The 115343-nt window shown below is 33.7% G+C and carries 106 protein-coding genes (1 of these 106 running past the window's edge); 58 read left to right on the top strand and 48 right to left on the bottom strand.

The features are described 5' to 3' along the window. Nucleotides 1–600 precede the first annotated feature (600 nt). On the top strand, nucleotides 601–1992 hold the full coding sequence (hisS, locus tag VRU49_RS02475; RefSeq protein ID WP_330145193.1) for a histidine--tRNA ligase: 1392 nt from the start codon (nucleotides 601–603) through the stop codon (nucleotides 1990–1992). A 349-nt stretch (nucleotides 1993–2341) separates the two neighbouring features. Here hisS and hutU read toward each other — a convergent pair whose 3' ends face one another. Next, complete coding sequence (gene hutU / locus VRU49_RS02470) at nucleotides 2342–3997, bottom strand: urocanate hydratase (protein WP_330145192.1); 1656 nt, start codon at nucleotides 3995–3997, stop codon at nucleotides 2342–2344. 68 nt (nucleotides 3998–4065) lie between these two features. On the opposite strand from hutU, the gene VRU49_RS02465 reads away from it, so the two are divergent. From VRU49_RS02465 to VRU49_RS02440, 6 genes are all read left to right on the top strand, one after another. After that, nucleotides 4066–4404, top strand: a complete 339-nt coding sequence (locus VRU49_RS02465) for a hypothetical protein (RefSeq protein ID WP_330145191.1) — start codon at nucleotides 4066–4068, stop codon at nucleotides 4402–4404. Nucleotides 4405–4461: 57 nt separating this feature from the next. Further along, complete coding sequence (locus tag VRU49_RS02460; RefSeq protein ID WP_330145190.1) at nucleotides 4462–6774, top strand: TonB-dependent receptor; 2313 nt, start codon at nucleotides 4462–4464, stop codon at nucleotides 6772–6774. A gap of 179 nt (nucleotides 6775–6953) precedes the next feature. Then, nucleotides 6954–7784, top strand: coding sequence for an ABC transporter ATP-binding protein (locus VRU49_RS02455; protein WP_330145189.1), 831 nt, complete (start codon nucleotides 6954–6956; stop codon nucleotides 7782–7784). 2 nt (nucleotides 7785–7786) lie between these two features. Then, entirely contained in the window at nucleotides 7787–8563 is a 777-nt protein-coding gene (locus VRU49_RS02450; protein WP_330145188.1) for a hypothetical protein, read from the top strand. Nucleotides 8564–8573: 10 nt separating this feature from the next. Then, nucleotides 8574–8957: a GntR family transcriptional regulator gene (locus VRU49_RS02445; RefSeq protein ID WP_330145187.1), complete on the top strand. Its 384-nt coding sequence runs from the start codon at nucleotides 8574–8576 to the stop codon at nucleotides 8955–8957. A gap of 4 nt (nucleotides 8958–8961) precedes the next feature. Continuing rightward, nucleotides 8962–9786 (top strand): hypothetical protein, encoded by an 825-nt coding sequence (locus tag VRU49_RS02440; protein WP_330145186.1) that lies wholly within the window; start codon nucleotides 8962–8964, stop codon nucleotides 9784–9786. Here the strand turns inward: VRU49_RS02440 and hutH are convergent. Together hutH and VRU49_RS02430 are read right to left on the bottom strand one after the other, a co-directional pair. Next, nucleotides 9775–11268, bottom strand: a complete 1494-nt coding sequence (gene hutH, locus VRU49_RS02435) for a histidine ammonia-lyase (RefSeq protein ID WP_330145185.1) — start codon at nucleotides 11266–11268, stop codon at nucleotides 9775–9777. The genes VRU49_RS02440 and hutH overlap by 12 nt on opposite strands. A 112-nt stretch (nucleotides 11269–11380) precedes the next feature. Next, nucleotides 11381–12418 carry a Gfo/Idh/MocA family oxidoreductase gene (locus VRU49_RS02430; protein ID WP_330145184.1) on the bottom strand — a complete coding sequence of 346 codons (1038 nt, stop codon included), beginning with the start codon at nucleotides 12416–12418 and terminating at the stop codon, nucleotides 11381–11383. 88 nt (nucleotides 12419–12506) lie between these two features. On the opposite strand from VRU49_RS02430, the gene VRU49_RS02425 reads away from it, so the two are divergent. Beyond that, nucleotides 12507–12869 (top strand): hypothetical protein, encoded by a 363-nt coding sequence (locus VRU49_RS02425; RefSeq protein ID WP_330145183.1) that lies wholly within the window; start codon nucleotides 12507–12509, stop codon nucleotides 12867–12869. 60 nt (nucleotides 12870–12929) lie between these two features. On the opposite strand, the gene VRU49_RS02420 is transcribed toward VRU49_RS02425, so the two are convergent. The 6 genes from VRU49_RS02420 to VRU49_RS02395 form a co-directional block, all read right to left on the bottom strand. Then, nucleotides 12930–13610, bottom strand: coding sequence for a YiaD family glycine zipper/OmpA-like lipoprotein (locus tag VRU49_RS02420; protein ID WP_330145182.1), 681 nt, complete (start codon nucleotides 13608–13610; stop codon nucleotides 12930–12932). Between the two features lie 121 nt (nucleotides 13611–13731). Further along, nucleotides 13732–14418 (bottom strand): ABC transporter ATP-binding protein, encoded by a 687-nt coding sequence (locus VRU49_RS02415; protein ID WP_330145181.1) that lies wholly within the window; start codon nucleotides 14416–14418, stop codon nucleotides 13732–13734. A 2-nt stretch (nucleotides 14419–14420) separates the two neighbouring features. Continuing rightward, nucleotides 14421–15890 (bottom strand): DUF5687 family protein, encoded by a 1470-nt coding sequence (locus VRU49_RS02410; protein WP_330145180.1) that lies wholly within the window; start codon nucleotides 15888–15890, stop codon nucleotides 14421–14423. 1 nt (nucleotide 15891) lies between these two features. Next, a complete protein-coding gene (locus VRU49_RS02405; protein ID WP_330145179.1) occupies nucleotides 15892–17172 on the bottom strand; it encodes a replication-associated recombination protein A in 1281 nt (426 codons plus the stop codon). Nucleotides 17173–17223: 51 nt separating this feature from the next. Beyond that, the gene (locus VRU49_RS02400) at nucleotides 17224–18438 is read right to left on the bottom strand and encodes a DEAD/DEAH box helicase (protein WP_330145178.1); all 1215 of its coding nucleotides are present in this window, start codon (nucleotides 18436–18438) and stop codon (nucleotides 17224–17226) included. A gap of 46 nt (nucleotides 18439–18484) precedes the next feature. Further along, nucleotides 18485–19231 (bottom strand): DUF4197 domain-containing protein, encoded by a 747-nt coding sequence (locus VRU49_RS02395; RefSeq protein WP_330145177.1) that lies wholly within the window; start codon nucleotides 19229–19231, stop codon nucleotides 18485–18487. Between the two features lie 80 nt (nucleotides 19232–19311). Between VRU49_RS02395 and VRU49_RS02390 the strand changes: the two genes are divergently transcribed. Both VRU49_RS02390 and VRU49_RS02385 read left to right on the top strand, forming a co-directional pair. Further along, nucleotides 19312–19890, top strand: coding sequence for an RNA polymerase sigma factor (locus tag VRU49_RS02390; protein ID WP_330145176.1), 579 nt, complete (start codon nucleotides 19312–19314; stop codon nucleotides 19888–19890). Continuing rightward, nucleotides 19883–20671: a hypothetical protein gene (locus VRU49_RS02385; protein ID WP_330145175.1), complete on the top strand. Its 789-nt coding sequence runs from the start codon at nucleotides 19883–19885 to the stop codon at nucleotides 20669–20671. Before VRU49_RS02390 ends, VRU49_RS02385 begins: the two co-directional genes overlap by 8 nt. 16 nt (nucleotides 20672–20687) lie before the next feature. On the opposite strand, the gene VRU49_RS02380 is transcribed toward VRU49_RS02385, so the two are convergent. From VRU49_RS02380 to VRU49_RS02360, 5 genes are all read right to left on the bottom strand, one after another. Beyond that, complete coding sequence (locus tag VRU49_RS02380; RefSeq protein WP_330145174.1) at nucleotides 20688–21989, bottom strand: inorganic phosphate transporter; 1302 nt, start codon at nucleotides 21987–21989, stop codon at nucleotides 20688–20690. Nucleotides 21990–22004: 15 nt separating this feature from the next. Beyond that, on the bottom strand, nucleotides 22005–22646 hold the full coding sequence (locus tag VRU49_RS02375) for a DUF47 domain-containing protein (protein WP_330145173.1): 642 nt from the start codon (nucleotides 22644–22646) through the stop codon (nucleotides 22005–22007). Between the two features lie 62 nt (nucleotides 22647–22708). Then, nucleotides 22709–23734, bottom strand: coding sequence for a sensor histidine kinase (locus VRU49_RS02370; RefSeq protein ID WP_330145172.1), 1026 nt, complete (start codon nucleotides 23732–23734; stop codon nucleotides 22709–22711). Between the two features lie 137 nt (nucleotides 23735–23871). Further along, complete coding sequence (locus VRU49_RS02365) at nucleotides 23872–24528, bottom strand: HD domain-containing protein (protein WP_330145171.1); 657 nt, start codon at nucleotides 24526–24528, stop codon at nucleotides 23872–23874. Nucleotides 24529–24530: 2 nt separating this feature from the next. Further along, a complete protein-coding gene (locus VRU49_RS02360) occupies nucleotides 24531–25724 on the bottom strand; it encodes a THUMP domain-containing class I SAM-dependent RNA methyltransferase (RefSeq protein ID WP_330145170.1) in 1194 nt (397 codons plus the stop codon). A 72-nt stretch (nucleotides 25725–25796) separates the two neighbouring features. On the opposite strand from VRU49_RS02360, the gene VRU49_RS02355 reads away from it, so the two are divergent. From VRU49_RS02355 to VRU49_RS02340, 4 genes are all read left to right on the top strand, one after another. Continuing rightward, nucleotides 25797–26165: a DUF3127 domain-containing protein gene (locus tag VRU49_RS02355; RefSeq protein WP_330145169.1), complete on the top strand. Its 369-nt coding sequence runs from the start codon at nucleotides 25797–25799 to the stop codon at nucleotides 26163–26165. Nucleotides 26166–26334: 169 nt separating this feature from the next. Then, nucleotides 26335–28164, top strand: a complete 1830-nt coding sequence (locus tag VRU49_RS02350) for a sensor histidine kinase (protein WP_330145168.1) — start codon at nucleotides 26335–26337, stop codon at nucleotides 28162–28164. Nucleotides 28165–28214: 50 nt separating this feature from the next. Beyond that, nucleotides 28215–28910: a response regulator transcription factor gene (locus VRU49_RS02345; protein WP_330145167.1), complete on the top strand. Its 696-nt coding sequence runs from the start codon at nucleotides 28215–28217 to the stop codon at nucleotides 28908–28910. 114 nt (nucleotides 28911–29024) lie between these two features. Further along, entirely contained in the window at nucleotides 29025–31268 is a 2244-nt protein-coding gene (locus VRU49_RS02340) for a helix-turn-helix domain-containing protein (protein WP_330145166.1), read from the top strand. Here VRU49_RS02340 and dapF read toward each other — a convergent pair. Next, nucleotides 31265–32053 (bottom strand): diaminopimelate epimerase, encoded by a 789-nt coding sequence (gene dapF / locus VRU49_RS02335; protein ID WP_330145165.1) that lies wholly within the window; start codon nucleotides 32051–32053, stop codon nucleotides 31265–31267. The genes VRU49_RS02340 and dapF overlap by 4 nt on opposite strands. Before the next feature lie 190 nt (nucleotides 32054–32243). Between dapF and VRU49_RS02330 the strand changes: the two genes are divergently transcribed. The 4 genes from VRU49_RS02330 (at nucleotide 32244) to VRU49_RS02315 (ending at nucleotide 37478) form a co-directional block, all read left to right on the top strand. Further along, nucleotides 32244–33773 carry a trypsin-like peptidase domain-containing protein gene (locus VRU49_RS02330; RefSeq protein ID WP_330145164.1) on the top strand — a complete coding sequence of 510 codons (1530 nt, stop codon included), beginning with the start codon at nucleotides 32244–32246 and terminating at the stop codon, nucleotides 33771–33773. A 247-nt stretch (nucleotides 33774–34020) separates the two neighbouring features. Then, nucleotides 34021–34701, top strand: coding sequence for a succinate dehydrogenase cytochrome b subunit (locus tag VRU49_RS02325; protein ID WP_330145163.1), 681 nt, complete (start codon nucleotides 34021–34023; stop codon nucleotides 34699–34701). A 6-nt stretch (nucleotides 34702–34707) separates the two neighbouring features. Beyond that, a complete protein-coding gene (locus VRU49_RS02320; protein WP_330145162.1) occupies nucleotides 34708–36687 on the top strand; it encodes a fumarate reductase/succinate dehydrogenase flavoprotein subunit in 1980 nt (659 codons plus the stop codon). Nucleotides 36688–36707: 20 nt separating this feature from the next. Next, nucleotides 36708–37478: a succinate dehydrogenase/fumarate reductase iron-sulfur subunit gene (locus VRU49_RS02315; RefSeq protein ID WP_330145161.1), complete on the top strand. Its 771-nt coding sequence runs from the start codon at nucleotides 36708–36710 to the stop codon at nucleotides 37476–37478. A gap of 104 nt (nucleotides 37479–37582) precedes the next feature. Here the strand turns inward: VRU49_RS02315 and VRU49_RS02310 are convergent, their stop codons facing one another. From VRU49_RS02310 to VRU49_RS02285, 6 genes are all read right to left on the bottom strand, one after another. Continuing rightward, nucleotides 37583–38959, bottom strand: a complete 1377-nt coding sequence (locus VRU49_RS02310) for a M56 family metallopeptidase (protein WP_330145160.1) — start codon at nucleotides 38957–38959, stop codon at nucleotides 37583–37585. A 125-nt stretch (nucleotides 38960–39084) separates the two neighbouring features. Next, nucleotides 39085–39462 carry a BlaI/MecI/CopY family transcriptional regulator gene (locus VRU49_RS02305; protein WP_330145159.1) on the bottom strand — a complete coding sequence of 126 codons (378 nt, stop codon included), beginning with the start codon at nucleotides 39460–39462 and terminating at the stop codon, nucleotides 39085–39087. A gap of 119 nt (nucleotides 39463–39581) precedes the next feature. Next, a complete protein-coding gene (locus VRU49_RS02300) occupies nucleotides 39582–41159 on the bottom strand; it encodes a M28 family metallopeptidase (protein ID WP_330145158.1) in 1578 nt (525 codons plus the stop codon). Nucleotides 41160–41299: 140 nt separating this feature from the next. Next, complete coding sequence (locus tag VRU49_RS02295; protein ID WP_330145157.1) at nucleotides 41300–42097, bottom strand: ABC transporter permease; 798 nt, start codon at nucleotides 42095–42097, stop codon at nucleotides 41300–41302. A 2-nt stretch (nucleotides 42098–42099) separates the two neighbouring features. After that, nucleotides 42100–43005, bottom strand: coding sequence for an ABC transporter ATP-binding protein (locus tag VRU49_RS02290; RefSeq protein ID WP_330145156.1), 906 nt, complete (start codon nucleotides 43003–43005; stop codon nucleotides 42100–42102). 2 nt (nucleotides 43006–43007) lie between these two features. Then, nucleotides 43008–43253 carry a hypothetical protein gene (locus VRU49_RS02285; protein ID WP_330145155.1) on the bottom strand — a complete coding sequence of 82 codons (246 nt, stop codon included), beginning with the start codon at nucleotides 43251–43253 and terminating at the stop codon, nucleotides 43008–43010. A gap of 201 nt (nucleotides 43254–43454) precedes the next feature. Between VRU49_RS02285 and VRU49_RS02280 the strand changes: the two genes are divergently transcribed. Beyond that, complete coding sequence (locus VRU49_RS02280) at nucleotides 43455–44480, top strand: sensor histidine kinase (protein WP_330145154.1); 1026 nt, start codon at nucleotides 43455–43457, stop codon at nucleotides 44478–44480. Further along, nucleotides 44477–45214 (top strand): LytR/AlgR family response regulator transcription factor, encoded by a 738-nt coding sequence (locus tag VRU49_RS02275; protein WP_330145153.1) that lies wholly within the window; start codon nucleotides 44477–44479, stop codon nucleotides 45212–45214. The genes VRU49_RS02280 and VRU49_RS02275 overlap by 4 nt, the downstream gene beginning before the upstream one ends. 3 nt (nucleotides 45215–45217) lie before the next feature. Here the strand turns inward: VRU49_RS02275 and VRU49_RS02270 are convergent, their stop codons facing one another. Both VRU49_RS02270 and VRU49_RS02265 read right to left on the bottom strand, forming a co-directional pair. Further along, nucleotides 45218–45949, bottom strand: a complete 732-nt coding sequence (locus tag VRU49_RS02270; RefSeq protein WP_330145152.1) for a lysophospholipid acyltransferase family protein — start codon at nucleotides 45947–45949, stop codon at nucleotides 45218–45220. Nucleotides 45950–46067: 118 nt separating this feature from the next. Then, nucleotides 46068–48554 (bottom strand): TonB-dependent receptor, encoded by a 2487-nt coding sequence (locus VRU49_RS02265; RefSeq protein WP_330145151.1) that lies wholly within the window; start codon nucleotides 48552–48554, stop codon nucleotides 46068–46070. Nucleotides 48555–48667: 113 nt separating this feature from the next. Here VRU49_RS02265 and VRU49_RS02260 point away from each other — a divergent pair, with 113 nt between their 5' ends. Next, complete coding sequence (locus VRU49_RS02260; protein WP_330145150.1) at nucleotides 48668–49267, top strand: thioredoxin family protein; 600 nt, start codon at nucleotides 48668–48670, stop codon at nucleotides 49265–49267. 2 nt (nucleotides 49268–49269) lie between these two features. Here VRU49_RS02260 and VRU49_RS02255 read toward each other — a convergent pair whose 3' ends face one another. Together VRU49_RS02255 and VRU49_RS02250 are read right to left on the bottom strand one after the other, a co-directional pair. Further along, on the bottom strand, nucleotides 49270–49554 hold the full coding sequence (locus VRU49_RS02255; RefSeq protein WP_330145149.1) for an ATP-dependent Clp protease adaptor ClpS: 285 nt from the start codon (nucleotides 49552–49554) through the stop codon (nucleotides 49270–49272). A 62-nt stretch (nucleotides 49555–49616) separates the two neighbouring features. Then, nucleotides 49617–51041 (bottom strand): L-serine ammonia-lyase, encoded by a 1425-nt coding sequence (locus tag VRU49_RS02250; protein WP_330145148.1) that lies wholly within the window; start codon nucleotides 51039–51041, stop codon nucleotides 49617–49619. Nucleotides 51042–51118: 77 nt separating this feature from the next. Between VRU49_RS02250 and VRU49_RS02245 the strand changes: the two genes are divergently transcribed. Next, nucleotides 51119–53644, top strand: coding sequence for a glycoside hydrolase family 2 protein (locus tag VRU49_RS02245; RefSeq protein WP_330145147.1), 2526 nt, complete (start codon nucleotides 51119–51121; stop codon nucleotides 53642–53644). On the opposite strand, the gene VRU49_RS02240 is transcribed toward VRU49_RS02245, so the two are convergent. The 8 genes from VRU49_RS02240 to miaB all read right to left on the bottom strand — a co-directional run bounded on the left by VRU49_RS02240 (nucleotide 53625) and on the right by miaB (nucleotide 61143). Next, on the bottom strand, nucleotides 53625–54281 hold the full coding sequence (locus VRU49_RS02240) for an MgtC/SapB family protein (RefSeq protein WP_330145146.1): 657 nt from the start codon (nucleotides 54279–54281) through the stop codon (nucleotides 53625–53627). The genes VRU49_RS02245 and VRU49_RS02240 overlap by 20 nt on opposite strands. Before the next feature lie 146 nt (nucleotides 54282–54427). After that, nucleotides 54428–56068, bottom strand: coding sequence for a chaperonin GroEL (gene groL, locus VRU49_RS02235; protein ID WP_330145145.1), 1641 nt, complete (start codon nucleotides 56066–56068; stop codon nucleotides 54428–54430). Nucleotides 56069–56143: 75 nt separating this feature from the next. After that, complete coding sequence (locus tag VRU49_RS02230) at nucleotides 56144–56437, bottom strand: co-chaperone GroES (protein ID WP_330145144.1); 294 nt, start codon at nucleotides 56435–56437, stop codon at nucleotides 56144–56146. A gap of 205 nt (nucleotides 56438–56642) precedes the next feature. Beyond that, entirely contained in the window at nucleotides 56643–56978 is a 336-nt protein-coding gene (gene secG / locus VRU49_RS02225; RefSeq protein WP_330145143.1) for a preprotein translocase subunit SecG, read from the bottom strand. Nucleotides 56979–56990: 12 nt separating this feature from the next. Beyond that, nucleotides 56991–57956, bottom strand: a complete 966-nt coding sequence (locus VRU49_RS02220; RefSeq protein WP_330145142.1) for a hypothetical protein — start codon at nucleotides 57954–57956, stop codon at nucleotides 56991–56993. 33 nt (nucleotides 57957–57989) lie between these two features. Beyond that, nucleotides 57990–58490, bottom strand: a complete 501-nt coding sequence (locus VRU49_RS02215) for an LptE family protein (protein ID WP_330145141.1) — start codon at nucleotides 58488–58490, stop codon at nucleotides 57990–57992. Nucleotides 58491–58499: 9 nt separating this feature from the next. After that, nucleotides 58500–59723, bottom strand: coding sequence for a sigma 54-interacting transcriptional regulator (locus tag VRU49_RS02210; protein ID WP_330145140.1), 1224 nt, complete (start codon nucleotides 59721–59723; stop codon nucleotides 58500–58502). Between the two features lie 4 nt (nucleotides 59724–59727). Next, nucleotides 59728–61143 carry a tRNA (N6-isopentenyl adenosine(37)-C2)-methylthiotransferase MiaB gene (gene miaB / locus VRU49_RS02205; RefSeq protein WP_330145139.1) on the bottom strand — a complete coding sequence of 472 codons (1416 nt, stop codon included), beginning with the start codon at nucleotides 61141–61143 and terminating at the stop codon, nucleotides 59728–59730. Nucleotides 61144–61266: 123 nt separating this feature from the next. Here miaB and VRU49_RS02200 point away from each other — a divergent pair, with 123 nt between their 5' ends. The 22 genes from VRU49_RS02200 to VRU49_RS02095 all read left to right on the top strand — a co-directional run bounded on the left by VRU49_RS02200 (nucleotide 61267) and on the right by VRU49_RS02095 (nucleotide 83037). Then, a complete protein-coding gene (locus tag VRU49_RS02200) occupies nucleotides 61267–62979 on the top strand; it encodes a hypothetical protein (RefSeq protein WP_330145138.1) in 1713 nt (570 codons plus the stop codon). Between the two features lie 47 nt (nucleotides 62980–63026). Then, nucleotides 63027–64826 carry a hypothetical protein gene (locus VRU49_RS02195; RefSeq protein ID WP_330145137.1) on the top strand — a complete coding sequence of 600 codons (1800 nt, stop codon included), beginning with the start codon at nucleotides 63027–63029 and terminating at the stop codon, nucleotides 64824–64826. 518 nt (nucleotides 64827–65344) lie between these two features. Beyond that, entirely contained in the window at nucleotides 65345–67063 is a 1719-nt protein-coding gene (locus tag VRU49_RS02190; RefSeq protein ID WP_330145136.1) for a tetratricopeptide repeat-containing sensor histidine kinase, read from the top strand. Next, entirely contained in the window at nucleotides 67060–67707 is a 648-nt protein-coding gene (locus VRU49_RS02185; RefSeq protein ID WP_330145135.1) for a response regulator transcription factor, read from the top strand. The genes VRU49_RS02190 and VRU49_RS02185 overlap by 4 nt, the downstream gene beginning before the upstream one ends. 160 nt (nucleotides 67708–67867) lie before the next feature. Beyond that, nucleotides 67868–69058, top strand: coding sequence for a hypothetical protein (locus VRU49_RS02180; RefSeq protein ID WP_330145134.1), 1191 nt, complete (start codon nucleotides 67868–67870; stop codon nucleotides 69056–69058). Beyond that, the gene (locus VRU49_RS02175) at nucleotides 69046–69261 is read left to right on the top strand and encodes a hypothetical protein (protein ID WP_330145133.1); all 216 of its coding nucleotides are present in this window, start codon (nucleotides 69046–69048) and stop codon (nucleotides 69259–69261) included. The genes VRU49_RS02180 and VRU49_RS02175 overlap by 13 nt, the downstream gene beginning before the upstream one ends. After that, nucleotides 69225–69500: an SBBP repeat-containing protein gene (locus tag VRU49_RS02170; protein WP_330145870.1), complete on the top strand. Its 276-nt coding sequence runs from the start codon at nucleotides 69225–69227 to the stop codon at nucleotides 69498–69500. Before VRU49_RS02175 ends, VRU49_RS02170 begins: the two co-directional genes overlap by 37 nt. Before the next feature lie 33 nt (nucleotides 69501–69533). Then, complete coding sequence (locus VRU49_RS02165; RefSeq protein ID WP_330145132.1) at nucleotides 69534–69917, top strand: hypothetical protein; 384 nt, start codon at nucleotides 69534–69536, stop codon at nucleotides 69915–69917. A gap of 45 nt (nucleotides 69918–69962) precedes the next feature. Next, nucleotides 69963–71918, top strand: a complete 1956-nt coding sequence (locus VRU49_RS02160) for a hypothetical protein (protein WP_330145131.1) — start codon at nucleotides 69963–69965, stop codon at nucleotides 71916–71918. A gap of 5 nt (nucleotides 71919–71923) precedes the next feature. Continuing rightward, the gene (locus VRU49_RS02155; protein ID WP_330145130.1) at nucleotides 71924–72490 is read left to right on the top strand and encodes a hypothetical protein; all 567 of its coding nucleotides are present in this window, start codon (nucleotides 71924–71926) and stop codon (nucleotides 72488–72490) included. 88 nt (nucleotides 72491–72578) lie between these two features. After that, nucleotides 72579–73067 carry a hypothetical protein gene (locus VRU49_RS02150; RefSeq protein WP_330145129.1) on the top strand — a complete coding sequence of 163 codons (489 nt, stop codon included), beginning with the start codon at nucleotides 72579–72581 and terminating at the stop codon, nucleotides 73065–73067. Between the two features lie 16 nt (nucleotides 73068–73083). Next, complete coding sequence (locus VRU49_RS02145; RefSeq protein ID WP_330145128.1) at nucleotides 73084–73938, top strand: hypothetical protein; 855 nt, start codon at nucleotides 73084–73086, stop codon at nucleotides 73936–73938. Nucleotides 73939–74079: 141 nt separating this feature from the next. Then, nucleotides 74080–75342 carry a hypothetical protein gene (locus VRU49_RS02140; protein ID WP_330145127.1) on the top strand — a complete coding sequence of 421 codons (1263 nt, stop codon included), beginning with the start codon at nucleotides 74080–74082 and terminating at the stop codon, nucleotides 75340–75342. A 15-nt stretch (nucleotides 75343–75357) separates the two neighbouring features. Continuing rightward, a complete protein-coding gene (locus VRU49_RS02135) occupies nucleotides 75358–76611 on the top strand; it encodes a hypothetical protein (protein ID WP_330145126.1) in 1254 nt (417 codons plus the stop codon). A 70-nt stretch (nucleotides 76612–76681) separates the two neighbouring features. After that, nucleotides 76682–76867: a hypothetical protein gene (locus tag VRU49_RS02130; protein ID WP_330145125.1), complete on the top strand. Its 186-nt coding sequence runs from the start codon at nucleotides 76682–76684 to the stop codon at nucleotides 76865–76867. A 36-nt stretch (nucleotides 76868–76903) separates the two neighbouring features. After that, nucleotides 76904–78022 (top strand): hypothetical protein, encoded by a 1119-nt coding sequence (locus VRU49_RS02125; RefSeq protein ID WP_330145124.1) that lies wholly within the window; start codon nucleotides 76904–76906, stop codon nucleotides 78020–78022. Nucleotides 78023–78025: 3 nt separating this feature from the next. Beyond that, entirely contained in the window at nucleotides 78026–78970 is a 945-nt protein-coding gene (locus VRU49_RS02120) for a hypothetical protein (protein ID WP_330145123.1), read from the top strand. Nucleotides 78971–79156: 186 nt separating this feature from the next. Next, a complete protein-coding gene (locus VRU49_RS02115; protein ID WP_330145122.1) occupies nucleotides 79157–79414 on the top strand; it encodes a hypothetical protein in 258 nt (85 codons plus the stop codon). Then, complete coding sequence (locus VRU49_RS02110) at nucleotides 79411–80667, top strand: hypothetical protein (protein ID WP_330145121.1); 1257 nt, start codon at nucleotides 79411–79413, stop codon at nucleotides 80665–80667. The genes VRU49_RS02115 and VRU49_RS02110 overlap by 4 nt, the downstream gene beginning before the upstream one ends. 225 nt (nucleotides 80668–80892) lie before the next feature. Further along, entirely contained in the window at nucleotides 80893–82035 is a 1143-nt protein-coding gene (locus VRU49_RS02105) for an MORN repeat-containing protein (protein WP_330145120.1), read from the top strand. Further along, entirely contained in the window at nucleotides 82032–82568 is a 537-nt protein-coding gene (locus VRU49_RS02100; protein ID WP_330145119.1) for a hypothetical protein, read from the top strand. The genes VRU49_RS02105 and VRU49_RS02100 overlap by 4 nt, the downstream gene beginning before the upstream one ends. 169 nt (nucleotides 82569–82737) lie before the next feature. After that, complete coding sequence (locus VRU49_RS02095) at nucleotides 82738–83037, top strand: hypothetical protein (RefSeq protein ID WP_330145118.1); 300 nt, start codon at nucleotides 82738–82740, stop codon at nucleotides 83035–83037. Nucleotides 83038–83255: 218 nt separating this feature from the next. Here the strand turns inward: VRU49_RS02095 and VRU49_RS02090 are convergent, their stop codons facing one another. The 6 genes from VRU49_RS02090 to VRU49_RS02065 form a co-directional block, all read right to left on the bottom strand. Then, a complete protein-coding gene (locus VRU49_RS02090; protein ID WP_330145117.1) occupies nucleotides 83256–85379 on the bottom strand; it encodes a S9 family peptidase in 2124 nt (707 codons plus the stop codon). 299 nt (nucleotides 85380–85678) lie between these two features. Beyond that, nucleotides 85679–86749 (bottom strand): branched-chain amino acid aminotransferase, encoded by a 1071-nt coding sequence (locus VRU49_RS02085; protein ID WP_330145116.1) that lies wholly within the window; start codon nucleotides 86747–86749, stop codon nucleotides 85679–85681. Between the two features lie 69 nt (nucleotides 86750–86818). Further along, nucleotides 86819–87772, bottom strand: a complete 954-nt coding sequence (locus tag VRU49_RS02080) for a tryptophan 2,3-dioxygenase family protein (RefSeq protein WP_330145115.1) — start codon at nucleotides 87770–87772, stop codon at nucleotides 86819–86821. Between the two features lie 9 nt (nucleotides 87773–87781). Continuing rightward, nucleotides 87782–88150 (bottom strand): fluoride efflux transporter CrcB, encoded by a 369-nt coding sequence (gene crcB, locus VRU49_RS02075; protein WP_330145114.1) that lies wholly within the window; start codon nucleotides 88148–88150, stop codon nucleotides 87782–87784. Between the two features lies 1 nt (nucleotide 88151). After that, nucleotides 88152–89456 (bottom strand): HAD-IB family phosphatase, encoded by a 1305-nt coding sequence (locus VRU49_RS02070; RefSeq protein ID WP_330145113.1) that lies wholly within the window; start codon nucleotides 89454–89456, stop codon nucleotides 88152–88154. After that, a complete protein-coding gene (locus tag VRU49_RS02065; protein ID WP_330145112.1) occupies nucleotides 89449–90417 on the bottom strand; it encodes an NAD-dependent epimerase/dehydratase family protein in 969 nt (322 codons plus the stop codon). The genes VRU49_RS02070 and VRU49_RS02065 overlap by 8 nt, the downstream gene beginning before the upstream one ends. A gap of 74 nt (nucleotides 90418–90491) precedes the next feature. Between VRU49_RS02065 and VRU49_RS02060 the strand changes: the two genes are divergently transcribed. Then, nucleotides 90492–91670, top strand: a complete 1179-nt coding sequence (locus tag VRU49_RS02060) for a formimidoylglutamase (RefSeq protein WP_330145111.1) — start codon at nucleotides 90492–90494, stop codon at nucleotides 91668–91670. A gap of 11 nt (nucleotides 91671–91681) precedes the next feature. Beyond that, a complete protein-coding gene (locus VRU49_RS02055) occupies nucleotides 91682–92815 on the top strand; it encodes a TlpA disulfide reductase family protein (protein WP_330145110.1) in 1134 nt (377 codons plus the stop codon). Here VRU49_RS02055 and purD read toward each other — a convergent pair. From purD to VRU49_RS02035, 4 genes are read right to left on the bottom strand one after another with little or no spacing between them, the layout of a single operon-like run. Beyond that, on the bottom strand, nucleotides 92812–94086 hold the full coding sequence (purD, locus tag VRU49_RS02050) for a phosphoribosylamine--glycine ligase (RefSeq protein WP_330145109.1): 1275 nt from the start codon (nucleotides 94084–94086) through the stop codon (nucleotides 92812–92814). The genes VRU49_RS02055 and purD overlap by 4 nt on opposite strands. A 57-nt stretch (nucleotides 94087–94143) precedes the next feature. Beyond that, on the bottom strand, nucleotides 94144–94755 hold the full coding sequence (locus VRU49_RS02045; protein ID WP_330145108.1) for an SGNH/GDSL hydrolase family protein: 612 nt from the start codon (nucleotides 94753–94755) through the stop codon (nucleotides 94144–94146). Further along, complete coding sequence (gene lipB / locus VRU49_RS02040) at nucleotides 94748–95461, bottom strand: lipoyl(octanoyl) transferase LipB (protein WP_330145107.1); 714 nt, start codon at nucleotides 95459–95461, stop codon at nucleotides 94748–94750. Before lipB ends, VRU49_RS02045 begins: the two co-directional genes overlap by 8 nt. Before the next feature lies 1 nt (nucleotide 95462). Then, the gene (locus VRU49_RS02035; RefSeq protein ID WP_330145106.1) at nucleotides 95463–96107 is read right to left on the bottom strand and encodes a 4'-phosphopantetheinyl transferase family protein; all 645 of its coding nucleotides are present in this window, start codon (nucleotides 96105–96107) and stop codon (nucleotides 95463–95465) included. Nucleotides 96108–96294: 187 nt separating this feature from the next. Here VRU49_RS02035 and VRU49_RS02030 point away from each other — a divergent pair, with 187 nt between their 5' ends. Together VRU49_RS02030 and VRU49_RS02025 are read left to right on the top strand one after the other, a co-directional pair. Then, entirely contained in the window at nucleotides 96295–97062 is a 768-nt protein-coding gene (locus tag VRU49_RS02030) for an enoyl-CoA hydratase/isomerase family protein (protein ID WP_330145105.1), read from the top strand. 1 nt (nucleotide 97063) lies between these two features. After that, nucleotides 97064–97936, top strand: coding sequence for an SDR family oxidoreductase (locus VRU49_RS02025; RefSeq protein WP_330145104.1), 873 nt, complete (start codon nucleotides 97064–97066; stop codon nucleotides 97934–97936). On the opposite strand, the gene VRU49_RS02020 is transcribed toward VRU49_RS02025, so the two are convergent. Beyond that, complete coding sequence (locus VRU49_RS02020) at nucleotides 97937–98983, bottom strand: 3-oxoacyl-ACP synthase III family protein (protein ID WP_330145103.1); 1047 nt, start codon at nucleotides 98981–98983, stop codon at nucleotides 97937–97939. A gap of 195 nt (nucleotides 98984–99178) precedes the next feature. Between VRU49_RS02020 and secA the strand changes: the two genes are divergently transcribed. The 8 genes from secA to VRU49_RS01980 all read left to right on the top strand — a co-directional run bounded on the left by secA (nucleotide 99179) and on the right by VRU49_RS01980 (nucleotide 109275). Then, nucleotides 99179–102478 (top strand): preprotein translocase subunit SecA, encoded by a 3300-nt coding sequence (secA, locus tag VRU49_RS02015; RefSeq protein ID WP_330145102.1) that lies wholly within the window; start codon nucleotides 99179–99181, stop codon nucleotides 102476–102478. 12 nt (nucleotides 102479–102490) lie between these two features. Next, the gene (locus tag VRU49_RS02010; RefSeq protein ID WP_330145101.1) at nucleotides 102491–102931 is read left to right on the top strand and encodes an SPOR domain-containing protein; all 441 of its coding nucleotides are present in this window, start codon (nucleotides 102491–102493) and stop codon (nucleotides 102929–102931) included. Between the two features lie 17 nt (nucleotides 102932–102948). Continuing rightward, nucleotides 102949–104130 (top strand): M20 metallopeptidase family protein, encoded by a 1182-nt coding sequence (locus VRU49_RS02005; protein ID WP_330145100.1) that lies wholly within the window; start codon nucleotides 102949–102951, stop codon nucleotides 104128–104130. A gap of 25 nt (nucleotides 104131–104155) precedes the next feature. Next, the gene (locus tag VRU49_RS02000) at nucleotides 104156–105100 is read left to right on the top strand and encodes a hypothetical protein (RefSeq protein ID WP_330145099.1); all 945 of its coding nucleotides are present in this window, start codon (nucleotides 104156–104158) and stop codon (nucleotides 105098–105100) included. Between the two features lie 141 nt (nucleotides 105101–105241). Next, a complete protein-coding gene (locus VRU49_RS01995; RefSeq protein ID WP_330145098.1) occupies nucleotides 105242–105904 on the top strand; it encodes an SGNH/GDSL hydrolase family protein in 663 nt (220 codons plus the stop codon). Nucleotides 105905–105927: 23 nt separating this feature from the next. Then, nucleotides 105928–107856 carry a DNA primase gene (dnaG, locus tag VRU49_RS01990; RefSeq protein WP_330145097.1) on the top strand — a complete coding sequence of 643 codons (1929 nt, stop codon included), beginning with the start codon at nucleotides 105928–105930 and terminating at the stop codon, nucleotides 107854–107856. After that, entirely contained in the window at nucleotides 107856–108218 is a 363-nt protein-coding gene (locus VRU49_RS01985; RefSeq protein ID WP_330145096.1) for a YraN family protein, read from the top strand. Before dnaG ends, VRU49_RS01985 begins: the two co-directional genes overlap by 1 nt. Continuing rightward, nucleotides 108199–109275: a glutaminyl-peptide cyclotransferase gene (locus VRU49_RS01980; RefSeq protein ID WP_330145095.1), complete on the top strand. Its 1077-nt coding sequence runs from the start codon at nucleotides 108199–108201 to the stop codon at nucleotides 109273–109275. The genes VRU49_RS01985 and VRU49_RS01980 overlap by 20 nt, the downstream gene beginning before the upstream one ends. On the opposite strand, the gene VRU49_RS01975 is transcribed toward VRU49_RS01980, so the two are convergent. Together VRU49_RS01975 and pgi are read right to left on the bottom strand one after the other, a co-directional pair. Next, nucleotides 109265–109777: a DUF4251 domain-containing protein gene (locus tag VRU49_RS01975; RefSeq protein ID WP_330145094.1), complete on the bottom strand. Its 513-nt coding sequence runs from the start codon at nucleotides 109775–109777 to the stop codon at nucleotides 109265–109267. The two genes, VRU49_RS01980 and VRU49_RS01975, sit on opposite strands and share 11 nt — an antisense overlap. 3 nt (nucleotides 109778–109780) lie before the next feature. Continuing rightward, on the bottom strand, nucleotides 109781–111430 hold the full coding sequence (gene pgi / locus VRU49_RS01970; RefSeq protein ID WP_330145093.1) for a glucose-6-phosphate isomerase: 1650 nt from the start codon (nucleotides 111428–111430) through the stop codon (nucleotides 109781–109783). A 107-nt stretch (nucleotides 111431–111537) separates the two neighbouring features. Here pgi and prfB point away from each other — a divergent pair. Further along, a protein-coding gene (gene prfB / locus VRU49_RS01965) for a peptide chain release factor 2 (RefSeq protein WP_330145092.1) occupies nucleotides 111538–112615 on the top strand; the annotation gives its coding sequence in 2 pieces (ribosomal slippage) (nucleotides 111538–111597 and nucleotides 111599–112615; 1077 coding nt in all). On the opposite strand, the gene VRU49_RS01960 is transcribed toward prfB, so the two are convergent. Next, complete coding sequence (locus VRU49_RS01960) at nucleotides 112612–113472, bottom strand: transglutaminase-like domain-containing protein (RefSeq protein WP_330145091.1); 861 nt, start codon at nucleotides 113470–113472, stop codon at nucleotides 112612–112614. The two genes, prfB and VRU49_RS01960, sit on opposite strands and share 4 nt — an antisense overlap. Before the next feature lie 42 nt (nucleotides 113473–113514). On the opposite strand from VRU49_RS01960, the gene VRU49_RS01955 reads away from it, so the two are divergent. After that, nucleotides 113515–114297 carry an O-methyltransferase gene (locus VRU49_RS01955; protein ID WP_330145090.1) on the top strand — a complete coding sequence of 261 codons (783 nt, stop codon included), beginning with the start codon at nucleotides 113515–113517 and terminating at the stop codon, nucleotides 114295–114297. On the opposite strand, the gene VRU49_RS01950 is transcribed toward VRU49_RS01955, so the two are convergent. Beyond that, on the bottom strand, nucleotides 114294–115343 hold the final stretch of the coding sequence (locus tag VRU49_RS01950; protein ID WP_330145089.1) for a penicillin acylase family protein. 1137 nt of this gene lie beyond the right edge of the window; the window shows 1050 of its 2187 coding nt (coding positions 1138–2187); its start codon lies off the right edge, out of view; its stop codon occupies nucleotides 114294–114296. The genes VRU49_RS01955 and VRU49_RS01950 overlap by 4 nt on opposite strands.

Below are 115343 nucleotides of genomic sequence, written 5' to 3'. Positions count from 1 at the left end.
GGAAAGTTATTGGATAGACGCTAAGCCAAATTCTAATTTCGGTAAACTATTTACCGATTACCTTAAATTAAATACTAACTACTTTTTATTTTGTACTTATTACTGACTCTCTGTCTTTCCGTCTTTCGGACTAACCCATCTTTCTTAAATGGAGTCGGGAAGTCGGGAAGTCCGAAAGTCTGGGAGTCCGTGATATTGAGATTCGGGGAAACGGAAAGTTAATGGATAGAAGCTAAGCCCAATTCCATTTTCGATAAACTATTTACCGATTACCTTAAATTAATTACTATCTACTTATTACTTAGTACTTATTACTAACTTTCTGTCTTTCGGACTAACCCATCTTTCTTTAATGGAGTCGGGAAGTCGGGAAGTCCGAAAGTCTGGGAGTCCGTGATATTGGGATTCGGGGAAACGGAAAGTTAATGTATAGACGCTAAGCCAAATTCTAATTTCGATAAACTATTTACTAATTACCTTAAACTAATTAATATCTACTTTTTACTTAGTACTTATTACTAACTTTCCGTCTTTCCATCTTTCGGACTTATCGTCTTTCGGACTCTCCAACTTCTAACTCTTTTTTCCTACTTTTGCTCTATGTCATCTAACAAGCCAAGTTTACCAAAAGGAACCAGAGATTTTACACCATCAGAAATGGTGAAACGCAACTTTATTTATGATACCATTAAAACGGTATTTAAAAAATATGGCTATGCGGAAATACAGACCCCGAGCATGGAAAATCTTCAAACTTTAACAGGTAAGTATGGTGATGAGGGTGATAAATTGATCTTCAAAATTCTGAATAGTGGAGAGTTTTTGAATGAGCCTAAGAAGAAGGGCTACGATTTTGCAGCTGAAAATAACAGCAATAAATTGGTGTCACTGATATCAGAAAAAGCATTACGTTACGATTTAACCGTGCCTTTTGCACGTTTCGTGGTTATGCACCAGAATGAATTATCGTTTCCTTTTAAACGCTTTCAGATACAACCTGTATGGCGTGCCGACCGACCGCAAAAAGGCCGTTATAGAGAATTTTACCAATGTGATGCTGATGTAGTGGGATCGGAAAGTTTGTTAAATGAAGCGGAGTTTGTATTGATTTATACTGAAGCCTTAAAAGCTTTGGGCTTAAAAGATTTCACCATTAAACTAAATAATCGAAAAATTTTATCTGGGATAGCTGAAATAATTGGTAAACCAGCGCTGATTGTTGACATGACAGTTGCCATAGATAAATTAGATAAGATTGGTATGGATGGGGTAAGTAAGGAACTACTTGAGAAGGGGTTCACTGAAGCCGACATAGAGCGATTGAAGCCTGTAATCTTGTTACAAGGTTCTAATTTAGATAAGTTACGTCAACTTAAAGAAGTTTTAAAAGCCACTGAAGTTGGTTTAAAAGGAATTGAGGAAATAGAAGAAGTAATTTCTTACGTTTCTAAGCTCACAGGAAGTGCTCCAGAAGATATTCAGCACTTAGGAATAGATATTACGCTAGCTAGAGGATTAAACTACTATACAGGCTGTATTTTTGAAGTGGCAACGAATGAAGTAGCCATGGGCAGTATTGGCGGTGGAGGCCGTTATGACGACTTAACCGGTATGTTTGGATTAAAAGATTTAACCGGTGTGGGTGTGTCTTTCGGAGCCGACAGAATTTACGATGTTTTGGAAGAGTTAAATTTATTCCCTGCTTCAACTGTTCAGGGAACCAAAGTTTTAATATCAAATTTTGATAAAGAGGCAGAAAATTATGCTTTGCCAATTTTAGCACAATTGCGAAATGCTGGTATCGCTGCGGAGTTGTATCCTACATCTGCGAAATTGAAAAAGCAAATGGCTTACGCTGATGCTAAAAATATCCCTTATGTTATACTAATTGGCAGTGAAGAAATATCGGCCAATATGGTTACGGTTAAAAATATGTTGACCGGAGAACAAGAGAAAGTCGCGCTTTCTGCAATCGTAGATAAGTTAGGCTAGGGCATCTATGATGACTAAATTGTTGAGGGCGCTATTATGACCAAGCGGTTGTTTGTTCGGAGGTAAAGGCAGCATATAAAAGGATTTTCACAATAAATTTTTTATGAGCCTAATTTTTTTTGTTAAACACTTAGAAATAACAATTTAAAATTTATCCCTATAAAATTAAGAACTTACTATCTTATTGTTGTAAATGCTAGGCAATAATAAGTGTTTTTAAATTATACGCTTTTAACTCCGGCGGGAAAGTCGGGAAGATAGAAAAGGTTGTAGCATAGTAATATATTACTTTACTATAGGCACAATGTCTCTCCAACTTCCAGACTTACCAACTTTCGGACTTCCCATTTTATTTCAAGCCCAGTCTAAACTTCCTAGCTGTATCTTTTGCAATATCATAACCTGCATCGGCATGTCTAATAACGCCCATTGCAGGGTCATTATGTAAAACACGTGCTAATCTAGCTTTTGCATCAGCAGTTCCATCGGCTACTATAACCATACCCGCGTGAATAGAGTATCCAATACCTACACCTCCACCGTGATGTAATGACACCCAACTTGCTCCACCAGCGGTGTTAATTAAAGCGTTTAAAACTGGCCAATCTGCAACAGCATCAGATCCATCCAGCATTGCTTCTGTTTCTCTATTTGGTGAAGCAACAGAACCTGTATCTAAATGATCTCTACCTATAACAATTGGTGCACTTACTTCGCCATTAGCGACCATTTCATTAAATGCTAAACCAGCTTTTTCTCTTTCTCCTTGTCCAAGCCAGCAAATGCGAGATGGTAAACCTTGGAAAGCAATGCGTTCTTGCGCCATATTAATCCAACGTTTTAAACTTTCGTTCTCAGGGAATAATTCTAAAATCTTTTTATCAGTAGCTAAAATATCTTCTGGATTACCGCTTAAAGCTGCCCATCTAAACGGACCTTTACCTTCACAAAATAATGGTCTAATATAAGCTGGTACAAATCCTGGGAAATCAAATGCATTTTTTACCCCTGCTTCTAAAGCACGACCACGTAAATTATTGCCATAATCGAATGTAATGGCACCTTTAGATTGCAATTTCAACATTTGTTGAATATGCTTTGCCATGGTAGAATACGATTGTTTTATATATTGTTCGGGATTTTTTTTCCTTAATTCAGCCGCCGCCTCTACATCTAGTCCTTCTGGGAAATAACCAATTAAAGGATCGTGAGCAGAAGTTTGATCTGTAAGTGTATCTGGAATAATATTTCTATCGATTAACCTCTGTAATAATTCTACCGCATTACAAACAACACCAATAGATAATGCTTTTCCATCCTTTGCATAATTTACAGCTTTATCAATTGCTTCATCAATATTATAACTGATTTCGTCGATATATCTTGTGTCTAAACGTTTTTTAATTCTCCATTCTTCAACATCAGCCGCTAAACAAACACCTTCGTTCATGGTAATTGCCAAAGGTTGAGCACCGCCCATTCCGCCTAAACCCGCCGTAACGTTTAATTTTCCTTTTAGACTTCCGTTAAAATGTTTTTTAGCCAATGCAGCATAAGTTTCATAGGTACCTTGAACAATACCTTGCGAACCAATGTATATCCAACTTCCAGCTGTCATTTGTCCATACATCATAAGCCCTTTATCTTCTAATTCGTCAAAATGCGCTTGAGTTGCCCATTTGGGTACCAGCTGACTATTAGAAATTAATACTCGAGGAGCATCTTTATGAGTGGGTAAAACCGCGACTGGTTTTCCTGATTGAACTAAAAGCGTTTCGTTTTCCTCTAAATTTTGTAATGCTTTTATAATTAATTCTAAAGATTCTTTATTACGAGCAGCTTTTCCGCGACCGCCATACACAATTAAATCTTCTGGTCTTTCTGCAACTTCAGGATCTAAATTGTTTAATAACATGCGTAATGCCGCTTCTTGTACCCAACCTTTACAAGATAGTTTGGTTCCATTTGGAGTTAATTTGGTAGATAAATTTAAGTCTTCTAACATGATAATTATAAACGTATTGTTACGCCCCAAATGTAAAACATTTATTTTATTTCGCTATTTTTGAAAGAGTGATCATAAACAAAAAAAATATAGCCAAATATTTAACCCTCTTTTTATTGGGGGTTTTTGCTTTGGGGATAACTCCATGGGAGGCATTTCATGATCATTCATCTACCATAATTGCAGATAGCAATGAACGAGATTGTTTACATAGTGGACACGTAAAAGCTAAACCTGAAAAATGTATCGTTTGTGTTTCACATTTCGATTCGATATTTATATTAAATTCTTCTTTATTTAAATATGTTGAAAAAGCAGTTCAACTTAAATATGTTGAAGGGCTATTTAATACTTCATTTACCAATTTAATCTCAACCCCTTTAAGAGGGCCACCATCAAGGGTTTAACTTTTGTTAATTTAATTTATGCCTTTCAGGCAATGTTTACCTTGTTATATTAAAATTATGAGATTATTACGTCATATATTGACATTATGTATAGCGATAGGCTATATTTCTACTACTTTCGCAATTGGCGAAGTAGAAATTAAAGGAATTGTGAAAAATTCTGAAACCGGACAACCTATTCCGGGGGCATCTGTTTATATTTCAGATTTAAAATTAAAAACAGTTAGTGATGCCGATGGTGTATTTCAATTTAAGAATGCACCAAGCAAAGGCAGTTTTTTAGTAGAAGTAAAATATATAGGTTATAAAACTTTATCTAAAATGGTGGATTTTTCTATCAATCAAACCATAGAATTTGTATTATATCCAACCATTATAGAAAGCGAAGAGGTTGTAATTACTGGTACACCTTTTAGTTCAAGTAATAAAACGAACAGTTTGGCCGTAGTTTCTGTAAACAGGGAAAAACTAACTGAACAAGGGGGTACGAATTTAGTAGATGCCATGTCGCGTATTCCTGGGGTTTCTCAAATATCTACGGGGGGTGGTATTTCTAAGCCTACCATTAGAGGTTTGGGGTATAATAGAGTGCTTACCATTGCCGAAGGAGCGAGAGAAGAAGGGCAACAATGGGGAGATGAGCATGGTATACAATTTGATCAGTTTGCTGCTGCAAGAGTAGAAGTGCTTAAAGGACCAGCCAGTTTGTTATATGGTTCTGACGCATTAGGTGGAGTTATAAATATTATTGATGATTTGGTGCCGGAAGAAGGTGTAACGAAGGCTGGTTTTACCACATCTATTCAAAGTAATAATGGACTCTCTGCAAGCTCTTTAATGTTACAAGGTAATAATAAAGGATTTGTTTATCGTGGAAGAGCATCTTATAAAAATGCACATTCTTTTGGCTATAAAGGAGCTCATGTTCCAAACTCAGGATTTAATGAATTAAACGGAAGTGCTATGCTTGGGTTTAATAAATCGTGGGGATATACCCATTTAAATATTTCTAGTTTTAATTCGGATTTAGGCTTGGTTGAGGAAGGACCTGATGCATTAGGAGATTATTACAGCCATGATGGAGATTTAGTTTCGCGATCTGAAGCTAGAAAAAGAAAAATTGAAACACCTTTCCAAAGAATAAATCATTTAAGAACTACTTTAAACAGTAATATTATTTTAGGAGGAGGCCAATTAAAGTCTGTTTTTGCATATCAGAATAATATTAGAAAAGAATTTGAAGAAGATGTTAATGAGGTTGGATTACAATTGAATTTGGAATCATTTACTTACGACGTTAAGTATTCTTTACCTTCTAATAACGGGTGGGAATCTACATTTGGTTTACAAGGAATGTATCAGCAAAATGTGAACCGAGGACATGAATTTTTAATTCCAGATTATAACAGCAATAATGTTGGGGTATTTGGTTATTTAAAAAAGAATTTTACTGGCGGTGCGGTAAACCTTGGCTTGCGTTATGACTATAAAAATATGGATGGGAAGGAAATGCTTGAAGATCATGGAAACCATTCGCACGTAATTTTTGATTCGTTTTCAAATAATTTTTCTAATCTTTCTGGATCAATCGGTCTGGCTTATGAATTAGCACCTAATTTAATTTTTAAAGCAAATGCTGGTTCAGGATTTAGAGCACCAAATATTGCTGAATTGGGGTCTAATGGAAAACACCACGGAACATTTAGATATGAGATAGGGAATGCTAATTTAAAACAAGAAACTAGTTTACAATTTGATGCTGGCTTAGCTTATTCAGGAGACAAAATTAGCGTTGGTTTAAATGCATTTAGCAATACAATCTACAATTATATTTTCCCTGCTCAATTAAATGGAGAAACCATAACTTATGCAGATCACCATGGTCATTTAGAAACTTTACCTGTATTTAGGTATATTCAAGATGATGCTTTATTAATTGGAGGAGAGGCAAATGTTGATTTTCATTTTATTGAATCTTTGCATTTCGAGAATAGTTTATCCTATGTAAAAGGAAAAAATAAAATTACAGGCAATGCATTGCCATTTATTCCTGCTGCAAATATTTTAAATGAAATTAGGTACGAGCCAAATATAAAAGGATTAAGCTCAGCTTATGTTAAAGTGGGTGTTAATAATGTGTTTTCTCAAAGCAGGATAGATGTTTTTGAAGAAAAGACGGATTCTTACTCGTTGCTTGATGCTGGGCTTGGATTTGGAGTTAAAAGTAAAGCTGGAAAAATAAACTTCTGGGTTACTGGACAAAACCTAACCAATAAGAAATATTTTAATCACTTAAGTAAGTATAAAATTGAAGGTATTTATAACCAAGGTAGAAGTGTAGCTGTTGGTGTTAATTTACCTATATTATAGCAAGTAATTCTAAAATTTTAAACCCCTAACTTAAAAAAGTTAGGGGTTTTTTGTTATAAATCAATTAAGATTTTAAAAATTATTTAATTGATTTTCAATTAGTTGAATTATTTTTTGTTTTTATTTTTTGGTTTATTGTAAGTCATTACTACATTAGTGTATTATTTAACTAATACACTATGATAACAATTAAAGATTTGCACTTTGGCTATTCCCCAAAAAGGGTATTATTTAAGGATATCTCCTTGAGTTTAAAGGCCGGTCATATTTATGGGTTATTGGGCAAGAATGGAGCTGGAAAATCTACCTTATTAAAGAACATTGCCGGATTGGTTTATGCTCAAGGAGGAGAAATTTCGGTATTAGGTTTTGACCCATCAAAACGCCACCCGGGATTATTGGAGGAAATATTTTTTGTTCCTGAAGAACTATTTCTACCAGCATTAAATTTAGATGCATTTGTAAGAATCAACGCGTCTTTTTATCCAAAATTTGACCACAACTATTTTGCCACACTATTAAGAGAGTTTGATGTTCCAATGGCTCAAAAGTTATCGGAAATGTCGTACGGACAAAAGAAAAAAATGATTATTTGTTTTGGTCTGGCATCCCAAACGAAATTAATAATCATGGATGAGCCAACCAATGGTTTAGATATTCCATCTAAAGCTCAGTTCAGGAAAATAATGGCTTCTGCATTAACAGAAGATAGATGCATAATCATTTCAACGCATCAAGTTAGAGACCTGGATAACTTAATTGACACAGTAATTATGCTAGATAGCAATAAACTTGCTTTGATGGCGTCTGTTGAAGAAATCACAGAGAAATTAACTTTTAAAAATGTAGATCAGCTTCAAGCGGATGTAATTTATGCAGAACCTTCTTTAAATGGATATCATGCAATTTTACCAAATAGGGGAGACGATTACAGTAAGTTAGACATTGAGTTATTATTTAACGCAATCGTTTTGGAAAAGGAAAAAATCAATCAACATTTTAACGCATAACTATGAACAATACATTTGAAATGAGTCGATTCGGCAATTTATTGCGCAGGCAAGTTCAAGAGTTTGGTAAGATATATTTAATCAGTTTAGGAATTCTAGTTGGAGTTTTGGTCTTAATTTATTTTCTCAATGCTCCAAATTATAAAAATCCTTCAATAGAAGACTTAAACATGTACTTCAGGTATCCAACTTTTATCACCTTATGTTTTCTATTTATAAGTGTTACGTCGAGCGCTTACTTCGCATCATTAGGTAATAAGCCTAGAGCGATAATAGAAATAATGTTGCCTTGTTCTCGCATAGAGAAGTTTTTAGCAGGGATATTATTTTCAGCTATTCTTACCACTATATCGTTCTTGGCCATCTTTTTTATAATGGACCAGGTTATGATACTGTATATTTCATCTAATATGGTAGAAAAGCAAGAGATATTAGGATTTTGGCAGATTTTAAAATCATCAGATGCTTATCCATATTTTATATACCCATCATTAGTTATTTTTTTACTGATTTCCAGTTTATATATGACCGGGTCTATATACTTCGAGAAATACCATTTCCTGAAAACATCAATAAGCTTAATGATTATAATTAGCGCATTAAGCTGGGCAATTTTTAAAACCTCTCGTTTTTTGTTCGATGGAAAATTTAGAAAACAGACCACCAATGTAAATCTTGATGGAAACGAATTGGCACTTATTATATCCGGAGTTTTATTATTGGTAACCTTATTTATTTGGTATGTAGGGTTTGTTAGATTAAAAGAAAAGGAAGTTTAAATCGTACATTATGGAATTTAAAGATAACAAAGCCATATATCTCCAAATTGCAGACTATGTTTGCGAACAGATATTATTGGGAAAATGGAAAGATGAGGGTAAAATACCTTCCGTTAGAGAGCTTGCCATAAATTTAGAAGTGAATCCTAATACGGTTATGAGAACCTACGAATTGCTTCAGAATAAACAAATTATAAACAATAAGCGTGGAATTGGATTTTTTATAGATGAACATGCTGAAAAAAATGTTATTTCATTTAGAAAGGAAAATTTTGTTAATGACGATTTACCTGCTTTCTTCAGAAACATTTATTTGTTAAACATCAGCTTTGCTGAACTTGAGGCAAAATATCAGCAATATTTAAAAGAAAATTTTAACGTTACTAATTCTTAACCTTATGAAAAAAAGTAATAAACTAATAATAGCATTTCTTGCATTACTCTATGTTGTTCCAATTAGTGCAATGGTTTTTGATTTAAAAAATTATGAAAAGGGGAGCTATGATCAACAGGAAAGTGCTATCTTAAAATTTAACGACAAATTAGAGGGGTTTGAGGAAGAAAAATTTAATCAGCCAATAAAAGCAATTCTAATAGAAGGGAATAAAAATTTATATGTGACGGTAAATTTTCATAAAGATGAACAATCTGGGATAAAATTTAATACCTCTATTAAAGATCAGATTAAAACCTCTATTGATGCAGATGGAAATTTAAAAATTTCAAAAACTTCAACATCTGATAGGAATAATTATTTAACACTTCATGTTTATGGAAATGCTCTTGACCTCATAAATTTTAAAAATGGGGATGGATTGAATTTAGTTGGTAATTACGATTCAATTGTTGTAAATATTGATCAAATTAGAAAGTTTGAGGCAAATTCTACATCAACGTTTAGTTCATTAAGCATTAATGCTCAAAATGTATCTACTGTATCTATTTATAGCAAAACAAAAGATGTTAATATTGGATTAAATAGCGGTAAAATATATTGGTATAGCGATGCGCCAGAGAATTTAAAATTAAACTTGGAAAAAACAGAAGTTGAATTCTTGCATGAAAATACAGATAAAAAAGAATCAAATTCATTGCATTTAGTAACAAAGGGGCAGAACTTGATTGATTTCAATAAAAATAAATTTAAGTCGGTTTCAGGTGACGTATCTGATTCTACAACTTTACTTATGCCTGTAGTTTATCTTAAAAATTTAATTAAATAGTTTATAAGTATTTATAAATTTTATCCCTTCAGCAATATCAGTAGATAATATTCTATCGGTAGAATTGAAGGAAACAGTTTGGCGAAATGCTGAAACTAAATCATTTAATTTTGAAGAAGTTTGCGCAGGTTTCCTTAAATCAAGGGCCTGCGCTGCTGTTAATAATTCAATTGAAAGTATACGCTCTAAATTATTTAGTACTCTATAACATTTTGTTGCTGCATTAGCCCCCATGCTTACATGGTCTTCTTGTCCATTACTGCTTACTATGCTATCTGCAGAGGCAGGGGTACAAAGTTGCTTGTTTTCACTCGCAATAGATGCTGCGGTATATTGAGTAATCATCAATCCAGAATTTAAGCCAGCATTTTTAACTAAAAACGGAGGTAATCCTCTCTGACCTGAAATTAATTGGAAGATTCTGCGCTCAGAAATAGAGCCCAATTCTGATAAAGCAATAGCTAGAAAATCTAAAGTAATCGCTAATGGTTGTCCATGGAAATTTCCAGCAGATAAGATTAAATCGTCATCAGGAAAAACATTTGGATTGTCTGTTACTGAATTAATTTCTCTCTCAAAAACAGAAGTAACATAGTCGATGGTATCTTTACTAGCACCATGAACTTGAGGAATACATCTAAAAGAATATGGATCTTGAGTTTGCTTTCCTGGTCTATTAATTAATTCGCTTCCTTCTAAAAGAGAAGAAATCTGTTGAGCAACCCAAATTTGCCCTGGGTGAGGCCTAATTGCGTGGCTGTGGGGCATGAAAGGGTCAATTCTTGCATCAAACCCATCGATTGCAATGGCGCCTATTGCATTGGCCCAATTCATTAAATCGTGTGACTTTAATAAAATATATGTGCCATAAGCGCTCATAAATTGAGTGCCATTAATTAGTGCTAAACCCTCCTTGCTTTGTAATTTAAGTGGAGATAAGTTTAAAATATTTAAAGCCTCGCTGGCTTTTATGTCTTCACCTTTGTAATTTATAATCCCTTCGCCAATAAGTGGTAAGGTTAAATGAGCCAATGGCGCCAAATCACCAGAAGCACCTAACGAACCTTGGGTGTATATAACCGGATACATTTGGTGGTTGTAAAATTCGATTAACCTTTGTACAGTATCTAATGCAACCCCCGAGTGGCCATATGCTAAAGATTGTATCTTTAGGATGAGCATTAATCTTACAATTTCATTAGGGACTCTTTCTCCTGTTCCGCAAGCGTGCGATAAGAGTAAATTATGTTGTAATTGAGATAAGTCTTCGTTTGCAATTTCTACATTTTGTAAATAACCAAAACCTGTATTGATTCCATAAATTGGTGCTTCAGACCTATTTATTTTATCATTTAAAAAAGTACGACATTTCTGTATGTTGTGAATACTGTTTTCAGAAAGAGCAATAGTATAATTATTTTCTATAATCTCTTTTAATGCAGAAATAGTTAATGGTTTAGAACCTATTAGAAATGTTGTCATAGTTTGGATTTACTTAAAGGCCAAATTTATAAAATAACCTCAAGTTTAACAGTAAGAAAGTAATTACTAAAATATATTAATTGAAATTTTAAATAAAATAGGGTGGTTTTGACTAATTATCGTCACTTTCTAAAATTTCCAGTTGTATTAATATTTCTTCCTTCGTAATAGGGAAGCTAACATTATTTCTAATGTGTTGATAAACGTCTTCAAATAAACCTAGCATATTTCCTTTTTTACCTGGAATATCTTTAGAAATAAAACTACCATCTTCCATAGCTAAAGTTAGTTTGCCGCAATGTTTGGGCTTTTCTATTCCAAATTCTGGTTGATTTGGTTTTATTTGATTTATAGATTGAATCTCTTGAGTATCTGAAAAGGGCTTTATGAACGTGCCTTTTGTTCCGTTAATTACAATTCCGGGAATCGGATTTGCGGTCAACATACTTACGGTTATAAAAACATGAATTTGATTTGGGTAAACTAAATGAAGGTGACCGAAATCTGGAACTTGTCCATTTTCACGATATACGCCTGATGATTTAAAGTATTTTAAAGGTTTTCCAAATAGACTAATTACCTGATCTAATATATGTGCACCTAGATCATATAAAATACCACTAGCTGGATACTTTTCTTCCTTAAATTTTTTTGGGCCAATTTGAGCTTTATATCTATCGAATCTAAAATTAAGTTCTATTAAATTCCCTAATACTCCAGAATTTAAAATTTCTTTCACAGAAAGGAAGTCGCTGGAGTATCTTCTATTTTGATACACCATTAATTTCAAATCATTTTTTTCTGCAATTTCAAATAACTCTTTTGCTTGTTGATGGGTAGCGGTAAAGGGTTTTTCTACAAGAACATGTTTTTTAGCTTTAAGAGCAGCTAAAGTATGCTCGTAATGCAAGTAATTGGGTGTGTTTACTATAATTAGTTCTAATTCAGTATCGTTTATTAAATCGTCTATTGAAGTGTATAGCTTGATGTTGGGATAATCATTTAACGATTCATTCTTTGTTCTTTCTACCACAGCACAGAGTTGGAACCCGGGATGGGCTTCGATAAATGGGGCATGAAATACCTTTCCCGACATGCCGTATGCCATTAATCCAACTTTAATTTTCTTCAAATTTGAAACACTTTCCATACTCAAATTTAAACATTCGTTTGAGGTTATTAAATTAAAAAGGAAATGAATAGAAAGTGTAATGGGTTATATTGTGTAAATTTGAACTATGAAACCTGCCGAAATACATGCGAAATGGAATTTATTGCAAAATAGAATTGCTGAAGACTTTGACGCTGAAAAACCAGATTTAAAAGTTATGCTATTTTTAATAGGTGTTCAAGAATTAGGACAAGGACCTAGAAAATTTAGTAAACGACAAAAGGAAGAATTAATGCATATTGCCACTTGTAGATTATTGAGCGAGATGGGTTTTTACGAATTGGAAGGATTAGATCAAGATGGCTGGCCACATTGGAAACTGGTTAAACCAATTCCGGCATATGCTTCATTAGAACAAGAGCTACTTTTAAAGTCATTAATTGTTGAATATTTTGAAGCACTAGACAGAGAAATAGAACAAATAGATTAAAAAAAGCCCATTAAAACTTAATGTTTTAATGGGCTTAATAATTCAAGTTATATTAAAAGATTAATTACCTTGATTTTTTGCTTCTTGTTTTAATTGATCATTAGCAACAATTACAATTTCTACGCGACGATTTTGTGATCTTCCTAAATCAGTTTCATTATCAGCTATTGGTTCTGTATAACCTTTTCCTATGGTTACTAATCTAGAAGCTGGTACACCTTGAGAAACTGCGTATGCTTTTACTGCCGCTGCTCTTCTTTCAGATAATCCTAAATTGTACTCAGCTGTTCCTCTACTATCAGTATGCCCGATTATTTTAATATCAGTTCCTGGATATTGATTTAAAGAAGAAGCTAAACTTTTAATATTTGATTTTGCTACATCTTTTAATTCAGATTTGTCGAAATCAAACAAAATACCATTGTCAAATTTCACAATAATACCTTCACCTTCTCTAATTACCTCTGCATTAGGTATTGCATTTTTAATAGCTTCTGCTTGTTTATCCATTCTTTTACCTATGAAACCACCAGCAGTTCCACCAATTGCAGCTCCAATTATGGCTCCAACAGCTGTATTACCTGCTTTTTTGCCGATTAATGCGCCTACCGCTCCGCCTGCTGCAGCACCAATACCTACTCCTTTTTGTGTATTAGTTAAACTTTCGCATCCCGAGAATATCATTAAGCCTGTAGCTAAAGCGATGCTTAATGCACCTAATTTAAATCTTTTCGTTTTCATATGATTCACTTAATATATTAGTATTATTTCATTGGGCAAACACAATGCCAAACAATAATTATCATCCTATAAACGTTATAAAAAAAATATAGTTTTAGCTAATTTTTAATTTAAATCTTGGTTATTCTGAAAAGTAAGATTCTAATTCGCTGAGACTTGACTCATTTGTTTTAAAATCTTTAATGATTTTGCCTTTTTCTAATAAAATAATCCTGTCACATAAATCTGTCACATGATTTAGATCATGACTAGAAATTAACGAAGTGAGGCCGAGTGTAGATTTTAATTTGTTTTTTAATCTAATTTGGGTTGACGGATCCAAATTGGCAAATGGTTCATCTAAAATTAAAACTTCCGGATGTTGTAATAAAGCGGCTGCGATACCAACTTTATTTTGATTGCCTTTGCTAAAATCCCTTATGTATTTATTTCTGTTAAGGATTTCGCCATTAAAGAATTCTTTCTGTTTAATTAAAAATTCCTCAACATCAGCCATATTTATCTGGTATAAATTGCCAATAAATTCGAAATATTCCTCGGGAGTAAGGTAATCAATTAAAAAACCTTCGTCTAAATAAGATGCTGTATAGCTTTTCCATTCGTCCGATTTTTGGACGTTAATTCCTTTAGAAAGAATTTCTCCAGAATCTGGCTTGATTAAATCTAAAATCATCCTAAATAGGGTGGTTTTTCCGGCCCCATTGTTTCCTACTAGTCCAATAGTTTCTCCAGCTTCTATTTTTAAGTGATCTATATGTACAACTTCTTTGCCGCCATAAGATTTAATAAGGTTAATTATTTCTATCATGATTATTCTCTAAAACCTTGTGCAATTTTATATTTTTTAGTTTCTAACTTTTTCGAGATGTATTTTACAAATAAAGGCTGAAGGCTAAAAGCGATTAAGCCAATTAAACCAATGGTAATTAGACCAGCGTATGGCATGTTTGCAGCGTTAAATGGCCAATAAATCAAGTATGGAAGAACAATAATAGGGATCATTAAAATATATTGTGTAGCTCCAACTCCTTGATAATTAAATGATGCGCCTTTTTCTAAATCTAATTTTTTATAGTTGTACAAAGCAAAATACAGCACAGTTGTACTACTTACCCCTATATTAAATAGATAAGTAACAAAGTGAAGGAGGATTAGCTTCCAGCTAATAAATGCATAAAAAGTAGAAATCGCGAAAATTAATGTCGAAGAAAGATTAAATAATAAATATTTTCCCTTTATAAAGTCTTCAAAGTTCATTTTAAGGCTTAATAAACCATCAAAATGACTGCTTTGCCATGCAAACATAAATTGGCCATATATTAAAATCGAAATTCCTGTTACAAAAACTGCAGAAAAAATCATCGTAATAAATTTATCCGCTTCAAGATATTCATGCTTATAGAATATTAATCCATAAAATAAAAAGAAGGCACTCATAGTAATTGCGCTTTTAGATCGTTTATGGCGTAGAATTAATTTAAGTTCTAATGCAGCAAGTAATCCGGCTTTTCCAAACCTATCTAAAAACGAATAATTAGCACTTTTTTTAATTTCTTTTTTCTCACTAAGGCTTTCTATGTATAGATTGTTTAATAAATATCGCTTGTTAATAGAAAACATTATCCACGCCAAAGCAACAAAAATTAGCGTTAAATAGGGCATATTTACTAAGTAATCGAATAGAATGCCTAATTTTCTAAAGGATATAAGATTAAAATAGTCTAATGCAATAATTAAACTTATAAATGCTAATAAGGAAGCAAAATATAAGATGTTATTAATTGATTTTCTTTTAATAAAAAGCACCAAATAATTGTTAAAAACACTTAATGATATAATTGCAATAATTAAAGCAATTGCACCTAATACTCCGTATTGAGGTAATATTATTCTAATTATAAACGGAAGTGTTAAGATTATTGGAACTGCATTGAAGAAATTAATGAATGACCGAATATTTAGAAAATTAACGATCTGTGATTTTTTTATTTTTAAATGCAGATATGGAACTATACTTATTGTAGGTAATTCTTGAAGTTGAATTCTAGATGCGAGCTCAATAATAAAATAATAGAAAATAAAGCCATTAAAAATTTGGATAACATCCGAACCCGGAGAAAATTTATTTATTAATTCTGGTAAAGAAATACCCAAAATTATGGCTACTACCAAGAAATAAATCATTAAAAACCCGAGAACAATTTTACTCGCTAGGTTGGTAGATTTTCCTTTGCTTCGCCAAAACTCAATCCATTGATGAGATAAAAAAATGAAGTTCATTTTAATAATTATATTTTGTATTCCAATTTGATTTTAATTTTTCCCGGAGTTTATTTTCTGCTGGATTATTACCGGGATCGTATATTTTAGTGCCACTCAACTTTTCGGGTAAATATTCTTGTGTGATAAAATTACCATCATAAGCATGAGCATATTGATATTCTATACCATAACCTATTTCTTTCATTAATTGAGTAGGGGCATTCCTTAAATGTAAAGGGACTGGCAAATCTCCTGTTTTTTTAACTAATTCTTGAGCTGTATTAATAGCCTCATAAGCGGCATTACTTTTTGCTGAAGAAGCTAAATAGGTTACACACTGAGCCAATATTATTCTTGATTCAGGATAGCCAATCACATTAACCGCAGTAAAACAATTATTGGCCAATAATAGTGCATTTGGATTTGCATTTCCAATGTCTTCGGATGCTAATATTAAGAGTCTCCTTGCAATAAATGAAGGATCTTCTCCACCTTCAATCATTCTGGCTAACCAATAAACAGCTGCATTTGGATCACTGCCTCTAATAGATTTTATAAAAGCAGAAATTATATCATAATGTTGTTCGCCTGACTTATCATACAAAGCTAAGTTTTGCTGAACATGCTCTAAAACCTTTTCATTCGTGATTTCAACTTTATCTCCGCCAATTCCATTTATCGCGATTTCAAATATGTTTAATAGTTTTCTTGCATCGCCACCCGAAAGTCTAATTAAGGCTTCATATTCCTTAACAACTATTTTCTTTGTTTTTAGAATAGCATCTTTTTCAATGGCATTTTCTATTATGGAAATGAGTTCTGCCTCTGTTAAGGGTTGTAAAATATAGACCTGACAGCGCGATAATAATGCAGAAATTACTTCAAATGAAGGATTTTCTGTAGTTGCACCAATTAAAGTTACTAACCCTTTTTCAACTGCACCTAATAAACTGTCTTGTTGAGACTTACTAAACCTATGTATCTCATCAATAAATAAAATGGGTTGCCCCATAAAACTGCCTTTAAGCGAAGTAGCCTTTTCAATTACCTCTCTAATATCTTTTACACCCGAATTAATGGCACTCAAGCTAAAAAATGGGCGATCTAAAGTTTCAGAAATAATATTAGCTAATGTAGTTTTGCCAATTCCTGGAGGTCCCCAAAATATTAATGAAGGTAATTGGCCACTTTCAATTGCTTTTTTTAAAACACTATTTTCTCCTACCAAATGTTTTTGGCCTACATAGTTTTCTAAGGATATTGGACGCATCCTTTCTGCTAATGGAGGATAGTTGGTCATATTCTAAAGGTAAAAAAAATGTCTGAAAATAATTAATGAAAGACCTCAATATTAATTAGGCTTTTTAAATTTCCATGGTTTTCTTTTTATTCCTTTTTTATGGGTTGATGGAAGTGGCTCAGTTTGAGTTATCTCTATAGCTTTAATTTCGTCGGGTAGAGGAATTTGTTTGATTTTATTCCCTATTAACTGCTCTATGTTCTCTAACCTTCTTTTATCTCTTTGATTGATAAATGTAATGGCAGTCCCTTTGGTAGCAGCTCTAGCGGTTCTTCCAATTCTATGAACATAATCTTCAGCATCTTGCGGTGCGTCAAAATTAACCACTAAATCTATTCCTTCAACATCAATACCTCTACTTAATACGTCGGTACCTATAATAACAGGTAAGTTTCTGTTTTTAAATTTTAAAAGAATTTGTTCACGCTCTTTTTGATCTAGGTCTGAATGAAAAGCTTCTGCATTTAAACCCAATTGCCTCAACGATTTCCCTAATTTTTTCACTTTTTCTTTCGTAGAAGCAAAAACAATTATGCTTTTATAATCCCCTTCCTTTAGAATCTTTTGAAGTAATGGTATTTTATGGTCGTCGTGTGCTAAATATATTTGTTGATCTATACCTTCCGCAGGTTTTGAAATAGATATATTAATTTGAGCAGGGTTATTTAGTAATTTACTTGCCATTCCTCTAATTTTTGGCGGCATGGTAGCAGAGAACATAACCGTTTGGCGTTTTTTAGGCAAATAGCTAACAATACGCATAATGTCATCATAAAACCCCATGTCTAACATTCTATCAGCCTCGTCTAAAACTAAATGTTCTAAATGCTCTAATTTTAATAAGCCAGATGATAGGTGAGAAATTAATCTGCCAGGTGTTGCAATAATTATATCAACCCCTTCTCTCATAGATCTCTTTTGTTGCTCGTAAGCGATACCATCGCCACCGCCAAAAACCGTTAAAGAACTTATATTGGTGAAATATGCAAGTGCCTCAACTTGTAAATCAATTTGTTGAGCCAACTCTCTTGTGGGAGCTAATATTAACGTGTTGTTGTGCCTGTTTTTAGATATTCCAATTTTATTCATAATTGGAAGTAAGTAGGCTCCAGTTTTTCCTGTCCCAGTTTGGGCGCATGCAATTAAATCTTTACCTTCTATAATTAACGGAATAGATTGTATTTGTATGGGAGTTGCTTCCTTGAAACCCATTGCCGAAATGCCTTCTTGAAGCTCTGAGTTGAAATTAAATTCTTTAAAGTTCAATAGTTCTTTTTTTGTAAAAGTATTTCATTTTATATCTAATTCCAATTTATTTATTTCTATCGGCATAACCAAACACCTGTTGTAACAGCGGACTTGTTCTGGCATTTATATTTAGTCTGATTTTTGCTTCTTCGACTGCTATTTCTTGAAATAAACCTTCAATGGCCTTTTGAGTTACATAGGCTGATAAATCTGTATCAATTGGGGTTTTAGAAATTAAATTATATTTACTACTTACTTCACCCCAATATTTCGTTGCTCCAACCTTATTTAGCTGTAGCTGTATAATTGGTTTAAATTTTTCTGTTAATTGATAGCTTGTTGCGCTTTTAAAATATTCTGTGGCAGCATTAGTGCTTCCAAATAATATATTGTATGCATCGTTAATGGTCATTTGCTTTATGGCTGTAATAAAAATGGGCTTTGCTTCTATAACCGCTGTTTCAGCGGCTCTATTTATAGTTAATATCACATTGTCTGCTAATCTTCCTAATCCAATATTTCTTAAAGCTTGTTCCGCTTTTTGTGCTTCCTTTGGGAATAGAATTTTTAAACTAGAATTGCCCAAAAAACCATCTTTTTGAGCTAATCTGCTTGAGCTAATTGAGGCGCCAACTTCTAATGCTTCCTTTAATCCAGAAACAATTTGAATAGTTGAAGGTTTATTTATTTGGCCGATAATATTATTTAATTGAGCTTGAGATTGAACATCACAGCCTGAATTTACAATGCTAATAAATAATGCAGTTATGCATATTACTTTAATTGATATATTTGATTTGAATAGTAACATATTTTTGTGTTTATAGAATTTAGGCAAAGGTAATGTCAATTTTTGAACAATTATTTATGGATTAAAGCATCATATTTGATTTGAACTTCATTCGAAATAAAACTTCTTCACTTTTAACAGATACAGAGCTTTTAGATGCATATAGGCAATCTTCTGATCTAGAAATACTTGGGCAATTGTATGCCAGGTATATGACACTGGTCTATGGAGTTTGTTTGAAATACTTTAAAGATGAAGAAAAAAGTAAGGATGCAGTGATGCAGATTTTTGAAGAATTGGTAAAAAAATTAAAAATTCATCAGGTTCAAAATTTCAAAAGTTGGTTGCACGTAACTACAAAAAATTATTGTTTAATGTTGTTGCGTAAGGAGTCAAAGTATCAAATTTCATCTATTGATGATGAAATTATGGAAATGGAAGATTTTGAGCATCCTATTGTAATAGAAGATATTAAGGAAGAAAAGTTAAGCATTATGGAAAAATGTTTAGAAACTTTAACGCCTGAACAAAAGATAAGTGTAGAGTTGTTTTATTTGAAGGAAAAGTGTTATAAAGACATTTCTTCAATCACTGGATTTGAGTTGTTAAAAGTAAAGAGCTATATCCAGAATGGTAAACGTAATTTAAAAATTTGTATAGAAAAAAATTCAAGTGAGTAAAGAAATTTTAGATTTTGAGTTACTAGAAGCTTATTTAGATGGCAAGCTTTCTTCAGAAGAAATGTATTTTGTTGAGCGAGAGGCTCTGGAAGATCCTTTTGTTTATGATGCATTGGAAGGACTTTCTAACTCTAGTAATCGGATCGCCGTACTTTCATCATTACAGAAACAGTTGAGGGCACGAATTGCGGCTGCTCCAGCAAAAAAGGAACGATGGCGGATAGAAACACATCGCTTAAGTATTGCTGCTACAGCAGCGTTGTTATGCACTACAGCTACGATAATTTATTGGATGCAAGGAAATTTCAATAAGGAAGACAATAAACCTGTAGAAGTGAATTTAACAGAAATTGGCGCCTTAAAAGGGGTGGAGAAAATAGGAACTGTAGGTGCACTTAAAGATTCAATCACTTTAATAAATAAATCAAATGCACCAGTGGTAGCAAGTATTAAGCAACAGACCACTCAAAAAACTCAAGAAATTCCGGCATCAGAAAATGTAGTAGCTGCAAGAAGCAGTATGAGTTTAAGTTCAGCTGAATCGAATATTATTAAAGGAAAAATTTCGGATGAATTAACAGGGAGTCCGATTAAAGGGGCTCAGTTAATTAGGAAATCGGATGGTTTTAAATTGGATGTTCCGCCAACTGGAGAATTTTCAATTGAATCTAAAGGTGGAGAACAAGATGTTTTTATTATTAAGGCCGTTGGTTATGTGCCAAAAGAAATAAAAATAACGACTTCAGAAGAGGCAAAGATTTCCTTAAGAAAGGAAATCTAAGCTCAACTAAGTTTTTTTAAATTACAATAAAGAAACTTAAAATATAATATAGTATGGCAGCTAAAGCTGCTGAAACTGGGATGGTTAATCCCCACGCCCATAATAATTTAATAGTAACACCCCATTTTACTGCCGATACACCTTTAGTTACACCAGAACCAATAATAGATCCAGTAATTGTATGCGTAGTACTTACAGGTATTTTTAAATGTTCTGTGAAATATAAAGTTAAAGCACCAGCTGTTTCTGCTGTAACTCCTTCGAAAGGAGTAACTTTAGTAATTTTTGATCCCATTGTTTTCACAATCTTCCATCCACCACTTAATGTTCCAATAGCAATAGCTGAGTAACAAGCCAATGGAATCCAAGCTGGCATATGTCCGGTTAATTCTTCTCCGTTAGCACCAATAGATGGTAATGAAACCTGTAACGAGCTTGGTAAATCGGTAATATTAACGCCACTTGTGTTTATATATACTACAACAGCTGCAGCAATAATTCCCATCACTTTTTGAGAATCATTTCCACCGTGTCCTAAACTAAATGCTGCAGAAGAAAGCAATTGCATTTTCTTTAACCAAGCAGTAGATTGATTTTGGTTTAGGAAGCTGAATATTAAACAGAATGAACTAACTGATAATATAATAAATGCTACTAAAAGCCATTTAAGGTTATGGGATTCAAATATTACAGATAGAAATTTAGAATCAAAACTTGGATGAGGTATATCCCTGTAATAGATCATCTTACTATCAATAAATATGACAGTAACAACCATTAAGGTAAGTGTAAATAATTTTGGCCAAATACTTCTTTTAGCTGAATGTAATAACCAAATTGAAATAGCATAGGATACAATGGCACCAATTAGTGGGGCAAGAACGATAAAGCCAATGATTACCAAAACACCAGTAGGCATATGGCCTGCTTTACCTTCGTTATACCAAACTACTACATCTAATCCTGCATGGGCAATAGCAGCACCTGCAAATCCCCCAATTAAAGTATGTGATGAACTAGAAGGAATTCCGAACCACCAAGTGATTAAATTCCAAATAATTGCCGCAATTACACCCGCCAGAATAACAATTAAGTTAATCTGCATGGTATCTGCTGTTTTTGCCACGGTATCTGCCACGCCGAATCCAAATACCCAATATGCTAGGAAGTTGAAAAAGGCTGCCCAGCAAACTGCTTGAAAAGGCGTTAATACTTTTGTAGCTACAATCGTTGCAATCGCATTTGCTGCATCATGGAATCCATTGATGTAGTCAAAAACTAATGCTAATGCAATGATTACTAATAGAATTGTTAACATAATCGTAAATCTAGATTAAGCATTTTTAACTAAAATAGATTCTAAAACATTAGCTGCATCTTCACATTTGTCTGTTGCAATTTCTAAAGTTTGAAGAATTTCTTTTTGTCTGATTAGTTCAATTGCATCTTTTTCAAATTCAAATAATCTTGCGATTGCAATGTTGGTAACATAGTCAGCTTGATTTTCGCCACTATTAATTCTAACACATGCATCAGCAATAACTCTAATGTTTTTAAAGCTACGCAATTCACGAACTGCTTTATCTAAATCGCGACACATTTCAACTAAGATTTCCGCTAGTTTAATCATTGTTTCGCTAATTACAACAACATTGTAAAGTTCTATATTACTTGCAGTTGCATGAACATAGTCGGCAATATCGTCTAACGCACTTACCAATGAGTGAATGTCTTCACGATCAAAAGGAGTGATGAAATTTTTACTTAGCTCAATAAAGATTGTATGCGTAATATCGTCGCCTACATGCTCTAGTCGCTCAATTTCTTTAATTAATTCTCTACGTTGATCTAAATCTTTTGTAGAAACTGTTTCTAATAATTTTTCAGCAATTAAAAGCACATTTGAAGATGCTTGTTCGAATAGAGGCTGAAACGCTTTATCTTTTGGCGTGAAAAAACTAAAAATACTGGTCATACCTATTTTTTTGGTTAAACAAAAATAAGTGACCAATGTTAAGTTAATGTTAACAAGGTTAATTATTTTACACGATGTAGCGTAAAAGCGAAAGTTGTGCCAATATATGGCGTACTTCTGACAGAAATAGTCTGTTCGTGAGCTTCTAAAATATGTTTCACAATGGCTAATCCTAACCCAGTACCGCCAACTTCTCTACTTCTATGAGAATCTACTCTATAAAATCGTTCAAACAATCGGATCAGGTGTTTTTCTTCAATCCCAATTCCGTTATCAGTTATTTCAATTAGGTATTGATCATGAAGTTCGAATATTTTTATATCAGTTGTTCCATTTTCTCTACCGTACTTAATTGAGTTTTGAATTAAGTTTATTAAGACGGTTCTAATTTTTTCTTTATCTGCCAATACTATAGCCGGAGTTGTGTATTTGTCTTGAATTTGAAGTTTAATTTTCTTTTTTAGAGCATTATCTTCCAAATGGGTTAGCGTTTCCTTGGCTAATAGAACTATATCAAACTTCTCATAATTCATTGAAATTTCGCCAGATTCTAATTTAGATATGCTTTCTAAATCATTTATCAGATAGCTCAATCGCTCAACGTTTTTATCGGCTTTATTTAAAAAATGCTTTGCCTGCTCTGGATCGTCGGTAATACAATCGTGGAGCATTTCTATATAACCTTGAATTGCAAATAATGGAGTTTTAAATTCATGGGAAACATTTGATAAAAACTCCCTTCTAAATAATTCTTGCTTTTTTAACGATTCAATTTCAATCTTTTTTTCACCAGCCCATTCCTTTACTTCTGCTTGAACATCGTTTATTGGATCGGCACTAACATACTCACCAATAGCATCTTTTAAATCTTTGCCGAGCTTTAAGCTATGAATAAGTTTATAAATAAGTTTGATCTTAGAGTAAATGTATTTTTCTATTAAATAGTAGAAAACGATAAAACTTATAGAAAACGAAATTGTAAATGAAATTAAAGAATATTTCCAACTATGTTGAAAATAGAAATTTACAAGTCCGATAGACAATCCGACAGCTAGTGCAGTAATAAATACCAATACACGAAGTTTCATGATGCAATTTACACCTTATATATTAATTTATTGTTAATATATTGGAGATGTAATAAAGGATGCTATGATAAATTGGAGGATGGGTAGTTAAATCGATTCAGGGCTGTGGAATTATTGTTGTTTATTTAAAAATAGGATTATTTACCTTCCCATTCTGCATAAAATTGCTGCAAATATTCTTCCATAAATTGATGGCGTTTCAAAGCTAATTCTTTCCCTTTGTTGGTATGAAATTTATCTTTTAACAACAGTAATTTTTCATAAAAATGATTAATGGTAGTTCCATTAGAATTTTTATAAGCTTCTTTATTCGTGAATTCTGTTGGTTTTATATTTGGATCGTAAAGTACTCTGTTTTTAAAGCCACCGTAAGTAAATGCCCTCGCAATTCCAATTGCTCCAATTGCATCAAGGCGATCAGCATCTCTAACTATATGAAGTTCTAGAGAGTCAAATGCCTGATTTTCGAAACTTTGTTTATATGAAATATGTCTGATTATGTTTGCTACGTGGTCTTTAACAGATGATTCTAAACCTAATTTGCTCATAAATTTATAAGCAATTGTTGGGCCCAGATCTTCATCCCCGTTATGAAACTTTGGATCAGCTATATCGTGTAAAAGACTACCCAGGGCAACAATTAAATCATTGCCTTTTTCCGATTCATTAATTTGAAGAGCGTTTTTATATACTCTTTCTATGTGAAACCAATCGTGCCCTGCTTCGGCTTCTTGTAGTTCCTGTTTTACAAATAGAATAGTTTCTTCAATAATTGTTTTTAAAGCAGCTTCCATTCTTATTCGTTAGGTAAACTGGATTGAATTCTAGTGTCTATTCTTTTTGAACCGCTATACAATTCATATTCTAATAAACGGCAATCTAATTTTCCGTTATAAAACTCAATTTTTCGCTCTGCTTTTAAACCTATTTTTTTGGTTAGATCAGGGTTACCAGTAAATATATAGCCATAGTAACCTTTGCAATTTTGCTTCATAAAATCGCCCATGGCTTTGTAGGTTAATTCTAGTTTATGGTGTACTCCCAGACGTTCGCCATATTCTGGGTTAAAAATAATTGTACCTGCATTTTCAGGAATAGGTGTTTCTCTGAAATCGCAAACATAAAACTCAATTAACCCGTCGACACCAGCCGTTTTTGCATTTTTTCTACTTACATCAACTGCATCTTCTGAAATATCTGAAGCAATAATTTTTATTTTTTTGTTTTTAATGACCTGGTCTTTAAGGTTTCTTCTTTCTTCAAAAAACACCTCCTCTTCATAGCCTAAAACATGCATAAAGCCATAATTCATTCTGTATAGCCCAGGTCTTCTGTTGGTCGCAATTAATGCGGCTTCTATAGCAAGTGTTCCTGACCCGCACATCGGATTTACAAAAGGAGAATTTCTGTCCCATTTTGTAGCTAAAATTGTTCCTGCAGCAAGAGCTTCTAGCATTGGTGCTTTTCCAGGGATCTTTCTGTAGCCATGTTTTGCTAAAGTTTCTCCACTGGTGTCTATAAAAATATCAGCTTCGTTTTCCTTCCAGTAAAGATGAATAACTGTTTTATTTACTTCCGATCCAGAATTCGGCCTTAAGCCTTTTAATTCTAGTATTCTATCAGCAATTGCATCTTTTACTTTTAAGTTAGCAAAAAGGGGCGTGGTGATAGTAGGGTTATCCACATTAGAGGTGACAGAAAAATAACCTGTACTATTAATTAACTTTTCCCATTCAATTAATTTAACAGCATTGTATAAATCATCCGGGTTTTTGGCTTTAAAACTTGCGATTTTATATAGCACCTGACTAGCGCAACGTAAATTTAAGTTTAGCTTAATACATTGACTCATAGTAATTTCTAACTCTGCTCCTGTTGGAAATTCCCTGACTATTGTATAACCTAAATCTTTTATCTCTTCTGCCAAATAAGGAGCGAGACGTTTATTACAGGTAACTATTACCTTGCTTTTATTGTGGAAAACTTGCATAATTTATATGCGAAGTTATCAATAAAATTATTGAAATTTGATTTTCGCCAGATATAAAGAAGCGTAATTGTTATGGAAATCAAAGGAAGAGTGCACGAAATTGGTGCAGTACAACAAGTAAGTGATACTTTTAAGAAGAGAGATTTAATTGTAGAGTATGCAGAAAACCCTACATATCCTGAATATATAAGGTTTGAAGCTTTACAAGATAAGACTGCATTATTCGATAATTTAAAGGCAGGTGATGAGATTGAAGTTTCCTTTAATCTTCGTGGTCGCCCTTGGACAGATAAAACTGGCAAGACTTCTTATTTCAATAGTTTAGTGGTTTGGCGATTAACTACAATTTCTAGTGGTGCAGATCAAGGATCAGCTCCAGCTTTTGCTCCGCCTGTTGATTTAAACAGTGCGCCAAGCGAAGACGACGATCTACCTTTTTAAAAGAAAACAATTTTTAAGATTACAATTTTATGTAAGAAATGCTCTGATCTATATGATTAGAGCATTTTTTTTTCGTGTTAAATTTTGTTAAAATAAAGGCTTAGTCGGAAAACCTAGGTAAATTTGATATCCTTATCTCAATAAGCTTTGTGTCTCACGTAATAGGTGTATGAAAAAAAGTGGTTTATGGATTATCACCGGCTTAATGTCTCTCGCCTTAATTGGGGTATGTGTTCTGCAATGGTACTATATTAGTCAGGCTTATTTATTAAGATCCCAAATTTTCACCCAAAACGTAAACAAAGCTTTGAATTCTGTTGCCGATCAGGTTCAAAGAATTAATGCGCTTCAGCACATAGAAGGTAAAGAAAATGAAGTTGCAAGGCAGAATGAAAGTAATATTAGATCAAGAACAGATAAAATCGTCAATTTTAGAGAACAATTTAAAACTTCTGAAGAGCAACGTAAATTTAGTCAGCAGCAGCTGAGATTTGAATACCTCAATTTTCAAGATAACAATATCAGGCAAAGTTATATTACCCCTATAATTATTACGGAGAATGAATTTCAACGCTATAATAATACGGATGCTAATATTATTGATGGTCTCGACTTATTAGTGGTTTCTACTTTAGAAAATGGAAGTGTTGAGCGTAGATTGGTGCCCAAATTCCCAAGGCCAAATTTGCAGTGGTTATTTATAAATAATCAACTTCCAGATACTGTTAGATATATTGCCTTAAGTTCTACAGATCAATTACCACGCTTAATTTCTCTGCCAAGTACTGATGCTGATTTGGAATCTAAATTTCTAATTGAAGATGCCAATTATAAGCATAAGTTTAAATTAGAATTGGATAGGATGTATGCCGATACCATCCAATTAGATAATAGAAATAAGAATTTATTAGAAGATATTCAAAAGGAAATTCAAACCTTAGATGTTCCGTTAACCGAGCGTATTTCACAGAAAAAAATTGATTCTTTATTGAATGTTGAATTCTTAAATCAAGGTATTAAAACCAATTTTCAGTTTTGGGTAACCATGGCTAGGAAAGATTCGGTAATCTATAAACAAATATCAACGCCTATTAATGAGGCAAATCCAGAAAATATTCATAAAGTATTATTGTTTAGCAAAGACATAGTACGAGATCCGGGAATGTTACATGTTTATTTCCCAAATCAAAAAAGAGCTTTATTGTCTGAAATGAAGTTCAATTTAGGAAGCTCTGTAGCTTTTGTGTTGCTGTTGCTGATCATATTTACTTATACAATTTACTCTATAATAAAACAGAAGAAGATTTCTGAGATGAAGAGTGATTTTATAAATAATATGACGCACGAATTTAAAACGCCTGTAGCTACTATCATGTTGGCTAGTGAGGGTTTAAAGGATCCTAGTATTGCAAATGATAAAAATAGGATTCAGCGATTAGCAAATATTATTTATGATGAAAATGTTCGTCTTGGAGATCATATAGAAAGAGTGTTGAATGTTGCTCGAATAGAAAAGAAGGAGGTAAATTTCGATTTTCAGAATGTTGATCTTCATGAAGTTATTTCTGCAGTTACAGAAAGTATGAGTTTGCAATTGCAAAAGAGAAATACAAATCTTAAATTAAACTTAAATGCAACAAATTCATGGTTATATTGCGATGAATTACATTTAAGTAATGTACTATATAACTTAATTGATAATGCAATTAAGTACAGCAAAGACAACCCTTATATCGAAATTCGTACACGAAATTCAAGGAATAATTTAATATTAGAGGTAATAGATAAAGGAATTGGAATAACTAGCGAACAAACAAAAAGAATTTTTGATCAGTTTTATAGAGTTCCAACCGGAAATTTACATGATGTTAAAGGGTTTGGTTTAGGGCTAAATTATGTGCAGGATATTGTTAAAGAGATGAACGGGACAATTAAAGTGAAAAGTGAAATTGATAAAGGAACAACTTTTGAATTAACATTTCCTGTAATTAAAGTCTAATAAATATAAAGGAGGATGAAATTCTTCTTTTGAAATTTAATTGGAAAACAATGAAAAAAATACTACTTGTTGAAGATGACCCGAATTTAGGATTACTATTACAAGACCATTTGGAGTTGAAAGGTAATTTTGAAGTTACTTTGTGTACAGATGGGGAAGAAGGATTAAAAGCTTTTAGTAAAAGTACTTTTGATTTATGCATTTTTGATGTAATGATGCCGAAAAAGGATGGCTTTACATTAGGAAAGGAAGTTCGAAAAATAAATGCTAATGTCCCTATAATCTTTGCTACCGCAAAAGCTTTAATTGAAGATAAGTCAACCGCGTTTAATTTAGGAGGCGACGATTATATTACAAAACCATTTAGAATGGAAGAGTTGTTGCTAAGAATAAATGCGTTATTAAAACGTGCAGGCAATTCTAGTTCTGAAACCGATTTGAGCAATCAAAAGACTTTTGTAATTGGTAATTATAAGTTTGACTATACCACTCAACAAATTTCAATTGGAGATCATGTCCAAAAATTATCTACAAAAGAAGCAGAATTACTTCGTTTATTGTGTTTAAAAAAGAATGAGGTGCTTACCAGAGAAGAGGCTTTAATAAGTATTTGGCACGATGATAATTATTTTAATGGGCGTAGCATGGATGTTTTTTTAAGTAAATTAAGAAAGTACCTAAGAGAAGATCCTAAAGTAGAAATTTTAAATGTTCACGGTAGAGGGTATAAGTTATTGGTAAATTAGTAAAAACCACATTACCTTAATACTTTATCATTCTTTTAGATTTATTTCTATTCATTAAAACTCGTTTTCTATCACATTTATGGGTATTTTAGCCTTAATTATTTAAGGTCTATAATGCATTATAAAGAAAGTACACTTGCCAATATTGCGCAAAAATATATTAACCAGACTGGTCGACATATTTTTTTAACTGGTAAAGCAGGTACTGGTAAAACTACTTTTTTAAGAAGCATTATTGCTGGTACGCATAAAAAAGCAGTAGTCGTTGCACCTACCGGAATTGCAGCTATTAATGCTGGAGGAGTTACTATTCATTCTTTATTTCAACTTCCATTTGGTGCTTTTTTACCCGAAATTCCTTCAGGCTTCTCAAATATTAATTTTTTTACACCCAAAACTCTTTTAAAAGGCCTTAATCTAAATAAGCAAAAGCGAAGAATTCTTATGGATTTAGAGCTTTTAATTATTGATGAAGTGAGTATGCTTAGGGCTGATCTATTAGATGCAATGGATGTTGTTTTGAAGCATGTACGGAGAAATTATGCTGAAAGTTTTGGAGGTGTTCAATTATTGTTGATTGGAGATTTGCACCAACTTCCTCCTGTTGTTAAACAACAAGAATGGCAGTATATGGCTGGATATTACAATAGTGTTTACTTTTTCGATGCTATTTCACTTCAAAATAATCAATTACTTACCATAGAGCTAGATAAAATTCACAGGCAAGACGATGAAGTTTTTATAGGTTTATTAAATAACCTGAGGAATAACACGGTTACTGATAAGGATGTAGAATTATTAAAGTCTTATTATAAAGATAATTACAAGCCCAGAATAGATGATAACTACATCACCTTAACTACACATAATCATAAAGCAGATAAAATTAACAGAGATTTCTTAGATACTTTACCAGATAAGCCTGTTTATTTTAGAGGAACTATAGATAAGGAATTTCCTGAAAATTCTTATCCCGTAGACTATAATTTAGAGCTCAAAGTAGGTGCTCAAGTTATGTTTACTAAAAATGATCCTTCGGGTGCACAAAATTATTTCAATGGTAAAATTGGACAAATTGTTTGGATTGGAAATGATTCTATTAATGTAAAGTCGGATGGTAAAATTATTCCAGTTGAAAGATATACTTGGGAAAATATTACCTATAATACAGATCCACTCACCAATGAAATTACTGAATCTATATCTGGGACCTTTACACAGTTTCCATTAAAACTTGCTTGGGCAATCACTGTTCATAAAAGTCAAGGTTTAACTTTCGATAAAGCTATTATAGATATAGGTGATGCCTTTGCTGCAGGTCAAGTATATGTCGCATTATCAAGGTTAAGGTCGTTGAATGGTTTGATTTTAACTTCGTTAATTGCTGGAAACGGTATCAGAACAGATCAACACATTTTAAACTTTCACAGGCAAAAAATAAAAAGTGAAGAGTTAGAGGATAAGATATCTTTTGAACGGAAGGTTTTTTTGCAAAAATTCTTAATTCAAAGTTTTGATTTTACTCTTTTAGATAAGGAGATTTATGAACATAGCACCACCTATTCTAAGGATGAAAAAAAATCTACAAAGCAAAAACATAAAGATTGGGGAACACAACTAAGTAACGATATAAAATTATTAAAAGCTGATTCTGATAAGTTTATTAATCAATTAAAACGAATGTTTGGGGAGGCAAATGATGAATTAATTTGGGAAAGAGTATCGGCTGCGGACGCCTATTTTACTCCAAAATTAATTGAATTAAGTAATAGAGTTTTTGAGCATATTGATCTAATTCGGCTATCCAAACAATACGTTACCTATGCAAGAGAATTATTGCTGGTGGAGACATTAATTTTCGAACAATTGATAAAAATCGTTAAAGCCAAAGCTTATTTGGAATCCTATATTAAGGGCTTAGAGTTAACTAAAGATTGCCTAAATTATGAAATATTATTCCCTAAGCGGTTCGAAAAATTAAAAAGTTATTTGGACCAACCTAACATAGAAAAACAGTCAGCTAAAGTTAAAGAACCTAAAGGTGCTAAGGCTGATACAAAAGAAATCACTTTAAAATTGTTTATTGATGGCATGTCATTGCTAAGCATTGCCAAAAAGAGAGACATGACTTTGGGGACTATAGAAGGACATATTGCTTACTATATTGCTAAACAAATAATAGACCCTTTAAAAGTGTTGTCTGAGAGAAAATTAAAAGCCATTTCGAAAGTTATTAAAGAAGAACGAATAACCTCTTTAAATGAAATTCGTAAAATGCTAGGTGAAGATTATACTTTTGGCGAAATTAAAATGGGTTTGGCAGCACATATGGCCGGTAGTGTTGGAGTCGATATTTAAATTATATTAATTGTTCCTTTAAAAACTAATTCTGCTGGGCCTATTAAAAAAACACTTGTAAAACGGTTGCCTGTTTTTTTAAATTTAACATTTAGCTCACCGCCTAAAACGGAAATTTTCGTATCAATATCACCTTCCAACTGGTGTTTTAATGCATGAGCCATGGCTGCTGCCGTAACACCTGTTCCGCATGCAAAAGTTTCATCTTCTACCCCTCTTTCATAAGTTCTAACCTTCAGAATATTGTTTTTCCATTCACAAAAATTCACATTAATACCTTGGGCTTTAAATTCATCATTGTATCTAATATCTCTACCTTTTTCATAAACATTAAAAGAAGGTAAATCAACAACCGGTAAAACATAATGTGGAGAACCTGTATTCAAAATTGTTGCCTCCTTATCTATTCTAAACTCCTCAACATCTATCATTTGGAGTTCAACTACGAATGGGTTTTGAGTAATTTTGGCATAATGTGGTCCGTCTACTGCCAAAAAGTTAGTTTCGGTTTCAATTATTTTTAAATGATGAGCAAATGCCACAATACATCTTCCCCCGTTTCCACACATACTTCCTAATCCGCCATCGGCATTATAATAATGCATTTGAAAATCATAGTCTGGATGGTTTTCCAATAGCATTAATCCATCGGCCCCAATGCCAAATCTTCTATCACATAGTTTAGAAATAAGGTTTTTGTTTAAAGAACTATATTTACGATCTCTGTTATCTAACAAAATAAAATCATTTCCGGCGCCTTGATATTTTAGAAAGGTAATCTCCATTAACGGGTTTTTTAAAAATAAAAATGAATATTGGTCTTATCTTCTTGGAGAGGAGTTAGTTGTTTTAACATTTTTTAACACCAATTATGACCGTAAATTTATGTAAAAATTGGCTTAATGGTGTTAATTTTGATAGAGTTAATATTTAAAATTCTAAGAATTGTTTTTTAGGTTGTAAAATTAAACACATATGAAAAAAGTAATAGGAATTTCACTTTTAGCGGCCTTTGTAGGTGGAGCAGCAGCAATTGGAGGATATAAACTTTTAGAACCATCAGCTGGAAGTGCTGGAATAACTGGATTGCAAAACACATATTTTGCGAATGGTACGCCAAGAGTTTCTTCAACTGGAGCAGTAGATTTTGTAGATGCAGCAGCCATAGTATCTCCAGCTGTAGTTAACATTAATACAACATTTGGTGAAAGTTCGTCACGAGATGAAATGTCGATTTTTGACTTCTTTAACGATAGAAATATTAGAAGATCTCCGCGTTCTGCATCAGGTTCGGGTGTTATTTTAACAAGCGATGGTTATATAGCGACAAATAATCACGTGGTTGATAAAGCTTCTAAAATTGAAGTAATATTAACAGATAAAAGAAAAGTAGTAGCTAAAGTTGTGGGTAAAGATCCTAATACAGATTTAGCTTTATTAAAAATTGAAGAAAAGAATTTGCCATTTGTGAAATTGGGAAATTCTGATGCGGTACAAGTTGGGGAGTGGGTTTTAGCAATTGGTTTCCCGTTAAATTTACAAACCACCGTAACGGCAGGTATTGTTAGTGCAAAGGCGCGTAATATTGGAATTTTAAATCAAAATCAGCGTACACCAACTTTCGAAGAAATGCAGGAGTATCGTAGAAGTGGTGTGCTTCCAGAAGCCAGAACAAATGCGAGTATTGAGTCGTTTATTCAAACAGATGCAGCAATTAATCCAGGAAATAGTGGTGGAGCATTAATAAATGTAAATGGTGAATTAATTGGTATAAATACTGCAATTGCGTCTAATACAGGTTTTAATGAAGGTTATGGATTTGCAATTCCAGTAAACCTTGCAAAAAAGATTTTAGACGATTTCATGAAGTATGGTGAGGTTAAGAGAGGCTATATCGGTATTACTTTTAAACCATTGGATGCTGGAGATAGAGATTCATTGAAATTAGATGATTTAAACGGATTACTTGTAAACTCTGTTGTAGCAGGTGGTGGAGGTGATAAAGCTGGTATAAGAAAAGGCGATATCATTAAAAAGATTGATGGTAAAGCAATATTTGATTCGCCAGATTTGCAAGAGCGTGTAGGTGTATTGAGTCCTGGAGATAAAGTAACTTTGTCTATTTTAAGAGATAATCAATTAAAAAATGTAGTTGTTACCCTTCAAGAATTGAAACAAGAAGCGGAAACGAAAGTGGCATCAAACAAATCAGCTATTTCTATAGAGTCTTTGGGTGCAACATTTAGAACTATGACTGATGCGGCTAAAGCACAACGTGGAGTAAGAAATGGTGTGGTAGTTGAAAGTGTTGTTCGCGGAAAAATTTTGGATAATTATGGTATAGAAAAAGGGATGATAGTTACACATATTAATGACATCCCAGTAAATTCTCCAAAAGAAATTGAAGAAGCTTTGAAAAAATCTTCAGGTGAATATGTTTCTGTAACAACTTCTCCAGAAAGAGGATCAACATTTAAGTTTGCTGTACCAAATGTAAAGCGATAAAAATTAGAACAATTTCAAAAACAAACCCCTGAAAAATAAAAATTCAGGGGTTTTTTGTTTTTTTAAGCTTTTAGAAATTGTGGTTAAGATAAATAGGATTAATTAGGTATTTCTTAGGGCTTAGTTATTGAATTTGTAAAATCAATAGAATGTTTCTAAATAAGATTTAATTGAGATAATTAGTATAAGAATTGTAAAAAAAATCATTTTATTAAATACTTTTGCATGAACGCAATAATATATACTAATGAGTAATACTGGCAATGTTTTTAAATCATCAATAGGAAAAAAGATGGTGATGGGTATCACCGGGCTATTTTTAGTTGTTTTCTTGGTGATTCACTGTTTTTTAAATTCTTTAATTTTTATTAACGATGGTGGGTTAGCTTTTAATAAGGGCGCGCACTTTATGGCAACAAATTGGCTAATTAGGGCAATGGAGATTGTTTTAATATTAGGCATTCTTGCTCATATTTTTCAAGCTTTAAGGCTAACTATCGAGAATAGAAAAGCGAGACCAGTTAAATATGCAGTTACCAATGGAAATGCAAATAGTACCTGGTACAGTCGTTCTATGGGATTATTAGGGACATTATTATTAATTTTCTTAATTGTTCACATGTCCGATTTTTGGGTGACATCTAGATTTACAGGAATTCCTGGAATTGATGCGAATGGAAATGAAGATTTATACGCTGAAATGTTGGTTTCATTTAGTGATTTATGGTTGGTAATATTTTATGTATTATCAATGGTGTCATTAGCTTACCACTTAATTCACGGATTTTCTTCAGCATTTCAAACGCTTGGATTAAATCATAAAAAGTACACCCCGTTTATTAAAGGATTTGGATTTTGGTTTTCAATCCTATTATCAGTAGTATTTTCGCTAATGCCATTAGCTATTTACTTTCAGATCATTAATTAAAGCAACATGTCAGAATTAAATTCAAATATACCTAGCGGTGAATTAACCGAAAAGTGGAAAAAATATCTTTCTTCTGGGCCGCTCGTTAATCCGGCAAATAAAAGAAGTTTAGAAGTCATAGTAGTTGGCTCTGGTCTTGCAGGTGCTTCTGCAGCTGCAACTTTAGCAGAGATGGGTTATAAAGTAAAATGTTTTTGCTTCCAAGATTCTCCTAGAAGAGCGCACTCAATTGCTGCGCAAGGGGGTATCAACGCTGCAAAAAATTACCAAAATGATGGCGATAGTACTTATCGTTTATTTTATGATACGATTAAAGGTGGAGATTATAGAGCTAGAGAAGCAAACGTTTATAGATTAGCAGAAGTTAGTGCGAATATTATAGATCAATGTGTGGCTCAAGGGGTTCCTTTAGCAAGAGAATATGGTGGTTTATTAGATAATAGATCATTTGGTGGAACGCAAGTTCAACGTACATTTTATGCAGCTGGACAAACGGGACAACAATTACTTTTAGGGGCTTATAGCGCACTTGAAAGACAAATTGGTATGGGTAAAGTAGAAATGTTTACTCGTCACGAGATGTTAGATGTTGTAATGGTTGAAGGTAAAGCTCGCGGTATTATCGCTAGAGATTTAATTTCAGGAAAATTAGAAAGACATTTTGGTCACGCTGTATTATTATGTACAGGTGGTTATGGTAATGTTTTCTATCTTTCTACTAACGCAATGGGTAGCAATGTTACTGCAGCTTGGAAGGCGAATAAAAAAGGAGCATTTTTCGGAAATCCTTGTTATACTCAAATTCACCCTACTTGTATTCCTGTATCAGGAGATCATCAAAGTAAATTAACCCTAATGTCTGAATCATTGAGAAATGATGGTAGAATTTGGGTTCCTAAGAAGAAAGACGATACTCGTAGACCTGTAGATATTCCAGAAGACGAAAGAGATTATTATTTAGAGCGTAGATATCCTGCATTTGGTAACTTAGTTCCTAGAGATGTGGCATCGCGTGCAGCTAAAGAAAGATGTGATGCTGGTTATGGAGTAGGCGCGTCTAAAAAAGCGGTTTATTTAGATTTTACTTTCAACACAGAAAGATACGGTAAAGTAGAAGCTAATAAACAAAACATACATAATCCTGATCACGCAACTATTATGCGCTTAGGAAGAGAAGTTATTAAAGAGAAATACGGGAATTTGTTTGATATGTATAAGCAAATTACTGGCGAGGATCCATATGAAACGCCAATGCGTATTTATCCAGCAGTTCACTATACTATGGGTGGTTTATGGGTTGATTACAACTTAATGACTACTATACCTGGTTTATATGCATTAGGTGAGGCAAATTTCTCTGACCACGGTGCAAATAGATTAGGTGCATCTGCATTAATGCAAGGTTTAGCTGACGGTTATTTTGTAATTCCATTTACTTTAGGTAGTTATTTGAGTAAAGAAATTGCAACTAAGCCACTTCCATTAGATCATCCTGCATTTGTTGAAGCTGAGAAAAAAGTACAAGATACAATAGATAAGTTTTTTAGTATAAAAGGAACAAAATCTGTTGATTATTTCCATAAACGTTTAGGTCTTATCATGTGGGATAAATGTGGTATGGCTAGAAATGCAACAGGTTTAAAAGAAGCTATAGAGGAAATTAGAGCTTTACGTGAAGAGTTCTGGAAAGATGTAAGAGTTCCCGGAGAGGCTAATGAATTCAATCCTGAATTAGAAAAAGCTGGTCGTGTAGCCGATTTCTTAGAGCTTGGCGAGTTAATGTGTATTGATGCATTAAATAGAGAAGAAAGCTGCGGCGGACACTTTAGAGAAGAGCATCAAACAGAAGATGGCGAAGCATTACGTGATGATGAAAACTTTGCATATGTAGCTGCATGGGAGAATTTAGGAGATGGTAGCTTTAAGCTTCATAAAGAACATTTAAACTTTGAAAATATCAAAGTAGCGCAAAGAAGTTATAAATAGTAGTATACAATACGATTATTATGAGTACTGGAAACATGAATTTGACACTTAGAATTTGGCGTCAAAAAAATAATAAGGCAGAGGGTGCCCTTGTTGATTATAAAGTAAGTGATATATCTCCTGATATGTCCTTTTTGGAAATGTTCGACGTTTTAAACGAGGACTTAATTAATAAGGGTGATGAGCCTATCGTATTTGATCACGACTGTAGAGAAGGTATCTGCGGAATGTGTTCTATGTATATTAACGGTAGACCGCACGGACCAAAAGAAGGAATTACAACTTGCCAATTACATATGCGCTCATTTAAAGATGGCGATGTAATTGTAGTAGAGCCTTGGAGAGCAGCAGGTTTTCCTGTGATTAAAGATTTATCTACAGATAGATCTGCATTCGATAGAATTATTGCTGCAGGTGGTTTTATATCTGTAAATACAGGTAATGCACAAGATGCCAATAACCTTCCGATTGCAAAATCTAAAGCAGATGCAGCATTCGAAGCAGCAGCTTGTATTGGTTGTGGAGCTTGCGTAGCAACTTGTAAAAATGCTTCTGCAATGTTATTCGTATCAGCAAAGATATCTCAATTGGCATTGTTGCCTCAGGGACAGCCAGAACGTTATATCCGCGTTCAAAACATGGTTGCTCAAATGGATGCTGAAGGTTTTGGAAACTGTACCAATACCGGTGCGTGTGAAGCAGAATGTCCAAAAGGAATTTCGTTGGAAAATATAGCTAGAATGAATAGAGATTATTATTCAGCTAAAATTTCATCTGAAGAAACTGTCTAAAATTTAAACGGAATTATTTGTACATTAGTTGAATAATACCGGGACAAAAAAATAAAAAAGAAACCTCGATTCGTCGGGGTTTTTTTATGCCTTTAAATTTGTTATTAGTTTAATTCGAACTTGATTTGAATATTGTGTTTAGATTTAGTAGGTACCCCATTTACTTGTTTAGGAATCCAAGAATTGAGAGTAGAAACTACACGCATTGCTTCTTCATCTAAACCAAATCCTTGCTTATTGTTAATATGAAGATTACTAATTGTCCCATCAATATCTACTTCAAAATCTACAACAACTATACCTGTTTTATTTGCAGCTAATGCTGCTGGTGGATATTTAAGTTGACTTTGTATTTGCTGTGAAATTTTGTTTAATCCACCCGTATAACTAGCAGGAGTACTCATGCTTTTTTCTGTTGTATTATTAGAAGTGGAAATATTTAAATGAGCTTCACTTTTATTTAATGCAGCATTACTTTCTAAGTTGCTGATAATACTCTTTAAGCTAATTTCAGAAAAATTAAGGCCAATATTTTCTTCTAAAATTTGAGCATTGGTTTCATTGCTATTTTTTGGTAATAACGCATCTAATTTCTTTTCAGGTTCTTGGTAAACAGATTTATTTTTCTCTTCATAGGAAGCATAATCAAACTCATGCGCGGAAATTAACAATGTAGTTTTTGTAGTTTCCTTAAGCCACTTTATTGCGTTGTTTTTTATTTCTACAGGAAGTGTTTTTTGGATTACTGTTAGAGGTAAAGAATTAACTACATCTAATAGTTTGGGGTTGCGCTTTAACGTAGTTGAAGAAATAATTAATGCAAATCCAAAAAGAGGTACAAATAATCCATATTTTAAAACAGCAATCTTTTGTGAGCGTTCTTGGTAAAGCATAAATATTCTCTTCTTTACCATAGATTGAGTTTGAAAATTATTGGTAAATAAATTGGATTCTACATTGAAAACTTTGCTCAATAATAACACAGAATAAGCGTCTTTATCGCCATTAAGTTTAATAGCTTCATAATCTGCCAAGTATTCATGTATATTCTTTATAGCTCTTTTATAGAGGTAAACAATAGGGTTGTACCAAAAGAATATTGAAAGAAGTTCAAAATACATTATATCAATACTATGGTATTGTTTTATATGTATGTTTTCGTGCGCATTAATTATATGGTGTGATGGAAGGGCTGCGTCTATTTTTTTTATGTTAAAAAAACTGAAGGCATGCCCGCTTTTAGGATTGTTAATGACTTTTTTTAATCGTAAAAACTGTAGAATAGCTCTGCAAAGAAATATTGCAACACCAACGAAATAAATAATTAAGATTAATTTGTTCCAGTTAAATGAAAGGTTGGAAGGTTTTTCTACTATAGAAATTACGGCTCCACTTATTTGATCTATACCTGAATAGATTTTTTGGGTAGCAACTTGTTTAGTGAACCATTCAATGCGGAGGAAAGGGATTACTAGCGACAAGATACTTGATCCAAATAAGAAGATCCTATTGAAGTGAAAATAGGTTTCTTTTTGTAATAACAGCTTGTAAAAGCAGTAAAAAAGGATCAAGTAAAGATTTACTTGAAGTAAGTAATGCGTCCAAATCATTTTGGTTTATTTTTGATTTTTTCTATCAATTTTAATATTTCATCCATATCAGACAGGTCCATTTTTTTTTCTTTTACAAAGAATGAGAACATGCTCTCTACTGAATTTTCAAAATAATTGTCTAAAAGCTTCTCGGTTGCGAAACGTTTATAAGACTCCTTCGAAATAAGAGGGTGATATTGATGAGATTTTCCAAAAGCTTTATGACCAATAAAACCTTTAACTTCTAATATTCTAATAATAGTAGAAACTGTATTATAAGCTGGTTTTGGGTTGGGTAAAAAGTCCACAACTTCTTTTACGAAGCAGTTTTCTAATTGCCAAACTATTTGCATTATTTGTTCTTCGGCCTTTGTTAATTCCTTAATTTCCATAATCTTAATTCTCTCTATTGTAAATTTAGCAACTAATTTGTTAGTTCCAAATTTTAAGAAAAATAAATATAATATAGTGTCAAAAAAAAAGCCGTCCTAATCGGACGGCTTTAAAATTATTAGTTGTTTGTAGGACGAGGTTTAGGTAACTCTTTACGAGGTAACTTTTCTTGTCTTTCTGAAGTGTTATAAACAAAAGCAGCAACAATTGTAGCAATTTGTTTTAAATCTTCAGGATTTAAACGATCGTAAGTATCTTGATTACTATGGTGAGTACGTGTACTGTAATCCATAGGATCTTGGATGAATTGGAAACCAGGAAGTCCTAATGCATCAAATGCTTGGTGATCTGTACCGCCAGTATTGCTGATAGTAACAGTTTTAGCACCTAAATCATGGAAAGGTTCCAACCAAGATTTAAAAATATCTTTTACACCGGCATTACCTTGTAAATAGATACCTCTAATTTTACCACCACCATTATCAATATTATAGTAAGCTGATAAGTTTTTATGAGCTGGAAGTAATTCCATTGTAGTAGGATTTCCAAAATGTTTTAACATATAGCCTCTAGAACCGTGTAAACCTTGCTCTTCAGCACCCCATAAACCAATTCTAATTGTACGTTTTGGTTTATAGTCAATAGCTTTTAAAATACGGATTACTTCCATCATTACTGCAGCACCAGCGCCGTTATCTGTAGCACCAGTACCAGCATGCCATGAATCGTAGTGACCACCAATCATAACGATTTCGTCTTTTAAAGTTTTATCAGTACCAGGGATTTCAGCAATTACGTTATATCCTTTAGGATCTTCAGTATAAAATGAAGTTTTAATATCAGCTTCAATTTCTACTGGTCTTCCTGCTTTTAATAATCTATGGATACGTAAATAATCTTCTGGAGATACTTCTAATTCAGGAGCAACTGGTTTTGCATCTAAAGCATAAGAAGCACCATTGCTGCTAAATAAAGTACCATAACTTCCGTTACGAGCTTGAGTTAAGATTAATCCTACTTTTTCTTCAACCAACATTGCAGCCATAGCAGCTTGAACTTCTCTTGCACGCATTAACATTGCCATTTGGTTGTTTGCAGCATTTGGATTAGGTCTGTTACCACCACCTTGAGGAGTAGCTTGCATTTGAGCATTAGCCATATTCTCTAAAGTTTGGTCAGAATGACGAGTTAATTCTGGTTTATCGTTAACACGAATAGGTGCAGAACGATCCATCATAACGATTTTTCCTGCTAACTTACCTTTATATTTAGCTAAATCAGTAATGGTATCAGCTTTTATTAAAATTACTTGAGATTTAATTGGACCGTTAGTTCCTGGAGTCCATGCTTTTGGATAAGCAATAATTGGTCTGTAAAAAGGAGTAGTTTGGGCAGCATAATATTTGTCTACTTGCCATCCTTTACCAAAAGTTCCCCAAGCTTCAGTATGGGCATTTTGTAATCCCCATTCTTTAAGTTTATTTACTGCCCATGCCTGAGCTTTTCTTAAACCCGGTGAACCAGACAAACGAGGACCATTCCCGTCTGTAATATCGAAAGCAAGGTCCATAACTTTAGAGTTTTCTAAACCTTCTTTACGAATTTTTTGCATCATTGCCATGTCTACTTTTTCTTGTGCATAAAGCGAAAAAGTAACAAACAATGCTAACGCAGTTGAAGTAATTTTTTTCATCATATTATTTAGTTAAGTGAATTACAAGGAGTAATTTATAAGTTTTTAATTATATTTTACACTTATCTAATCATATTATTACAATGAAAACTTTTAGGCATAAAAAAAGGGAAGTTTAAACTCCCCCTTTTTAAATGAATATCTTATTTAATATTTCTCTGTGAGAGAATATAATATCCTGCAATAAATGAGACTATGCTGCATATTAAACTCACCCAAATAGATTCTATAAATATTGGAAATGGAGGCGATAATATTTTTTCTGTACCAAATGCCGAAGATACTATATCAGTTGGAGAACCATAAGGAATATAAATGGCATATTCCCATCTAGTTAATATAGTGATTAACCCAACTATAGTTAATACAAATCCAATTCCCATTGGTTTTAGAAAGTCGGCCCATATTAAGCTCAATATAAATTGAATTGAATATATCCCTAGCGCAGATAAAAATAATTTTAAATAAACTACCCATAAAAAATTAATAGGAGAATAATCTTGAAACTTAAATGCGGGGATTAATTTACTTAATATCAATCCAAAGAATAGTCCGAATGCTGCAAATAAAAAGAGGCAAATAAATATTAAAATAATACCGTACAAAAATTTGGCTGCATATATTGAGAACTTATTTAATGGTTGTGAGAATAGCATTTTCCAAGTATCGTTCTTATGTTCAATATTGTTTACCGAAAAAGCCATAAAAATCACATAAAAAGGCAAAATTAACATGCCCATTAATGAAATAGGTTGTCTTAAAAATTGATACCAAATACCTTCAGCAGGATAGTTCATTTTTAATATTTTCTCTGAGGAAGTATAAAATCCAACAGTTAATAATCCACAAATAATTAGTGGTAGAAGAATTGAAGCCCAAAAAGCAAGTGATTTTCGCGACTTATAAAATTCACTTTTTAAAGAAATAAAGAATGAGCGCATATTTAATTTTTTGAAGTGATATCTAAAAACAAATTTTCAAGATCTTTCTTGTCTGTTCCTAATGCATAAACGGTAATCCCATTTTGAATTAAAGAAGTATTTAATTTCCCTAAATCGTCTACACTTGTACAATTAAAATCTATTCTGTTCGAATTAGATTTTAAAATAGAAAATCCTGCATTTTTAATTATTTCTTGAGCTTTTAAACTGTCGTCACATTGAATAAATGCGGATGGTTTGCTTAAATTGTGAAGCTCATCTATCGTCCCTTGAAATAATAACTTTCCTTTGTTTATAATACCCACATGAGTGGCTGTACGTTCAATTTCTGCTAAAAGGTGGCTACTTACGAGAATAGTCTTATTATGATTTTTAACAAGATCTATCATAAGATTTCTTATTTCAATTATCCCGTTCGGATCTAAACCATTTGTTGGTTCATCTAATAATAAAAGTTCAGGGTCGCTAAGTAATGCAATGGCAATACCTAAGCGCTGTTTCATACCTAATGAGTATTTTTCCGCTTTTTTGTTCGCTGCATCTGATAAACCTACCAAGTTTAGCATTTCGCTAATTCTATCTTGGTTAACCCCAACAATCATGGCTCTATTTTTCAGGTTTTCATAACCAGTTAAATGGCCGTAAATTGAAGGTTGTTCTACTAAAGCACCGATTCTTTTTAAACAAGCAATTCTATTAGAGTTAATGTCTTTACCAAAGATTTTTACTTCGTTCGACTTTGATTTCAGAAGATTCAATAAAATCTTAATGGTTGTGGTTTTACCAGCCCCATTATGACCTAGAAAGCCATAGATACTGCCTTTTGGAACCTGTAAAGAAAGGTTGTCGACAACGATCTGATTCCCAAACTTATATGTAAGATTGGAAGTTTCAATTGCATTAATCATTACTAAAATAGGCTTTTGGTAATTTTTATAACAGATACTGAAGGTTTAGTATTTGTTTTTAACGCACTATCAGAATCTTTTGGAAGTGAGATAGAAAAAGTTACAATCATCACTACAAATACTGGTAATAACAATAATAAGAAAGGAGAAACATTCGCTAACTTATTTGTGTTTTTAGTGTTGCTTTTTGCAGCAGATTGGTTAGTTCCTGATGCAAAATTTCTGTTGTTTAAATTCAAAGTTTTCATAATCTTGGCGGTTTATTAAACAAATAGAATAATTTTAGATTTTGCTGAAAAATCTATTATACCAAGCGACTAAAAAAATAGATAAACAGGAAATTGTAGTGTTTGTCGATAAATTTTACCAATTTGCCTATTTGTAGAATAAAAATGCCCGTTCGTCGAAAGTTTTTATCCGAATAGGTTATATACATTTAATTTGTTAGTATGAAGTTTAAAGGTGCTATATTAATACATATACTTTTTTGGAGCTTAATAGGAATCCCTTATTTTATTGGATTATGGAGAGATATGGAATTAACTTTAAGAAATGTATTTCTACAAGTTGCCTATCCTTCAGTTATAGCACTTTCTACTTTTTATATAAATTACTTCATATTAATTCCTCAATTAATTAAAAAACAAAGTAAATACCTTCTTTATTTACTTTCATTGTTCTTGTTATTAGTAATTGTTGTAGGGGTTAAGATGGGCTTTTTATATATGTTTCACGACATATTAAATTTAGAGCCCGATGGTAGATTTAAAGAAAATCAAGTATTGTACTACTTTATATTTTCTGTTTTTATCACAGGATTTCTATTAGTATTTAGTTTGCTGTTGAAGCTTACTATAGATTGGTTTTCTAATGAACGAGTTCAACGTAATTTGGAAACTGAAAAAAGAGAAATGGAACTTCAGTTTTTAAAATCACAGCTTAATCCACACTTTTTATTTAATTCTTTAAATAATATTTATTCTCTAGCATATCAAAAGTCGGATAAAACGGCTGGTGCAATTTTAAAGCTTTCGGAAATTATGCGTTATATGATTTACGAAAGCAATGATAGAATGAGCGATTTAAGTAAGGAAGTAGAATACCTTCAAAGTTATATTGACTTACATAAATTAAGGTTTAAAGATGGAGGTGCTATAAAATTAACCATCAATGGAGAAATTAGCGGTCAACAAATTGTGCCTTTAATTTTAATTTCATTTATAGAAAACGCTTTTAAGCATGGTGTAGCAAATGATCCTGAAGATCCAATTTTAATAAACATTATTGCTAACCAGAAAATTTTACATTTTAGCGTAAAAAACAAAAAGAATAAAGACAATTATAAAGACAAAGTAGGTGGGGTAGGTTTGAGTAACGTAGAACGTAGATTACAATTAATGTATCCAGATAGATATAAATTAAATATTGTAAATTCGGCTACTCATTATACCACTGAATTGATGCTTGATCTATGACAAAATTAAAATGTATTGCCGTTGATGATGAACCATTAGCATTAGATATAATTGAAGATTATATATCTAAAGTGCCTTTTTTAACTTTAGTTAAAAGGACAGAAAATGCAATTGAAGCCTTACAATTAGTTCAAACAGGAGATATTGATTTAGTATTCTTAGATATCCAAATGCCTGATTTAACTGGTATCCAGTTTTTGAAAATTGCAGGTGGGAAAGCTAATTTTATTCTTACTACTGCTTATTCGCAATATGCATTGGAAAGTTATGATTTAAATGTATCTGATTATTTGTTAAAACCAATAGCATTTGACAGATTTTATAAAGCTGTTGAAAAGGTTCTTAATCTAACCAAAGCTTCTGAGAATATTGAGACTCCTGTTCAACAACCTCCTGCAGCTAGTAATAATCCGGTAGTAGATTATATATTCGTTAAAACAGAGCATAAAATTCAAAAGATTCATTTAGAAGATATTTTGTATATAGAAGGATTAAAAGACTATATAAGTATTTACACTAAGGATGAGCGTATCATTACACTTCAGAATATGAAGAAAATGGAAGAAACACTACCTTCAAATCAATTTATAAGAGTCCATAAATCCTATATCATTTCATTGGATAAAATTCAGAGTATTGAAAGAAGTAGAATTTCTATTTCTGGTAAAACAATACCTATTGGCGATACTTACCGAGAAGAATTTTTTAAGAGAATAGAGAACAGAAATCTATAGATTTTATGGTCTAGGTTGATTTAAATGTTCTCTAATTTTTAATTCAACTTCATTAACCAGATCTTCTGGAGTTTTGTTTTCTTTATCTAGAGGAGGTAAAACAGTCCATTTTAAATTAAGAAAACAACCTAAAGGAAAATTACCTTTTCGGACTATTTTCCAGGAATTTTCTATTGCAATTGGAACTATTTCTGCATTGGGTGCAATTTTTAATAATGTTGCAATTCCTCCAATTTGGAAAGGTTTTATTTGGCCGTCTTTTGCACGTGTTCCTTCTGCGAAAATTAAACAACTCCAATTATTTTCATGCATTCTTTTTCCAAGCTTTATAATTTCAGAAATCGCTTGTTTTTTATCACTTCTATCAATATTTGCACCGCCACCATATTTTAAGTTGAACGAAATAGATGGAATTCCTTTTGTAAGTTCAATTTTTGAAATAAATTTCACGTGATATGCTCTTAGAAACCATATTATAGATGGAATATCGAACATACTTTGATGATTTGCGACAAATAATTTCGGCCCTTTTTTATTTAAATGCTCCCTTCCTTTAAATGAAACAGAATTAAATAAAATCCATTGAGTATGGGTTAGAAAAAAGTTTAGTAAGTCTACCGATTTTTTATGAGCACTATATCCAAATAATTTTAGTGAAATCCATTGTATAGGATGAAAGATTACTAAAAATAATCCGAAGAAAATATAAAATATAGGTGTAAGAATGTAGCCCATTAAAATAATAAATGGTTGATGATTTATTGTTTAATTAAAGTTTAAAGTTAGCATTGTTATTGAGTTTTTCGAAGACTAATCATAAAAAAAGGCACTCCAAAGAGTGCCTATATAATTTTTAGAAGTTTTCTTCGTCTGGTCTTCCTTCAGGTTGGTCGTTCTTTTTCTTTTTAAGATCGAACATAGATTTACCAAATCTATATGAGAAAGTTAAATTGGCCATTGTGCCTTGCATATATCTCTCGAAGGTAGAAATAGAGTTTCTACCATAATTGGTATTACTCCATTTTCTCGTTGCAAAAATATCTCTAACGTTTAAGCTCAATGATGATTTTTTATCAGGGAAGTCATATTTTGCGCCCCCATCAAATCCATACATAGCTTTACGCTTTCCTTGAGCTTGAACCTCAGCGGCTCTGTAATCGCCCTTAATTTGTAAAGTAATATTATAAGGCAAAGTGAAATTATTAGTTAAGTTGGCATTCCAGCTAAAACCACTGTTTTCTGCAATTCCGAAAGCTGGTACCCCTGTAATTTTATTTTCATAAAGATTCACATTTGCTGTGAAGTTCCATTTTTTTGAAACATCTAATCTTCCAATCAACTCAATACCTTTAGAAGTACTTTTGGTTAAGTTTTGTGGGGTTGTTAAAGTAACACCGTTTAAATCAGGCTCAGACATAATTCTTTGAATTACATCGTTAGTCTGACGAAAATATGCTGTTCCAGTTAAACTAGCTATTGAATAATATTTACTTAAGCTAAATTCAAATGCATGAACATCTTCAGGACGTAAATTGGCATTACCTTGACGGAAATTTAAAGGATCAGAAACATCTAAAAATGGATTTGTATCCCATCCTCTAGGTCTATTAACCCTTCTGCTATAACTTAATTGTGCCTGGGCATCTTTTTCAAATTTCTGAGTTAAAAACACACTCGGGTATAGTCTGGTATAGGCAATTTTACCTGGACTAAATAATTGTGTTCCATTATTGTTAAATGCACCTAACATAGTGTTTAAAGTAGCGTCTTCGGCTCTTAAACCTAATTGATACCCAAAATTATTTACTTGATTTTGGAAATTAATATAAGCCGCATGAACTTGATCTTTATTATTGAAGTTATTTGTTAAAGCATAATTTACATCATAAATATTTGTAGCATTATTCAAATTCGATGCTAAAGTATTGGATTCAGATTTTTTAATCTGACTTCTAAAGCCTGCTTCAATTTTTCCATTTCCAACAGGGACAGTATAGTCGGCCTGGAAGTTTAAGTTGTTATTTTCTCCCGAATTTGTATTTAATTGAATTGCAGGATCAACAATCACTGTATTGCCATTTATATTGTAAATATTAGTTCTATAGGTTTGAATATTGTTATTTTCGCCATTAGAATAGTTAACATTTAAAGTTAATTCTTCCTTTGGTTTAGAGAATTTATGAATAAAATCTAAATTAAGATCATAACTACTACCATCTCCTTTATTAACATTACTTCTATTACTTAATTGTAATGGATTAAATGCCTGACCTAATTGTTCAATTCTAAGCATTTCGTTTCTGTTGTTATCTCTAACATTAAAGCCTCCTGAAAAGCTTAAAACATCTTTATCGCTTAAATAAACATCTATACCAGCTTTTAAATTATGGCTTTGATCTTTGGATTTAGAGTCAGTATTTTGATTTGCATAAGAAGTTGGATTAATATTATTTAAATAATTGATATTATTAAATCCACCACCTTCTCTATTTCCATCTCTATAGCTATAATTTCCAAATAAGTTAATTTTAGAATTTTGGAAACTTAAATTGGTATTTCCGTTGTAGTTGTTTTTTATTCCACCTGTTAATGCAACAGAACCGTTGAATCCTAATTTCTTGTTTCTTTTAAGGACGATATTAATTATCCCTGATTGACCTTCAGCATCGTATTTAGCAGATGGATTGGTAATTAATTCAACACTTTCTATTGAGCTCGAAGGGATAGATTGAAGAATTTGAGCGATATTTCCACCAGCAATTAAGGATGGTTTGCCATCAATTAATACTTTAACACCATTTGATCCTCTTAAACTAACATTGCCATCAATATCAGTCTGAACCGAAGGAACATTTTGCAATAAATCGGCAGCAGATCCTCCCTCACTTACTAGACTTTGATCAACCGTAAAAACCTTTTTATCGATTCCTAATTGCATAGTTGGCCTAGTTGCGGTTACACTTACCTCAGAAATTTCATTTCCCATAGATTCTTTCATTTTTATAGTTCCGAAAGAAATAGTTCTATTTGAGGCATTAATATTTATAGAATCTCTAACCATAGTTTGGTAACCAATATAGCTAGCTTTGAACGTGTAAACACCAAATGGAATGTTGGGTAAAACAAAATTACCATCAAGATCAGTTTGAACAGCACTTACTCTAGCCATTGTTTTTTTATCGAATAACACTGCTGCTCCGTAAGGTACAGATTCATTAGTTTTGGCATCAATTAATTTTCCACTAACCACTCCAGTATTGTTTGACTGGGCAAATAAGGGAAGCGTTATTAAATTAACTAAGCTAAAGACTAAAACATATTTTAAAACTTTATTACGCATAATTTAGATTGTATTTCAGATATTTACTTACAAAAAAGTATAAATTTATAGTATTTAGCTCAAGGTAACTGAGCAGTAACCATTTTATTACAGCTTTATTGCTTATTAACGACATGAGAAACGAACACGAAATCTTCAACAATAAGGGAATATCCTATTTAAAATATAGAGAATTAATAGAGAATTTATTAGCTCAGAACCTAACATCTGGTCCAGATCAATCTCAGCAAATGGTAGATTATACCAAGATGAATTTGCAGAGAATGAATAGAATTGATAAAACAACAATACTAAACCAAAGTTTAATAGAATACTTAAAAGACACTGTTAATGAATTAGATTTCTTGGTTATAACAGAAGCTTGGTGTGGCGATGCAGCTCAAATAACGCCTGTTTTAAATAAAATTGCCGAAAATTCTAATGGAAAATTAAATCTAAAGTTTGTTTTAAGAGACGAGAACATAGATTTAATGGATAATTATTTAACACATGGAGGAAGAGCTATTCCTATTTTAATAATTATGAATAAGTCAGGCAAGGTAGTTGGAAAATGGGGCCCTAGACCTGCAATTTTACAAGAATTAATGGTTGAGTGGAAAAAAGAAACTGCGGATATGTGGGAATTATCGACTAAAATACATGCCTGGTATGCGAAAGATAAAACAAATCATATTCAGCAAGAAATTGAAGCCTTATTAAAAAAATTAAATTAGTACTATTCTACACTAACGGTTAAACCTTCTTGTTTTAATATTTTTCTGTAAATCTCCATTTCGGTAAAACTTCCTTCTAATACTGCACATTTACCTTTGGTGTGAACTTCCCATGCAATTTTTTCTGCCTGAGATTCAGAATAGTCTAAATAAGTTACGAGGCAATGAATAACATGTTCGAAGGTATTAACATCATCATTCCATAAGATTAAGCGATGAATAGTTTTTAAGGAACTTAAAATTTCTTCGAGTGTAAAAGTTTCTTCCTTGGTTTCAGTAGTAGCCATTTACAAAAATAAGCAATAAGTTATTTTTTGTATAATTAAAAATCTAAATTCTTAAATGGTAATTAGCATTCTGGTAAGCTGATAGGAATATTAATTGCAAGTCCGCCATCAGATGTTTCTTTATATTTAACATTCATATCAAGCGCGGTATCCCACATGGTTTTTACGACTGCATCTAAACTAACTTTAGCATTCTCTGGATTGCTTTGGAGAGCCAGCTGACTAGCCGTAATGGCTTTAATGGCGCCCATTGTATTACGCTCAATGCATGGTATTTGAACTAAACCACCAATTGGGTCACAAGTTAATCCTAAATGATGCTCCATAGCTATTTCTGCAGCCATTAATACTTGCCTTTGTGATCCCCCTAAGCACTCTGTTAATGCTGCGGCAGCCATAGCTGATGAAACTCCAATTTCTGCCTGGCATCCGCCCATTGCAGCCGAAATAGTAGCGCCTTTCTTGAAAATTGATCCAATTTCTGATGCACAAGCTATAAATTGTAATATTTTTTCATCGTTATTACCGTCACAGAAGCAAATAAAGTATTGTAATACGGCAGGGATAACTCCAGCCGCGCCATTTGTTGGAGCTGTAACAACTCTTCCAAAACTCGCATTTTCTTCATTAACAGCTAATGCGAAACAGCTTACCCAATCTAAAATATAATTAAATCCGTTGCCACCTTTTTTGATTACTTCTACCCAACTGTGGTAATCGGTATATGTTTGTTCGCCAATTAATTTTTCATTTAAACTTTTTGCTCTACGCTTTACTTCTAATCCGCCCGGCAAATAGCCATCGGTATGGCAACCTCTATAAATGCAGTCGCGCATAACATGGAAAAATTTTAAAGCACCTTCTTTAGTTTTTTCTTCTGATCTCCATGCCAATTCATTTTCAAAAACTATTCCTGAGACTTTCAATCCAGTTTTTCTACACCAATGCAATAAATCATTTGCATTTTCAACAGGGAAAGGTAAATCAACATGTGTAAATTCATTATTATCTTCTCCATCTTTAACCACAAATCCTCCACCTATAGAATAATAGGTTTCTGAAAATCCTGTTTTATCTTCTAAGAAGGCTTGAAAAGTTAATGCGTTAGGGTGGAATGGTAGACTTTCTGAGAATAGAAATATAATGTCCTCTTCATAAGTAAAGTTAATCTCATTTGATGGGAGGAGCAGTTTTTTGTCTTTTTTTATTTTATCGATAGTTGGCTGAACAGATGCAACATCGAAGGTTACAGGATCTGCATCCATTAAACCTAACATTACAGCAATATCGGTACCATGGCCTATACCTGTTTTTGCTAGAGAACCATATAAGAGGACCTTAATTTGCTCTACCTTGCAATTAGGTTTTGCTTCTAATAAAGATTTTATAAATTTTTGGGCCGCGCGCCATGGACCTAGGGTATGGGAGCTGGATGGGCCTATGCCAATTTTAAAAATATCAAATATGGATATCTGTTCTGATTTCATCTTATACAAAGCTACATTACTTTACTAATATTTGTTAATTTCTATGTAAACTTGTTTGAATTAGATGACACAGCACTTTGAATAACAAATTCATTTTTTTATTTCTTCTTTTATTAAGTCAACTTGTTGTTGCACAAGAAATTTATCCGTTAGCGCAATGGAAAGTTAAGCAATTAGAGGCTAATGATTGGTTAAATGCGTCAGTACCAGGCAATGTACAATTGGATTTGTTAAATAATAGAAAAATTGAGCATCCATATTTAGGTACTAATGAATTTAAAATTGATTGGATAGAGGGTAAATCTTGGGTTTATTTAAATGAGTTTAAGGTTAGTGCTTCTCAAATCAAAAGTGACGAAATAATATTAAATTTTGAGGGATTAGACACTTTTGCGGATGTTTATCTAAATGATTCCCTTATTCTTAGGGCTGATAATATGTTTAGACACTGGAAAATTCCGGTTAAAAAAAATGTTAAAGTCGGTAAAAATCAACTTAAAATTATATTTCGCTCCACTTTAAAGGAAGGTGAAAGATTGGCGGGATTGTCTTCTATAAAATACCCGGCTGATAATGAGCGGGGAAGTGTAAAAATAAGTCCATTGATAAGAAAAGCACCTTTTCAATTTGGATGGGATTTTGGCCCTAGAGTCCTAACAACTGGCATTTGGAAGCCAACTTACTTGTCGTTCATTAAACATGCGGAAGTAACGGATATAAATATTAATGGTAAATTAATATCCAAGAATCTTGGCCAAATAACAGCTGTATCTACAATTAATGTTATTAAGGATGGAATTTATACAATTACAGTTAAGGATCATATAAATGGACATATTTATAGTAAGAAGCAGCTGAAACTAAGTAAGGGGCTTAAAGCAATTAATAGTGAAATAAATATTGATCAACCTAAATTATGGTGGCCAAATGGTAAGGGCGCTGCTCACTTATATCAATTAGATTATGAAGTTCAATTAGAAAATCAGATTGTTTCAACAAAAAAATTAAGCGTAGGAATTCGAAATATCGAGGTTGTAAATGAACCTGATTCTTTGGGAGTTAGTTTTTATTTTAAAATAAACGGGCAGCTGGTTTATATAAAAGGTGCAAATTATGTTCCTGTAAATGCACTTCCAGATCCCAAAAGTGATTCTATTAAGTTGAAGAAATTGTTTTTAGATATGAAAGAAAGCAATTTTAATATGGTTAGAATATGGGGCGGAGGGATGTATGAAAGTGATTATTTTTATGATTTGGCCGACGAATTTGGTATTTTGGTTTGGCAAGATTTCCCATTTGCTTGTACTATGTACCCTTCTGATCCAGATTTTTTAAAAAGTATAGAAAATGAAGCAATAGATAATATAAAGAGATTAAGAAACAGAACGAGTTTAGCCATATGGTGTGGAAATAATGAAATTGATGTAGGTTGGAAAAACTGGGGTTGGCAAAAAACCTATGGTTATTCTGAGTTAGATATAATTCAATTGGAAAATGGTTATAATTCATTATTTAAAAAATTATTGCCTAACCTTTTAAAAGAGTTAGATCCCGATCGATTTTATTTTCATTCTTCTCCGATAAGTAATTGGGGTAAGAAGGAGGATTTTAAAATAGGGGATAATCATTTTTGGGGTGTTTATCATGGCGAGTATCCATTTGAATCCTATGCTGAATATATACCTAGGTTTAATAGTGAATTCGGATTTCAATCATTCCCTTCTTGGTCAACACTTAAAGAAATTGCTGGTCCAAATCCTAAATTAACGGATAGCGTATTAAGTAAAAGACAAAAAAGTTATAAGGGCAATGCCCTACTTACAAAATATATGAATTGGTATTATCAGCATCCGGCTGATGATGAAACCTATGTTTATTATTCTCAATTGCAGCAAGCAGAGGGGATGAAGTTAGCAATATTAGCATCTAGGGCTAGTCAGCCTTTTAATATGGGCGTATTAATGTGGCAACTAAATGATGTTTGGCCTGCAATTTCATGGTCGGCAATAGAATTTAATGGGAAATGGAAAGCAGCTCAGTATTTTATAAAGGATGCTTTTAAGCCACAAGCTTTATACTTGAAAAAATTGAATGATAAATTAAGTGTAAATATCATTTCAGATGAATTTGTAGAAGGAGTAAATCTAAAAGTTGTTAGATATAAATTTTCAGGGGAGCAAATTAAGACCAGTTATCAATTTTTATCCCTCCAACAAGGCAATTCTGCAATTATAATAGACGGTATATTGGATGATATAAAAACCAGGGATGAGTTTATATATGCTGAATTGGAAAAGGATGGCCATCTTTTAGCTGAGAATTTTTATTTTCTCGAACCTGTAAAGGATTTAAATTTACCTGAATTAAGTTATGATTGGAAACTTAAGAAAACTAATGAAGGTTATTATCTGGAAGTAATGAGTGATGTGTTTATAAAAAACTTTACTGTTTGGATAAACGATGAGCCTTTAACGCATTTTGATAAAAACTTTATCGATTTACTACCAAATATTCAAAATAAAATTCATTTTAAAACGGCATTAACTACTGAAGAATTAATGCGAAAACTAAGGTTTAGGGGAGTTAAAAATCAAACGAAATAATATTGTTATCCTTCAGCATTTTTTCCACGAATAATTTATGGTCTTTGGGTTTTCCAATTGCGCTCCATCTGCTAGTAATAAATCCATTATCCATTTCATGTTTTCCAGGCAATGCTTTTAACTTGTTTTCTTTGAAGTTTTGCTCAATTTGATAGAGGGTTTTTTCTTCATATTTTCTTACTACTCTATATTCTCTTTTTGTAAATCTTCTATCGCCAATATCTTCAATAAACGGAAAGATAATTAACGCTAGTAAAACAACCATAGTTACACCTATAGCTTGCTCATAATACCCTGAGCCTACTGCCATCCCAATAGCGGCAACAATCCAGATTACACACGCTGTAGTTAACCCTTTCACTCTGTTTTCTTCCTTGAAAATAACTCCGGCGCCTAGGAAACCAATACCAGTAACAATATTACTCGCTATTCTATCTTGTGCATTTAAACCGATTTTAATTGAAAGAATTGTAAAAAGCGTAGACCCTAAACCAATCATAATCATTGTTTTTAATCCGGCAGATTTACTTCTATATTCTCTTTCAGCACCTATTAATCCGCAAAGAAGAGTTACGAGTAAAAATTTATTCACCTCGCTAGATGTTAGTAGATATTCGTGTTCGAGTAAGTTATTCATATGAATAATTTTAATGCTAAAATTGGAATTATTTTCTGTTGCGTTTTAAGTAGAAACTAAGATACATAATATTGGGTTTAAATAATTATGTATAAAAAAGGCAGCTACAAAATGCAGCTGCCTTAATATATTAGGTTAAAATAATTTTACATCATTCCGCCCATGCCACCGCCCATTGGAGGCATACCAGCAGCACCAGCGCCACCTTCTTCTGGCTCGTCTGCTAAAACACATTCAGTAGTTAATAGCATTGCAGCAATTGAAGCAGCGTTTTCTAAAGCTACACGGCTTACTTTAGTTGGGTCAATAACACCAGCACCGATTAAGTTTTCGAAAACATCAGTACGCGCATTATAACCAAAATCAGCTTTTCCGTCTTTCACTTTTTGAACGATGATAGAACCTTCGATACCTGCATTTTCGCAAATTTGGCGTAATGGTTCTTCGATAGCACGTTTTACGATAGCGATACCAGTAGTTTCGTCTTCGTTAATGCCTTTTAATCCTTCTAAAGATTCTACGGCTCTAATGAATGCAACACCACCACCAGCAACAATACCTTCTTCTACCGCTGCACGAGTAGCGTGTAAAGCATCATCTACACGGTCTTTTTTCTCTTTCATTTCTACTTCAGATACTGCACCTACATAAAGAACAGCAACACCACCAGCTAATTTAGCTAAGCGCTCTTGTAATTTTTCTTTATCATAGTCAGAAGTAGTATTTTCTATAGCAGCTTTAATCTCATTTACTCTTGCTTTAATAGTATCAGGATTTCCAGCTCCGTTAATAATTGTAGTATTATCTTTATCAACAGTAATTTTTTCTGCTTGACCTAAATCGCTTAATTCAGCAGTTTCTAATTTATTTCCTTTTTCTTCAGAAATAACTGTTCCGCCAGTTAAAATAGCGATGTCTTCTAACATAGCTTTTCTACGGTCACCAAATCCTGGAGCTTTAACAGCAACAACTTTTAATGAACCACGGATTTTGTTTACAACTAAAGTTGCTAATGCTTCTCCGTCTAAATCTTCAGAAATAATTAAAAGAGGTTTACCAGTTTGAACTTGTTTTTCTAAAATTGGCAATAACTCTTTCATGTTACTGATTTTTTTATCGTAAATCAGAACATAAGGATTATCTAAGTCAGCCTCCATTTTATCTGCATTCGTTACAAAATATGGAGATAAATAGCCTCTGTCGAACTGCATACCTTCTACAGTTTTAACTTCTGTTTCAGTTCCTTTAGCTTCTTCTACAGTAATTACACCGTCTTTTCCTACTTTAGACATAGCTTCTGCAATTAATGAACCGATAACTTCGTCATTATTAGCAGAGATAGATGCAACTTGTTTTATTTTGTTATTGTCTTCGCCAACAGCTTGTGATTGATTTTTTAAGTTAGCAACAACAGCTGCAACTGCTTTATCGATACCACGTTTTAAATCCATAGGATTAGCGCCCGCAGCCACATTTTTAATACCAGCTGTTACGATAGCTTGTGCAAGTACGGTAGCCGTTGTAGTTCCATCACCAGCGATATCTGCTGTTTTAGAAGCAACTTCTTTTACCATTTGTGCACCCATATTTTCGATTGGGTCTTTTAAATCAATTTCTTTTGCAACGGTTACACCATCTTTTGTAACTGCAGGAGATCCAAATTTCTTGTCAATAATTACATTACGACCTTTAGGACCTAATGTTACTTTCACTGCATTTGCAAGTGTATCAACACCTTTTTTTAAAGCTTCACGTGCTTCAACGTTATATTTTACTTGTTTTGACATTTTTTGTTTTTAATTAAATCGTAATTAATCAATTAGAATTTACACATTAAAGTGTATTACTTAAATCGGATTAAATTATAAGATGGCGTATAAATCTGATTCACGCATAATAAGATATTCTTTACCATCAATGCTTACTTCAGTGCCACCATATTTTCCGTATAATACTTGATCTCCAACCTTTGTAGTTAAAGGAATTAGATTGCCACTTAGTTCAGCATATTTACCAGGGCCAACAGCAACTACAGTACCTTGTTGTGGTTTCTCTTGTGCTGTTTCAGGAATATAAATGCCAGAAGCAGTTTTAGTTTCTGCAGGTGCTGCTTCGACAACGATTCTGTCTCCGATTGGTTTTAATGTTAAAGCCATATTTTTTTGATATTTATTAATTTAATATAAATTTTAATCTTTTACTGTTTATATCAGAATTTATGCCAATGGAATATATATTGTCATAATTTCTTTGATGCTGTAATTTAAGTCAGTTTTTCTATTTTAAATTGTCAGATTGTCAGCAAAAAAAAACTTCGCAAGGGATACTTGCGAAGTTTTCTATTTTCAAATATTTTATTTCTTATAAAGAATCTTTCGGTGCTGGCGCTGGGGCAGCTTGTTGAGTTTCAGTTCCAATTGCTGCAGGTGCTACAACTTTATCTACTTGATCTTTAAGTCTAGATTTTCCTGTTCCTGAACCACTTTTTGCCATTGTAGTAATAGACATAGATAAAACTACTACTAAAGCGATTAAAATCCATGATCCTTTTTCTAATACATCGCCTGTGCGTTGCACACCAAACATATTTGAAGCAGAACTTCCAGTAGCTAAACCACCACCCTTAGGGTTTTGTATTAAAACAAATAGTGCTAAAGCAACACAAACAATTACTAAAAGGATTATTAAAAACATCATAGTTGTATAAATTTATAGTTTCTTCTCAAGTGATTTGATAAGGTCGGCAAAGTAACGGCTTTTTTCTGGAAATTTCAAACTTAATTTTTCATAAGTCTCTATGGCCTTGCGGTAAAGCATTTGTTCGATATAAATACTTGCCAAAGTTTCAGAAACAACGTCGTTATGATCTTCGGCACTTTTTCTAGCCTTATTTTCGTTATCTAATTTATTATGTGGGGGTGGTTTTATTTGGGGGTCATTCTCTAAAAATGCCTCAATTATTTTAAGGTCTTTCCCAGTTTTTGGTTTTAATTCTGGTAACTGTTCAATAGAATCGTCTATCCCAACTCCAGTTTGTAAATGAAATATATGCTCTACATACTGCTGTTGAAGCGCTCCGGGTTCTTGTTTTACAGGTGTAGCATAAGGTTGAAATATTGCTTTATGCTCTGCTCTTGTTTTCGCTAACCACCATAAAAATGTATAAGGCAATTCTTCATCATCATACTTACTTACAGTGGTGTGCTCAGGCTCATCTGGAGTTACAGTTTCAATTTCAACAAATTGATTTTTAACATCCGGAATATTTCCATTATCAACCGCAGCGTTATTGTTTTCTATTAATGAGTGCTCAGTATTTACAATTTCTTCTCTTCTTGGATTTCTTAGTTCAACTAATTCCTGAGTATCTGGTGTTATATAATTGCCTGCATCTATTTCGCCAATTTCTTCAAAAATTTGATCGTCATCTTCTTCAGCTTGCTGATTAATTTCTAATTTGAAGAATTGTTTAGATAATTTGCCACTTGCATAAAGTGAAGCCTTACCAATAGATTGCTTATCTTTTTTTAAGGCACATTTTAATAAGTGAATTGCGGAGAAAAAAGGAGCATTAGATTCCAAACTTTCTAAAACCAGAAGGTCATTAGCCCCTAATTTTTTAGGTTCTTTTAATAACTGTACTAATCTATTTATTTCTGTTGTTTGGATATCCACGTCGCTAATATAGGTAATGAAATTACAAATTATTTACCATTGAGAGAATGCTCTATTAAAAATATCTTCAGTTATCAAATCAATTACAGCTTTAATATTTTGAAGTTCTGCTGTTTGTAAACTTTGATTAGATGTTGTAAAATCCTTAAACCTTTCAAATGATTGCTCGAAATTTTTAGTTGGATCTAAATTGTTGATGTATTTTACATTTACCCTAATGGTTAAACGTGTTGCACCAGCGGTAGGCCTTGTATTATCTTGAATAGCTACTGGGCTTAGTGTATAATTTGTAATTCTACCTTCTAAAATGGCATCACCTTCAGTTTGAATAATATTTAATTTAGACTGTGTTCTAATTCTTGTTTTTAATGCCTCAGTAAAATCCTGACTTAATGTTGGAACAACTAATAATGAATTATTTTCAAAATAATTAATTGTAATATTTTTCATTTCTGCAGGAATAGAAGCACCTTTAAAAGAATAGGAGCATCCTGATAATAAAATAACTAGAAATAACGTGATGAAATTTTTCATTTAAATATTTTAAAGATCTAATTCTTTAATTTTTCTATACAAGGTACGTTCTGATATGCCTAATTCTTGAGCCGCAAACTTTCTTTTACCTTTATGTTTTTTTAGTGCCTTTTTTATTAAGTCACTTTCTTTTTCTATAAGTGATAAAGATTCTTCTACTTCCTCAGTTGCATTATCGTAATTGAAATTTACATGAGATGGAGTAGGAGTTGGATGCTTTATCGTTAATGTTGGCTCTAGTTTGTCGGAACTAATATCCTGATACAACTGATTTACATAACTGTCTTCAATAAAATGAGGAGCATTGCCACTTTGTTGAATAATATCGGCTACAAGTTTTTTTAAATCATTCATATCCTTTTTCATGTCAAAAAGAACTTTATATAAAATATCTCTTTCCGAAAATTCTTCCTTACTGTTTGAGTTTACAGCCATAGGTAAATTATTACTTCCTTCATTTGGAATATAATTTAGCAATGCTGATGCGGGCACAACACGTTCCTTTTCTAAAACACAAACTTGCTCGGCAATATTTTTTAACTGACGAACATTTCCTGGCCAACTATAATTTGTTAATAATTGAATAGCATCTGGCTCTAATTGGATTCCTGGACTTCTATATTTATCGCTAAAGTCTGCAGAAAATTTTCTGAATAATAAATAAATATCTTCTTTTCTTTCGTGCAAAGCAGGAATTTTTAACGGAACTGTATTTAGTCTATAATAAAGGTCTTCTCTAAATTTACCTGATTGAACTCTATTGTAAACATCCACATTTGTAGCTGCAATTATTCTAACGTCAGTTTTTTGAACTTTTGATGATCCAACGCGTAAGTATTCGCCACTTTCTAAAATTCTAAGTAATCTAGCCTGTGTGCCTAATGGAAGTTCTGCAACTTCATCTAGGAAAATAGTTCCGCCATTTGCAACTTCAAAATATCCTTTTCTAGCTTCATGTGCGCCAGTAAAGGAGCCTTTTTCATGACCAAATAACTCAGAATCTATAGTTCCTTCTGGAATAGCACCACAGTTAACAGCAATGAATGGACCATGTTTACGGGCACTTAATTGATGGATAATATGTGAAAAAACTTCCTTACCACTTCCACTTTCCCCGGTAATTAATACCGACATGTCTGTTGGAGCAACTTGGCGAGCAATATCAATGGCTCTGTTTAATAATGGAGAGTTTCCAATTATCCCAAACCTATTTTTAATATCCTGAATATCCATTCTATTAATTATTTACGATGGTTCCTATTAATGTAGCGGAAGTACATTTTTCAATATTTACATAAACATAGTCGCCAGGCTTTACTTTATCGCTAATTGGAAAAACCACCATTGCGTTTTGATCATTTCGACCTCTATATTCTTTGTCAGATTTTTTAGAATATCCTTCAATTAAAACCTTCACAGATTTACCTACAAACTCTAGTAAGCATTTGTGAGAATCTTCTTGTTGTTTTTTAAAAATTTCTGCTAGTCTTCGGCTTTTAACTTCTTCAGGAACATCGTCTTTTAACTTTCTTGCTGCTAAAGTTCCAGGCCTTTCTGAATATGAAAAAGTATAGGCAAAATTATATCTTGCGTAATCCATCATTGATAAAGTATCTTGATGTTCTTCTTCAGTTTCTGAGCAAAAACCAGCAATTATATCTGAAGAGATAGCGCACCCAGGAATAATTCTTCTAATTGCATCAATTCTATTCATATACCATTCTCTAGTATATGTTCTATTCATTAATTCTAATATTCTGTTGTTACCAGATTGTACAGGCAAGTGTATATAATTACATATATTTTCATATTTAGCAATAGTATATAAAACTTCGTCTGTAATATCTTTTGGATGAGATGTAGAAAATCTTACTCTTAAATCTGGATGAATTAAGGCTGTTTTTTCTAATAATCCAGCAAAATTCACATGATCTTCACCTTCTCCCCATTTATAGCTATCTACATTTTGACCGAGTAAAGTAACTTCTCTATACCCTTGTTCGAAAAGCAATTCTGCTTCTTTAATAATAGAATGTGGGTCTCTGCTTCTTTCTCTTCCTCTAGTAAAAGGTACCACACAGAATGAACACATATTGTCGCATCCTCTCATAATTGAGATAAATGCTGTAATACCATTACTATTTAATCTAACAGGATTAATGTCAGCATAGGTTTCTTCTCTAGATAATAAAACATTTACAGCTTTATTTCCTTCTCCAGCATCCGCTAATAATTGAGGCAAATCTCTATAAGCATCTGGACCAACTACTACATCAACTAATTTTTCTTCTTCCAAGAATTTTGCTTTTAAACGTTCTGCCATACAGCCAAGAACGCCAATTACTAACCCAGGATTTTTCTTTTTTTCAATCCCAAATTGAGATAAACGATTTCTTACACGTTGCTCAGCATTGTCTCTAATGGAGCATGTGTTTATGAAAACCACATCTGCTTCCTGATAATTATTAGTTGTAGCATATCCTGTTTCGGATAGTATAGACGCCACAATCTCGCTGTCAGCAAAATTCATTTGGCAACCATAACTCTCTATATATAGTTTTTTAGTAGAAATAGCATTGTTATTTTCAATAACTAAGGCTTCTCCTTGTCGCGCTTCATCGTGTTCTTTATCTACTAATTTAAAATCCATCATAAAATTGAAATTGGGAAACAAATTTAATAAAAAATAATACAAATGACAATTTGTCAGCATAAAATATGATCAAATTCAAACAAATATATAAATGTGGTGTCTTATACTATTAAAGCCCTATTTATGCAGATAAATTTAAAATGGAAGCGCGCATTAAAATGGATTTCTATTTCAATTGGAATTTTATTGATATTGGTTCTATTTATAACTGTTTATATCAATGCTTTTTCACAACCATTATTAAAAGAAAAGTTAACAGCAACAGTAAATAAGGGGTCTTCGGGTTTATATAAACTATCATTTAAAACCGCAAAAGTTAATCTGTTTGGAGGTGGTTTAAATTTAGATAGTTTAATAATTGAGCCCAATGAGCGGGTTTTTGATTCATTAAAGAAAGTAAATAAAGCGCCAAGATTTTTGGTTAAGGTAAATGCCAAACAATTTAAGTTATATGGTTTGGGTTATTTAAAAGCTTTGTTTAAACGGGAAATAAAAATTAATGATTTATTGCTTTCTAAACCATCAATAATAGTAAGACATAACGAAGAAGGTATAAATTCTGATACAGCCCAATTAAAAAAGAGTTTATATCAAGTTATTTCAAACGAAATAAAGCTTTTACATATTAAAAGAATCACTTTAGCGGAGGCCGATTTTAAATATTTCGAGGAGAAATTACAGCGTGGAGCTATTCATAAAGTAAAAAAAATCAAACTGATTTTGACAGATTTTTTAGTGGATTCGTTAGCGGAAAATAACGTTTCAACAGTCTTCTATTCTAAAAATATTAATTATGACTTTAGCCAAATTAGTACTAAAACAAAGGATGGAATGTACAATTTAGAGATAGATTCTTTAAAAGGGGATCTGGAAAATAAACGGATAAATGTTATTGGTTTAAAACTTAATCCGATATATAATGAAATGGAGTTTAGTCGTAAATATTCCGTTCAAAAAGACAGGTATGATTTAAAATTTGATGCAATTGAAGTCAAGGAACTAGATTATGTTTCCTTGTTTAGGAAAAATAAAATATTGATTAATAGTTTGAAACTGAGTGATGCAAAAGTTAACGTTTTTTTGAACAGATCAATACCTCCACCTAAGATTGACAAAGGAAAAAATTTCCCCCATTTAATTTTAAAAAGATTAAAATATCACACCACAATAGATACTGTTTTAATTAAGAATATAGATGTAGCCTATACTGAATATAGTGGAGAGACAAATCGAAAGGGGACTTTTTATCTGAGTAATTTAAATGGTAGGATACTTAATGTTACGAATGATGCAAAGCGGATAACCATAAATAACAAGGCTAGCGCTAATTTGAACGCTAAAATAATGGGTTCGGGAAATCTAAATGTGAAAATTGATTTTCATTTAGACGATGATTTGGGAAGATTTGATTATTCTGGTTCAATTGGGAAATTTGACTTGAAAGAATTAAATGAGCTCTCTAGTAATTTAGGAATGGTAAAAGTGAAAAGTGGGTTGGTTAATAGTTTACAATTTAATGCCACTGGTAACTGGACAAAAGGCGTAGGGACACTTACTTTTTTGTATAAAGATTTAAAAATTGAATTATTGAAAAATGAAGATCGACGGTTAAAAAGTAAGGGATTTTTAACATTTTTGGCGAACCAGATTTTAATTAAAAGTGATAATCCGACTCTAAAGAATGATGAGATTAGAAAAGGGAAAATAGATTTTAATAGACCGCCTACCGCCTCTTTTTTTAATCTATTATGGAAAAGTGTATTTACAGGAATAAGAGAAACAGTTGGTATTGGAAATATACCTATGAAAAGTCCGCCACAACCAAAAGGTAAATAATTATTAAACTTTTGTATTATCTTGTGGCTAATATTTATAGTTCACGGATGCTTTTTAAAAGAATTAATGGTTTTAAAGTAATTGTTTATACAACATCAATTATTTCATTATTATTAGTAATTGCCACAATTGGTTCATGGTATTTAAGTTATAAAATTAAGCCTGTATTAACTCGGGAACTTAAAGTCTTGGTAAATAACTCAACCGACCAATTGTATAATGTTGAGTTCTCAGATATCAATTTAAATTTTTTAACAGGTAATGCGACATTTAATGATGTGAGAATATTTTCTAATGAGAAAAGATATAAAAAGCTTGTAGAACAAAAAAAGGCTCCCGATAATTTATATGAACTTACTTTAAAGAAACTTCAATTAAGGAGATTTCATCCACTAAAGTTTTATTTTAATAATGAGATTGAAGTTCAAAAACTAATTTTTCATCAGCCTTCACTCACCATGCTGAATAAAAATTTTGTTTATAACAGAAATCTGCGCCCAGCTCCTAGAATTTCACCATATCAATTTATTTCGAAGTTTGCCTCTAAATTGGATATACAAGAAATCTCATTAAAAAGCGTAAGGTTTAAGTATGTAGATTTAAATGGCTTTAATCCGATAATAGATTCTATAAATAATTTAAATATAGTTGGGAAGGCGTATTTAGTGGATGAAAATTCGGCACAAGATACGTCAAGGATATATTTGTTTAAGGAAATTAATTTTTCCGTTTCCAATCAAAGCTATTTTACATCCGACGATTTTTATAATATTAAGTTTGATAAACTTTCCTATACCACAAAATCTGGTAAATTAATACTGAAAGGATTAAATGTTATACCCTTATACAATGAGGAGAAGTTTGGCAGAATTGCAGGATTTGCAAAGGATAGGTTAACGATTAACGTTAATACATTAGAGTTTGAACAATTAAGTTTGCCAAATTTCATTGCAAATCAAGAAATAATTGCGGATAAACTTAATATTACTTCAGGCAAAATAATAGTGCATGCCGACAATAGATTACCTCAAAAAATTAGAAATTATGTTCCTCTGTTTCCGCATCAATTATTACAACAATTTCCTCATACTATAAATATTAAGGAAACTGAATTAAAGGATATTGACGTTACCTATTCGGAGTTTGATAGAGATAGTTATACAAAGGGGGAAATAGACTTTTTTAAGACAAGTGGTAAGTTTTTTAATATCACAAACGATTCTTTAGCCAAGACTTTAAATCCCATAGCAAATGCCGATTTAACTACCTATTTAATGGGTTCAGGTAAATTAGATTTAAAAATAAATTTTTATTTAAATAGCCGTAATGGCTTATTTGATATTGATGGGAAGATGGGGCCTATTAATGGTAAATTGTTAAATAGAATAACTAGACCGATAGGAATGATGCAAATTGCATCAGGTGATGTTAATAGTTTAACTTTTAATTTTGAGGCAACAGAAAAAATTGCCAGAGGAAAGATGGAACTAAAATATCAAGATTTAAATCTTAAAGTACTTACGCGGGATAAAGAAGGTAATAGGTTGAAAAAAAATCTTTTGGCTTCTTTCTTAATAAATAATTTAGTGGTTGAAGAAAGTAATCCAACAAAAGGATCTGCAGTTAGAAAGGTAGATTTTGTAAATAATAGGAATTTAAGTGCCTCTTTCTTTAATTATTTATGGAAGACCTTATTTGTTGGGATTAAATCGAGCGTTGGCGTTACTCCGCAAAAGGAATTAGAGATTAGTAATAAATTTGAAACCTTTGAGAGTATTAAAGGATATTTAGATAATATGAAATCGAATAAGGAAAAGCGCCAGCAAAGGAATTCTCCGAAAAAGTGATTAATTCAGCAATTAAGAGTGGTAGGTTTATTTAGTTAATTGGTTTTTCAACAGTTCATTTGCAAGAGCTTTTTGTAGACTAAATGAAAATAACAGTTGTTCATGTTTAAATATACATCACAAAGTCAAAAAATATGGATTTAAATAAGAATTCAATTACTAACTTATAAAACATTGGTCGCTATTCACTTTTTACAAAAAAAGTAAAAATTGAATTCATTCTTATCTTAAACTTCATTAGCGATGAATTCTAAACTATTGAATTTTAGTTTCCTAAATATTTATTAATTTACGAAACAACAATGTTTTAATAAAATTATTTTTATTTTAACAATTACATATTAAAGCATTTTTTATCTTAGGAGAGCTTACGTTTGAAATTATTTATAAAACTGTTTTGGTTATATTTCATTATAACAATACTAACTTTCAATTCTTGTAGAAATAAGAATAATGATATATCAACCAATAAAACTACTAGTAAAAATCAACAAAACTTAAATTCTACATATGAGCTAATGTTAGCAACTGGCAGTTTGCCTGAGGACGTTCAACTGGCTGTATTTCAGGATCTCGCATCATTATTTTCTGGTCAACATAAAAATAAAGCGGAAGCTTTAAAATGGTATAAGCGTTATGTTGAATTTTTCGGGAAGCAAAACAATGAGTTGGTTATTGGACATATTAATCGCGAAATAGGCAAAACTTTGTGTAATTCATACGATTTCGAAACCGGAATTCCCTATCTCATAAAAAGTTCCGAAAATTATTTAAAAGCCGAAAACTATAAATTTCTTGCCATTACTTATAACAATCTTTCTCTTGCCTATCATGATTTTGGCGATTATACAAAAGGAATAGAATATGCTAACCTTGTTGTTAAAACCGTACAAGATAATGCCGATGTTGTAGATAAAAACATGCTTTGGTATGCTTATAATAATTTGGGGATTAATTATGACGATAGTAAGCAGTATCAAAAAGCAATTGAAAGTCATTTGAATGCTTTACCTTTTGCATTAAATGCGAGCGACAGTTCTTATTCCTATAATAATTTAGGGAATACGCATAAAAAGTTAAAGCAATATGAAACAGCCGAAAAGTATTTTAAATTATCTTTTAAATACTCAAATGATTATAACGACGTATATCATTTTGCTACACTATATAGTAATTTATTGGATATTGAAAGACGATTAAAAAATCATTCAAAAGCTGAAAAACTTATTGATTCTGCAAATTACTATGCGCTAAAAAGTGGAAGCCCTGAAAAACTTATTGACTTTTATTATTATAGCCATTTACTAAAAAATGAAACTGGTGATTATAAGTTGGCAACACAATATTTGAATAAATATGTGGCACTTAAAGATTCCTTATTCAATGCCGAAAAGGCAAAAATTGTTTATGATTATCAAATAAAATATGAAACTGAAAAAAAGGAAAAAGAAATAGCTGAAAGCAAATACATATCGAAACAAAAAAGTATTTGGCTGATTTTATCAGCAGTAAGCATTATTATTGGGATTATAGTTTTTCGAAATTTCCGTATAAAGTCAAAATTGGAGTATCAAAAATTAGGCCTAGAAAATGAACTTTTAAAAGAGCAGATACACGCTAAGATACAAGAACAACGATTAGAAATTTCAATGGATTTGCACGATAGTTTGGGTTCACAACTCACATTCATAAATTCAATTATTGATGGTTTAAAGCGAGCATCTTCAAAATTAGACGAAACTGTAAAAAGCAAATTAAACACCTTATCTGATTTTTCGGAAAATTCAATTGCAGAACTTAAAAATACTTTATGGGTTTTAAACTCAGGTGAAATACATCTTCAAGATTTAAAGTCAAAAATTCTTAATTTTATAAATAACGCATCAGAAGCAAAAGATGATCTAAAATTTAATTTGAATTTCGAAGTATCCAACAATTTCAACCTTAACTCAAAGCAGGCAATAAATCTGTTTAGGTCGGTTCAGGAAATCATTAACAACGCTATTAAATATGCTAATGCTTCGGAAATTTTAATAGATATACAACAATTGGAGGACGATTTAACTATAAAAATTATAGATAATGGAATAGGCTTTGAATTCGAAAAAGAAAAAAGCAAATCTTTCGGATTGAGAAATATTGAAAGTAGAATTAAAGCCATAAACGGAATTATTATTTTAGATACTGGATTAGGAAAAGGAACAGCTTATACAATTAAAATCGCCATTAAAGAATGATAAAAATCGCTATCGCAGAAGATAATTTTTATGCATTAAAAGCCATAGAAGAAAAACTTACGGTATACGCTGATATTTCTATTATTTACACAGCCCAAAATGGAGTCGAATTTCTCGAGTTATTAGCAATAAACAATGATTTAGACTTAATATTAATGGATATCGAAATGCCCATAATGAATGGCATAGAAACGGTAAAAAAAGTTAAACAGCAATTCTCCCATATCAAAATTGTAATAATGACGATTTATGATGACGATGATCATATCTTTAATGCCATTAAAGCTGGAGCCGACAGCTACATTTTGAAAGAAACAAAAGCCGAAAAAGTTTATGAAACCATAATCGACACCTTGAATGGCGGAGCTGTGATGTCGCCATCAATAGCTTTTAAGGCCCTGCAGGCTTTAAAGCGATCGACTGTAAGCATTTCTGTCAAGGTTAGCGATTCTTCAGAGCTTACTGACCGCGAAATAGAGGTGCTTGAATACCTGAGAGAGGGGTACACCAATAAACGAATTGCGGAAACATTATTCATCTCCCCTTTTACTGTAAAGCGCCATATTGAAAATATTTACCGAAAACTGCAGGTGCAGAACCGGGTAGAGTTAGTGGATAAAGCTAAACGCGAAGGTTTAATTTAGCAAAAGGTTCATATGAGATGGAAGAAGTCTAACCTGACCGTTCCATTAACTTCCAGAATGGGCTGTTCAGCCCATTGTTTAACATTTGATTTTGTAAGATTTTCGTTGTCTACTATCTCGTCATCAAAACCTGATAGGATTAAATTTCAACCATTAAACAATGAATAAACCACAAATTCAGAAACCTTTAGTTTTAATACTTCTGCTGGTACTATCCATGGGATTAGTATTTGCTCAGCCCTCCAGTCGTTTTGTAGTTAAGATGAGTGATGGCACCACACACGACCTGAACCTGGCCGGAGCATTTATCCGTGAAGACCGTTCGCTTGCAATTTTTGCCAACACTAAAGGCAGTATTTCACATAACTTTCAAATCAGAATAAAGCCCACTACCAACGAGATTGAGAGTTTTACCAAAGGCAAATACCTGTTTAATTCAAGCAGCAGACTGTTGGATTTCATACCGGGCGGACCGTCGACCGATTATGAAACGGAAGCCTATTACTCTCAGATAACGAATGAAAAAATCTCTCAGGAGTGGATGTCGGCAGTAAGCCCTGAATTCGGATTCATAGAAATAGAAAGCATTACCGGCGATCGCGTAAAGGGGAAATTTTATTGCGAAGTAATACAGCAATTGCCAGTGAAAGGTGCAAAAAAGACGATGGAAGGGACATTTGACGTGGCCATTATAAAGGTTGATACCAAGACTCAGAATACTGGGCAGACTTCAATTCCTAGCAACCCTTCAGTTTCACCAGTGGCCAAAGAACAGGAAGGAAGTCCTTCAAAACACTCTGAAAGAGAGCCGTTAATAGGATTCTACGACGTACAATTTGCTCTTTCTGCCATTACCTCCGGCGACATGGGAATAGATGTTGACTTTGGGACAACGCTGGTCAATTTTCCGTACGACAAAAACAATGATGTTCGTGCTACCATTGAATTACATTATGATTACGCCCGCCAGAAGTTTAGCACCATGCAAACCCGCAGAAATCATTTATATGCCCGCCTTCGGCCATTTACCTTTGGGCCAAATAGCGAAACCAGCGCAGAGAACATCCTGGCAATGTTTATTGGCGGGATATATGCTGACCTGGGTTATACAAGCGGGTACTACTACACTGTCAATAATATTGGTGAGCGGCAGGCCCCAGATTACAACGCCGACGGCTTATTTTGGGGCATAGGATGGAACCTGATCTGGCGGGGAGAAAAGCGTTGGGGAGCAAATGTAGGCTTTGGGTCTAAACGCTATTCCATTGAATTACCGAATGGCTCAGAAAATAAATACAAAACCCGATTAATTACGCTGGGGGTGGTACGCAACCTTCTATGGAAAGATTAAACCAATGGCTCTGGGTCATTGACATCGCCATATTTTCTGCACTTCTGGTTGTTTATGCCTACGACCTTGAGCAAGGCACACCCATCGGTGTGTCGAGCACACAGGCTGGCAGGCAGGAGATGCTAATAGCGCTTTCCGGGGCATTGGGCTTTAAAGGCAGTATTGTATTGGCTGTGTTGGCAATGAAAGCGACAGCGATATAGCATTCGACGAACAGGGCAACTTGTATTATACCGGGTACGCCAATAATGGGAACAATAAAGAAGGCATTTCTATTTATAAAATTTCCTCAAGCGGACAAACACTCGTAGGTACCGACAATTTTTTGAAATTCGGAGAGGTGGTTAAACTGAAATACCTGCTGGGTAAGATTTATATGGCTGTGCAGGGCAGAAAAACCGGCACACATGTACAGCAGCTTTCTATTTTAAAACAGAAGTAAAGAAACAATGATAAGTTTATAAATTACATTATTATGAGACAAACATTTCTTTTACTGGTACTGTCGGTTTTCTTTAGTATTCAGGTAAACGGGCAATATGTTCACGACGAACAACGCCAAAAGGAATTAAACAATTACCTGGAATCCATCCGGAAAGGACGGGAATACGGCAACACGAAAACCTCCCAATTTAAAATGAATGAGCAGGCCGTGCAGGAAATGACGGATATGTGGAAGCGCCAGGCGGGTAAAAAAACCTCAGCCGAATTAGATGCAGAACGTACTGCCAACCAAAAAAAATGGGAAGCAAACCGGGAAGAAAGGGAAGCCAAACAAAAAGCTGCAGAGGAACAGCGGGCAAATAAATATCTTTTAAAAGAAGTGGCCGTTGCTGTTGTGAAGATGAATGCACCATAATTTTCAAGGGCAGGGTTTAGTGCATCCGAAGCCAATGTTTTAGCAATGAATTCAGTAGGAACAGTGAAAACGGGCAACGAAACAAAAGTGAAGATATACTATGATGAACGAAGCGCTCGTGCCCTGGAGGCCTATTCAGCATTTCTTAAAAAAGAAGCTACAGGAAACTTTGAAGAACTGATGGCCCTGGTTGCCGATTTTGATATTGCCGGTTATACAGCCGTAAAATCGATGGAAAGACTTAAAAAACGTTTTCCCGCAAAAAGGGACCTGATTGATGTAGCCATGCCCTTTCATGGAATTAATTTTTGGAAGGAGGTAGGAGATTATAAAATAATGAATGAATCGATAACGGCCAGTGCCTACTTATATGCCGATGATGCGCAAAAAACAGAGATGAACAATCTGCTGAAATCGTGGATAGATGATTTTCCACATTTGCTCGGTCATATTTATTACGGCTATGGGGATAATAAAACCTTTAAGATGCTGCTCAAGGACCTTATCATCAAACAAGACAAAGAATTTTTGCACAACATTGCGCTTAGCGCAGCGATTGCTTTACCCCGCTATCCTTCCATAATTGCAGAAGACACCAAAGACATCCCATCCTTAAGGCAACTGCTGACCTTTGACGATTTTGAAATTATCCGCAGGTACCACAATATAAGCGGCATAAAAGCAATCGAAAAAGCAAGGGTTAAGGAGTTTATGAAAGATCATTATGACTTTTTTAAGGTTTCTGATTTCGAAGCGGACCTATACACGGAGGAACTAAAAAAATATGCTGACGGGGGCGATGCCGAAGCAATGAATTCCTATGGTCTTCATACACTGAAGGGATATACAAAAGACACCAAAGAAGCGGCTTACCCCTACCTGAAAAAGGCAGCCGATGCGGGCTTGCCTTATACACTTAAGCTATTAGGCAAACATAAAAACCTCAAACAATTAGGCATCAACGATTGGGGTGTTTACAAGCGAGAAATGGAATTTAAAGCAGAATTTAATGAGAAAGAAAGGGCATATATCAAAGATGCCTGGGGCGATGAAATTCCAACATTTTTTGGTAAAAATGGACCATTTACCCCCGACAGAAAAATGAAGATTCCGCAACCGGGCAAGCCGGAGAGCACCATTTATTATTATGGCTCTATCAAAAACGGAAAAGCTGATGGCTTTGGAAATGCGGTAGATGCAAGCGATAATTTGTACTCAGGTTATTGGGTAGATAACCAACTTCATGGCCCTGGAGAGGTTAAGACCGGCGATGGTCATTCGTTTGAAGGAATGTTTGCCAATGGGAAGAAGAATGGATACGCTTACTATAATTATTTGAAAAAGGGAAAGGGCAAATTTCACTCAGGCTTTTATGAAGATGATAAACTAATTTATAAATCCGAGGATTATAAAAGCCTTCGCAGTTGGAATATGGTGGGCAATAAGTATTGGCAATTTTCCGATATACCTGCCAGCTACGCTAATATGGACCGCACTATAGATAACGGGGTTTTTAAATTTAAATCTACAGATGAAGGTTATTCCTGGTCGATCGCGGAATTAAATAAAATAAAAGTTGCCGCATACAGTTATGGAGTTTTTTATAAGGTCAATAAAAAAGGATATGACAACGGCACATGCGGAATATTGATTGATATAGATGAAGGAAACGGCAAAGCAAAGAGCAAACTTTTGTACATGATCCATCCGGGTAAACAAAAATTTTGCCTAAGGTTGTATAACCCCAATACAGATGAGTGGACTTATTTTACAAATCCAAACTCCAGCGGCGGGTGGATGGCTTCCAGTGACTTTAAAGGTTATGATAACTTTTTGCGGCTTGACAAATTGGGTGATGATATCTTCCTTTACCTGAATGGAATGCCTGTATTCTCCCTAAAAATTTCTACTTCAGGAAAACCGCTACACGGTTTTGCCGGCATCGGTATTGTGCAGGGCGGTGTAATCTCAGGGACGAGTACAGATATATTTTTTAAGTAAGCCTTATGAGTTGTAAGCATCTCCCGAATATTATCTGCATTTGTCTTTTCTTTCTGGCTGGTGCCAAAGCATCGGCGCAGCATTGTCCGTATGATGGCATGTACATGATTGTCATTCACGTTCCGGAGAGTGCAACTCAACCAGGTGGAAATACTTTACTACGATTGACAGAGGTAGATAATAATGAAGCGGAAAGGTGCAAGGCGGCCAAAGGCTTATTGCGGAAAACTCTTTTACCTATCAACACGTTGCTGCAGGACTCGCTGAACCTGTTGCCAAGGGAGGACATCGTTAAAGAATTTTGCAGCGACTGCGCATTTTTGGGACCCGGCTACTACGCCGTAAAACTAACAGGAGAGGAAAGATATTGCATGCTATACGGCAACGATAAAAACCTGGAGCGCCGGCTACGCAAATTTGAAGTTTGGTATGGGGCCCAAAAAATAGCTTTGCCTCCGGAGCAGGTGTACCGGCTTTGCTGGGCTGAAGGAGCGTGGAGCAGAATACAGCCGGTTGAAGTGACAGTGCTGACGCCGCAGAAAACTGCTATCAAACATGGCAGCAAGCCTTAGAAGATATACAAAAAAATAAAGAGATTATGAAGCCCTTGAAATGCCACTGCCTGCAAATAAAAATTTCCATTAAATCATCTCTCCACCTATGCGCATAATTGGTGTCATATTCATCATACTTGGTATTCTTGCTGGCCTGCTGGGTGTACAGTCGTACCTGCGTGATGATGCCTATGCAAAAGCAAGCACCACGGTAAAAGCTTTTGTAAAATCAGCCGAAGTGAAACCCATGTCTGGAAAAGCCGTGGGTAGTATTCGGCTGGTGCTTGCTTTTTTGCGAGACGGCGTTGAGGATACATTGGAATACAGTTATTCCGAAGCCTTTTCCATCAACGATCCACTTTCTACAGTGGAAGAATTGAAATCCAGAACACCATACGTACGCTACGTGCCCAAAGAAAAAAGAAGTAAAAATATGCCGGATTGGGTGATGGTGAGCAATAAAGACAAACATGACGGTGCCTACGGCCAGACAGGGTTTAGTTGGATGCTCAAATTTCTAATAGTGGGAATTTTCTTAATTTTTTACAGCAGGGTAAGAAGGAAGAACAGAGAAACTTTTCGTTTTTATAGATGACAAATAAAAAATTCGCATGTGTAAATTCAGCAAAATAGTTACGGGGTTACTGCCAATGGTATTTCGCATTTTTAATAATTATAGAACAAAAAATGTTGCCGGTATTGTGCTGCTGTTCGTATTGTTTGCTAACAACCTCTTTGCTTCACCGCCTGGCTATCCCGCATCCTATACACCTGCCGAACTCCTCACCAAATTACTCAAGGGCGAATACAAGACAAATCAACAGGCCGTGAGATGGAGCGCTACCGCCGGTGATATCCACGAATTTAATGGGCAGCTTGGGGAGCAAAACGTTTTATATTCCTTTATTGATACTACGATGACCATCGACCGGGAAGGTGAAAAAATCTATTATACCATTTTCCATACCTCACCCATGGTTATAAATGAAGAGGGCGAATTTGTAAACCCCAACAACTGCCATGTGTGCGGGGTAAATCTTGGGTATTTCTCCTACATCATAGAAAACGACAGCATTTATATACAAAAATTCAAAAGAAATTTTGCTACCCATGGTTCCTTTGGCGAAAAGTCTTATGACCTATCGATGATCAACCTTGGCAATGGCTACGAACTTTTAAAAGTGGATGATCCTTATGAAGGAATGGGTACCGCTTCAGTAGCAACCCGCTTTTACCAAGATGGTGAACTGATGTTGAGCATGATCTCCAATGAAAACAACCGTGGAAACCGGGCTGAAGATCAAAAAGGCTATTATGAATTTAAAACAGACTATGCCTACAACAATAAGGCGCACACCATTACCGTAAAACAAACAGGTTACAGGATTGATGAACAATCGGGCAGGAAAATACAAATAAATAAAACCAAAAAACTCTTAGTCGATAATTACACCCTACATTTTTAGCTATTCCTTATGCGTAATAAGCATCTCAGCGCACCTTTGTCCATAGCCTAAATGGGCCGAATAGCCCATTTATCGAAATGTTATTTATTCCGAATTTCACTTCCAGAATAATGGTTATCCTTATTACTAATCTTTTAAAAAATGCAACAAGCTACGCGCATCCCAACAATCGGTAAATTCTTAAAGTTGACACTTATTATTTGTTTCCTGGCGGTACAATTTCCTGTTTGGAGCCAGAGTATACGGATAGATTTACCTAAACCAAATGGACTAATTTCGATGGTAGGAAATGACAGATACCTCCTTACAGATGATGAGGAGTATTTTTTACTTGAACGCAGGAATAACCCGAGCTTGCTTTTTGAAATAAAAACCGGAAAAATGAAGGCAATTGGTGCCGAGGCCTATAAGATTTATACAGAACACACCAAAGCCTATCCAAATCCTAATTATAACTTCAAAGAAAACGAGCGTGAATTTACCATGTTCGAAGATAACAAGAAGCTTTATTCGATTAAGATCGACCGCGACAAAAATGAAGTAAGAGCACTCGATTATACTGGTATCGCACTGGAATATCATAAACAAAAACAGAAACTATTTTTCGTACATCCGGATGGGAAGAAAGTTGAACTGGCATCTAAGTACAGCAATTTAGATAAAAAAGATCCCAAAAGAAATTTGCACCATCGGTCAGCCTATTCAAATCTTGAAATAGGTTATTATTTCATGACAAAAGATAGGCAATATTTATTTGATAGAGATGGGCGCATTATTAACTTATTGACCGGAGAGGCCATGAAAGTGTTTCATGATGCCGGTTCTGCTAACGGAAGTGTTTATGGAAATTACGACCCTGAAACCAGTATTTTAAAAATAAATCAGGGAGGAGATGTGAAGGCCTATCATTTACGTACCAGTTATGAATTAGGCACCGTAGACTACGACTACTACCTGAATGGAAAATTCACTTGGGCGGTTAGTATTCCGATGCTACGATCGAACAGTCAGTTGTGTGTAATCGGACTGGGATTTTCCGAAGCAGCGGTTTGCCTGATTTCGGACAATAAGCCGGTTCATTACTTTATTAATCCAAATGCCGAATCGGAGAAAAAGGATTATGCACTGTGGCGACAAAAAAGGAATGAGGAAAACCAGGAACGCCTTCGGCAAGAAGAAGCTCAGCGTCAATGGTATAGAGACAACCCTATTAAAGGAGTGTCGCTGGTAACTTGTAAAGATTGTAACGGCACCGGTATGTTAGGGCGCACAGCCGAGACCAAAGCCAATCAGGTGAACGTGTACGAAAAGCGCAATGGCAATTATTATTTCAAGGGCACCTCCCACGATACCTGGCCCATTATATGTGGCAAGTGTTGGGGCCGTGGTTCTATTAAACAATAAGTTAATATAGCTCAAATGAATAAAAATCACTTTGTTTCGATATGCCTCTCTGCTGCTGTATTATTGTCGGCCTGTAAAAAAGAGAAGTCCGGTGATGACCCTTCGACTTCGCCTAGTAGTAATAAAGAACTCACCATACTAAAAAGCAGCGAATGGAAAGTACTCGCTAAACAAAGTCTGCAGGAACTGGAGAGCGTACACGGTGGAAGGCGGGGGACCGTGTCTTTCACTACTCAAAAGCCCGACGAGCTCCGATGGTACACCTCGCACGCCACAGCGGTGAATACCAGTAACCATAATGAGCTGATATTGAATATACGGGGAGAAGTGACTATCAACAAAGATTTGAAAAGCCCGTCTTACGGAGGCGCTATCAAGGGCTTTGCAGGTAATGATGTGTGGAAGATCAATATGGGCGAATCTGCCAGCCAGGTATATGCCTTTAAAAATGATCAGATGGTGGATCTCGCTAAAAATCGCGAAGGACAAATGAAGTACGTTCGTCTCCAGCCCGCCACAGACGGGTTCCTGAATAACTCTGAAACCCTGGGAAATAACTACGTCACACATTTTGAATATGCCAGTCAAAAATGGAAGAATAATACCTTTTGGGGAAACAATTTCATCAGCCTGCGGCACAATGGCAAAACCTATGCAATTGCCTTTACCCGCTTTACCAGTGCAAATGGCATGACTATCATGATGGAATCAGACAACCGGGTGGTGGTTCAGGATCCTCAAATTCCTTCCATCCAAACCGTTCACTACCCGATGAATACCCTCAAGTCTGTTCCCGGTGAATATGGTGTTGCAATTCAAGCTTCGAAATATGGGGATAACGTATTCGTGATTTTCCATAGCCACACAGCCAGCAATCGGTACGGAGTGGTGAAAGTGAACCTTAGCAGCCTTACTGTACAGACTGTGCAGACACCAGAACACGTTGTTCCACCTGTTAATGCTGCCTCTTTAATTCTGGACAATGCTTCCTTACTGGAAGTTGACGAGGCCGGAAACCTCTATGTAGTAGAAATTCGAAGCGAAAATATGAATGCTATTTACAGTATCCGAAAATATGCGGCTAATGGAGGAAATGAAGTCATACTTAAAGAACAGGACCTGCATCCTAATACACAAATTCAGGGGTTAAAATGGTTTAACGGAAAGCTCCATGCGGCACTTATAAACCGTGAGGATATTCCGGATGGCAACCCTAACGACAATAGTTTTAAGATGATGTATCATCAACAGCTTATTTCCACTAAATAATTTTAATAAAACAATAAAGGCGCCTTAGGAGCATTTTGCTCAATAATTAATTGTACTAATTGAATTAAACATGAAAATATTACTTACAGCCACTTTTATAAGTTTTGCAATAGCAAGCTTTGAACAAAACCAGTCGGCAGATTACAACCGTCTTTCTGCTGCTACAAAAAATGCGTTTAGTGTGGCCGAACGACAAAACACTTATAAAATAGAAACGAAGTACGTTACCAATAATTACCCTGAATACGGAATATAAAATATTGATACATTTTTCTCCTGAAAATCACTCTATATGAAAATAATTGCAACCATATTGTTCTGGGCTGTCCCATTTTTTATAAATGCCCAATCTAAAACGGTTTATGAAGTAAATACAAGATATTCTTCGTACAAGGTGGATAAGGATGGCAGGATGTACGACTGGAAGGGAGTGACACCCAATTATGCAAAAGAAATTGCAGAGAGCCAGGCGGCATCTGCGGCCAGAAATGCCTATGATGCTGAACAGAGGCGCCGCACCGAGGCACAGGCAGGTATTGCCAATGCATGGAATGCCTTCAATGCTTACTTAGAGAGTTCCGGACTCCCAATGAATGCACGAAATTTTAATTTTTTTAAAAGCAAAGCGATCTCCTTAGGAATTAGCGGAGCAGCTTTTGATAACAGGTATGGCCACCTTGATAGCGAAAAGATTGAAAGACAGCGGGCCGCTCGGGAATATGCAGAAAAGGTTCAAAGGCACATCAATCAAAAGGAGTATGATTTTGCAGTACAACGTGATCAGAATCTTGTCGATCCAAGGGAAGCGCTTGAGGCTTTGTCAAAGGTAGGGCCTTTGGGTGACAACGACTTTATACGATTGCGTCGCATGTACAGGCATGCACAACTAGGTGATGACAGAAATTTTTATAGCCAATATTCTAGCCTGAGCAGTACAGCATACAATGTTTACAAAGAAGAGCTACTTGGTTATCAGGCATTGTTGAACCTGCAAAACATGCGTTCCGGGGCAGTTGAAACCCTGTATTCCACAACACCTATCAACAGCTTCCAGGATTTCAGCTATCTGATGTGCGCCCTTACTTACCAAAATAAATTCAAGGAAGCATTGTCCCTGCTCGATAAAAACGGCCCTGCCTTTAGAGAACTGGATGACATCAAAAATGAATTGGAGCAAAAGCTGCTGGCCATCACCACGGGAATAGGTACGAAAGACGATGCCATTTATCTGCTGGACTATGTAAAAGTGAGGAGAAACAATAAGAATAAAAAAGATTATGCAAACGTATTTCTCCTCAATATTGCCCTGACATTTGACCCTACTAATCTTGACATAAGGGAATTTAGATATAATATTAATAACGAGCTTTTTGCAAATAGGGCCATGCTTGAAGATGAAAAATTTTTTTAAAATATGATGATATTAAGTAAAACAACGGCGCTGAGCATCATTTTACAGCTGTTTGTTCTTTGCGTGCAGGGCCAACCGAGGCAATTTATCTCAGATGTTTTTGGCGATAAAAAAGGAGAAGTGGCAATGGTAGGTATAGGTGAATGTCCCACTTGTTACCCGGCATTATACCAGTTTGTTCAGCTTTCAAATGGACATGTGCTGGAGGAATACCGGGTAGATGCAATAGGATGGGCATCCAGGGCTCAACGGTATGGCATTCTTCTTCCCGATAAAAAAGGCGATGGCGTCGTCTTCAATACGTTGAATGTGATGCCTAATCAGATTGTAAGAGCCACTGCCTTTGACAGTGTGATTGGCATGTATTTTCAAGGTAGTAATTACAATAAATATTCTATGCAATGCGACGTTCGAAATGCAAAGTGCCTAGTGCTTGAACCCTATAAAAATGGGATTCGGATTATAGATGCCAGCCTGCCCAACGATCCGCTGAAGCCCAGAGTGATTTTTGAACTAAAAGATCGCCCGGGAAAGCGAATAAATTTTCATTTCTCCCGCTCCGGCAGATATGTTTATTGCACAGGGCTAGGAATCATTTTGGATTTACAAGAGCAAAAAACCGTTTTTCAGTTCAAGAAAGATAATAATCCAAGCGATCATATTGTACCTACTTTCGACGGTGGCGATGAGCACATGTTTATTGAGCAAGAGAAGCCCAATAGCATTGCGGTCATTAATCTAAGCAAAGGTAGGATAATAAAGAATATCACGATTCCTGATGGCCTAATAAATATTAGTGGCTTAAATCCAAGTTTTATTCTACATCCCACCACCAGCCCTGGAGTAATGTTCGTCCAGGTTTACAGCGGACCTACGCTAGACCGTATAGGAAGGAGTTATTTTATAAAAGCAGATGGAAGTTTTTTAGAAATGAAAACGGCTGAATAAGGATTCTTGCGGTGGCAAGGGAGGCACTTTGGTAGAAAATGTAATCTCTGCGAGCGGCGTGGGTTACAGAACCGTGTACAAAAACCGATGGTTTTGGGAGTAAACCTATTAACCCTGCAAGCAGTGCAATGGAACCGGTATGGTATATAGCAATTTCAAATAATTAATGGATAAACTTGTTAACTCATGCAAAAACTAACACGCTGGCTGTGGGCCATTGCAATAGCCATGCTTTCAACGATGCTGGTGCTGTATGCTTACGATATGGAACAAGGCACACCAATCGAACTGTCGAGTACACAGGCTGGCAGGCAGGAAATGCTGATGTGGGTGGCCGATGTATTAGGATTTAAAGGCAGCATTGTAGTGGCGGTTCTTGCTTCAGGCTTGAGCCTTTACTTCGCTGTTGCAAAACCCGTCAAAAAAAATAATATATTACAATGAAAACGATTCAACACTTACTTATTTTATCCTTCGTTTCTATAAGCTTATTTGCATCTTGCAAAAAGGAAAAAACAGAACCAGAGAGTGGCAATGGATTGTACGATCCAGTAAACGTACTGAACGACAATTCCGGCTATGAACAACTCTGGGATACCACCACCGCCTACGGAAGTCTCGCATCAATTACAGGCTATTATGTAAGAGATTTTACGGTGGACACCCGTAACCGCATGCACTTTGTGTACCACTATCGAGAGGAACATTTTAGGCGTAGCCTGGATTTGTCTACCAGAAAAGTTATACCACAACACCCTGATGCAGCCAAGGAAGAGACATTATTCGGGTTGGACATCAGCGGTAATTATCACCGTGAGGTGGAACTATTTAAGCCTTATACTAATTATTATGTAGGGGTTTTTCAGTCCGAGAGGTCAAGTTTCGGGTTTAGCAAGATTTATTTTAAGGGAGATATTCAGGGAAGCGGTGAGCTTGTGCATCAATTCGGCAGAACGGAGCTGGGTTTTGAAAATGTTGTGGTGGCTGATTTTGGGAATAATGCGAACATGTATATCGGCCTCAACAAGAAGAATGATGAAGATTTTAATTACAGAAATAAAAATACTACTGTTGAAAAAGCAAGGCCATTCCCTCAATCTGAGAATCTATTCTATATCCTATGTGATGCCCGAACCTCGGGTAAAAGCTTGTACATCGGCCTGCAAAATTCTAGTCAGTTGAAGGCAATTGAATTTGACCGTAACGTCTCTAACACAACAGGCACTCTCACGGCAACACTCAACTGGACACCCCCAGCCGGACATGCCTTTACTACAGCATTCAGGCACTATAGTGCCGACGGCACCAAACTGAGTTTTGCCTTGCTCAATTACAGAACAAATCCTTATAGAATAACTACATTCTCGTACAATTTCACGACCAAAGAATTTAAAAAAGTGGTGGATCATGCCTCCTTGAGCTACGGGCGGGAAGGTTCCAGCGAGTACCTGTACGATCTGGATGACGAGGGTAATCTTTATTACGCCGGGTATGCAGAAAATGGAACCAATGACAAGGGCGTTTCTATTTACAAAATCTCGGCGGGCAATACGACTTCCCTGGTGGGTAAGGATAATTTCTTAAAGTTCGGCAGGGTTGCCAAGTTGAAATACCTGCATGGTAAACTATACCTTGCCGTTACTGGTACAAAAACAGGAACCATTGTGAATCAACTGAGTTTTATCAGGCAGAAATAAATAAAATATAATCTTTGAAGGTCATCATATTATAAAACAAATCTTTCTTTTACTGACAGTATTCTTTACCAGTGTTCAGGTTTATGGACAATACATCAGGGATGAGCAACGCCAAAAGGAATTGAACAGTTACTTGGAGTTCATTCGGAAAGGCCGGGAATACGGCAACACCAAAACCTCCGAATTTAAAATTAATGAAAAGGCGGTGCAGGAAATGGTAGACCGGTGGAAAGGCGCGAAACAAAAAGAGAAAAGAGTGCTGAAGAGTTAAGGCGTGCTTATGAGCTTAAGGAGCAGGCTAAAGCATCACGAGTGGTGAAAAGTATAAAAGAGTCTCTGGCGAGAAGACAAGCAATTGCAGAAATGTGTATGCCTCTTGCCATGATCTACCTTGATGCCGGCTTTCAGGAATTTGAAGCCAAAGCACTTCCTCAACGAAGTGTAATAGGGGTGTCTGCCAGCGATTCGTTTTACTATAAACCAGATAGCAACATGGCTACCACCATAAATGCCTATCTGAAATACAAAGTACAAAAGAACAGTGAAAGTTTTGATGAGCTCTTCCCGCTTATTTTGGGTTTTAGGCTTGCGGGATATACAGCCCTGAAAGCTTTAGAAGACCTGGAAAAGCGCTTTCCGGAGAAAAAAGACATTATCACATATACTAAGCCATTTGCAGCCCTTGCCTATTGGACGGGTGGCGAAACGATGCCAAGGGCATTTACAAGTACGTCTCCACGATCATTTGATTATATATACGCAGATAAGATGGACAGTTTGTTGAAAAGCTGGTTCAGAAACGATTCAATGAGTGTGAAAAACGCTATCGCTCAAACTAAAATTACGGAAGACTCGTGGAATCAATCAGGAGTTTATTCTGGGACAATAGAAAAAGTGTTGACAATTGCACGAAGCCCTGAAAATGCTAAACCTGCACCGCCCTCAACATCGGGCAAAACCAAAGTAAAAAAAGTAAAATACAGGGATAATCCGTATGAAGGCGAGGTAAATGAGAAAAACATCCCTCACGGCAAAGGCAAATTGATTGCTGCCGTTAATAGAATTAATAAAAAAGTATTAATATCTTTTTCGGAAGGCACTTATTTTAATGGTGTGAAGAACGGAAAGTTTTATGAACAACATTATCATTCTAATCCGGTCCCGTATACGTATGAGGGAAATTATGTTATGGGTGTCAAAGAAGGTTGGGGAAAATATTTTGATCCACATAAAGGCACATACGAAGGCGAATATTGGCAAAATATGCGGCATGGCAAAGGTAAAATGACCTATCTGGATGGGTTTGTGGAAGAGGGTTTTTGGTTTTATGATACATTTTCGGGAAGAAGATCAAAAGAAGAGGAATGATTATCAGCCCATTCTTTCTAAAAACAATCTGCTTTTTTCTTTTCTTCCTGGTTGGTGCTAAAGCCTCGGCACAGCACTGCCCTTATGATGGCATGTACATGATTGTTGTTCATGTTCCGGAACAGGTAACGCAGCCAGGTGGTACTACTTTGCTAAGGTTGACAGAGGTTGATAATAATGAAGCAGGAAACTGCGATGCGGCCAGGGGTTTGCTGCAAAAAAAGTTTTTACCTATAAGCAATTTGCTGCTCGACTCGCTGAACCTGTTGCCCAACAAGGCCGTGGTTAAAGATTTTTGCAGCGATTGTGCATTTTTAGGCGCCGACTATTACGCTGTAAAACTTACGCAACAGGAAAGGTATTGTTTGCTATACGACAGTAATAAAAACCTGGAGCTTCGGCCACGCAAATTTGTAGTGTGGTACGGCGCCCAAAAGATATCCCTGCCACTGGAACAGGTGTACCGGTTATGCTGGGCCGAAGGAGTGTGGAGCAGAATACAGCCGGTTGAAATACCAGGTTCGACACCCTAAAAAAGAACTGGTTTGAAAAGCAGCAAGCCTAAAAAGGCGTACAAAAAATTAAAATGAATATGATGTCCGGAAAATATCACTACCTGCAAAAAAGAGTTATCATTGCATTATTCCTCCTGCCATGCGCATAATCGGCATCCTACTCATCTTCATCGGTATCATCTCCGGCGTGCTGGGCCTGCGGTCGTATATGCGTGATGATGCTTATGCAAAAGCAAGTGTGGTGGTGAAATCATCGGTAAAATCTGTAGAAATAAAGCCCATGTCAGGAAAAGCGGTTGGCAGTATCCGTATGACACTTAATTATATGCGAGACGGTGTTGCAGACACAATAGAACACAATTTTTCCACTGCCTATTCCAACAATGAATCTCTGCCTACGGCAAACGAACTAATGAAATCGACGTTTTATGTTCGCTATGTACCAGTTGAAAAAGAAATGAGCATAGCCCCAATTGGACAATTGTAAGCAAAAATGGAGAATTTGAAGGTTTTTATGGATGGCCACAGTTCGGGAAGATGCTTACATTTATTTTACTGGGCTCTATGATAAGAATGTTTGCTAAAAAAAGTAACATTGAACAAAAATTATCTTGATTCAATTAATTTTTGAATTGAAATTAAAGAGACTACCTTGAAAAAGTAGCCTCTTTAATAAATTTAACATTAGAAGTAATAGACTTTATATTAACGGGTTAATAAGCCAGCCGGCATAGGTTTCTCTAGTAGGTTTTTATAATAGAAATTAAATCTTTCCATTCTATCGTGAGCCGATTTATTTGGGCCAAAACCGTGTCTGCTTCCTGGATAAATCATCAATTCAAAATGTTTTGCTGAATTAGTTAATTTATCTACTAACTGGATGGTGTTTTGAATGTGAACGTTGTCATCCATGTCGCCATGCATTAACCTTAATAGACCTTTATATTTATCAACATAAGTTAAAACAGAACCAGCTTTATAACCTTCTGGGTTATCTTGTGGTGTGTCCATAAATCTTTCTGCATAGTGTGTATCATATAATTCCCAGCTGGTTACTGGAGCACCTGCATAACCGTAATCAAAATAATCTGCACCATAAGTAAGCGCTAATGCAGAAATATATCCTCCGTAGCTATGGCCTGTAATAAGAAGTTTTTTGTCGTTAACCCAAGGTTTAGATTTTAACCATTTTGCATAAGTAATATAATCTATCATTTCCCATTTGCCTAAATTTCTATGCATTAAGGCAACACCTTCTTTTCCAAAAGCACCCGATGCTCTATGGTCTACTGCAATTTGAATAATTCCTTCATTTGCCCACCATTGGTTTGAAGTTCCTTTCCAGCTATCACTAACAGTTCCTGCATTTGGACCACCGTAAATACTCATAACTACTGGGTATTTTTTGTTTTGATCAAAATCTGTTGGATAAGTTATTACAGCTGGTAACTGATATTTTCCATCTTCAGATGGGATGGTAATTAATTCTGTTTTTCCAAAAATATAAGAATCAAAATCATCTGCTTTAGAATCGCCCAATTCTTTAATTAGCTTTCCATTGTTATCTAATAATGCTCTTTTTGTAGGTGTAGATACGTTTGAGTAGGTTGTAATAAAGTAAGATGCTTCTGGTGACATTTGTACTTGATGTGTATAATCGCCGAAGGTTAATCTTTTTAAATTTTTTCCATTATAATCAACTCTATATAAATCTGTTCTTACGTTTGAGTCTTTTTTAGCGGTAAAATAAACTACTTTGTTTTTTTCATCAACTTTAACCAAGTTCATAACCTGCCAAGATCCAGAAGTTAATGGGTTAATTAATTTACCATCTAAAGTATGTAAATAGAAATGAGCCCATCCGGTTCTATCACTTTTTAAGATATAGTGTTTGTTATCTTTTAAGTATTCTATTCTTCCTGCGAAATCTAGATCTACCCAAGATGATTGTTTTTCGTCATAAAATTCCTTTTTACTACCTGTATTTGGATCTACTGCATAGAATTTCAAGTTATTTTGGTCGCGGTTCATCCATTGAACCATCATATTGCTTCCATCGAAGCTCCAATACGGAGTTCCAAAATATTGGTCATCTTTTTCATTAAAATCTGCCCAAACAACTTTGCTTCCTTCTGCTTTTACAAAGCCGATTTTCACCTCAGGATTAGGATCTCCCGCTTTAGGATAACGAGTTCTTTCTACATAACCATGTTGACCAGTAGAGCCCACAATAGGGAACATCGGAACCTTTGTATCATCGAATCTCATAAAGCCAATATGCTTGCTATCTGGCGACCACCAAAAGGCTTTATATCGAGTACCTCTTCCTAATATTTCTTCAAAATAAACCCATGAAGAATAACCGTTGTAAATTACATCAGTTGCATCATTTGTGTATCTAATTTCTTTTCCAGTTGCAACTTCTATTGCATATAGATCACTATTTCTTGTGAAAGCAACATATTTTCCATCTGGAGATAATGTTGGATTTAATTCTTCTTCTTTAGTATTGGTTAATTTTTTAGGAGCATCTACACCATTGTTGTAATAAATGTCGTTGTCTTTGATGGTTACATTTAGTACACTTCGTGGAGGTGGAGTATAAGGGGTTTTAGCTCCAGTTTTAACGTTTACTGAATATTGCTTCCTGTCTGCCATATCCATTTCAATGTAGTGATTATTGTCACTCCACCCACTAATAGGATTTAATGATTTTGTTAGGGAAGGTTGCCCTTCTAATGCTTGAGCTTTTGTAAGCCTTTTAGTCTGTGCGCTTGTCGAAAAAGCCATCACAGTTGAAGCAAGGGTTAAAAATAAAATTCTTTTCATCTTTTTTAAATTATCGCCTTTAAATTACATAATCGTACTGGTATTTGATAATATAATTTATATATGTTACGCTAATGTGTACGTATTTGTAGGCTTATATTTTAATAAAGTTGATAGATTTTAAGTTTAATTTTTAATACTTGAGATAAGTAATATTGAAAATAAAAATTTGGAATAGGGGGTTAATTAACCTTTAAAAAGGATGAGTTTTATTTAAGAACAGCGGGTATTAAATAGCAGAGCTGAAATTAAAAAAGGAAGAAAAAAAAACTGCCATTGTAAAAACAATGGCAGTTTAATTAAACGATCGTGTTCCATCCGAATACATCTTCGGATCTTCCGTATCTAATATCGTCTAGAACTTTATGAATTTTATGAGAAATAACTCTTGTAGTTGGATCAGTTAATGTGAATAAATCATTCTCATATCCAATTATTCCAATTTGTGTAATAGTAGCTGCGGTACCAACAGCAAAAGCTTCGGTTAATTCGCCTGATTGTATCTTACTAATAACTTCTTTAATTGGAACTTTTCTTTCTTCAGTTGGAATATCTAAACTTTTAGCAACTTGAAGAACAGTATCTCTGGTAACACCATCTAAAATGGTACCGCCTAAGCTTGGAGTAACTAAAACATTATTAATTACGAACATTAAATTAGCTGTTCCACTTTCTTCTACATAAGAATGCTCTTTAGAGTCTGTCCAAATTATTTGGTCGAAACCTTCTTTTTGAGCTTGTGAAAAGGCATATAATGATCTGCCGTAGTTTCCTGCAGTTTTTGCATAACCTACACCACCTTCATCTGCACGAGTATAATGAGTTTCAATTTTAACTTTTAAAGGTTGACTGTAATAAGGTCCACTAGGGTTAGTTAAAACAACAAATTTATAATTTGAAGAAGCTTTAACACCTAATTTATCGTCTGTAGCAAACATTACTGGGCGAATATATAATGAATAATTATCGCCTTCAGGAACCCATGCTTTATCTAAGTTTATTAATGAAGTTATTCCCTTCATAAATATTTCTTCAGGAATAGTTGGCATAGCCATTCTTTCTGCTGAAATATTAAAACGTTTAAAATTTTTATCTGCTCTAAAAATGCTGATTTCGCCAGATTTTAATTTGTAGGCCTTCATTCCTTCAAAAATGGCTTGTCCGTAATGTAGCGCTGAAATTGCAGGGCTCATTGGGATTGGTCCATATGGCATTAATTCAAAGTTTTTCCATTCCCCATCTTCATAATCAGCAACAAACATATGATCTGTAAAGACCTTTCCAAAAGGTAAGTTTTGGAAGTCTACATTTGCCAATTTAGATTGACCTATTTTGGTGGTTTTTATATTTAAAGTATCAGTCACAATCATTGATGTTAAAGTGCAAAATTACAAAAATTTCAACAGAAATCATTGATATAACTCATCTTAATGCAATATTTAGGGTGTTTGCAGTACACTAAGTACCCAACTTTTACCCCATTCATTTTGTTGTTCTGTAGTCCAGATTTCTGGAAAAAAAATTCTTTTTTGAAAGCGAGGTGGCAAATATTTTTGCCAATTAGTTCCGCCAGTTGCAGCAATATCTACCGGGTCTTTTTCTAAGTATTTTACTGCCGATTTGTAATGCGATAATGGCCATTCAACATTCACAAGAAGGTCGAATTTTCTAAGTTCCGTTTCTAAAACACTTACATCATTTCCTTCTTCTTTTAATTTTTTATAAAGAGAAAGGAAGTTAGTTTCTTGATGTGTTTTAATTAAATTTAAGAACTCTGCTGAATACTTATTTATAAATTGTTTTAGTGTTAAGGTTTCTTTACCGGTTGCAAGTTCCGTAGCTCCATATTTCCAATAAATTTGATCATATTGTTCTTCAATTGAAGCATTTTTTAATTCCTCTCTTTTACTTTTGTCCACTAAGTTTATAAACTCAGTCGACATAATTTCTATCATCCTGTATTGTCCACTTTGAAATCCACTGGCAGGAAGTAATGACATTCTAAACTTTAGGAATTGAGATTTGTCCATTCCCTCAACCATAACCCCAAAAGATTGAACTAAAGCTTTGAAATAAGCATTTATTCTTTTTAAGCGTTGAGTAAAGAAGCTAACAGTTAATGACTCATGATTAGCAATTTGCTTACATTCGTGCAAGGTTAACTTAAAATAGAGCTCCGTTATTTGATGATACATAATGAAGATTTCCTCGTCTGGGAATTGAGTCTTCGGGTTTTGTAAGCTCAGTAAAGTGTCTAAGTGAATATAATCCCAATAGGTTAAATAGTCGGCATAGAGTAATCCATCTAAATAGGCAGACATATCTTGGCCCATAGAGGCAAACTTATCTTCTAAGAGTTTTAATTTTTCTAATATTTCTGGTTTTATATCCATTTAGTGATTTTAAAAAATTTTGGTAATAAAGGTGCCAGCATAAATTGCAAGTATGCTTAAAGCAAAGTTCAATACAATATTAGCAATAGCAGATGTAAAATGTTGACTTGTAAATAGAAGGTTACTTTCGTAAGCAAAGGTAGAGAAGGTACTAAAGCCTCCACAGAACCCTGTTAATAACAATAGTTTTATTGGTGAGTCTGAAGTTTTATCCATAAAATAACCGACTACAATCCCTAAAATAAAACAGCTAAAAACATTAGCTATTAACGTAGCATACGGGAAATTGAATTTTTGAGGGTCAATTAATTTTATCATTAAGAATCGAGCCAAACTCCCTAATCCACCACCAATAAAAACTAAAAAATATCCGTTCATATTAGTATAGAATTCTAAACTTTATGGTGTTTTCAATTTTTTTCAAATCAGCAATAACCTTTTTGTTATAATCAAAGTTAACATCGGTAATACAATAACCCAATTCTTTATTGGTTAATAAGTATTGTCCCATTATGTTTATTTCATGTTCAGCAAAAATGGTATTTATTCTAGCCATAATACCTGGTATATTTTTGTGAATATGAATTAATCTATGTGATTGTTCTATCTTAGGTAATTGTAAGTTAGGGAAATTTGAACTTAAGTGGGTAGTTCCTGAATTAATAAAATCTTTCATCCTTTTTGGAATAAAAAGGGTGTTGTTTTTTTTCTGCTTTTCGTCGTCAAAAATTACGATGCCTTTTTCGGTACAGATTTGTTTGTCTATTTTTTTGCTAGAATTCCCTAAATATCCGATTACTTTTAATTTGTTGGCTCTTCTTAAAGCTTCATTGTCAATCTTTTCGTTATCGCCGAGAAGCATCATACCCACATCTGCAACATATTTTTCTTCGAACGATTGTTTTTGTCTAATAGAAAATCCATCCTTTTTTAAAATAGCTGTAGCTTCATCGGGAATATCTCCAATAACTAAACAAAGAATCCTGTTTTTAGGGTAGGAAATAGCACGTGGTAAATTATTTACGTATAAAAATTCGTCGAAACTAGGTGTAATGTGGTCAGCCTTTTGGGTAATGCTTTCTCTTGCAATATTTTCTGTAAAGGCATAAAATTTTTTGATTAAGCCACTTTCTCTTAATTGAAAATCTGAATATCCATCACCTATACCTATAATATCACCTTCTAGATTCAGTTCATTTAATAATATTACTTTTCCTCCTTCTTTAGATAAAGGATTAGAGTGATCGTAATCTATAATATCACCTTGGTTATTAAAGATGAAGTTATTCGCATAAATATTAGATAATGGTATATGGTATTTCTGAACAACCGGCGCTATAAATTCCTTAAACCCTCCAGATACTATTAAAACATCTTTTGCGTGCGACTTAAAAAATGCCTCATTTCTTTTAAATGATGTAGAAACTTTTTTCTTTAATCTTGATATTAGTTTATTTAAATCGTTGACGTTTGCTGATAATAACTTTATTCTATTTTCTAAGCTTTCAGAAAAAGATAATTTCCCTTCCATCGCTGCATTAGTAAGGCTTTCAATTTCCGAGAATATTTTTTCTTTATTGGGGTGTTTACTAAGTGATATTTTGGCTAGTTCGTCGATGGCTTCTATCTGCGTAAAGGTACTATCGAAATCTATTATATAAGTTTGCTTTTTAGCGTTATTCATTGGTGTATTTTGATGCTATTGTTTTTATATAGTTGTTTATGCTTATAAACTCTATACCTAAGAGGTTGACAATTTTTCTATTATCGTATTTACTGATATTAAAACTGCTTTTTGCTGTATGCTTCGTGATCGTTGGTGTTGTATCACTTAAAAACGCTACTAATTTGGAGAATCTCCAAGCTAGTCCTAAGGCAAATTTGCCAGCTTTTATTGATGGCGGGGCTACTTGTAGTGCATTTGCAATTGATTCGAAAAACTGTTTATAAGAGATATTCTCTGCGTTAATTATGAACCTTTCATTATATGCTTTTTGTTGCATGAGGAGAATCATACATTTTGCAACATCTTCAACTGCCACGAATCCTGCGCCGCCAGGCGTATAAAACTTTAGGCCATTCTTAATTATCTTAAAAAAAGCACCACTTCCTTCGAAGTTTTTGATGTAACCTAAAATTATTGAAGGGTTAACTATAATAGCATTTAAGCCCTGGTTTATATATTTCCAAATTTCTTTTTCAGAAAGATATTTGCTATTGCCATAAGGATGAGTGTCTGGCGTTTTAGAAGGGAAGAAATTTTCGTCAGTAAACCCTAAAATATTGGCACCATCTAATGTAGCAACCGAGCTTACATGCAACATTGGAATTTTATTTTTCAAGCAAAATTCGGCTAATATTTTTGTTGAATTTATATTGAAACTCAACATTTCATCATCGTCTTTAGGATTAAATGAAACCATTGCTGCGCAATGATATACTTCTGTAATTATATACGCGTAATCACTAAATTCTTCTGCAGATAAAATGGAACTATTTACCCAAGTTAAGCCCTTAATTGAGCTTAAAGATTTAGGGATAATTGATGTGGGTCTTTTTAAAGCTAAAACATCTTTTCCTTGATGTAATAATTGCTTGCATAATTCACTTCCTAGAAACCCTGTAGCCCCCGTTACAAGAATCATTTTATTTTTTTATTGATAGCGATGAAAATATCATATCAAAAATAGATATTTGATGTTAAAATAGCTAATATAATATGTTTTTATCCGATTTTCTATCACCCTTGAAACCTAGTGATTTTACTCCTCAAAACGACTTTTTAACTAGTCAACTAGGATTAAAAGCCTCTTTCTACACGGATTCTTTTCCCGATTTAGAAAATGAAAAATTTGATTTGGCCATTATTGGGGTTTTAGATGATAGAGGGACACCAACAAATTTGGGATGCAGATTAGCTCCTGATCATTTTAGACAATACTTTTATCAACTGCATGAAGGTGATTTTGAATGTAAGCTTATTGATTTAGGAAATATTTTACATGGAGAAACATTAAAAGACACCTATATAGCACTTAAAACAGTTGTAGAAACTTTAATTAAGTTAAATATTCTACCAATTATTATTGGTGGTGGGCAAGATTTAACTTTTGCACAATATTGGGCCTACGAGGGGTTAGAACAACGTGTAGATTTAGTGGTTGTAGATTCTAAATTCGATATTGATGAGGATGCCGAAAGCGAAACGACTACGGCAAATTCATTTTTAAATAAGATATTTTTACATCAGCCTAATTACTTGTTTAATTATAGCAATATTGGTTATCAAACTTATTTTGTTAATCAGGATAGCCTAAAAGTAATGAATAAGCTTTATTTTGATGTTCATAGATTAGGTGAATTTGCTCACGATTTATCGTTAACAGAGCCAATTATTAGAAATGCTGATATGTTAAGTTTCGATGTTGGAGTGATAAGGTCATCAGATGCCTGTGGGAATGCAAACGCAACGCCAAATGGGTTTTATGGAGAAGATGCCTGTAGAATTGCTAGATATGCTGGAATGAATGATAAATTAACTTCATTTGGTTTATACGAATTTAATCCGGCGTTTGATAATAATGGGCAAACAGCTATGTTAGTAGCACAAATAGTTTGGTATTTTATGGAAGGTTTTTACAATAGAAAGCAAGATTTTCCAATGACGCCAAAATCTCAATATGTAATTTATAGAACTACTTTAAAAGATTCAGGTGGCGATTTAATATTTGTAAAAAGTAAACGTTCCGATAGATGGTGGATGCAAGTACCTTACCCTTCAGGAAATTCTAAAAATGAACGTTTCCATCTAGTTCCATGTAGATATGAAGATTATAACCTCGCTGTTAATGGAGAAATGACAGATTTGTGGTGGAGAACTTATCAAAAATTATCTTAAAATAATTGGCGATGTATAAATGGTATTTTATTTTATTGCTTTTCCCCTTTTTTGTAAATGCACAAAGTAAATTCTCTGTTAGGGTTAAAATTGATAATCTTGATAAGGATGCAGTTTTATTTTTGAATTATGCTTCCGGCGAAAAGAGATTCTTAGATTCTGTAGCTCAAATAAATGGGGAGTTTTATTTCTCCAAAAGCGCTATTTTGCCCACTCAGGTTCAATTGAGATTAAGACACAATAAGGCATTAGATGATTTTAATTCGGAAAATCGGCCTTCAATAGATTATTTAAATATTTATGTGGATCATGAAGAGGTTGTCTTAAATGCTCAAGATTCTTTAAAATATGCCACGATTTCAAATTCTAAAATCAATTCGGATTATCAGCGTTTTTTAGATTTACAAAAACCTGTTCAAACAGAACTAAAAAAATTGGAAGATGCTTATAATGCTTATTCGCCAGAACAAAAAGCAGATGAAAAATCATTAGATGAGTATATCGCCAATATCGCCAAAATTAATGCCTTAAAATTGCCAATTAGTTTGGCTTATGCTTCTGAAAATTATGATTCTTATATTGGATTAGTGGCTTTACAACAAATAGTTAATTCGGATTTTAAACCCAAAGAAATTTCTGAATTGCTTAAAAAATTTGATTCAAATTTGCAACAATCTATCCTAGGAAAACGGATTAAGAAACAAATAAAAATTGCGAAAAAAACGGAAATTGGATTGACGACAGATTTTGTTATGCCTGATCGAAATGGCAAGAAAATTAGACTTTCAGATTTTAAGGGGAAATATGTTTTGGTAGATTTTTGGGCTTCTTGGTGCGGCCCTTGTAGGGAAGAAAACCCTAATCTTGTTAAAAATTATAATTTATATAAAGATAAAAATTTCGATATAATTGGCGTTTCATTAGATAGAAAGGATGGACGCGACTCGTGGTTACAAGCAATTAATGACGACCAATTAAGTTGGACTCAGCTTAGTGATTTGAAGTTTTGGGACAGTAAACTGGTAAAGAAATATGGTATTTCTACCATACCTTTTAGTTTTATCGTAGACCCTTCAGGAAAAATTATTGCCAAAAATATTTCTGGCAATAAATTATCCGAATATTTGAAAGAGTTGCTTGATTAATTCATTAAGTCGAACCCAATATCTTCTCTAAAGTATTTGCCATCGAAATAAATTCTCGAAGCATCAGCTGTAGCTTTTTGTATTGCATCGAAGGCATTGCTTTGAACACTAGTAATGGCTAAAACTCTACCGCCTGAAGTTAAAACGGTTTCTTCGTCTCGAATTGTGCCCGCATGAAATGCATGTGAGTCTCTTAAATTTTCTAAACCAGCAATTACTTTACCTTTTTCGTAATCACCTGGGTAGCCACCTGCAACAATCATAACAGTCGCAGTATTTTGATTACTAACTTTTAGGTTAAATTGATTTAGAGATTTATTCGCTGTTGCTAAAAATAGCTCCACTAAATCGCTTTCTATTCTAGGAATTACGCTTTCAGTTTCTGGATCACCCAATCTGCAATTATATTCTATTACATAAGGTTCATCACCAACTTTTATTAATCCAAAAAATATAAAACCTGTATAATCTATGTTGTCTTTTTTAAGTCCATTTATGGTAGGCTTAATTATTTTGGCATCTATTTTTGCCAAAAATTCTGGTGTAGCAAATGGTACAGGCGAAATAGAGCCCATGCCACCAGTATTTAATCCAGTATCTCCTACGCCAATTTTTTTATAATCTTTAGCTTCCGGCAATGTAACATAGCCGTTACCATCGGTGAGTATGAAAACAGATAATTCTATTCCAGTTAAAAACTCTTCAATAACTACAGTTGAACCTGCATTGCCAAATTTTCCACTTAGCATTTGTTTTAATTCTTCTGTAGCTTCTTCTAAGGTATTAGATATAATTACACCTTTTCCAGCAGCCAAGCCATCCGCTTTTAAAACAATTGGCATTGCGCATGTTTTAAGAAATTCGATACCCTCATTTAATGTGTTTGAGTTGAATGATTGATAAGCTGCGGTTGGGATTCCGTGCTTAATCATGAATTTCTTGCTAAAATCTTTACTTCCTTCTAAAACCGCACCTTCTTTTTTAGGTCCGATGACAGGTATGTTTTTTAATTCTGAATTATTTAAAAAATAGTCATGAATACCATTTACAAGTGGTTCTTCTGGACCAACAATTACCAATTCAATTCCTTCGCTTATCACTAAGGATTTAACCGCATCAAAATCATTTGGATTTAAGACAATATTTTTTCCATAAGCCTCGGTTCCACCGTTTCCAGGAGCGATAAATAGTTGGGTACATAAAGGCGATTGAGATAATTTCCAAGCAATTGCGCTTTCTCGACCACCTGCGCCTAAAAGAAGAATTTTCATAGTTCAAAGATAATAAAAACCACTTAATTCTATTTTAAATCAAGCGTTTTATTGGTTTTAGATGGATAAAGTTTTTCTAATGGTTGGTGCTAAAAGCTCTACCCATTGCGCATACATTGTGCCAGAAGGATGCAGACCATCGCTGGCATTTAAAGTAGAATCTGTAGCGGCATTTCTTGAAATAGGTGTAATATCAGTGAAACTAATATTTTCTATTGCGCATTCAGTTTTTATAATTTCATTGAATAAATCAATTTCCTGAGCTATTTGTTTAACATCTCTTTCAGAATCGATTCCAAAAGGAGTAACAGACCAATCTGGAATAGATAGCACAAATATTTTGTATTTATGATCATTCGCAATATAGATAGCCCTGTTTAGTAATGATTTGAATTCTTGTCTGAAATTTTCTGCATCTCTACCTCTATATTGGTTATTCACCCCGATTAATAAAGTAATTAAATCGTAAGGAATTTGTAATTCCGATTGGTCTAAAGCATCACTTAATTCATCAGTAGTCCACCCCGTTTTCGCAATAACTTGAGGGGGGCTGTTAAAACGATTTTTTTCTTTATTTAAATCCTCAACCAGTTGATATGGGAAAGATTCATGCTGTTCTACAGCCTCTCCAATGGTATATGAATCGCCTAGTGCCAAATATTTAAACATCGTATTTTTCAATTATATTCATCTCAAATAGTTGCGCAAGATTTTTCTTTAACTGAGTAGCAACTTCATCCATATTCGGTTTAAAACCTAATTCTTTTTCCATTGATGTTACTGCTTTATCATCAATTCCACAAGGCACAATATTTTTGAAATAATTTAAATCGCTAAGAACATTTAGAGCAAAACCGTGCATGGTAACCCATCGACTACATCTAACGCCCATTGCGCATATTTTTCTCGCATTAGGAGAATCTGATTCTATCCAAACACCCGTATATCCCGTGTATCGTCCACTCTCAATACCATAATCTTTTAATGTAATAATTATAGCTTCTTCAAGCGTTCTTAGATAAAGATGAATATCTGTGAAAAAATTCTCAAGGTCTAGAATTGGATAGCCCACCAATTGTCCAGGTCCATGATAGGTAATATCGCCCCCTCTATTAATTTTGTAAAAAGAAGCGTTTTTTTCTTTTAGACCTTCTTCGTCTAATAATAAATTATCTTGTTGGCCACTTTTTCCTAAAGTATAAACATGCGGATGCTCACAAAAAATTAAATAGTTTGGCGTTAATTCAGGGTTTTCTAAGTCTCTGTTTGCGGTTTTAATAGCCACTGTGCTCTTGAAAATATCTTCTTGTTTGTCCCAAGCGTCTTGGTAATCAATTAGACCCCAATTTATAAATTGAACTTCTTTATTTTTCATTTTAGTCTTGTGAAACATAGGCAACCATGTACCCATCTTTTGTGTTAAAATAATTTACATCCAACTCTTTATTTTCTGTTGGTAATTGTGCAATTACCTTTAGTGAGCCTTCGTTTTTTAATTTAAATGGCTTAATATGGATATGTTGTTTAAATTCTAACCCTTTTTTCCCATGCCATTTATAAACTGCCTCTTTAGCACACCATGCAACATATAAACCATTTGTGTTATCACCAATTTGAGGTTGAGCTAATTCTAAATCAGATAAGAATTTATGTTTAATGCTTTTTATTTTGTGTTTAATCAATTCAATATCAATTCCAACATGATTTTTGTCGCTGATTATAACAGCAGCATAATCAAAACTGTGACTAAATGATATTTTATAATGTGAATTCAATAAATAGGGTTTGCCATGATCATCCATACCACAATCAATATATTCGTCAGTATTCATAAGCTGGCGTAGTAAGCGACGGGTGGCTAACCATTGAATTAATCTTTTTCCAGTTCCTAAACTATCAATAAAATCTAATTCGTGTTGTTTTAATTGTAATCCTTTTCTAAACGCTTCTTCATCTTCTTCAATCTTCCAAATTCCGATCGTAGTATGAGCGTTTACAGCTTTTTCTAATACCAGCGGCATAATTGTTAATTATAATATCGACAACAAAATTATCTTAAAAAATTGGAATTAAAGCTTGGATTAGTATTTAATTCAATTTTAGCGCTTTAATTAAAAAATAATAAGCGATTTTTTTTAAAAATATCAGGCATTGTTACTATGTTTAGGATAATAGAAATTGAATTTTAATTCTCACCATACTAAAAGCATGAATACAATAAAAGTTACAATAAAGGATCGTTTAGCCATTATAACCTTAAACAGAGGAAAATCTAATTCTATAAACCGGGAGATGGTGCAAGAGTTGATAGATGTTTTTGCTCAAATTGAGGCTGATTCGAGTATAGGGGGCGTAATTATTACTGGAAAAGAGAATTTCTTTTCTGCGGGCTTAGATTTAATTGAATTGTATGGATATAATGAAGAAGAAGCTAGGTCGTTTTGGTATTTGTTTTTAGAATTTAATGCTAAAATTACATCGTTTAAAAAACCTTTAATTGCTGCTATAAATGGACATAGTCCGGCGGGTGGTTGCGTAATTGCATTGGCATGCGACGCTAGAATTATGTCGGATGGAAAATTTATTATTGGTTTAAACGAAGTCCCAGTGGGCATTATCGTACCTAATGTAATTTTCCAATCTTACAGCTTTTGGTTAGGCTCAGCTGTTGCTTCAAGAAGTTTACTTAATGGGAAGTTGTTTTCCCCTCAAGAAGCTAAAGAAGTAGGTTTAGTAGATGCGGTAATCGATTCTAATAAAATTATGACTGAGGCCGAAAGAATTGCAAGAAAATATATGGCGTTTGAAGCGGTAACTTGGCAGCAAAGTAAGTTAAACATTAGAAAGGAACTTATAGGTCATGCCAATAAAGATCAGCGTGAAGATTTAGAGTTGATGTTAAAACAATGGTGGGCACCTTCAACTAGATTGATATTGAAGACAATTATTGATGGACTAAAAAATAAATCAAATTAAAATGAAACAGTTAATGTTAGGCGCAGACGGATTAAAAGATAAAACCATAATTATAACTGGTGGAGGAACTGGGTTAGGGAAGGCGATGGGTATGGGATTTCTTCAGGCAGGGGCTAATTTAGTTATAACAAGTAGGAAACTTGAAGTATTAGAGAAGACCGCCAAAGAAATGGAAGCGGCAACTGGAGGTAGAGTTCTTGCGGTGGAGTGCGATGTTCGCGATTATTCGCAGGTAGAAAATGTGTTGTCGAAAACTTTAAGTGAATTTGGAAAGGTTGATGTTTTGTTAAATAATGCAGCAGGGAATTTTATTTTGCCGACCGAGCGTTTATCAGCAAATGCTTTTTCTACTATAATTGATATTGTATTAAAGGGTACAGTTAATTGTACACTTGCTGTTGGTAAGCACTGGATAAAAGAAAAGCAACCAGGAGTAGTACTCAATATTTTAACAACTTATGCTTTTACTGGATCTGGGTATGTGGTGCCTTCTGCATGTGCAAAGGGGGGTGTGTTATCCATGACTAGATCATTAGCAGTAGAATGGGGGAAATACGGTATTAGAACAAATGCAATTGCGCCAGGACCATTTCCAACTAAAGGTGCATGGGAAAGATTATTGCCTGGAGATTTGGCAGAAAAATTTGATTTTAAGAAGAGAGTTCCGCTTAAAAGAGTGGGTGAGCATCACGAATTAGTTAACCTAGCGGCGTTTTTAGTTAGTGATTTTTCGGGATATATTAATGGAGAAGTTATAAGTATTGATGGTGGAGAATGGCTGCAAGGTGCCGGTCAATTTAATGGTTTAGAGGCCATCCCATCAGAAATGTGGGACGCCCTCGAACAAATGACTAGGAGTGTAAAAGGGAGTTAATTACCACCTAATTAAAGCACTACCCCAAGTAAAGCCAGAACCAAATGCAGCCAAGCAAATAAGATCGCCATCTTTAATTTTGCCAGCTTCCCATGCTTCACATAATGCTATAGGAACTGAGGCTGCGGTTGTGTTACCATATTTTTGAATATTGTTAAATACTTTATGATCTGGTAATTTTAATAATTGCTGCACATATTGACTTATTCTTAAATTGGCTTGATGGGGAACCAATAGGTCAATATCGTCTGCAGTAAGATTATTAGCAGCTAAGGCCTCTTTAATTACTTCTGGGAACTTAACTACTGCTTTTTTAAATACTGCTGGGCCATCCATATAAGGTAATGCAGCTGTACTGTTAAGTATGGCTTCATTCATAAATAAGCCGCCTAATTCTTGATCAGCAAACGGAGGCAAATCTTTATTCCATTTATTTGCATGAGAGCCAGGGTAAAGCATCGATAAAATTTCGGCATCTGCGCCGTCACTATGTAAATGCGTACTTAAAATCCCACTGTTTTTGTCTTTTGAGGGTTGTAATACCACTGCTCCAGCTCCATCTCCAAAAATTACAGAAACGTTTCTGCTGCGCGTATTAAAATCCATCGCAAATGAGTGTTTTTCACTTCCAACTACCAAAATATTCTTGTACATCCCCGTTTTAATAAATTGATCTGCAACAGATAAAGCATATACAAATCCTGAACACTGATTTCTAATATCAAGTGCGCCAATTTCTTTCATGCCCATTTCTCTTTGCAAAAGAACACCACAGCCAGGGAAAAAGTAGTCTGGACTTAAAGTCGCGAAAATTATAAAATCTACATCTTGTGCGGTTATTCCGGCGCGTTCAATGGCAATTTTTGCTGCCTCAATGCCCATTGTAGTTGTGGTTTCATTATATCTGTCAGCAAATCTTCTTTCCTCAATTCCTGTTCTTTCTCTAATCCATTCATCACTTGTTTCCATGAATTTAGAAAGGTCATTATTGGTATAAACGTTTTTTGGTACGTAGTAACCAATGCCAGCTATTTTAGATTTTTCCATTTTCTGTGTAAAAAGAAACAAATGTAATATTATTTTGATTCTTAAATACTCTTATTAACTTGCAAACAAGCGTATTATTTTAGCATTTATTTTGTAAATTTGAAACTTTGCAACTGACAAAGTGGCTTGTGAATTAAATGGCTTAATAGTTGCGAATCAATGTTTTTACCATATCGATAACCATAATAATATAGGATGTTAGGATTTTTAACCAAAGTATTTGGAAGCAAATCAGAAAGAGATGTTAAGTCAATAAGACCTCTAGTTGATAAAATTAATCAAGAATTTGAGAAGTTAGCCAACGTAACGAATGATCAGTTACGAAATAGAACAACAGAATTAAAGCAAATAATTTCTGAGTATTTAACTGAAATTGACGAGAAAATATCCGCGTTAAAGACTGAAGCTGAAAATGGAAATTTGTCTTTGGAAGAAAAGACCTCAATTTATGATCAAGTAGATGCGCTTTTAAAAGATAGAGATAAGGAATTAGAAGTAGTTCTACTTAAAATTTTACCTGAAGCATTTGCTGTTGTAAAGGAAACTGCTAGAAGGTTTTCGAATAATGAAAAATTAGAAGTTACCGCTACGCAGCACGATAGAGATTACGCTGCAAGAAAGAAAAATGTAACTATTGAAGGCGATAAAGCGTATTGGGCAAATAGTTGGGAAGCTGCGGGGAATATTGTTACCTGGAATATGGTGCATTATGATGTTCAGTTAATTGGTGGTATCGTTCTTCATAGTGGTAAAATTGCCGAAATGGCAACAGGTGAGGGTAAAACTTTGGTGAGTACATTGCCTTCTTATTTAAATGCATTATCTGGACAAGGTGTGCATGTGGTTACGGTGAACGATTATTTAGCTCGACGAGATTCTGAATGGAATGGACCTATATTTGAATTCCATGGCTTAAAAGTAGATTGTATTGATAAGCACGAACCGAACTCTGAGGCAAGAAGACAAGCTTATTTAGCAGATATTACATACGGTACAAATAACGAATTCGGTTTCGATTATTTGCGTGACAATATGTCTCAAACGCCAGGTCAGCTGGTACAAAGAAAGTTGCATTTCGCAATGGTAGATGAGGTGGATTCAGTTTTAATTGATGATGCACGTACGCCTTTAATTATATCTGGTCCGGTTCCTTTTGGAGATCAACATGAATTTCATGAATTAAAACCTAGGATAGAGCGTTTGGTGAATGCTCAAAAAGCATTTATTACACAAACCTTAAATGAGGCCAAAAAGTTAATTAATGCTGGTAACACTGGGGTAGAAGAAGGCGATGGAGGTATGGCATTATTGAGAGCACATAGAGGTTTGCCAAAAAATAAAGCATTAATAAAGTTCCTAAGTGAAGGTGCAAATCGCCAAACTTTGGTTAAAACGGAACATTACTTTATGGCAGAGCAATCTAAGAATATGCCTAAAGTAGACGCTGAATTATATTTCTATATAGATGAAAAAAATAATCAGGTTGAGTTAACAGAAAAAGGTATTGAGTTAATTACCATGACTGGTGAAGATCCTTCTTTCTTTGTTTTACCTGATGTAGGAACTGAAATTGCTGAATTAGAAAAATCTGATTTAAGTAATGAAGAAAAAATTCAAAGAAAAGATGCCTTATTAAGAGACTACTCAATTAAAGCAGAAAGAATTCATTCTATTAATCAATTATTAAAAGCTTATACATTATTTGAGATTGATGTTGAGTATATAATTGATGAAGGGAAGATTAAAATTGTAGATGAGCAAACCGGTAGGGTTATGGAAGGCCGTAGATATTCTGACGGTCTACACCAAGCCATTGAAGCAAAAGAGAATGTAAAGGTTGAAGATGCTTCTCAAACTTACGCTACAATTACGCTGCAAAATTATTTCAGAATGTACCATAAATTATGTGGTATGACTGGTACGGCGACTACAGAATCAGGTGAGTTTTGGCAAATTTATAAATTGGATGTAGTTGAAATCCCAACCAATAAGGCTATTGCTAGAATTGACCACCAAGATTATGTTTACAGAACGGTAAGAGAAAAATTCAATGCAGTAGCAGACGAAATTGTTAAGTTAACCGAAGCTAAGCGACCTGTTTTAGTGGGTACCACTTCTGTAGAGATTTCTGAGTTGTTGAGTAGAATGCTAAGCTTAAGAGGAATTAAACACAATGTATTGAATGCTAAATTGCATCAAAGAGAAGCAGATATTGTTGCAGAAGCAGGTTTGGCAGGTACAGTTACTATTGCAACAAATATGGCTGGTCGTGGTACAGATATTAAGTTAGGTCCAGGTGTTAAAGAAGCAGGAGGTTTAGCGATCATAGGTACCGAAAGACATGAGTCAAGACGTGTTGATAGACAGTTAAGAGGTCGTGCAGGAAGACAAGGTGACCCAGGTTCATCTCAATTCTTTGTTTCGCTTGAAGATAATTTAATGCGTTTATTTGGTTCTGAAAGAATTTCTAACATTATGGTTAGAATGGGGATTGAAGAAGGCGAGGTTATTCAGCATTCAATGATAACAAAATCTATTGAACGTGCACAGAAGAAAGTAGAAGAGAATAACTACGGTGTTCGTAAACGTTTATTAGAATATGATGATGTAATGAACTCTCAGAGAACAGTTATTTATTCTAAGAGAAGAAATGCATTATTCGGAGATCGTTTAGATGTTGATATGAACAACATGGTCTTTGATGTTGCAGAAGATATTGTTACTGAATATAAGGAAGAATTAAATTATGAAGGTTTCAAACTTGAAGTAATTAAAAACTTCTCATTAGAAACCGAAATTACTGAGTCGGAATTTAATAGTAATAACGTAAATACATTAACAGGTAAGTTGTTCCATGAAGCTACAGAATTTTATGAAAGAAAATCTGATGGGATCATTAAGCAAGCATTACCTGTATTAAAACAAGTTTTTGAAGAAAGAGGAAGTATAATTGAAAATATTGTTATTCCATTTACCGATGGTTTAAGAAATATTCAGGTACCGGTTGATTTGAAAAAAGCGATTGAAAATGAAGGTCGTGAAGTTACCCGTTCATTCGAAAAAACAATTATCCTAGCTTTAATTGATGATAGCTGGAAAGAGCATTTACGTGAAATGGACGATTTAAAACAATCTGTTCAAAATGCGGTTTATGAACAAAAAGATCCATTAGTGATTTATAAAATGGAGGCATTTTCTTTATTTAAAAACATGCTTAATGTGGTGAATAAAGAAGTTGTTAGCTTCCTATATAAAGGTGGAATACCTGGACATCCAGAGCCAAATGAGGTAAGAGAGGCTGCTGCTCCAGTAAAACAACCTAAATTACAAACGTCGAAAGCTGAATACGGAAGTGATGCTGGTCTTCCAATGGAGGATACCAGAGAAAATGTACCTCAAACGCCAATTCGAAAAGAAGTAACTATTGGTAGAAATGAACCTTGTCCTTGTGGAAGTGGAAAGAAATTTAAAAACTGCCACGGTCAAGGAGCATAAATAAAAAACGAAATGAAAAGGAATTATATATTTATTGTAATCCTCCTTTTCTGTGTAATTAAAACCTCCGCACAGATAAAGGGCGAGGTAACTGTAATTAAAGATCCGTCAATAGATTCTTTAATCTTAAAAAGAATTGCAATTACAAAAAAAACAACTACTCCTGTGGTTCCAGCTAAAAAGCCTGGAACCACTCTTGTTGATCAATATGGTTTTAGGGTTCAAATATTTTATGGCTCAGACCGTCGGGAAATATTTAATCAACAAGCTAAATTTAAGAGCTTATATCCAAAATATAACGCATATATTTCATTTAAATCGCCAAATTATTACTTACGTGTAGGCGATTTTAGAACCAGACAAGAGGCTCAGAATTTTTTAAATGAATTAAGACCTAAATTTCCAACTTTATTCATTTTTAGAGAAAAAATTAATGCGCCTAATTTGGATTAATACAGTTCATCAACACCATGATAGAAAAAATTAAACAACTGGCATCTACTATATTTCCAGAAATAGTAGAAATTAGAAGGCATATTCACGCAAATCCTGAGTTATCTTTTCAAGAGTTTGAAACTTCAGAATTTGTTAAAAAGAAGCTCAGAGAATGGGATATCCCATTTATAGAAATGGCGAATACCGGCGTTGTTGGCTTTATAAAAGGCACTAAAGATTCTGATAAATCTATCGCTCTGCGTGCAGATATGGACGCCTTGCCCATACAAGAACTAAACGATAAACCCTATAAATCCACTAATCCTGGCGTAATGCATGCCTGTGGACACGATGTTCATACAGCTTCGTTATTAGGAACTGCGTATATCTTAAAAAATTTAAGCTCAACTTTTGGCGGACAAATTAAACTTGTTTTTCAACCTGGAGAAGAAGTTTTGCCGGGTGGTGCCAGTATAATGATTAAAGAAGGTGTATTAGAAAACCCTAAACCAAATGCAATGTTGGGACAACATGTATTACCTTTCTTAGAAAGTGGTAAAGTTGGTTTTAGATCTGGTATTTATATGGCCTCTACAGATGAATTATATGTAACGGTTAAAGGCAAAGGTGGTCATGGTGCACAACCTCATCAGAATATAGATCCAGTTTTAATTTCTGCACATATGATAGTGGCCTTGCAACAAATTGTAAGTAGAAATGCCGATCCTAGACTACCGTCTGTATTATCTTTTGGTAAAGTGGAAGCTAAGGGAGCAACTAATGTAATTCCGAATGAAGTGAAATTGGAAGGTACTTTTAGAACATTAAATGAAGAATGGCGTAAACAAGCACATGTTTTGATGAAAAAAATGGCCGAAGGTATTGCCGAAAGTATGGGTGGAAGTTGTGAATTCAATATTATGAATGGTTATCCTTTTTTAATAAACGAAGAAAAGCTTACCGAATCTTCAAAAATGGCCGCTATAGAATATTTGGGGAATGAAAACGTTGTAGATTTAGATATCTGGATGGCTGCCGAAGATTTTGCTTATTATAGTCAACAAACGGACGCCTGTTTTTATAGATTAGGAACAGGAAGTGTAAAAAAGGATACTTTTCATTCTGTTCATACACCCAATTTTGATATAGATGAAAATGCATTGTCTTTGTCGACAGGACTGATGGCTTATTTAGCGCTTAAACAATTGGATCTTTAAATAAGATTTACGTAAAACATTATAAATGAAAAAAATCTATTTTTTAGTTGGGGTTATTTTATTAGCTGCACCAAAGCTTTTTGCTCAAGTTGTAGAAAGAGCTACAATAGATACGATAAAGACCATTCATATAGATTCTGTAATTAATATTACGAGAGGACGATTAACCGCCGAAGATTTTATTAGAGAGGTGGTAAATGATACAAGTTTTTATAAAGCCTTTAGAATGATGAAAAAATATGAATTTATAGCAGAGAATTCTCTTTATTCATATGATAAGCAAAATAAGGTGACGGGAAGTATGTATAGGAAAATCAAACATTCTAACGATACTAAAGGTCATAATATGCAATATTTGGCACAAAATGATAGTGGGGAATTGAAAAAAAAGAATGGGAAATATAAGCTTACCACCGTCGAAATGTTTGATTATATCTTTATGAATGCTTATAATTCCGACTTTGTTCCAAATGCTGAAGTAAGTAGTGTGAAGGGGATTGGGTCTAATGAAGGAATAAAGGATAAATTAAAGACTTTGATATTTAACCCAGGCAGGCCAATAAAGGGGGTTCCGTTTATATCGAATAAAACTCAGATTTTTTCGGCGAACATGAGGCAATATTATGATTACACCTTTTATAGAGGTAATTATCTAGATAGTATTCCGGTTTATTGGTTTAAGGTTACCGTAAAGCCAGATCTTACTAAAGGTACCAAAGATGGTTTAATGATAAAGGAATTAACTACCTTATTTGATGCTAGAAATTTTAATATTTTGGGTAGAGCTGTTGATATGAAATTAAACAATTTTGCTTTTGATTTCGATGTGAAAATGAATATTGAAATGGCTTATTTTGGTGAAGAAAAATTACCTACAAAAATTAGCTATCAAGGTAATTGGGATATACCTTTAAAAAAGGAAGAAAAAGTTAGTTTTCTAGTTCTTCATAAAGATTATAAATTAGAATAAAGTTTATTTTAGAACTTTTTGGTTGTTAATTTAACAACTATTAGGATTGAAGATTTATAAATTTGATGGTTATATTGCTTTATAAATTTCAATATTGTAAGTTTTAATTTCACTTATATTTCCATTTAGCAGTAGGTAAATATGTATAAATATATAATTGTTATCTTATTAGGTGTAGGATTATCTGTTTTGGTAAGTTCATTTAGCTATACTCAGAAAAAGAGAGTGATATTTTTTGGAGACTCAATTACCGAGCTAGGTGTTAAGGAAAATGGATACATTACTTTATTGAGACCTAAATTGGGCGAAGATAAATTTGAGTTAATTGGAAAAGGAATAAGTGGGAATAAGATTTACGACTTATACTTACGTTTAAAATCGGATGTGCTGGATTTGAAGCCGAATGTAGTGGTTATTTATATTGGTATCAATGACGTTTGGCATAAAAATTTGTTAAAAACTGGGACTGATTACGATAAGTTTCTGAGGTTTTATCAAGCATTAATAAATGAGATCAAGTTAAATGGTTCTGAGGTTATAATTTGTACGCCAACAGTAATAGGTGAATTGAAATCTAATGCAAATGAGATGGATGCTGAATTAAATAAATATTCGGAAGGGATAAGACAATTGGCTGTTAAAAACCAATTAAAATTAGCTGATTTAAGAAGTTTATTTAATCAATATATAGCGGAGAATAATGCTCAAAATACTTCTAAAAATATTCTTACATACGATGGTGTTCATTTAAATAATGTGGGCAATTCTGTATTAGCGGATTACTTTGCGAAAATTTTGAACTAATTTAAAAGGTAGCCACCAACGAGATGATTACGCAGGAAACGATCGACAAAATAATGGAGACTGCTCGGATTGAGGAGGTGGTTGGTGATTTTGTAAATTTAAAAAAGCGAGGTACTAGTTTAATTGGTAATTGTCCTTTTCATAATGAAAAAACACCATCCTTTAATGTTTCGGCAGTTAAGGGAATTTTTAAATGCTTTGGATGTGGTAAAGCTGGAGATTCTGTCCGTTTTATTATGGAGCATGAGAATTATTCCTATCCTGAAGCGCTAAAGTTCTTAGCGAATAAATATCATATAGAAATAGAAGAAACTGTAGATTATAAACAAGATGCAGAGGTTCAACAAACCAAGGAAAATCTATTTATTATTTCGCAGTATGCGTCAGATTTTTTTAAGAAAGAACTTTGGGAAGGGGAAGAAGGAAAGGCAATTGGCTTAAGTTATTTTAAAGAAAGAGGATTTAGGGAAGATATCATTAAAAAATTTGAGTTGGGATTCTCCCCAGATATTTGGGATGCTTTATATGCAGACGCTATTAAAAACGGCTATAAGCTTCAATATTTAGAAGAAACCGGACTATGTATTAAAAATGATAATGGGAAAATTTACGACCGTTTTAGAGGTCGAGTAATGTTTCCAATTCATAATATTACAGGAAGAATTATCGGTTTTGGAGGACGTACTTTAAAGTCAGATAAAAATATCCCTAAATATGTAAACTCTCCTGAAAGTCCAATTTATCATAAATCAAATGTATTATATGGTTTGTTCCAAGCCAAAAAGGCAATTCGAGATAATGATAATTGTTATTTGGTGGAAGGATATGCTGATGTGCTTTCTGTTCATCAAGCCGGAGTTGAAAATGTTGTCGCTTCCTCTGGTACTTCCTTAACAATAGAACAAGTAAGGCTAATTGGCAGGTTCACAAAAAATATAACCATATTATTTGATGGAGATTCGGCAGGGGTTAAGGCCTCTTTAAGAGGGCTCGATATTATATTAGAAGAGGGGTTAAATGTTAAGATCGTTTCATTTCCTGACGGGCACGACCCAGACTCTTATATGCACCATGTTGGTGCCGGCTTATTTAAAGAATATCTTGAGCAAAGTAAAAAAGATTTTATTCTTTATAAAGCTAATGTCCTATTGGCTGAAGCAGGTTCTGACCCAATAAAAAGAGCAGAATTAATTAGGGATATAGTTGAAAGTATAGCGAAAATACCAGATCAAATTAAAACTTCTATTTTTATCAGGGAGTGTAGCAATTTACTTAAGGTTGAAGAACGTATCCTAATTAGCGAATTAAATAAAATACGATCAGCAAAAATTAAAAAAGCACCTACCTCTCCTCAGCCTATTGCTCCAGATGCGGTTGCAAAAAGTACAGATTTTAGAGAAGATCCTTCGCTTGTTAAGGAAACTAATGAATTACAAGAGCGAGAAATTATTAGGCTTTTGCTTACCTATGGACATGAATTTGTGAGCTGGGATGAAGATGCCGAAAAAATGTATATAGGTCCTTTTATAATGTCAAATTTAACTGATGTTCAGTTTGAGGATCCTGTTTGTAGAAAAATTATAGAGATTTATTATAAAGAAATTGATTTAGGACACCTTCCAACTGCTAATCAGTTTATAAAAAGCGATGATAATGAAATCGCTCACCTAGCAGTTACTTTATCTTCATCTCCTTACCATTTAAGTGAAAATTGGTACGATAAACATAAAATTTACGTGAGAGACGAATCGGTAAATCTAAAGTCTACCATTTTGGGCGGAATTTTTCATTTAAAGAAAAGAAAAGTTGATGGGATGTTAGAAAATTTATTAATTGAAATAAAGACCGAGACGGACCCTGTTAATCAAGAAATATTGATGAAGAAATATGCGCTCGCAAAAAATTTAGAACGTAGTATTTCAGAATTTTTAGGGTCTGTTATAGTGAAATAATGAATGCTTCATTAAATTTGGGACGGTTGGGAGAGGAAATCGCTTCTAAATATCTTTTAAATTTAGGATACGAAATCTTAGATCAAAATTGGGTTTTTGAAAAAGCAGAAATAGATATTATTGCTTTATTCGACAATAAAATTGTATTTGTTGAAGTTAAGTCGAGACGTAGCCAAGCATTTGGATTACCGGATAGTTTTGTTGATGAAAATAAAATTATGAATCTTTCACGTGCTGCAGATCACTATCTTTACCTCGTAGATTTTAATGGAGAAGTTAGATTTGATATTATTTCAATCCTTTTTAACGAAAATCAATCATATACTTTAAATCATATAGACGATGCTTTTTGGCCAGAATAGAATAAAATTTTACTCATTAGCTTTAATTTCTTTGTTTTTTATCGCTTGTAGTGAAGAAAAAAACAAATACGTTACTTTTTTAACACCTGAAGGTGGGTCAACAATAAATTTAGGTCAATCTTTTAAAGCCAAATTGGATTTAGATGATGTTACAAATCTAGATTCAATTGTTTATTTTATAGATACAGTGAAGGTGGCCGCAAATACGAATGCTAATGAAGTAGAAATTAATACTGGGGGATTTGTATTGGGTAACCATGTTTTGATGGCCAAAGTCTTTAAAAATGGCAATCATGAGGAAATTACAACCAATATTATAATCCTTGCAGCATCAGCTCCAAAAGAATATGCTTTTAAATTGATTAAAAGTTACCCTCATGATGCAGCAGCATATGTACAAGGGTTAGAATATCATAACGGATATTTATATGAAAGTACGGGTCAAAGAGGACAATCTTCTTTAAGAAAAGTGGAAGTTGAATCTGGAAAAGTTGTGCAAAAGATTGATGTTCCGGAACAATATTTTGCCGAAGGTTTAACAAAAGTAGGGAATAAGCTTATTCAGTTAACTTACCAAGAAAGTGTTGGTTTTGTATATGATTTTAATTCATTTAAAAAGGTTTTAGAATTTTCTTACCCATCTAATAGAGAAGGGTGGGGATTGTGTTTCGACGGTGAAAAATTGTATAATTCAGATGGATCTTCTACAATTTATATTTTGGATAAGAATACTTATCAAACCATAGGCTCAATAGAGGTATATGACCATAGAGGTCAAGTAAATTTGCTAAATGAATTGGAATATATTGATGGGAAAATTTATGCCAATATTTACGATTTAACGGGGCCTTATGCAAATAAGATTGTAGTTATTAACCCAAATACCGGAGCGGTAGAATCCACTATTAATTTAATAGGGTTACATCCTTTGCAAGATAGAGCACTGGATACCGATTATATTTTAAATGGAATTGCCTACAATAAAAACACAAAACGATTATACGTTACTGGAAAATATTGGCCTAAACTTTTCGAGATAGAAATTTCTATTCCTTAATAGCTTTTATAATACCATCATAAGAAATACTTTCTCTGTTCATACTATTTATAAATAGAATGGAATTTCCATTTGGCTGAATTTCTAAAATAATCTCGCGTGTAGAAAAAACATCCTTAATTTGATAGTTTATGTGATACACGCCTTTCTTATTTTTTTTGATGTTCTCTGAAAATTTATTTGAAATAAATTTATTTCCTCCTTCATTTAGACCATTATTTCCTGAAAAAGATCTACCGTAATAAGGTAAATACGCATTTATTTCATTGCTGTTAAATTTCACATTATAAATGTTTGGGTCTAAATCAATTTTAGACGACGATACACTTCCTGGTATTCTACGTAGAATTTCAGTTATATCATAACTGTTTTGAGGATATGCACTCCTAGCTTGAAAAATGAATTTTTTGGAGTTTATTATTTCCTCCAAGTTGATTTCATTTTGAGCGAATACCGATTGTGCACCTATAAAAACTAAAATAATTAAAAATAATTTTTTCATATTTTATTCCTTTCTCCAGTTTTTAAATTGGTTTATTTGTCCATTTGTTGAAGCATCGTGATGGGTAATTTCTTCAGTTGATTTAAGGTCTGATTGAATGGTTTTTGCAAGTTCTTTACCTAATTCTACACCCCATTGATCAAAACTAAAGATATTCCAAATTATACCTTGAACAAATATTTTATGTTCATATAGAGCTATAATTGTGCCAAGTGAATAAGGGTCTATTTTTTTTATTAAGAAAGAATTAGTTGGCCTGTTACCTAAAAATACTTTAAATGGGGCAATTTTTTTTATTTCTTCATCACTTTTACCTGCCAATTTCAACTCATCTATAACTTGATTTATATCTTTCCCATTCATTAAAGCTTTTGTTTGAGCAAAGAAATTAGATAGTAGAATTTCATGATGGTTTCCAATAGGGTTAAGGCTTATCGCCGATGCTATGAAATCGCAAGGAATAAGTTTAGTTCCTTGATGTATTAATTGGAAAAATGCATGTTGTCCGTTAGTTCCAGGCTCGCCCCAAATAATTGGTCCTGTTTCATAATCTACCTCATTTCCATTTCTATCTATATATTTTCCATTACTTTCCATATCCCCTTGTTGGAAATAAGCGGCAAAACGATGTAAATATTGATCGTATGGAAGTATTGCTTGTGTTTCGGCTCCATAAAAATTAGTATACCAAACACCAAGCAATGCCATTATTACAGGGATGTTTTGTTCGAATGGGGTGTTTTTAAAGTGTTTATCTGCTGAATGAGCCCCATCTAATAATAACTTGAAGTTTTTAGGCCCTATGCTGAGCATAATTGGTAAACCAATAGCGCTCCATAAAGAATATCTTCCACCCACCCAATCCCAAAATTCGAACATGTTATTCAAATTTATACCGAACTCTTTTACTGCCTCATCATTTGTACTTAGTGCTGCAAAATGCTTTTCAATATCTTCCTTTTTTCCAGCTTTTAAAAACCAATCTCTCGCCGAATGCGCATTTGTCATGGTTTCTTGCGTGGTAAAAGTTTTCGAAGCAATTAAAAATAAGGTGGTTTCAGGATTTAGATTTTTTAATGTTTCAACAATATGAGTTCCATCTATATTAGAGACAAATAATAATTTAAGGTGATTTTTATAATGTTTTAATGCTTCTGTAACCATTACTGGTCCTAAATCAGAACCGCCGATTCCAATATTAACAATGGTATCAATTGGTTTTCCAGAAAAACCCTTCCATTCTCCCAAAATTATAGAATTAGAAAAAGCTTCCATTCTATCTAAAACACTTTTTATTTCAGGAATTATGTTTTTTCCATCAACAATAATACTGCTATCGGTGCTATTTCTTAAGGCAGTATGGAGTACCGCTCTGTTTTCAGTTTGATTTATTTTTTCGCCATTAAACATACTAGAAATAGCATCCTCTAACTTACATTCTCTAGCGAGTTGCATTAAAAGAGCTATGGTTGTATCGTCTATTCTATTTTTTGAGTAATCAAATAATATTCCTTCAAATAAAATCGAAAATTTTTTAAAACGATTAACATCTTCATTAAATAAATCTTGAATACTTTTTTCATTCAATTTTATAAAATGATCCGTCAGATATTGAAAGGCTTTTGTTGTAGTAAAATTAATAGAAGGGAACATAATTTGATATTTTATACAAAATAACAAAAAAGAGTTTAATTAAGTTAAAAAATGGCTATTTCATAGTATATTATAGTATATTGATATTAGATTTTTACCTTTACAAAATGACAAAAGAACAATTACAAGATTTAAGAGACAGGGTTGAGTCTCTGAGGAGGCATCTTTGACGTTGAAGAGCGATTATATCAAATATCACAATTAGAGCGATTAACTTTAGCGCCTGATTTTTGGGATAACCCAAAAAAGGCAGAAAGTTTATTGGCCGAAATTAATGTTCATAAGAAATGGACAGAATCATGGGAAAAAGTACAATCGGTGGTAGATGATACCTCGGTGTTATTTGATTTCCTATCAGCCGGAGAAGCCACTCAACTTGAGGTGGATGAGCAATATAAAAATGCCTTAACTGAAGTGGAGGAGTTGGAGCTCAAAAACATGTTAAACATTAAGGAAGACCAATTAAATGCAGTAATTCAGATCACTGCAGGTGCTGGAGGTACTGAAAGTTGCGATTGGGCCTATATGCTCATGCGTATGTATATGATGTGGGGGGCAAAAAATGGTTATAAAATTACTGAGCAAGATTCCCAAGAAGGGGAGGTTGCAGGAATTAAATCTGTAACACTACAATTCGAAGGCGATTTTGCTTATGGATATCTAAAAGGAGAAAATGGTGTGCATAGGTTAGTAAGAATATCCCCTTTTGATTCTAATGCTCGTAGACATACTTCTTTTGCTTCTGTGTATGTTTACCCCCTTGTAGACGATACTATTGAAATCGAAATTAATCCTTCTGACATAGAATTTGAAACATTTAGAGCAGGAGGAGCGGGTGGACAAAATGTAAATAAGGTAGAAACAGCTGTAAGATTATATCATAAACCATCAGGTATAATCATAAAGAATCAAGAATCTAGATCGCAGTTGCAAAATAAAGAAAACGCTATTAGGCTTTTAAAATCTCAACTCTATGAAATAGAGCAAAGAAAAAGAAATGAAGCTGCCGCTGAAATAGAGGGTTCAAAGAAAAAAATTGAATGGGGTTCACAAATTAGAAATTATGTACTTCATCCTTATAAGTTGGTTAAAGATTTAAGAACAAATTATGAAACCAGTAATGCTCAGGGGGTATTAGATGGTAATATTGACGAATTTTTAAAAGCTTATTTAATGGAGTTTTAGTTGTTTAATATAGCCTGTAATTCCAACAACTCTGAAACTTTATCCAAATTACCTGAGTTTTGGTAAGAAGAGATAAGGTTTCGGAGTACTCTTCTAATTATTTCTACATTGCTACAAGGAGAGTAAAAACCTGGAATAGGGTCAATATTAAGCTGTTTTAAAAATCTATCTACATCGTGTTTGCCGAAAATGGAACCTTTATTAAATGCATTAATGTAGAATAAGATTCCATAGGTATTCTCCTCATTTTTACTTTCATCTAAATACCCAAGAATAAAATGTTGAGGCAAATTAATCCCATATACCGGAATGTCTAATTTCTGTGCTATGGTAGAATAAATTATAGCTAAGGAAATTTGATTCCCCTTTTTACTTTCCATAACCTGACTGATGTAGGAATTTAAGGGGTCATTATGATTTTTTATATTTCCACCAAACCCGAACTGATTATATAGAACGTGATTTATAAGTTTTATTTTTTCAATAGAACTCATCTCGTATTGTAAGTTCAGCCAGATTTCACGTTTAATTTCTTCAATTTCAAGAATTATTTTTTGCTCGTCTAGATCAGGGTATTGGTATCTATTTATTATCAGCGCTCCTTGCAGTAAATCAAAGGCCCCACTTTGATACCATAAATTTAAATCTTCTTTAATGGTGTTAAATTGAATTCTATGGACTAAATTTTCAATTCTTTGTTGCAAGACTGCATTGATAGAATTTTCCCATTCAAATTCTAAAATATTTATAACCTGTGGTCCATAAGACATCAATTTATCTTCTACATGAAGATAAATTTCATCGTCAGGGTCATCTAACAATTTTAATAGAGCCTTTATTTCTGGTAAATTTTCCATTTATAAGATAAAAATACAAATAATTTGTTCCTATTTTTGAAAATGCAATTCAACTTTCTAATCGATTTTATTAAACATAGAATTTCTGCTAATAATAGACATGGGACTCACTCTCCTTTTGTTTATAAATTGGCCGATGAAGTGATCTATAACTTTAAAGAAAATGAAGATTCTAAAATTATAGAGAAACATCGTATTTCTTTGTTAAACGATAATAGGGCATTAAATATTACTGATTTAGGAGCAGGATCGTTATTAAACAAGGAAACGTCGAAGAAAGTAAAAGAAGTTGCCGCTAACGCCTTAAAAAAGCCAGCTTTAGCTCAGCTGCTATATAGGTTGTCTAAATACTTTAATCCTAGTTCAATAATCGAACTAGGAACATGTTTAGGTATAACTACAGCTTATTTTGCAAAGGCAAATCCGAATGCAAAAATTATTACAATTGAAGGTTGTCCACAGACTGGCTCCATTGCCGCTGAAGGATTTAATGAAATGGGGTTGAAAAATGTTGAATTATTGATAGGTAATTTCGACAATGTTTTGCCTGAAGTATTAAAAACAATTAATCCTTTAGATTTTGTATATGTTGATGGCAATCATAGAAAGGATGCTACTTTAAATTATTTTGAATGGTGTTTGGCAAATAAAAATGATGACACCGTTCTAATTTTTGATGATATTTATTGGAGTAAAGGAATGAAAGAGGCATGGGAAGAAATAAAAAATCATCATGAGGTAACAGTTACCATAGATATGTTCTGGATTGGCTTAGTTTTTTTTAGGAAAGGGCAAGCTAAAGAACATTTCAAATTGAAGTATTAATCTCCCGGTTTATACGTTTTTATAGCATTTTTGTTGATATCCTCATCGTAGAATAATACATTTTTGAATTTGCCTTCAGCAAACATTTTCCCTTGATCATTAAAATTTGGAGAATTCTTATTCCCACTATTTCCGCCAACCAAGAGTGATTTTGCTATAATTTTGGCCCCAAATTCTACTACACATATAAATGAATTGCCACTATAGCCGTATCTTTTGTTTGTTCCTTCGAAAACTCTGCTATTAAAAGAGGCTAGTTGACCCCATGTTGCTGATGTTTCTCCAACTGGGTAACTTAATAAATTGTCGTTATGAATTGCATTTATATTATCGTCTATTCTTTGAAATCTATTGATCTCACCCCAAGCAATATTCCAACTATTATATTTCCTTCCTAATTCATTAATAGTTTTAATTAGCGGGTCTAATAGTTGGTCGGCACTCGCTAGCCTTGCAAATTGCTTAAACGATAATACCTGGTCTTGCTCACCTTTCGAAATATATACTCGTGGCATACTATTGTTTATTTTTTGTCCCCATTCAACTGCAATAGTAGTAGCTACTGAGTTTATAGAAGATTTATAATTCCAATTTGATAGAGTGTCTATAACTGGTTTTAAAGATTTATATTTTTCTGAATTTTGGTTATATGCATTAATTAAAGCTGGAATTAAAACCTTAAATGCTTCTAATGTGGGTTCGTACCCTAAATTGATTACTGAGTTTATATCATGCTTTCTATCATCATTCAATAATCTAATTGCATTAATTGCTCTGAAATTTTCACCATCTGGTGCCATATATTTTGCATAGAAACTAGCATTTGGACTTGAAGTGCCTGATGAAGTAAATGGTGAAGAATTACAATTTTGAATCCAAGCTGTCAAAGGATTATAAACATGAACTGACTCTTCTACCGAATGTAGTCCATTCCAGTCTGTTTTATTAGTAGATCCATCAACTGGTTTTGTCCAATTATAAGTAGAATCTCTTTTTGGAATAAAATTACCATGCCAGTAGGCAATATTTCCTTTATTGTCTGCAAA

The organism is Pedobacter flavus, from assembly GCF_036324285.1.
Classification (GTDB): Bacteria; Bacteroidota; Bacteroidia; order Sphingobacteriales; family Sphingobacteriaceae; genus Pedobacter; species Pedobacter flavus.
This window is presented reverse-complemented; position numbering and strand designations above follow the sequence as displayed.

Excerpts from the sequence above, each read along its gene's own strand:
- hisS (WP_330145193.1), top strand. The coding sequence starts at position 601 with ATGTCATCTAACAAGCCAAGTTTACCAAAAGGAACCAGAGATTTTACA.
- hutU (WP_330145192.1), bottom strand. The coding sequence starts at position 3,997 with ATGTTAGAAGACTTAAATTTATCTACCAAATTAACTCCAAATGGAACC.
- VRU49_RS02460 (WP_330145190.1), top strand. The coding sequence starts at position 4,462 with ATGAGATTATTACGTCATATATTGACATTATGTATAGCGATAGGCTAT.
- VRU49_RS02455 (WP_330145189.1), top strand. The coding sequence starts at position 6,954 with ATGATAACAATTAAAGATTTGCACTTTGGCTATTCCCCAAAAAGGGTA.
- VRU49_RS02450 (WP_330145188.1), top strand. The coding sequence starts at position 7,787 with ATGAACAATACATTTGAAATGAGTCGATTCGGCAATTTATTGCGCAGG.
- VRU49_RS02445 (WP_330145187.1), top strand. The coding sequence starts at position 8,574 with ATGGAATTTAAAGATAACAAAGCCATATATCTCCAAATTGCAGACTAT.
- VRU49_RS02440 (WP_330145186.1), top strand. The coding sequence starts at position 8,962 with ATGAAAAAAAGTAATAAACTAATAATAGCATTTCTTGCATTACTCTAT.
- hutH (WP_330145185.1), bottom strand. The coding sequence starts at position 11,268 with ATGACAACATTTCTAATAGGTTCTAAACCATTAACTATTTCTGCATTA.
- VRU49_RS02430 (WP_330145184.1), bottom strand. The coding sequence starts at position 12,418 with ATGGAAAGTGTTTCAAATTTGAAGAAAATTAAAGTTGGATTAATGGCA.
- VRU49_RS02425 (WP_330145183.1), top strand. The coding sequence starts at position 12,507 with ATGAAACCTGCCGAAATACATGCGAAATGGAATTTATTGCAAAATAGA.
- VRU49_RS02420 (WP_330145182.1), bottom strand. The coding sequence starts at position 13,610 with ATGAAAACGAAAAGATTTAAATTAGGTGCATTAAGCATCGCTTTAGCT.
- VRU49_RS02415 (WP_330145181.1), bottom strand. The coding sequence starts at position 14,418 with ATGATAGAAATAATTAACCTTATTAAATCTTATGGCGGCAAAGAAGTT.
- VRU49_RS02410 (WP_330145180.1), bottom strand. The coding sequence starts at position 15,890 with ATGAACTTCATTTTTTTATCTCATCAATGGATTGAGTTTTGGCGAAGC.
- VRU49_RS02405 (WP_330145179.1), bottom strand. The coding sequence starts at position 17,172 with ATGACCAACTATCCTCCATTAGCAGAAAGGATGCGTCCAATATCCTTA.
- VRU49_RS02395 (WP_330145177.1), bottom strand. The coding sequence starts at position 19,231 with ATGTTACTATTCAAATCAAATATATCAATTAAAGTAATATGCATAACT.
- VRU49_RS02380 (WP_330145174.1), bottom strand. The coding sequence starts at position 21,989 with ATGTTAACAATTCTATTAGTAATCATTGCATTAGCATTAGTTTTTGAC.
- VRU49_RS02375 (WP_330145173.1), bottom strand. The coding sequence starts at position 22,646 with ATGACCAGTATTTTTAGTTTTTTCACGCCAAAAGATAAAGCGTTTCAG.
- VRU49_RS02370 (WP_330145172.1), bottom strand. The coding sequence starts at position 23,734 with ATGAAACTTCGTGTATTGGTATTTATTACTGCACTAGCTGTCGGATTG.
- VRU49_RS02365 (WP_330145171.1), bottom strand. The coding sequence starts at position 24,528 with ATGGAAGCTGCTTTAAAAACAATTATTGAAGAAACTATTCTATTTGTA.
- VRU49_RS02360 (WP_330145170.1), bottom strand. The coding sequence starts at position 25,724 with ATGCAAGTTTTCCACAATAAAAGCAAGGTAATAGTTACCTGTAATAAA.
- VRU49_RS02355 (WP_330145169.1), top strand. The coding sequence starts at position 25,797 with ATGGAAATCAAAGGAAGAGTGCACGAAATTGGTGCAGTACAACAAGTA.
- VRU49_RS02350 (WP_330145168.1), top strand. The coding sequence starts at position 26,335 with ATGAAAAAAAGTGGTTTATGGATTATCACCGGCTTAATGTCTCTCGCC.
- VRU49_RS02345 (WP_330145167.1), top strand. The coding sequence starts at position 28,215 with ATGAAAAAAATACTACTTGTTGAAGATGACCCGAATTTAGGATTACTA.
- VRU49_RS02340 (WP_330145166.1), top strand. The coding sequence starts at position 29,025 with ATGCATTATAAAGAAAGTACACTTGCCAATATTGCGCAAAAATATATT.
- dapF (WP_330145165.1), bottom strand. The coding sequence starts at position 32,053 with ATGGAGATTACCTTTCTAAAATATCAAGGCGCCGGAAATGATTTTATT.
- VRU49_RS02330 (WP_330145164.1), top strand. The coding sequence starts at position 32,244 with ATGAAAAAAGTAATAGGAATTTCACTTTTAGCGGCCTTTGTAGGTGGA.
- VRU49_RS02325 (WP_330145163.1), top strand. The coding sequence starts at position 34,021 with ATGAGTAATACTGGCAATGTTTTTAAATCATCAATAGGAAAAAAGATG.
- VRU49_RS02320 (WP_330145162.1), top strand. The coding sequence starts at position 34,708 with ATGTCAGAATTAAATTCAAATATACCTAGCGGTGAATTAACCGAAAAG.
- VRU49_RS02315 (WP_330145161.1), top strand. The coding sequence starts at position 36,708 with ATGAGTACTGGAAACATGAATTTGACACTTAGAATTTGGCGTCAAAAA.
- VRU49_RS02305 (WP_330145159.1), bottom strand. The coding sequence starts at position 39,462 with ATGGAAATTAAGGAATTAACAAAGGCCGAAGAACAAATAATGCAAATA.
- VRU49_RS02300 (WP_330145158.1), bottom strand. The coding sequence starts at position 41,159 with ATGATGAAAAAAATTACTTCAACTGCGTTAGCATTGTTTGTTACTTTT.
- VRU49_RS02295 (WP_330145157.1), bottom strand. The coding sequence starts at position 42,097 with ATGCGCTCATTCTTTATTTCTTTAAAAAGTGAATTTTATAAGTCGCGA.
- VRU49_RS02290 (WP_330145156.1), bottom strand. The coding sequence starts at position 43,005 with ATGATTAATGCAATTGAAACTTCCAATCTTACATATAAGTTTGGGAAT.
- VRU49_RS02285 (WP_330145155.1), bottom strand. The coding sequence starts at position 43,253 with ATGAAAACTTTGAATTTAAACAACAGAAATTTTGCATCAGGAACTAAC.
- VRU49_RS02280 (WP_330145154.1), top strand. The coding sequence starts at position 43,455 with ATGAAGTTTAAAGGTGCTATATTAATACATATACTTTTTTGGAGCTTA.
- VRU49_RS02275 (WP_330145153.1), top strand. The coding sequence starts at position 44,477 with ATGACAAAATTAAAATGTATTGCCGTTGATGATGAACCATTAGCATTA.
- VRU49_RS02270 (WP_330145152.1), bottom strand. The coding sequence starts at position 45,949 with ATGGGCTACATTCTTACACCTATATTTTATATTTTCTTCGGATTATTT.
- VRU49_RS02265 (WP_330145151.1), bottom strand. The coding sequence starts at position 48,554 with ATGCGTAATAAAGTTTTAAAATATGTTTTAGTCTTTAGCTTAGTTAAT.
- VRU49_RS02260 (WP_330145150.1), top strand. The coding sequence starts at position 48,668 with ATGAGAAACGAACACGAAATCTTCAACAATAAGGGAATATCCTATTTA.
- VRU49_RS02255 (WP_330145149.1), bottom strand. The coding sequence starts at position 49,554 with ATGGCTACTACTGAAACCAAGGAAGAAACTTTTACACTCGAAGAAATT.
- VRU49_RS02250 (WP_330145148.1), bottom strand. The coding sequence starts at position 51,041 with ATGAAATCAGAACAGATATCCATATTTGATATTTTTAAAATTGGCATA.
- VRU49_RS02240 (WP_330145146.1), bottom strand. The coding sequence starts at position 54,281 with ATGAATAACTTACTCGAACACGAATATCTACTAACATCTAGCGAGGTG.
- groL (WP_330145145.1), bottom strand. The coding sequence starts at position 56,068 with ATGTCAAAACAAGTAAAATATAACGTTGAAGCACGTGAAGCTTTAAAA.
- VRU49_RS02230 (WP_330145144.1), bottom strand. The coding sequence starts at position 56,437 with ATGGCTTTAACATTAAAACCAATCGGAGACAGAATCGTTGTCGAAGCA.
- secG (WP_330145143.1), bottom strand. The coding sequence starts at position 56,978 with ATGATGTTTTTAATAATCCTTTTAGTAATTGTTTGTGTTGCTTTAGCA.
- VRU49_RS02215 (WP_330145141.1), bottom strand. The coding sequence starts at position 58,490 with ATGAAAAATTTCATCACGTTATTTCTAGTTATTTTATTATCAGGATGC.
- VRU49_RS02210 (WP_330145140.1), bottom strand. The coding sequence starts at position 59,723 with ATGGATATTCAGGATATTAAAAATAGGTTTGGGATAATTGGAAACTCT.
- miaB (WP_330145139.1), bottom strand. The coding sequence starts at position 61,143 with ATGATGGATTTTAAATTAGTAGATAAAGAACACGATGAAGCGCGACAA.
- VRU49_RS02200 (WP_330145138.1), top strand. The coding sequence starts at position 61,267 with ATGCAGATAAATTTAAAATGGAAGCGCGCATTAAAATGGATTTCTATT.
- VRU49_RS02195 (WP_330145137.1), top strand. The coding sequence starts at position 63,027 with ATGCTTTTTAAAAGAATTAATGGTTTTAAAGTAATTGTTTATACAACA.
- VRU49_RS02190 (WP_330145136.1), top strand. The coding sequence starts at position 65,345 with ATGTTAGCAACTGGCAGTTTGCCTGAGGACGTTCAACTGGCTGTATTT.
- VRU49_RS02185 (WP_330145135.1), top strand. The coding sequence starts at position 67,060 with ATGATAAAAATCGCTATCGCAGAAGATAATTTTTATGCATTAAAAGCC.
- VRU49_RS02180 (WP_330145134.1), top strand. The coding sequence starts at position 67,868 with ATGAATAAACCACAAATTCAGAAACCTTTAGTTTTAATACTTCTGCTG.
- VRU49_RS02175 (WP_330145133.1), top strand. The coding sequence starts at position 69,046 with ATGGAAAGATTAAACCAATGGCTCTGGGTCATTGACATCGCCATATTT.
- VRU49_RS02165 (WP_330145132.1), top strand. The coding sequence starts at position 69,534 with ATGAGACAAACATTTCTTTTACTGGTACTGTCGGTTTTCTTTAGTATT.
- VRU49_RS02160 (WP_330145131.1), top strand. The coding sequence starts at position 69,963 with ATGAATTCAGTAGGAACAGTGAAAACGGGCAACGAAACAAAAGTGAAG.
- VRU49_RS02155 (WP_330145130.1), top strand. The coding sequence starts at position 71,924 with ATGAGTTGTAAGCATCTCCCGAATATTATCTGCATTTGTCTTTTCTTT.
- VRU49_RS02150 (WP_330145129.1), top strand. The coding sequence starts at position 72,579 with ATGCGCATAATTGGTGTCATATTCATCATACTTGGTATTCTTGCTGGC.
- VRU49_RS02145 (WP_330145128.1), top strand. The coding sequence starts at position 73,084 with ATGTGTAAATTCAGCAAAATAGTTACGGGGTTACTGCCAATGGTATTT.
- VRU49_RS02140 (WP_330145127.1), top strand. The coding sequence starts at position 74,080 with ATGCAACAAGCTACGCGCATCCCAACAATCGGTAAATTCTTAAAGTTG.
- VRU49_RS02135 (WP_330145126.1), top strand. The coding sequence starts at position 75,358 with ATGAATAAAAATCACTTTGTTTCGATATGCCTCTCTGCTGCTGTATTA.
- VRU49_RS02130 (WP_330145125.1), top strand. The coding sequence starts at position 76,682 with ATGAAAATATTACTTACAGCCACTTTTATAAGTTTTGCAATAGCAAGC.
- VRU49_RS02125 (WP_330145124.1), top strand. The coding sequence starts at position 76,904 with ATGAAAATAATTGCAACCATATTGTTCTGGGCTGTCCCATTTTTTATA.
- VRU49_RS02120 (WP_330145123.1), top strand. The coding sequence starts at position 78,026 with ATGATGATATTAAGTAAAACAACGGCGCTGAGCATCATTTTACAGCTG.
- VRU49_RS02115 (WP_330145122.1), top strand. The coding sequence starts at position 79,157 with ATGCAAAAACTAACACGCTGGCTGTGGGCCATTGCAATAGCCATGCTT.
- VRU49_RS02110 (WP_330145121.1), top strand. The coding sequence starts at position 79,411 with ATGAAAACGATTCAACACTTACTTATTTTATCCTTCGTTTCTATAAGC.
- VRU49_RS02100 (WP_330145119.1), top strand. The coding sequence starts at position 82,032 with ATGATTATCAGCCCATTCTTTCTAAAAACAATCTGCTTTTTTCTTTTC.
- VRU49_RS02090 (WP_330145117.1), bottom strand. The coding sequence starts at position 85,379 with ATGAAAAGAATTTTATTTTTAACCCTTGCTTCAACTGTGATGGCTTTT.
- VRU49_RS02085 (WP_330145116.1), bottom strand. The coding sequence starts at position 86,749 with ATGATTGTGACTGATACTTTAAATATAAAAACCACCAAAATAGGTCAA.
- VRU49_RS02080 (WP_330145115.1), bottom strand. The coding sequence starts at position 87,772 with ATGGATATAAAACCAGAAATATTAGAAAAATTAAAACTCTTAGAAGAT.
- crcB (WP_330145114.1), bottom strand. The coding sequence starts at position 88,150 with ATGAACGGATATTTTTTAGTTTTTATTGGTGGTGGATTAGGGAGTTTG.
- VRU49_RS02070 (WP_330145113.1), bottom strand. The coding sequence starts at position 89,456 with ATGAATAACGCTAAAAAGCAAACTTATATAATAGATTTCGATAGTACC.
- VRU49_RS02065 (WP_330145112.1), bottom strand. The coding sequence starts at position 90,417 with ATGATTCTTGTAACGGGGGCTACAGGGTTTCTAGGAAGTGAATTATGC.
- VRU49_RS02060 (WP_330145111.1), top strand. The coding sequence starts at position 90,492 with ATGTTTTTATCCGATTTTCTATCACCCTTGAAACCTAGTGATTTTACT.
- VRU49_RS02055 (WP_330145110.1), top strand. The coding sequence starts at position 91,682 with ATGTATAAATGGTATTTTATTTTATTGCTTTTCCCCTTTTTTGTAAAT.
- purD (WP_330145109.1), bottom strand. The coding sequence starts at position 94,086 with ATGAAAATTCTTCTTTTAGGCGCAGGTGGTCGAGAAAGCGCAATTGCT.
- VRU49_RS02045 (WP_330145108.1), bottom strand. The coding sequence starts at position 94,755 with ATGTTTAAATATTTGGCACTAGGCGATTCATATACCATTGGAGAGGCT.
- lipB (WP_330145107.1), bottom strand. The coding sequence starts at position 95,461 with ATGAAAAATAAAGAAGTTCAATTTATAAATTGGGGTCTAATTGATTAC.
- VRU49_RS02035 (WP_330145106.1), bottom strand. The coding sequence starts at position 96,107 with ATGCCGCTGGTATTAGAAAAAGCTGTAAACGCTCATACTACGATCGGA.
- VRU49_RS02030 (WP_330145105.1), top strand. The coding sequence starts at position 96,295 with ATGAATACAATAAAAGTTACAATAAAGGATCGTTTAGCCATTATAACC.
- VRU49_RS02025 (WP_330145104.1), top strand. The coding sequence starts at position 97,064 with ATGAAACAGTTAATGTTAGGCGCAGACGGATTAAAAGATAAAACCATA.
- VRU49_RS02020 (WP_330145103.1), bottom strand. The coding sequence starts at position 98,983 with ATGGAAAAATCTAAAATAGCTGGCATTGGTTACTACGTACCAAAAAAC.
- secA (WP_330145102.1), top strand. The coding sequence starts at position 99,179 with ATGTTAGGATTTTTAACCAAAGTATTTGGAAGCAAATCAGAAAGAGAT.
- VRU49_RS02010 (WP_330145101.1), top strand. The coding sequence starts at position 102,491 with ATGAAAAGGAATTATATATTTATTGTAATCCTCCTTTTCTGTGTAATT.
- VRU49_RS02005 (WP_330145100.1), top strand. The coding sequence starts at position 102,949 with ATGATAGAAAAAATTAAACAACTGGCATCTACTATATTTCCAGAAATA.
- VRU49_RS02000 (WP_330145099.1), top strand. The coding sequence starts at position 104,156 with ATGAAAAAAATCTATTTTTTAGTTGGGGTTATTTTATTAGCTGCACCA.
- VRU49_RS01995 (WP_330145098.1), top strand. The coding sequence starts at position 105,242 with ATGTATAAATATATAATTGTTATCTTATTAGGTGTAGGATTATCTGTT.
- dnaG (WP_330145097.1), top strand. The coding sequence starts at position 105,928 with ATGATTACGCAGGAAACGATCGACAAAATAATGGAGACTGCTCGGATT.
- VRU49_RS01985 (WP_330145096.1), top strand. The coding sequence starts at position 107,856 with ATGAATGCTTCATTAAATTTGGGACGGTTGGGAGAGGAAATCGCTTCT.
- VRU49_RS01980 (WP_330145095.1), top strand. The coding sequence starts at position 108,199 with ATGCTTTTTGGCCAGAATAGAATAAAATTTTACTCATTAGCTTTAATT.
- VRU49_RS01975 (WP_330145094.1), bottom strand. The coding sequence starts at position 109,777 with ATGAAAAAATTATTTTTAATTATTTTAGTTTTTATAGGTGCACAATCG.
- pgi (WP_330145093.1), bottom strand. The coding sequence starts at position 111,430 with ATGTTCCCTTCTATTAATTTTACTACAACAAAAGCCTTTCAATATCTG.
- VRU49_RS01960 (WP_330145091.1), bottom strand. The coding sequence starts at position 113,472 with ATGGAAAATTTACCAGAAATAAAGGCTCTATTAAAATTGTTAGATGAC.
- VRU49_RS01955 (WP_330145090.1), top strand. The coding sequence starts at position 113,515 with ATGCAATTCAACTTTCTAATCGATTTTATTAAACATAGAATTTCTGCT.